The 113,317-nt window shown below is 65.1% G+C and carries 99 protein-coding genes (2 of these 99 only partly in view); 46 read left to right on the top strand and 53 right to left on the bottom strand.

The window, feature by feature from the left end:
* Positions 1 to 242: the 5' portion of an ImmA/IrrE family metallo-endopeptidase gene (locus tag I3J27_RS17485; protein ID WP_270171732.1), read on the bottom strand. 961 nt of this gene lie to the left of the window's left edge; the window shows 242 of its 1,203 coding nt (coding positions 1-242); it begins with the start codon at positions 240 to 242; its stop codon lies beyond the left edge, outside the window.
* A complete protein-coding gene (locus I3J27_RS17490; RefSeq protein ID WP_270171734.1) occupies positions 239 to 823 on the bottom strand; it encodes an RNA polymerase subunit sigma-24 in 585 nt (194 codons plus the stop codon). Before I3J27_RS17490 ends, I3J27_RS17485 begins: the two co-directional genes overlap by 4 nt.
* A gap of 149 nt (positions 824 to 972) precedes the next feature.
* Between I3J27_RS17490 and I3J27_RS17495 the strand changes: the two genes are divergently transcribed.
* On the top strand, positions 973 to 1,251 hold the full coding sequence (locus I3J27_RS17495) for a hypothetical protein (RefSeq protein WP_270171735.1): 279 nt from the start codon (positions 973 to 975) through the stop codon (positions 1,249 to 1,251).
* A gap of 112 nt (positions 1,252 to 1,363) precedes the next feature.
* Here I3J27_RS17495 and I3J27_RS17500 read toward each other — a convergent pair whose 3' ends face one another.
* Entirely contained in the window at positions 1,364 to 5,134 is a 3,771-nt protein-coding gene (locus I3J27_RS17500; RefSeq protein WP_270171736.1) for a vitamin B12-dependent ribonucleotide reductase, read from the bottom strand.
* Between the two features lie 761 nt (positions 5,135 to 5,895).
* On the opposite strand from I3J27_RS17500, the gene I3J27_RS17505 reads away from it, so the two are divergent.
* Positions 5,896 to 6,792: a DMT family transporter gene (locus tag I3J27_RS17505; protein ID WP_270171737.1), complete on the top strand. Its 897-nt coding sequence runs from the start codon at positions 5,896 to 5,898 to the stop codon at positions 6,790 to 6,792.
* Here I3J27_RS17505 and I3J27_RS17510 read toward each other — a convergent pair.
* From I3J27_RS17510 to I3J27_RS17525, 4 genes are all read right to left on the bottom strand, one after another.
* Positions 6,789 to 9,029: a CHASE3 domain-containing protein gene (locus tag I3J27_RS17510; RefSeq protein WP_270171738.1), complete on the bottom strand. Its 2,241-nt coding sequence runs from the start codon at positions 9,027 to 9,029 to the stop codon at positions 6,789 to 6,791. The genes I3J27_RS17505 and I3J27_RS17510 overlap by 4 nt on opposite strands.
* Positions 9,026 to 9,439, bottom strand: coding sequence for a response regulator (locus tag I3J27_RS17515; RefSeq protein ID WP_270172827.1), 414 nt, complete (start codon positions 9,437 to 9,439; stop codon positions 9,026 to 9,028). The genes I3J27_RS17510 and I3J27_RS17515 overlap by 4 nt, the downstream gene beginning before the upstream one ends.
* A 132-nt stretch (positions 9,440 to 9,571) precedes the next feature.
* A complete protein-coding gene (locus tag I3J27_RS17520) occupies positions 9,572 to 9,919 on the bottom strand; it encodes a helix-turn-helix transcriptional regulator (RefSeq protein WP_270171739.1) in 348 nt (115 codons plus the stop codon).
* Positions 9,920 to 10,034: 115 nt separating this feature from the next.
* Complete coding sequence (locus I3J27_RS17525; protein ID WP_270171740.1) at positions 10,035 to 12,839, bottom strand: autotransporter outer membrane beta-barrel domain-containing protein; 2,805 nt, start codon at positions 12,837 to 12,839, stop codon at positions 10,035 to 10,037.
* A 441-nt stretch (positions 12,840 to 13,280) separates the two neighbouring features.
* Between I3J27_RS17525 and I3J27_RS17530 the strand changes: the two genes are divergently transcribed.
* From I3J27_RS17530 to I3J27_RS17545, 4 genes are all read left to right on the top strand, one after another.
* On the top strand, positions 13,281 to 13,436 hold the full coding sequence (locus I3J27_RS17530) for a hypothetical protein (protein WP_270171741.1): 156 nt from the start codon (positions 13,281 to 13,283) through the stop codon (positions 13,434 to 13,436).
* A gap of 228 nt (positions 13,437 to 13,664) precedes the next feature.
* Positions 13,665 to 14,804 (top strand): helix-turn-helix transcriptional regulator, encoded by a 1,140-nt coding sequence (locus I3J27_RS17535; RefSeq protein WP_270171742.1) that lies wholly within the window; start codon positions 13,665 to 13,667, stop codon positions 14,802 to 14,804.
* Between the two features lie 83 nt (positions 14,805 to 14,887).
* Positions 14,888 to 15,217, top strand: a complete 330-nt coding sequence (locus I3J27_RS17540) for a hypothetical protein (protein WP_270171743.1) — start codon at positions 14,888 to 14,890, stop codon at positions 15,215 to 15,217.
* A complete protein-coding gene (locus tag I3J27_RS17545) occupies positions 15,217 to 15,465 on the top strand; it encodes a hypothetical protein (RefSeq protein WP_270171744.1) in 249 nt (82 codons plus the stop codon). Before I3J27_RS17540 ends, I3J27_RS17545 begins: the two co-directional genes overlap by 1 nt.
* A 45-nt stretch (positions 15,466 to 15,510) precedes the next feature.
* On the opposite strand, the gene I3J27_RS17550 is transcribed toward I3J27_RS17545, so the two are convergent.
* Positions 15,511 to 16,158: a BA14K family protein gene (locus I3J27_RS17550; RefSeq protein ID WP_270171745.1), complete on the bottom strand. Its 648-nt coding sequence runs from the start codon at positions 16,156 to 16,158 to the stop codon at positions 15,511 to 15,513.
* 247 nt (positions 16,159 to 16,405) lie between these two features.
* On the opposite strand from I3J27_RS17550, the gene I3J27_RS17555 reads away from it, so the two are divergent.
* Entirely contained in the window at positions 16,406 to 16,813 is a 408-nt protein-coding gene (locus tag I3J27_RS17555) for an NADH:ubiquinone oxidoreductase subunit NDUFA12 (RefSeq protein ID WP_270171746.1), read from the top strand.
* Positions 16,814 to 17,222: 409 nt separating this feature from the next.
* On the opposite strand, the gene I3J27_RS17560 is transcribed toward I3J27_RS17555, so the two are convergent.
* On the bottom strand, positions 17,223 to 17,909 hold the full coding sequence (locus I3J27_RS17560) for a DJ-1/PfpI family protein (protein WP_270171747.1): 687 nt from the start codon (positions 17,907 to 17,909) through the stop codon (positions 17,223 to 17,225).
* A 94-nt stretch (positions 17,910 to 18,003) separates the two neighbouring features.
* Between I3J27_RS17560 and I3J27_RS17565 the strand changes: the two genes are divergently transcribed.
* The gene (locus I3J27_RS17565) at positions 18,004 to 18,945 is read left to right on the top strand and encodes a GlxA family transcriptional regulator (protein WP_270171748.1); all 942 of its coding nucleotides are present in this window, start codon (positions 18,004 to 18,006) and stop codon (positions 18,943 to 18,945) included.
* Here I3J27_RS17565 and I3J27_RS17570 read toward each other — a convergent pair.
* Together I3J27_RS17570 and lipP1 are read right to left on the bottom strand one after the other, a co-directional pair.
* The gene (locus I3J27_RS17570) at positions 18,942 to 19,946 is read right to left on the bottom strand and encodes a Na+-dependent transporter (protein ID WP_270171749.1); all 1,005 of its coding nucleotides are present in this window, start codon (positions 19,944 to 19,946) and stop codon (positions 18,942 to 18,944) included. The two genes, I3J27_RS17565 and I3J27_RS17570, sit on opposite strands and share 4 nt — an antisense overlap.
* A gap of 13 nt (positions 19,947 to 19,959) precedes the next feature.
* On the bottom strand, positions 19,960 to 20,907 hold the full coding sequence (gene lipP1 / locus I3J27_RS17575) for a LipP1 family hormone-sensitive lipase (RefSeq protein WP_270171750.1): 948 nt from the start codon (positions 20,905 to 20,907) through the stop codon (positions 19,960 to 19,962).
* A 209-nt stretch (positions 20,908 to 21,116) separates the two neighbouring features.
* Here lipP1 and I3J27_RS17580 point away from each other — a divergent pair, with 209 nt between their 5' ends.
* Positions 21,117 to 22,157, top strand: coding sequence for a DUF2155 domain-containing protein (locus tag I3J27_RS17580; RefSeq protein ID WP_270171751.1), 1,041 nt, complete (start codon positions 21,117 to 21,119; stop codon positions 22,155 to 22,157).
* Between the two features lie 36 nt (positions 22,158 to 22,193).
* Here the strand turns inward: I3J27_RS17580 and aat are convergent, their stop codons facing one another.
* The 10 genes from aat to I3J27_RS17630 form a co-directional block, all read right to left on the bottom strand.
* Positions 22,194 to 22,874: a leucyl/phenylalanyl-tRNA--protein transferase gene (aat, locus tag I3J27_RS17585; protein ID WP_270171752.1), complete on the bottom strand. Its 681-nt coding sequence runs from the start codon at positions 22,872 to 22,874 to the stop codon at positions 22,194 to 22,196.
* A gap of 62 nt (positions 22,875 to 22,936) precedes the next feature.
* Positions 22,937 to 24,040 (bottom strand): sensor histidine kinase, encoded by a 1,104-nt coding sequence (locus tag I3J27_RS17590; RefSeq protein ID WP_270171759.1) that lies wholly within the window; start codon positions 24,038 to 24,040, stop codon positions 22,937 to 22,939.
* Positions 24,037 to 24,477: a response regulator gene (locus I3J27_RS17595; protein ID WP_270171761.1), complete on the bottom strand. Its 441-nt coding sequence runs from the start codon at positions 24,475 to 24,477 to the stop codon at positions 24,037 to 24,039. Before I3J27_RS17595 ends, I3J27_RS17590 begins: the two co-directional genes overlap by 4 nt.
* A complete protein-coding gene (locus tag I3J27_RS17600) occupies positions 24,474 to 25,991 on the bottom strand; it encodes a sensor histidine kinase (RefSeq protein WP_270171763.1) in 1,518 nt (505 codons plus the stop codon). Before I3J27_RS17600 ends, I3J27_RS17595 begins: the two co-directional genes overlap by 4 nt.
* A 104-nt stretch (positions 25,992 to 26,095) precedes the next feature.
* On the bottom strand, positions 26,096 to 27,454 hold the full coding sequence (accC, locus tag I3J27_RS17605) for an acetyl-CoA carboxylase biotin carboxylase subunit (RefSeq protein WP_270171765.1): 1,359 nt from the start codon (positions 27,452 to 27,454) through the stop codon (positions 26,096 to 26,098).
* 96 nt (positions 27,455 to 27,550) lie between these two features.
* Positions 27,551 to 28,039 carry an acetyl-CoA carboxylase biotin carboxyl carrier protein gene (gene accB, locus I3J27_RS17610; protein ID WP_270171767.1) on the bottom strand — a complete coding sequence of 163 codons (489 nt, stop codon included), beginning with the start codon at positions 28,037 to 28,039 and terminating at the stop codon, positions 27,551 to 27,553.
* 37 nt (positions 28,040 to 28,076) lie between these two features.
* A complete protein-coding gene (gene aroQ / locus I3J27_RS17615) occupies positions 28,077 to 28,544 on the bottom strand; it encodes a type II 3-dehydroquinate dehydratase (protein WP_270171769.1) in 468 nt (155 codons plus the stop codon).
* Between the two features lie 260 nt (positions 28,545 to 28,804).
* Entirely contained in the window at positions 28,805 to 29,671 is an 867-nt protein-coding gene (locus tag I3J27_RS17620; protein WP_270171771.1) for a DUF1236 domain-containing protein, read from the bottom strand.
* A gap of 209 nt (positions 29,672 to 29,880) precedes the next feature.
* Positions 29,881 to 30,648 carry a DsbA family protein gene (locus I3J27_RS17625; RefSeq protein WP_270171773.1) on the bottom strand — a complete coding sequence of 256 codons (768 nt, stop codon included), beginning with the start codon at positions 30,646 to 30,648 and terminating at the stop codon, positions 29,881 to 29,883.
* 91 nt (positions 30,649 to 30,739) lie between these two features.
* Positions 30,740 to 32,140 carry a M48 family metalloprotease gene (locus I3J27_RS17630; RefSeq protein WP_270171775.1) on the bottom strand — a complete coding sequence of 467 codons (1,401 nt, stop codon included), beginning with the start codon at positions 32,138 to 32,140 and terminating at the stop codon, positions 30,740 to 30,742.
* A 210-nt stretch (positions 32,141 to 32,350) separates the two neighbouring features.
* Between I3J27_RS17630 and I3J27_RS17635 the strand changes: the two genes are divergently transcribed.
* The 3 genes from I3J27_RS17635 to I3J27_RS17645 all read left to right on the top strand — a co-directional run bounded on the left by I3J27_RS17635 (position 32,351) and on the right by I3J27_RS17645 (position 35,601).
* Entirely contained in the window at positions 32,351 to 33,538 is a 1,188-nt protein-coding gene (locus tag I3J27_RS17635; protein WP_270171777.1) for a pyridoxal phosphate-dependent aminotransferase, read from the top strand.
* A gap of 87 nt (positions 33,539 to 33,625) precedes the next feature.
* Entirely contained in the window at positions 33,626 to 34,183 is a 558-nt protein-coding gene (locus tag I3J27_RS17640) for a biotin transporter BioY (protein WP_270172828.1), read from the top strand.
* Between the two features lie 83 nt (positions 34,184 to 34,266).
* Positions 34,267 to 35,601: a dicarboxylate/amino acid:cation symporter gene (locus I3J27_RS17645; RefSeq protein WP_270171779.1), complete on the top strand. Its 1,335-nt coding sequence runs from the start codon at positions 34,267 to 34,269 to the stop codon at positions 35,599 to 35,601.
* A 6-nt stretch (positions 35,602 to 35,607) separates the two neighbouring features.
* Here the strand turns inward: I3J27_RS17645 and I3J27_RS17650 are convergent, their stop codons facing one another.
* Positions 35,608 to 36,486, bottom strand: a complete 879-nt coding sequence (locus tag I3J27_RS17650; protein WP_270171781.1) for an SDR family oxidoreductase — start codon at positions 36,484 to 36,486, stop codon at positions 35,608 to 35,610.
* Positions 36,487 to 36,578: 92 nt separating this feature from the next.
* Between I3J27_RS17650 and I3J27_RS17655 the strand changes: the two genes are divergently transcribed.
* Together I3J27_RS17655 and I3J27_RS17660 are read left to right on the top strand one after the other, a co-directional pair.
* Positions 36,579 to 37,415, top strand: a complete 837-nt coding sequence (locus tag I3J27_RS17655) for a helix-turn-helix transcriptional regulator (RefSeq protein WP_270171783.1) — start codon at positions 36,579 to 36,581, stop codon at positions 37,413 to 37,415.
* 59 nt (positions 37,416 to 37,474) lie between these two features.
* Positions 37,475 to 39,559: a tetratricopeptide repeat protein gene (locus I3J27_RS17660; protein ID WP_270171784.1), complete on the top strand. Its 2,085-nt coding sequence runs from the start codon at positions 37,475 to 37,477 to the stop codon at positions 39,557 to 39,559.
* 10 nt (positions 39,560 to 39,569) lie between these two features.
* On the opposite strand, the gene I3J27_RS17665 is transcribed toward I3J27_RS17660, so the two are convergent.
* The 3 genes from I3J27_RS17665 to I3J27_RS17675 form a co-directional block, all read right to left on the bottom strand.
* The gene (locus I3J27_RS17665; protein ID WP_270171786.1) at positions 39,570 to 40,802 is read right to left on the bottom strand and encodes an NAD(P)/FAD-dependent oxidoreductase; all 1,233 of its coding nucleotides are present in this window, start codon (positions 40,800 to 40,802) and stop codon (positions 39,570 to 39,572) included.
* Positions 40,803 to 40,844: 42 nt separating this feature from the next.
* Positions 40,845 to 42,341 carry an amidase gene (locus I3J27_RS17670; protein ID WP_270171788.1) on the bottom strand — a complete coding sequence of 499 codons (1,497 nt, stop codon included), beginning with the start codon at positions 42,339 to 42,341 and terminating at the stop codon, positions 40,845 to 40,847.
* 230 nt (positions 42,342 to 42,571) lie between these two features.
* On the bottom strand, positions 42,572 to 45,658 hold the full coding sequence (locus I3J27_RS17675; protein WP_270171791.1) for an Rne/Rng family ribonuclease: 3,087 nt from the start codon (positions 45,656 to 45,658) through the stop codon (positions 42,572 to 42,574).
* Positions 45,659 to 46,361: 703 nt separating this feature from the next.
* On the opposite strand from I3J27_RS17675, the gene I3J27_RS17680 reads away from it, so the two are divergent.
* The 7 genes from I3J27_RS17680 (at position 46,362) to I3J27_RS17710 (ending at position 55,778) form a co-directional block, all read left to right on the top strand.
* On the top strand, positions 46,362 to 47,654 hold the full coding sequence (locus I3J27_RS17680) for an N-acetylmuramoyl-L-alanine amidase (protein WP_270171793.1): 1,293 nt from the start codon (positions 46,362 to 46,364) through the stop codon (positions 47,652 to 47,654).
* Between the two features lie 268 nt (positions 47,655 to 47,922).
* Positions 47,923 to 50,424 (top strand): penicillin-binding protein 1A, encoded by a 2,502-nt coding sequence (locus I3J27_RS17685; RefSeq protein WP_270171795.1) that lies wholly within the window; start codon positions 47,923 to 47,925, stop codon positions 50,422 to 50,424.
* A 113-nt stretch (positions 50,425 to 50,537) separates the two neighbouring features.
* Positions 50,538 to 51,669 (top strand): peptide chain release factor 2 gene (prfB, locus tag I3J27_RS17690; protein ID WP_270171797.1). Its coding sequence is split into 2 segments (ribosomal slippage): positions 50,538 to 50,606 and positions 50,608 to 51,669, totalling 1,131 coding nucleotides; the frame shifts between segments, so codons are not numbered across the junction.
* Positions 51,570 to 52,553 carry an NAD(P)-dependent oxidoreductase gene (locus I3J27_RS17695; RefSeq protein WP_270172829.1) on the top strand — a complete coding sequence of 328 codons (984 nt, stop codon included), beginning with the start codon at positions 51,570 to 51,572 and terminating at the stop codon, positions 52,551 to 52,553. Before prfB ends, I3J27_RS17695 begins: the two co-directional genes overlap by 100 nt.
* A gap of 14 nt (positions 52,554 to 52,567) precedes the next feature.
* Positions 52,568 to 53,443 carry a DMT family transporter gene (locus I3J27_RS17700; RefSeq protein WP_270171799.1) on the top strand — a complete coding sequence of 292 codons (876 nt, stop codon included), beginning with the start codon at positions 52,568 to 52,570 and terminating at the stop codon, positions 53,441 to 53,443.
* Positions 53,444 to 53,520: 77 nt separating this feature from the next.
* Complete coding sequence (locus tag I3J27_RS17705) at positions 53,521 to 54,441, top strand: DMT family transporter (protein WP_270171801.1); 921 nt, start codon at positions 53,521 to 53,523, stop codon at positions 54,439 to 54,441.
* Between the two features lie 101 nt (positions 54,442 to 54,542).
* Positions 54,543 to 55,778 (top strand): ABC transporter substrate-binding protein, encoded by a 1,236-nt coding sequence (locus I3J27_RS17710; protein WP_270171803.1) that lies wholly within the window; start codon positions 54,543 to 54,545, stop codon positions 55,776 to 55,778.
* Here the strand turns inward: I3J27_RS17710 and I3J27_RS17715 are convergent, their stop codons facing one another.
* The 5 genes from I3J27_RS17715 to I3J27_RS17735 are packed head-to-tail and all read right to left on the bottom strand — an operon-like array spanning position 55,779 to position 61,298.
* Positions 55,779 to 57,056 carry an O-antigen ligase family protein gene (locus I3J27_RS17715; RefSeq protein WP_270171805.1) on the bottom strand — a complete coding sequence of 426 codons (1,278 nt, stop codon included), beginning with the start codon at positions 57,054 to 57,056 and terminating at the stop codon, positions 55,779 to 55,781. It lies immediately after the preceding gene.
* Between the two features lie 12 nt (positions 57,057 to 57,068).
* The gene (locus I3J27_RS17720; RefSeq protein ID WP_270171807.1) at positions 57,069 to 58,448 is read right to left on the bottom strand and encodes a glycosyltransferase family 4 protein; all 1,380 of its coding nucleotides are present in this window, start codon (positions 58,446 to 58,448) and stop codon (positions 57,069 to 57,071) included.
* Positions 58,445 to 59,185 (bottom strand): ABC transporter ATP-binding protein, encoded by a 741-nt coding sequence (locus I3J27_RS17725; protein WP_270171809.1) that lies wholly within the window; start codon positions 59,183 to 59,185, stop codon positions 58,445 to 58,447. The genes I3J27_RS17720 and I3J27_RS17725 overlap by 4 nt, the downstream gene beginning before the upstream one ends.
* A gap of 3 nt (positions 59,186 to 59,188) precedes the next feature.
* Positions 59,189 to 61,129: a glycosyltransferase gene (locus tag I3J27_RS17730; RefSeq protein ID WP_270171811.1), complete on the bottom strand. Its 1,941-nt coding sequence runs from the start codon at positions 61,127 to 61,129 to the stop codon at positions 59,189 to 59,191.
* 7 nt (positions 61,130 to 61,136) lie between these two features.
* Positions 61,137 to 61,298 carry a hypothetical protein gene (locus I3J27_RS17735; protein WP_270171813.1) on the bottom strand — a complete coding sequence of 54 codons (162 nt, stop codon included), beginning with the start codon at positions 61,296 to 61,298 and terminating at the stop codon, positions 61,137 to 61,139.
* A gap of 127 nt (positions 61,299 to 61,425) precedes the next feature.
* Here I3J27_RS17735 and I3J27_RS17740 point away from each other — a divergent pair, with 127 nt between their 5' ends.
* Positions 61,426 to 62,328, top strand: a complete 903-nt coding sequence (locus I3J27_RS17740) for a DUF6502 family protein (protein ID WP_270171815.1) — start codon at positions 61,426 to 61,428, stop codon at positions 62,326 to 62,328.
* The gene (locus I3J27_RS17745; protein WP_270171817.1) at positions 62,325 to 63,515 is read left to right on the top strand and encodes a DUF5666 domain-containing protein; all 1,191 of its coding nucleotides are present in this window, start codon (positions 62,325 to 62,327) and stop codon (positions 63,513 to 63,515) included. The genes I3J27_RS17740 and I3J27_RS17745 overlap by 4 nt, the downstream gene beginning before the upstream one ends.
* A 33-nt stretch (positions 63,516 to 63,548) precedes the next feature.
* On the opposite strand, the gene I3J27_RS17750 is transcribed toward I3J27_RS17745, so the two are convergent.
* A complete protein-coding gene (locus I3J27_RS17750) occupies positions 63,549 to 64,910 on the bottom strand; it encodes a M23 family metallopeptidase (protein WP_270171819.1) in 1,362 nt (453 codons plus the stop codon).
* 111 nt (positions 64,911 to 65,021) lie between these two features.
* Positions 65,022 to 65,711, bottom strand: coding sequence for a redoxin domain-containing protein (locus tag I3J27_RS17755; RefSeq protein ID WP_270171821.1), 690 nt, complete (start codon positions 65,709 to 65,711; stop codon positions 65,022 to 65,024).
* Positions 65,712 to 65,906: 195 nt separating this feature from the next.
* On the opposite strand from I3J27_RS17755, the gene I3J27_RS17760 reads away from it, so the two are divergent.
* Positions 65,907 to 69,716, top strand: a complete 3,810-nt coding sequence (locus I3J27_RS17760; RefSeq protein WP_270171823.1) for a YhdP family protein — start codon at positions 65,907 to 65,909, stop codon at positions 69,714 to 69,716.
* A gap of 161 nt (positions 69,717 to 69,877) precedes the next feature.
* On the opposite strand, the gene I3J27_RS17765 is transcribed toward I3J27_RS17760, so the two are convergent.
* From I3J27_RS17765 to tyrS, 4 genes are all read right to left on the bottom strand, one after another.
* A complete protein-coding gene (locus I3J27_RS17765; protein WP_270171825.1) occupies positions 69,878 to 71,569 on the bottom strand; it encodes a methyl-accepting chemotaxis protein in 1,692 nt (563 codons plus the stop codon).
* A 388-nt stretch (positions 71,570 to 71,957) separates the two neighbouring features.
* A complete protein-coding gene (locus I3J27_RS17770) occupies positions 71,958 to 72,362 on the bottom strand; it encodes a DoxX family protein (RefSeq protein ID WP_270171827.1) in 405 nt (134 codons plus the stop codon).
* Between the two features lie 221 nt (positions 72,363 to 72,583).
* Positions 72,584 to 73,831 carry an MFS transporter gene (locus tag I3J27_RS17775; protein ID WP_270171829.1) on the bottom strand — a complete coding sequence of 416 codons (1,248 nt, stop codon included), beginning with the start codon at positions 73,829 to 73,831 and terminating at the stop codon, positions 72,584 to 72,586.
* A 56-nt stretch (positions 73,832 to 73,887) separates the two neighbouring features.
* Positions 73,888 to 75,141 (bottom strand): tyrosine--tRNA ligase, encoded by a 1,254-nt coding sequence (gene tyrS / locus I3J27_RS17780; RefSeq protein ID WP_270171831.1) that lies wholly within the window; start codon positions 75,139 to 75,141, stop codon positions 73,888 to 73,890.
* Between the two features lie 164 nt (positions 75,142 to 75,305).
* On the opposite strand from tyrS, the gene I3J27_RS17785 reads away from it, so the two are divergent.
* From I3J27_RS17785 to I3J27_RS17795, 3 genes are all read left to right on the top strand, one after another.
* A complete protein-coding gene (locus tag I3J27_RS17785; RefSeq protein WP_270171834.1) occupies positions 75,306 to 76,409 on the top strand; it encodes an anhydro-N-acetylmuramic acid kinase in 1,104 nt (367 codons plus the stop codon).
* 110 nt (positions 76,410 to 76,519) lie between these two features.
* Complete coding sequence (locus I3J27_RS17790; RefSeq protein WP_270171836.1) at positions 76,520 to 77,197, top strand: glutathione S-transferase family protein; 678 nt, start codon at positions 76,520 to 76,522, stop codon at positions 77,195 to 77,197.
* 10 nt (positions 77,198 to 77,207) lie between these two features.
* A complete protein-coding gene (locus I3J27_RS17795; RefSeq protein WP_270171838.1) occupies positions 77,208 to 77,531 on the top strand; it encodes a DMT family transporter in 324 nt (107 codons plus the stop codon).
* On the opposite strand, the gene I3J27_RS17800 is transcribed toward I3J27_RS17795, so the two are convergent.
* Both I3J27_RS17800 and I3J27_RS17805 read right to left on the bottom strand, forming a co-directional pair.
* On the bottom strand, positions 77,528 to 78,175 hold the full coding sequence (locus tag I3J27_RS17800) for an alpha/beta hydrolase (protein ID WP_014495555.1): 648 nt from the start codon (positions 78,173 to 78,175) through the stop codon (positions 77,528 to 77,530). The genes I3J27_RS17795 and I3J27_RS17800 overlap by 4 nt on opposite strands.
* Before the next feature lie 338 nt (positions 78,176 to 78,513).
* Positions 78,514 to 79,467 (bottom strand): LytTR family DNA-binding domain-containing protein, encoded by a 954-nt coding sequence (locus I3J27_RS17805; protein WP_270171848.1) that lies wholly within the window; start codon positions 79,465 to 79,467, stop codon positions 78,514 to 78,516.
* Between the two features lie 57 nt (positions 79,468 to 79,524).
* Between I3J27_RS17805 and I3J27_RS17810 the strand changes: the two genes are divergently transcribed.
* From I3J27_RS17810 to I3J27_RS17850, 9 genes are all read left to right on the top strand, one after another.
* Entirely contained in the window at positions 79,525 to 80,733 is a 1,209-nt protein-coding gene (locus I3J27_RS17810; protein ID WP_270171850.1) for an acyltransferase family protein, read from the top strand.
* A gap of 51 nt (positions 80,734 to 80,784) precedes the next feature.
* On the top strand, positions 80,785 to 81,924 hold the full coding sequence (locus I3J27_RS17815; protein ID WP_270171852.1) for a cysteine desulfurase family protein: 1,140 nt from the start codon (positions 80,785 to 80,787) through the stop codon (positions 81,922 to 81,924).
* A 112-nt stretch (positions 81,925 to 82,036) separates the two neighbouring features.
* Positions 82,037 to 83,533, top strand: coding sequence for a Fe-S cluster assembly protein SufB (gene sufB / locus I3J27_RS17820; protein ID WP_014495553.1), 1,497 nt, complete (start codon positions 82,037 to 82,039; stop codon positions 83,531 to 83,533).
* 62 nt (positions 83,534 to 83,595) lie between these two features.
* Positions 83,596 to 84,348 carry a Fe-S cluster assembly ATPase SufC gene (gene sufC, locus I3J27_RS17825; RefSeq protein WP_270171855.1) on the top strand — a complete coding sequence of 251 codons (753 nt, stop codon included), beginning with the start codon at positions 83,596 to 83,598 and terminating at the stop codon, positions 84,346 to 84,348.
* Between the two features lie 11 nt (positions 84,349 to 84,359).
* On the top strand, positions 84,360 to 85,682 hold the full coding sequence (gene sufD / locus I3J27_RS17830; RefSeq protein WP_270171857.1) for a Fe-S cluster assembly protein SufD: 1,323 nt from the start codon (positions 84,360 to 84,362) through the stop codon (positions 85,680 to 85,682).
* Positions 85,679 to 86,926 (top strand): cysteine desulfurase, encoded by a 1,248-nt coding sequence (locus I3J27_RS17835; protein WP_270171859.1) that lies wholly within the window; start codon positions 85,679 to 85,681, stop codon positions 86,924 to 86,926. Before sufD ends, I3J27_RS17835 begins: the two co-directional genes overlap by 4 nt.
* Entirely contained in the window at positions 86,923 to 87,294 is a 372-nt protein-coding gene (locus I3J27_RS17840) for an SUF system Fe-S cluster assembly protein (RefSeq protein ID WP_008558582.1), read from the top strand. The genes I3J27_RS17835 and I3J27_RS17840 overlap by 4 nt, the downstream gene beginning before the upstream one ends.
* A 49-nt stretch (positions 87,295 to 87,343) precedes the next feature.
* Positions 87,344 to 87,742, top strand: coding sequence for a HesB/IscA family protein (locus I3J27_RS17845; RefSeq protein ID WP_018323036.1), 399 nt, complete (start codon positions 87,344 to 87,346; stop codon positions 87,740 to 87,742).
* Positions 87,743 to 87,922: 180 nt separating this feature from the next.
* Positions 87,923 to 88,348: a TfoX/Sxy family protein gene (locus I3J27_RS17850; RefSeq protein ID WP_270171865.1), complete on the top strand. Its 426-nt coding sequence runs from the start codon at positions 87,923 to 87,925 to the stop codon at positions 88,346 to 88,348.
* A 97-nt stretch (positions 88,349 to 88,445) separates the two neighbouring features.
* Here I3J27_RS17850 and I3J27_RS17855 read toward each other — a convergent pair whose 3' ends face one another.
* From I3J27_RS17855 to I3J27_RS17865, 3 genes are all read right to left on the bottom strand, one after another.
* Positions 88,446 to 88,859 (bottom strand): hypothetical protein, encoded by a 414-nt coding sequence (locus I3J27_RS17855; protein WP_270171867.1) that lies wholly within the window; start codon positions 88,857 to 88,859, stop codon positions 88,446 to 88,448.
* A 184-nt stretch (positions 88,860 to 89,043) separates the two neighbouring features.
* Complete coding sequence (locus I3J27_RS17860; protein WP_270171869.1) at positions 89,044 to 89,196, bottom strand: hypothetical protein; 153 nt, start codon at positions 89,194 to 89,196, stop codon at positions 89,044 to 89,046.
* Positions 89,193 to 89,534: a hypothetical protein gene (locus I3J27_RS17865; RefSeq protein WP_270171871.1), complete on the bottom strand. Its 342-nt coding sequence runs from the start codon at positions 89,532 to 89,534 to the stop codon at positions 89,193 to 89,195. Before I3J27_RS17865 ends, I3J27_RS17860 begins: the two co-directional genes overlap by 4 nt.
* 384 nt (positions 89,535 to 89,918) lie before the next feature.
* Here I3J27_RS17865 and I3J27_RS17870 point away from each other — a divergent pair, with 384 nt between their 5' ends.
* Positions 89,919 to 91,916, top strand: a complete 1,998-nt coding sequence (locus I3J27_RS17870; protein ID WP_441467098.1) for a BTAD domain-containing putative transcriptional regulator — start codon at positions 89,919 to 89,921, stop codon at positions 91,914 to 91,916.
* Between the two features lie 3 nt (positions 91,917 to 91,919).
* Here the strand turns inward: I3J27_RS17870 and I3J27_RS17875 are convergent, their stop codons facing one another.
* The 5 genes from I3J27_RS17875 to I3J27_RS17895 all read right to left on the bottom strand — a co-directional run bounded on the left by I3J27_RS17875 (position 91,920) and on the right by I3J27_RS17895 (position 97,373).
* The gene (locus tag I3J27_RS17875; RefSeq protein ID WP_270171876.1) at positions 91,920 to 92,306 is read right to left on the bottom strand and encodes an MAPEG family protein; all 387 of its coding nucleotides are present in this window, start codon (positions 92,304 to 92,306) and stop codon (positions 91,920 to 91,922) included.
* A 307-nt stretch (positions 92,307 to 92,613) separates the two neighbouring features.
* Positions 92,614 to 93,147, bottom strand: a complete 534-nt coding sequence (gene fabA / locus I3J27_RS17880; RefSeq protein WP_270171883.1) for a bifunctional 3-hydroxydecanoyl-ACP dehydratase/trans-2-decenoyl-ACP isomerase — start codon at positions 93,145 to 93,147, stop codon at positions 92,614 to 92,616.
* A gap of 179 nt (positions 93,148 to 93,326) precedes the next feature.
* On the bottom strand, positions 93,327 to 94,394 hold the full coding sequence (locus tag I3J27_RS17885) for a GGDEF domain-containing protein (RefSeq protein WP_270171885.1): 1,068 nt from the start codon (positions 94,392 to 94,394) through the stop codon (positions 93,327 to 93,329).
* 165 nt (positions 94,395 to 94,559) lie between these two features.
* On the bottom strand, positions 94,560 to 96,095 hold the full coding sequence (locus I3J27_RS17890) for a DEAD/DEAH box helicase (RefSeq protein WP_270171888.1): 1,536 nt from the start codon (positions 96,093 to 96,095) through the stop codon (positions 94,560 to 94,562).
* Positions 96,096 to 96,395: 300 nt separating this feature from the next.
* The gene (locus tag I3J27_RS17895) at positions 96,396 to 97,373 is read right to left on the bottom strand and encodes a helix-turn-helix transcriptional regulator (RefSeq protein ID WP_270171890.1); all 978 of its coding nucleotides are present in this window, start codon (positions 97,371 to 97,373) and stop codon (positions 96,396 to 96,398) included.
* A 197-nt stretch (positions 97,374 to 97,570) separates the two neighbouring features.
* Between I3J27_RS17895 and I3J27_RS17900 the strand changes: the two genes are divergently transcribed.
* The 3 genes from I3J27_RS17900 to I3J27_RS17910 all read left to right on the top strand — a co-directional run bounded on the left by I3J27_RS17900 (position 97,571) and on the right by I3J27_RS17910 (position 101,318).
* Positions 97,571 to 99,085, top strand: coding sequence for a caspase family protein (locus I3J27_RS17900; protein WP_270171892.1), 1,515 nt, complete (start codon positions 97,571 to 97,573; stop codon positions 99,083 to 99,085).
* A 68-nt stretch (positions 99,086 to 99,153) separates the two neighbouring features.
* The gene (locus I3J27_RS17905) at positions 99,154 to 100,371 is read left to right on the top strand and encodes an FAD-dependent oxidoreductase (RefSeq protein WP_270171894.1); all 1,218 of its coding nucleotides are present in this window, start codon (positions 99,154 to 99,156) and stop codon (positions 100,369 to 100,371) included.
* Between the two features lie 179 nt (positions 100,372 to 100,550).
* The gene (locus tag I3J27_RS17910) at positions 100,551 to 101,318 is read left to right on the top strand and encodes an outer membrane protein (protein WP_270171895.1); all 768 of its coding nucleotides are present in this window, start codon (positions 100,551 to 100,553) and stop codon (positions 101,316 to 101,318) included.
* Positions 101,319 to 101,434: 116 nt separating this feature from the next.
* On the opposite strand, the gene I3J27_RS17915 is transcribed toward I3J27_RS17910, so the two are convergent.
* A complete protein-coding gene (locus I3J27_RS17915) occupies positions 101,435 to 102,205 on the bottom strand; it encodes an SDR family NAD(P)-dependent oxidoreductase (RefSeq protein WP_270171897.1) in 771 nt (256 codons plus the stop codon).
* A gap of 21 nt (positions 102,206 to 102,226) precedes the next feature.
* Complete coding sequence (locus tag I3J27_RS17920; RefSeq protein WP_007591540.1) at positions 102,227 to 102,412, bottom strand: hypothetical protein; 186 nt, start codon at positions 102,410 to 102,412, stop codon at positions 102,227 to 102,229.
* 140 nt (positions 102,413 to 102,552) lie between these two features.
* Here I3J27_RS17920 and I3J27_RS17925 point away from each other — a divergent pair, with 140 nt between their 5' ends.
* Positions 102,553 to 103,191, top strand: coding sequence for a hypothetical protein (locus I3J27_RS17925; protein WP_270171905.1), 639 nt, complete (start codon positions 102,553 to 102,555; stop codon positions 103,189 to 103,191).
* A 66-nt stretch (positions 103,192 to 103,257) separates the two neighbouring features.
* On the opposite strand, the gene I3J27_RS17930 is transcribed toward I3J27_RS17925, so the two are convergent.
* Both I3J27_RS17930 and parE read right to left on the bottom strand, forming a co-directional pair.
* Positions 103,258 to 104,040 (bottom strand): outer membrane protein, encoded by a 783-nt coding sequence (locus tag I3J27_RS17930; RefSeq protein ID WP_270171907.1) that lies wholly within the window; start codon positions 104,038 to 104,040, stop codon positions 103,258 to 103,260.
* A gap of 381 nt (positions 104,041 to 104,421) precedes the next feature.
* The gene (gene parE, locus I3J27_RS17935; protein ID WP_270171908.1) at positions 104,422 to 106,461 is read right to left on the bottom strand and encodes a DNA topoisomerase IV subunit B; all 2,040 of its coding nucleotides are present in this window, start codon (positions 106,459 to 106,461) and stop codon (positions 104,422 to 104,424) included.
* Between the two features lie 271 nt (positions 106,462 to 106,732).
* Here parE and I3J27_RS17940 point away from each other — a divergent pair, with 271 nt between their 5' ends.
* From I3J27_RS17940 to argC, 3 genes are all read left to right on the top strand, one after another.
* Positions 106,733 to 107,263, top strand: coding sequence for a DedA family protein (locus tag I3J27_RS17940; protein ID WP_270171910.1), 531 nt, complete (start codon positions 106,733 to 106,735; stop codon positions 107,261 to 107,263).
* Positions 107,264 to 107,487: 224 nt separating this feature from the next.
* Positions 107,488 to 108,156 carry an FMN-binding negative transcriptional regulator gene (locus I3J27_RS17945; RefSeq protein ID WP_270171912.1) on the top strand — a complete coding sequence of 223 codons (669 nt, stop codon included), beginning with the start codon at positions 107,488 to 107,490 and terminating at the stop codon, positions 108,154 to 108,156.
* Positions 108,153 to 109,151 carry an N-acetyl-gamma-glutamyl-phosphate reductase gene (gene argC / locus I3J27_RS17950; RefSeq protein ID WP_270171914.1) on the top strand — a complete coding sequence of 333 codons (999 nt, stop codon included), beginning with the start codon at positions 108,153 to 108,155 and terminating at the stop codon, positions 109,149 to 109,151. Before I3J27_RS17945 ends, argC begins: the two co-directional genes overlap by 4 nt.
* Before the next feature lie 92 nt (positions 109,152 to 109,243).
* On the opposite strand, the gene I3J27_RS17955 is transcribed toward argC, so the two are convergent.
* From I3J27_RS17955 to I3J27_RS17965, 3 genes are all read right to left on the bottom strand, one after another.
* A complete protein-coding gene (locus I3J27_RS17955; RefSeq protein WP_270171916.1) occupies positions 109,244 to 109,561 on the bottom strand; it encodes a hypothetical protein in 318 nt (105 codons plus the stop codon).
* A 110-nt stretch (positions 109,562 to 109,671) separates the two neighbouring features.
* Positions 109,672 to 110,070 carry an MAPEG family protein gene (locus I3J27_RS17960; RefSeq protein ID WP_270171918.1) on the bottom strand — a complete coding sequence of 133 codons (399 nt, stop codon included), beginning with the start codon at positions 110,068 to 110,070 and terminating at the stop codon, positions 109,672 to 109,674.
* Positions 110,071 to 110,128: 58 nt separating this feature from the next.
* Entirely contained in the window at positions 110,129 to 111,937 is a 1,809-nt protein-coding gene (locus I3J27_RS17965) for a PHA/PHB synthase family protein (protein ID WP_270171920.1), read from the bottom strand.
* 255 nt (positions 111,938 to 112,192) lie between these two features.
* Here I3J27_RS17965 and I3J27_RS17970 point away from each other — a divergent pair, with 255 nt between their 5' ends.
* A complete protein-coding gene (locus I3J27_RS17970) occupies positions 112,193 to 112,468 on the top strand; it encodes a hypothetical protein (RefSeq protein ID WP_270171922.1) in 276 nt (91 codons plus the stop codon).
* 216 nt (positions 112,469 to 112,684) lie between these two features.
* On the top strand, positions 112,685 to 113,317 hold the 5' portion of the coding sequence (locus tag I3J27_RS17975; protein WP_270171924.1) for an LL-diaminopimelate aminotransferase. The gene runs 588 nt beyond the window's last position; only the first 633 of its 1,221 coding nucleotides appear in the window; the start codon lies at positions 112,685 to 112,687; its stop codon lies beyond the right edge, outside the window.

The following is a 113,317-nucleotide window of genomic DNA, read 5'->3' on the forward strand; positions in this document are numbered from 1 at the left end:
CTGGTGGCGTTCTTCTGACTCTCCTCTAGAGCAGCGCGAGCTTTCGATAGACGATCTTTGCCTAAGCTGGCGATAGCGTTCTCGATTTCGGCGTCGATGCCGCCAAGAGCATTCTCTATCGATCCGAAGTCTTGAATCGCTTCAGCAGCAACCTTCTCATCAGATAGAAGAGAGAATTCGTCCATCAGGGAGTCAATGAAGGTCGCCAGTTCCATCTTTGAATTTTCTGTTTTGCTGGTCATGGTCGCCATCCCTTCGGAAACGCTACATCTATGCGTCGACGCACGAGGCGACGTTTTGATGCAAATTCGGTCTCAGATAGTTCAAGCAGTTCTCTAAGCTCAATTCCCTGTTCGCCATCCATCATGCCCTGAGCGAGCTGATGGGCTACAGCGTCATCTTCAAATAGCGCAAGAATGCTGTCGCGAATTTCTTCCGCTCGATCTCCCTCCAATATGCGATCTTCCGCGCTCAAACGAGGATCTGCAATTTCAACCGTGTTCCGGCTAGCCGGCCCTGTATTAGGAACGGGGCCAATTTTCGGGCGGCACGCGCCTGCCTTTCGATCGGCCCAGGCAATGCTGCGCATCGCGCCACGCAGAAATCCTGTGATTGATAGATTCGCTGGGCATTTTCGTGTGCCGTCGAGGGCGCGTCGGATGGCTTCCTGCCGAAGATCGGCCGGTGATCGGGCGTCACCAAAACTCAAATAGTTGGAGTCCTTTATAAATCGAAGCTTGTCCTCGGCTGACATCGCGCGGATTCGCGCGGTCACCTCGTGGATTGACAGCGACGTCTCCTCGGACGGCTTGGCTTGTACCATTGCGGAGCCTTTCGCTCCCTTATGCTACTCTCGGCAGTGCGCTCGGACATGCGCGGAACATTTGTTTTCCGTGTCCGAGACTCCTGGTCCGGAGAGCCTAGGTGGTCAAGAGGGCAGCGGATTTGTCCTCGATCATGTGAGGACCAAAAATGACGATCTACTCTATCAACTACGACTTGAAGAAGCCCGGTCACGATTATGACGGTCTCTACGAGGCGATCAAGGGCTGCGGCGCTTGGTGGCACTACCTCGAGTCCACCTGGCTTGTGGACACCGCTCTCACTGCGGACGGCATCTGGGAGCGGGTCAAGAGCCACGTGGACGGCAATGACCGCATGCTGATCGTCGTCGTCTCCAACCCGAAAAGTGGTTGGTTGCCGACGGCGGCTTGGGATTGGATCAACGCCCGGCTGCGGGTGGCTGCCTAGTGCTAGGGCCGAAATTGGACGCTAAGAGAGAAGGGCGGCCCGGAGGCCGCCCTTCTTTGTGGATACCGGGACAAGCCCAAGCCTAACGATCGTCGTGGTGGCGCGCTCCCCCTCACGAACACCCCGTCGTGCTGCCGCACGTATCGCACTTCATACACGTCCCATTCCGCACTAGCGTGAAGTTGCCGCACTCCGAGCACATCTCGCCCTCGTAGCCCTTGGCCTTGGCTTCCGCGCGGCGCTCGGCCTTGCTGGGCACCGCGGTCTGTGCGGCGCTGCCGGCCTTGCTCCACTGGAGGGCTTCGAGCTTCTCCGTCGGAGAAAGGTCGTGGGCCACTTCCTGCTTCAGCGCGACCGCGCCTTCCAGGACGTCGCCGACCCGGGCGCTTGCGCCGTGCCCGGCGAGCGCCGTGACCTTGCTGCCGCCTGATGGCGCGCTGTCATTGCCGGATGAGACCGCGGTGGAGCCGCTGCGCATCACGAACAGATTGTCGGTACGGGAGCGGGTGAGGCCGCGCGAGACCAGCCGGGTCGCCTGGTGGTTCTGTTCGTCCGGCTCCTTGCCTTCCTCGACGCCCTTGCCGAGCGCGTCGAAGTTGGACTCGGTCGGATCGACATGGGCGAGGTCGAAGCGCGACATGTAGCTCACCGCCAATTCACGGAAGACATAGTCGAGGATCGAGGTCGCGTACTTGATGCTGTCGTTGCCCTGCACGGGGCCCGCCGGCTCGAAACGGGTGAAGGTGAAGGCGTCGACATATTCCTCGAGCGGCACGCCGTATTGCAGGCCTAGCGAGACCGCGATCGCGAAGTTGTTGATGAAGGAGCGGAGCGCCGCGCCTTCCTTGTGCATGTCGATGAAGATCTCGCCGAGACGGCCGTCGTCATACTCGCCGGTGCGAAGATAGACCTTGTGGCCGCCGACGACCGCCTTCTGGGTGTAGCCCTTGCGGCGATCCGGCATCTTCTCGCGCTCGCGCATCACGATGATGCGCTCGACCAGCTTCTCGACGATCTTCTCCGAGACCTGGGTCGCGCGTGCCGCCATCGGCTTCTCGTAGAGGCTTTCGACCGCATCGTCCTCGTCCTCATCGTCGCTGATGAGCTGCGAGTTGAGCGGCTGGGAGAGTTTTGAGCCGTCGCGATAGAGCGCGTTGGCCTTCAATGCGAGCTTCCACGACAGCATGTAGGCGGACTTGCAGTCCTCGACAGTTGCGTCGTTCGGCATGTTGATGGTCTTGGAGATCGCACCCGAGATGAAGGGCTGCGCCGCCGCCATCATGCGGATGTGGCTCTCGACCGACAGATAGCGCTTGCCGATCTTGCCGCAGGGATTGGCGCAGTCGAACACCGAATAGTGCTCGGCCTTCAGGTGCGGAGCACCTTCCACCGTCATCGCGCCGCAGATGTGGACGTTGGCCGCCTCGATCTCGCGCTTGGTGAAGCCGACGGCCTGGAGCAGGTCGAAGCCCGGGGCCGCGATCGCCTCGGCACCGATGCCGAGCTGGTCGCGGATGAAATCCTCGCCAAAGGTCCACTTGTTGAAGGCGAACTTGATGTCGAAGGCGGTCGGCAGCGCCTTCTCGACCTTGGCGATCGCTTCATCGGTGAAGCCTTTCGCCCTGAGGGTCGAGGCGTTGATGCCGGGGGCGTTGGAGAGCGAGCCGTGGCCGACGGCGTAGGCCTCGATCTCCGCGATCTCGCTCTCGCGATAGCCGAGCGCGCGCAGCGCCGCGGGGACCGCGCGGTTGATGATCTTGAAGTAGCCGCCGCCGGCGAGCTTCTTGAACTTCACCAGGGCGAAGTCGGGCTCGATGCCGGTGGTGTCGCAATCCATGACGAGGCCGATCGTGCCGGTCGGCGCGATCACCGTGGTCTGGGCGTTGCGATAGCCGTGCTTCTCGCCGAGCTCGAGCGCCGCATCCCAGGCCGCCTGCGCGTGGCTGACGATGTCAGCTTGCGGGCAGGAGACGAGGTCCATCGGCACCGGGTTCACCGAGAGCGCCTCGTAGCCGGAGGCCTCGCCATGCGCGGCGCGGCGGTGGTTGCGGATGACGCGCAGCATGTGCGCGGCGTTCTTCTTGTAGCCGGGGAAGGTGCCGAGCTCGGCCGCCATCTCGGCCGAGGTCTTGTAGGTGATGCCGGTCATCACAGCGGTCAGCGCGGCGCAGAGCGCGCGGCCTTCCTTGCTGTCATAGGACAGGCCCATGGTCATCAGCAGGCCGCCGATATTGGCGTAGCCGAGGCCGAGCGTGCGGAACTCGTAGGAGAGCTCGGCGATCGCGCGCGAGGGGAACTGCGCCATCATCACGGAGATTTCGAGCACGATGGTCCAGAGCTGGCAGAGGTGCTCGTAACCCTCGACGTCGAAACGCTTGGTGTCGGTGTTGTAGAACGTCAGCAGGTTGGCCGAGGCGAGGTTGCACGCCGTGTCGTCCAGGAACATGTATTCCGAGCACGGATTGGACGCGCGGATGTCGCCGGACGCCTTGCAGGTGTGCCAGTCGTTCATGGTGGTGTTGAAGTGCAGGCCCGGATCGGCCGAGGCCCAGGCGGCGTGACCGATTTTTTCCCAGAGGTCGCGCGCCTTCAGCGTCTTCGTCACCTTCTTGGAGGTGCGGGCGTTCAGATTCCAGTCGCCGTCGGTCTCGACAGCGCGCAGGAAGTCGTCCTTCAGCGAGACCGAGTTGTTGGAGTTCTGGCCGGAGACGGTGAGGTAGGCTTCCGAATCCCAGTCGGTGTCGTAGATGTCGAACTGGATGTCCTTGTAGCCTTGCTTGGCGAACTGGATGACCCGCTTGATGTAGTTGTCGGGCACCAGCGAGCGACGAGCCAGCTTGATTTCACGGCGCAGGGCAGGGTTCTTCTCGGGGTCGAAGCAATCGTCGCCCGAACCTTCGCAATTGACGCAGGCCTTCAGCACCAGCTTGAGGTGCTTCTGGTTGATCTTGGAGCCGGTGACGAGGGCCGCGACCTTCTGCTCCTCCTTCACCTTCCAGTCGATATAGGTCTCGATGTCGGGGTGATCGACGTCGACGACGACCATCTTGGCGGCGCGGCGCGTGGTGCCGCCCGACTTGATCGCGCCCGCGGCGCGGTCGCCGATCTTGAGGAAGCTCATCAGGCCGCTCGAGCGGCCGCCGCCGGAGAGCTTTTCGCCCTCGCCGCGCAGGCGCGAGAAATTGGAGCCGGTGCCGGAGCCGTATTTGAACAGGCGGGCCTCGCGGACCCAGAGGTCCATGATGCCGCCCTCGTTGACGAGGTCGTCACCGACGCCCTGGATGAAGCAGGCGTGCGGCTGCGGATGCTCGTAGGCCGACTTGGACTTGGTCAGCTTGCCGGTGAAGGGGTCGACGTAATAATGGCCCTGGCCGGGGCCGTCGATGCCGTAGGCCCAGTGCAGGCCGGTGTTGAACCATTGCGGCGAGTTCGGCGCGACCATCTGCATGGCGAGCATGTAGCGGAGCTCGTCGTAGAACGTCTGCGCGTCCTCGTCGGAGGAGAAATACTTGCCCTTCCAGCCCCAATAGGTCCAGCAGCCGGCGAGGCGGTCGAACACCTGCTTGGCGCTGAGCTCGCTGACATAGCGCTCTTTCTCGGGCAGGGCGGCGAGGGCTTCAGTGTCGGGCACAGAGCGCCACAGGAAGGAGGGGACGGATTCCTCCTCGACCTTCTTCAGGCGCGCGGCAACGCCGGCCTTGCGGAAATACTTCTGGGCCAGCACGTCGGAGGCGACCTGCGACCATTCGGTCGGGACCTCGACGCCGTCCAGTTTGAACACGACCGAGCCGTCGGGATTCCTGATCTCCGACGTGGTCTGCCGGAATTCGATTCCAGCGTAAGGTGACTGTCCCGAAGTGGTGTGGCGCCGCTCAATCCGCATGGTCTTGCCCCGTCCTTTTATGTGCCGGACTGCCTCCGCAAGGCGCCCGGGTCGCTATTTCATTTCGCGAATCCGCCCTGGCCGTCGGGCCTGGTAGGCTTCGCAGTTCAGCCGGTGGTTCCCGGCCCTGTTTTTCCCGGCGCGATGGTTCGGTGCGTGCACCGTCCACCTGCCGGCATGTCCAGACCGATCCGCCCCCAAGGGGATAAGCCCGACATGCGTTCAACGCCCCACAACTTCACTTCTACCGATGCCATCCGAACCTGTTGCCGGCCCGTTCTGGCGCCCGAAAAGTCCGCGTTGTCAGGGCAGACAAGCCCTCATCCCGCTGCCTTCGTCTGGCTTGGCGGAGTGCAGTTTTGCGAGACCCTTTGGGGGAGTGCCGGCGGGACGCAAACTCACTCGCGCCGAACGGACCGAAAGCTAGGACTCTCCGTTGCGCCCGTCAAGAATTAGTGCGGGTTCCTGAATCAAATACTAAATATGGTGGATTGCGGGGGATAACAGGGGGCAAGCCCGCGCCTGTTCTGGAGGCAAGTATCAGTGAGTCCTCAGGGATTCCCAACCGAAAAAATTTGTCTTCGGTGTCGCTCGGAACCCTTCATCCCGCTGTTCACAGGGCAGGTATATTTTTGAGCAACGGGGTTGCCTCGGCGGGACTCACGTAGTGGTACGGAAGGTGAGGGCAGGCATGCCCGCCGAGGTGGTGGTCGGCTGCCCGAATCCGCGCCAAGCTGAGCTCGATTTTGCCGGATACCCCCATGCTTGATTCGACCAGGCCGGGCTTGCGACCGCGCATCGCCCCGGCCGGCCTGATGTTCCTTGCCATCACCTCGATCGGCTGGGGCTTCAATTGGCCGGTGACGAAATTTTTGCTCGCCGAGCTGCCGCCGCTGACCCTGCGCGGGGTGACCGGCGTGCTGGGCGCGCTGCTGCTGGCGGCGCTGGCGGTCATCGGGCGGCAGAGCCTGAAGGTCGAGCCGGCGATCTGGCCGCGCCTGATCACCGCTGCCGCGCTCAACGTCACCGGCTGGATGGTGCTGATGGGCCTGGCGCTGCTCTGGCTGCCGGCGAGCGAGGCGGCGCTGATCGCCTACACCATGCCGGTCTGGGCCTCGCTGATCGCCTGGCCGGTGCTGGGCGAGCGGCCGACGGTGCTGCGCACGCTGGGGCTGGTGATGGCCTTCATCGGGCTCGGCTCGATCATGGGCGGCAACGGCATTGCCGCCAGCACGGAGAAGCTGCCGGGAATCGTCATGGCGCTGTGCGGCGCCATCGGCTTCGCCGTCGGTACGGTGGTCTCGAAGAAATACCCGATCCATCTGCCGCCGCTCACGGCCGCGGCCTGGCAGATCGGGATCGGCTGCCTGCCGATCTCGATCGTCGGCCTGCTGGTCGAGACCACGGATCTGTCGCTGGTGACGCCGGTCGGATGGTGGCTGCTGGTCTATTCGACCGTGGTGCAGTTCTGCATCGCCTATGTCAGCTGGTTCGCAGCGCTCGCCCGCCTGCCGGCCTCGGTGGCGGCGATCGGGACCATGGCGGTGCCTGTGATCGGCGTCGTCGCCTCCGCGCTGGCGCTGGGCGAGCCGCTCGGGCCGGGGCAGATCGCGGCGCTGATCTTCACGATGGCTGCGGTGGTGCTGGCGACGCGTTAGGCGCCCAGCGCCTTCCGGATCATCTCCGCGAGCTGGTTTCTCCGATACGGCTTGGTCAGCAGCATCACGCCGTCATCCAACTTGCCGTGGTGGACGATGGCGTTGTCGGTGTAGCCGGAGGTGTAGAGCACCCTCATACCCGGCCGCAGCTTCGCCACCTCGTCGGCGAGCTCGCGGCCGCTCATGCCGCCGGGGATGACGACGTCGGTGAACAGCAGGTCGAAGGCCTGGCCGGCCGCGATCAATTCCAGTGCGGCCCGGCTGTCGGGCGCGGCGACCGTCTTGTAGCCGAGGCTCTGGAGCTGCGCGGTGACGAAGTTGCGCACCAGAGTGTCGTCCTCGACCACGAAAATCGTCTCGGCGCCGCCTTCGGCCTGCGGCGTCGCGGGGGCCGTCACCTCCGCCATGCCTTCGCCGGGCGGCAGGTAGAGCTTGATCGTGGTGCCGTGGCCTTCTTCGCTGTAGATCTTGATGTGGCCGCCGGACTGCTTGACGAAGCCGTAGACCATGGAGAGGCCGAGGCCAGAACCCTTGCCGACCTCCTTGGTGGTGAAGAACGGCTCGAACGCCTTCTGCTGGATGTCGGCCGTCATGCCGGTGCCGGTGTCGCTGACTGCAAGCATCACGTAGGGACCCGGCCGCACCTCCACATTGGCCTGCGCATAGGCCTCGTCCAGCACGACGCGGTGGGTCTCGAGCAGCAGCTTGCCGCCGTTCGGCATGGCGTCGCGGGCGTTGATGGCCATGTTGAGCACGGCATTGGTGAGCCGGGACGGATCGATGTGGGTGGTCATCGACCCCTGTTCCAGAACGGTCTCGATCTGGATCTGCTCGCCGAGGGTGGGGCGCAGCAGCTTTGCGATGTCGGCGATCGCGCCGTTGATCTCGACGTTGCGTGGCTCGAGCGGCTGCCTGCGCGCAAAGGCGAGCAGATGCTGGATCAGCTCGGCGCAGCGCTCGGCGGCATCGTCGATCAGCCGTGCCGTGCGCTGAAGCTCGGGCTGGCCCTTCAGGCTCTCCACCAGCGTCTCGGTGTTGCCGGAGATCACGGTCAGCATGTTGTTGAAATCGTGCGCGACGCCGCCGGTCAGCTTGCCGATCGCATCCAGCTTCTGCGACTGCTGCAACTGTCGCTCGGTCTCGCGCGAAATGGTCGCATCGTGATAGACCAGCACCGCACCGGAAATCTCGCCCTGTCCGTCCCGCATCGGCCGGCCGCTGATCATCAGGTGACGCGGAGAGTTGCCGCTGTGCGGGCGGACGATCATCTCCAGGTTCTCGAACTGCTCGCCGCGCAGCACGCGCACCGAGGGCAGCTCGTCGGCCTTGAGCGGGGTGACGCCGTCGCCGTGAAACACGTCGGACAGCGCGCGCAGATTGCGCAGGTTCATGCCGGTCCGGTGCAGCAGCATGCGCTCGGCGGCCGGATTGGACAGAAGGACATTGCCCTCGGTGTCGATGACCAGCACCGCCTCGGCCATGCTGTGGAAGGTGCTCTGGAGCACGTTGACCGACAGGCGCAGCTCGTCATGGGCGGCGACCAGATGCTCGGTGCGCTCGGCCACCGCCGCCTCGAGCTGCTGATTGGCGGCCGTGGTCTCCAGCAGCGTGCTCTTCAGCGCGCCGGTGGTACGCTGGCTCTCGCGCACTACCATCACCACCAGCAGCAGGATCACCAGCGCGCCGGCGACGTCGATGCCGAGCAGCACGATGCCGGTGCGGCGCGAATCCTGCGAGCGCGCGTCGAGCAGCCGTTCTTCCTCCGCGCTCAAATGGTCGAGATTGCCCATCACCGTGTCCATGAGGCCGCGGCCCTCGGCCTTGCCCTGGAGCGCGGCAATGCCGGCCTGGTCGTTCTCGGCGCGCAGGCGCATCGCATGGGCGGCGATCTCGATCCGGCGCAACGCCAGCGACTCGGTGCCCTCCAGCAGCGCGACCTGATCGGGATTGTCGCGCACGACCCGCTTGAGGTCGGCGAGCGCCGGCGCGATCTGGGCACGCACCGCCTGGAACTCGTCGCTGAAGCCGGGGCTGCGATAGAGCTCGTAGCCGCGTGCGGCGCTCTCGGCGCGGCGCATCAGCACGCGCAGATCGGAGATCTTCTTCTGCACCTGGACGGTATGATTGACCCAGGTCGCATCCGACCGCGACTTGACGTCGAGTCCGATCGAGGCGGCGGTGATGAGCAGGAGGATGGCAAGTCCAGCACCGAGAATGACGCGCTGCGTTGGGATCAAGGTGCTTCTTTCTTGTCCTTCGGCTGTGCCACCTCGCCGAGGCATTCCCGAATCGTGGTCAGCAGCGCGTCCGGCGTGAACGGCTTGCGCAGGCAGCGTGCCGCGCCGAGCTCCAGCGCCATGCGGAGGAAATCGGGGGAGGGCGAGGCCGATGAGGCGAAGGCATAGCCTGACATCGCGATCAGCGGGATCGCCGGCGCGCGCTCGTGAAAGATGCGGATGGATTCGAAGCCGCGCATGTGCGGCATGAAGATGTCGACCAGCATCACGTCAAAGGCCTGCGCTTCGAGCGCAGCCAGCCCCGTTTCTCCGCCGTCGGCCATCGTGACATCGAAGCCCTGACGTCGAAGGAGGACTTCGATGGTCGCGCCGACCATCGGATCGTCGTCTACCACGAGGATACGCGGCATGACATTTCCCAGCAAATCGAAGTCCCCATACCGGTGATATAGGCGAATCGCTGGATCGGTCAATTTGGGATTGGGTCGTGGTAGATATGCACGGCGCGGTGCATAAAGTTTCTGGCGGAGATCAATGGCCGGTCAGGACGGCGGCGCCCTTCGTTGTCCGAGTTGGCCGATGATCGTGAGCAGGCGCGCGAGCTCGACCTGGCCGCGCGTGCCGGTCTTGGCAAAGATATTTCCAGGATGCGTTTTGACAGTATTTTGCGAAAGGTTGAGATAATTTGCCGCTTCGCCCCCGACCGTCTCGGAGCCGACGGCCAAGGCAACACGCGTCTCGGCCGGCGTGAGTCCAAAAATCGCAGCCGCCTGCGTCATGTGGGCAAGAAAGAAGGCCAGTTCTTCAGACCCGGCTGGAGTCAGTGGTTCGGAGCCGACCGGGCCTTGAAGAATCAGCGGGGCAAAAATGCCCCGCTCGCGCAAGATCATCGCCGCCGAGCGGTTCCATATCCGCTGGGGCGCGAAGAGGTCGGCGTAGATGTCGGTTCTGTGAAGGCATCGCGGCCGCCCATCGCCGAGACAGCGCCGGACAGAAGAATGGGGTTCACCACGCGTAGCGTATCGCACCCTTGCCCGCGTAGCTGCGAACCGTATCCGCGAATTCGCCCTCAAACGTCGCCGCAGCGGACCAGCCATTCATCCACTTCACTTCAGCAGAGGCGCTTGTCAGCGCGGAGTCGTGCGGCTGCGACGCGCCGTTGACGACGAAGGCCGCGCCCGGCAGGGCCTGGAATGTCGCGGCAATCGAGCGATCCGGATTGAAATCGTGCGCCCAGGCGAGCCGGCCGCGCAGCGTCAGGATCGCATTGGGCACGGCGAAGGACTTGTCACCGCGCACGCCCAACTCACTGCGGCTGTCGGTGACGCTCTTCGCAGCGTAGGCGAGCGCGAAGGCCGGGGTCCCCACCGCGGCTGATTCTGCGTAGGCCGGCAGGGCGAACGTGGTGAACTGACCCGCGGCGTAGGGGGTGAGACCCAAGCCGCCAAGCCAGGATGTCGCGAACCGGTAGCCACCTTCGATGCGGCCCGAATAGGCATTCGCATTGAACGCGGCATGCAACCGGTCGGCGCCGGCGATCGTCACGATCCGATCGGTGGTGATGTCCTGAAAGCCGTAGGCAAGCGCAGCCGAAACGTAGGCGGGACCGGATTTATGCCGAACGAACGCGCCTGCCTGGAACAGGTCGGATCGGCCGTAGCCGCCATTATCGACCGAGAAGCTGGTGCCGCCGCCCGCAAGTGCAAAGCCTGCAACAGTGTCGGGAGAAAAGCGATAGTCGGCGCCGACCGCGACGCCGGCAAGGCTGCTCGTCGTGTTGTTGCTGCCGAGCGAGGTGTTTCCGTCGGTCGTCTGCGAGCCGCCGAAGCCGGCCGCCCATACACTCCAGCGGGGATCGTGGGTTTGCGCGATCGGAGCCTTCGCGAACATCAGGGCATAGGCATCGCGTTCCGGCCGGGATGTTCCGCGGCGCGTATCGCCGGCCGCGAAAGACGACGTGCCGGACGGCGTCGCGGTCTCGCCGCGTCCGGCAATGAAGGGGGCGGTCAGCACGCCCATGAACTGGTTCATGGCGTTGAAGGTGGCCTGCTGGCTGCCGGTGGCAGCTTCGCCCGAAGCCTGGGTGAGGCCGGTCGACGTCAGGGTGCCGTACACGGCGGGAATGCTGCCGTTCGCATTGAAGAAGTTCGTGAGCGCGCCTGCGACGTTGCGCTGGTTCGAACTCAGGCTGTCCAGCGCATAGTTTAGCGTCAGGTCGAGATAGACGTTGTTGGCATCATAGCTCAGGCCCGAGCTGAAATTGAGGGGCAGGTTTGTGTTGACGAGCGAGCTGAACGTGCCGCTGATGCCGAGGCTGGCGTTCAGGACCGTGTATTGCTTTGCGACGTAGCTTCCGGGCGCGAATACCGCCCGCACGGTGGCGCCGCCCAGCGTGGCCGTGCCCGAGACGTTGGTGCGATCTGCGCTGGAGGGCGAGACCTCAACCAAGTAAGTCGCTGCTGCACTGAAGGTGAGCCCGTGCCACACCGTCAGCGTGCCGATCCCGTTGCCGGGCGAGAGCGCACCACCGTTGACGAGGACGTTGTTGACGATGCCGCTGCCGCCCAATGTGCCGCCGGCATTCACGGTAGTGCCGCTTGCGCCGTTAAGATCGCCGTCGACAAGGAGCGTCCCGCGGGTGACGTTCACTGCACCCGTGAAGACACTGGAGCCCGTCACGGCCCAGGTTGAATTATCGACTTTGTTGAATGTGCTGAAGCCGCCGTATTGCGCGGGACCAAGCCGCGACATGTCGAAGACCCCTGAGCCGCTGCCGCCGAGTTGGAATGCATCGCTGCCGGTGCCGATCACGTTGCCCGAGATGGTCGAGCCCGGTGCAACCGTCAGCGTATTGCCGCTCCCGCTAAACTGGATCGCGGTGGAGCCGCTGGTAGCGCTAATAGTGCCGGCGTTGAAGACCGACGAGCCGCCGCTGCCGAAGACGATGGCCCCGCTCGCGCCTGTGATTGTACCGGCATTGGAGACCGCGCCGGCGCCGTTGGTATAGACACCATAAAGGCTGCCGGTAATGCTGCCACCGGCATTGTTGGTGACGGTTACGCCGTTGTTGCCAATGACACCGATGCCGCCGAATGCCAGGTTACCGGTAACGGTACCGGAGTTGTTGACGGAGACGGTATCTGAGGCCGAGATCCCCCAGAGTGGACCGGTGATGTTCGCGCCGGCATAGTTGGTGACCGTGACGGTGGTACCGCTAATGCCCCAAGCTGTAAGCCCCGTGATAGCGCCGTAGTTTGCAATGTTGGTTGTTCCGGTGCCGCCCCCGATTGCATATTGGCCGCCGGTAATCGTGCCGCTTGCATAGTTCGTAATGGTCGCGCCAACGTTGACGAGAATCCCTGTCTGGCTGGTGCCGGTGATGGCGCCGGAGTTGGTGAGCGTGGCCGAGTCGAAGTTCACTCCGGTCCGCGCCCCGATCACAGTCGAGCCGACGCCGTTGTTGATGGTTCCCGTTGAAACCAGTATTCCCGTCGGGAATGCGCCTCCAGTTCCGCTGACCGTCGCACCCTCAGCGACGTTGACGGTGATGCCGGTCTCCGCACCTGAGCCATAGCCGTCGGTGCCGGCGCTTGTTCCCGGCGCGCCTGAACCCTGGTTGACAGTCGTGCCAGTGCAAGTGGCCGTCACGTTGTTGGCGGACGCCGGCGTGCAGTCGGCCCAGGCTGGGCCTCCCCACAAAATTGCCGCTGAAATCGTCAGCGGCCCTGCGAAGCGCGAAACGGAGCCGCGTACGCGTTCCGCCTTGGGGCCGGCGCAGGCGCTGCCGGCGGCTCGGATCGACCGCTGCATCGTTCTTCCCATTCTTTTCACAACTGAGCTCCGTCGCCGCGACTCTCATGAGTTTGAATCTCCGTGCCGTGGATATCGATTGGTCGCGTTCGCCGCGTCGCCCACCCGGGTGATGCTGCGCAGCTTGCGCGGCAACCGTGGCGCTCAAAGCACACTCACTGTGGAGACTTGTTGGAATCCATACCGATGTGTGAAGTGAATTGGTGGCTCACGCGCGCGCCTCACCCGACAGGATGATGACGCGCGATCTCGGCCCGACGTATTGCAGGATCGTGATCCCGGTCGGGCTGGTCGGAGATCTCGCTCGCAGAAGGACGCGATCGCGTCCTGGTTGTGGGAGGTGCCAAGATGACCAGATTTGCCATGCCCGGTTCGCGTTCAGTGACGAACCGGTCTCGACCCGGACGAGATCGCGCGGTCTACCGACGATGGGCGCGCGCGATGTGCGTTATCGACTTTCTGATCTTTGCCGTCTTGCTGATCGGCGTCTCGCTCTACGATCTCAGGACAAACCGGATCGCGGATCATGCCCGGGCGATTGGCTCCGATGCACCCGCAGATTTGCAGACGACGGCTGCGATCCGCAACGGCGGCTGATCTTTCCATTTGATCATGTGTCCGCGCTGCCTACGACATCGCGGCTGAATTGCAAATGACGAGCCGGGTCGAACGCGATTGAGACCTGGACCGGGATATGACCGAACATTGGACGCGACCCTCACCCGAATGGGTGAGGCGTCGCGCCATGAGCCGCCGTATCTTCATATGATCTCCTAGGATGGCACGGAGCAGGCAGCCTGCCGGTGTTTCGGTGAGGGGAGTGCAGTGAATTTCTCCGGCGACAAGATCGAGAAAATGCTCGATCTCATCTACGATGCCGCGGCCGAGAACGATCTGTGGCGCCATGCGCTCACGGCGATCGCCGATCTGACGCAAAGCGAGGGCGGCATCCTGTTCGGCCAGTCCGTCACCGCGGGGCGCGTCTATTTCGACTTCAACGGCCGCCTGAACGAGGAGTGCAACGACGCCTATCAGCGGCGGCACATGCAAAATCCGTGGTCGCAGTACATGGAGACCCAGGCGGTGGGGCGACTGGTGCAGTCCGATGAAGCCATTCCGCTGGCGGAGCTCCAGCGCACGGCGTTCTACGACGAGGTGCTGCAGCCGCAGGGCGTCGCGCACAACGGAATGATGGCGCTCGCGGCACGCGATGATTTCCGTGCCGCCTTCAACATGTGCCGCAGCGTGCGGCGGGGACCGTTCGATTCCGACGGACAGCGATTCCTGGAATGGTTGTCGCCGCATCTGCGGCGGTCGGTGACGCTCGGATTCAGGATTGACGGCTATCTGGCCATGCAGCACGCAGCATTCAATGTCCTCGACCGCCTCGCCGACGGTGTCGTCGTGCTGGACCGCAAGGCGCGGGTGCTTTTCGCCAATGCTGCCGTGCGACAGATGGCGGAGGAGGGATCATTGCGGCTGCATCAGTCGATCGCGACCCATTCGCCGGCGCATTCGCAGCGCCTCAACCAATTGATCCGAGGCGCGCTGCGAGGGGCCGCCGGCGGCACGATGAGCCTGCCGCGCCATCTCGACGGCCGGCTCCTGACCATCCTGGTCGCCGCGATCCGGAGCAAGGATCTCGGACGATTGTCCGATGCCGGCATGAAGGATGCGGCGGTGCTGCTGTTCGTGGTCGATCCCGCCAAGCGGCGATCGATTCCGCTCGGACAGATCATGGATGCCTACGGTCTGACCCACGCCGAGGCGCGGGTCGCGCTCGCGTCGTCGTCCGGCAACACGACGATCGAGACCGCCCAGTCGCTCGGGCTCTCGCCCAACACCATCAAGACGCATCTGCGCCGCGTCTTCGCCAAGACCGCAACCGCACGCCAGGCCGAGCTCGCCGGCCTCATCGCCGCGATCGGCAGCGTGCGGATCGGGGACATGGACCCGGAACAGTGATGCATCACCCGGCAGGGTGATGACGGCAGATGTGCCGATCCGCTAAATCTCGCGTCGAAGCAGGTCTGGTCGTTGGTGCGCCGATGCCGCCGGATGAAATCGCAATGAGGTCTGCCGTGCAGTGGGTGGAAGTGGCCGGATACATTGCCTCGTCGCTGGTGTTTCTGACCTTCTATATGCGCCGCATGGTCCCGTTGCGGCTGGTCGCGCTCTGCAGCAATTTCGCCTTCCTCGCCTACGCCTTCGCGCTTCATCTCGCGCCGATCGCCATCCTCCATGGCGCGCTGATTCCGGTGAACATCGTCAGGCTGATCGGGGCGTTGCGCGAGGGGGCGGCGAATTCGAACGGCGATCCACGTCCGGGCGCGGCGAATTCGCACCGCTATCTGCCGCGCCGGTCGGGGATCGCCTGATGCCCGGGACATCGCGCGGGACCGGCCGCCTCACGTGCCGAGGCGTCTCCACCGCGGTTCGTCCGACGCTGGACGAACTTGCCGAGTTCGAAAGGCTCGAGGCCACCGCACCGCTCGACGAGGAGGGGTGTCCGGCATGGTCGTTCGAGGGCGAGCCGCTGACGGCGCGCGAGCGACGCTGGCTGGAGCTCTATCGCAAGCTGGAGAATTGCGGGCGGCTCGTCAAAACGCATGGGCGGCGCCGGTAATCGCCGGCGCCGCCCAGTGTCGATTCATCGATCGTTCGGTCCGCCTTACGGGCAGGGATGACGCTGGCCGTCATAGCCGAGATACGTGCCCGAGGCCGGGTCATACGATCTGTATCGCTGCGCGCAGTAAGCTGACGAGTCGCCGCCGCTATCGGGGACCACCGCCACTGTCGGCTCATCATAGTAGCTGTCGCCGTAGTAGTAGGGGTCGTCGTAATAGCCGCCGCCATAATAGGCGTACGAGCCGAGGCCGCCGATCGCAGCGCCGGCTGCGAAGCCGGGCCAGAAGCCGCCGCGCCGATGGTGATGCCAGCCACTACCACCCTGCCAGTTGCCGCCGCCGCCCTGCCAGGTGCTGCCGGCGGTCGCGAAGCCGCGGCGATCGCCGCCGCTGAACGTGGTTCCCGTGCTCGGACGGATTGCTGCTGCGCCGGACGTGAAGCTGCCGCCGCCACCGCTGAACCGTGCACCGCCGCCGGCGAAGCTGCCGCCGCCCATGCGGGCGCCGCCGCCGCCGAAATGGGCGCCGCCGCCACCGCCGCCGATGTGGGCACCGCCGCCGCCACCGCCGAAATGAGCCCCGCCGCCACCGCCACCGCCGTGGCCGCCACGGCCCTGGGCGAAGCTCGGCGTCGCGAGCGGAAGAACCAATGCCACGGCTGCCGCGGCACCTAGAACTCTCAGACTGTTCATGGTCAAACTCCTTTTCCCGGAAGCAAACCGCTCGAAAGGCCTGCGGTTCCTGGGTTCACGCCGGTGTGCGCGTGGGGGAGTAGACTTCCACGCGGCTGCTGTACCCGGCATGAACGGATCGCGCCCCATTTGCGGCGTTGGTCGTGCCGGGGACGGTGCATTTGCGCGGGGCACGGCCGCCGCCGCCGAACTGGACATTTCGCCGCCCGGATGGCATCAGGGCCTCACGAAGCAGGGCCCTTGCCGCATGAAACAATTCTTCCTCAAGTTCTTCACCTGGTGGAGTGGCCAGACCTTTGGCACCCAACTGTGGACCAAGCGGTATGGTGAGCTGGTCGGCCAGGACGAGCAGGGCAACCTCTATTATCGTACCCGCGGCGGGGCGATCGATCCGACCCTCGGATTCGAGCGGCGCTGGGTCATCTATAACGGCTATGCCGAAGCGAGCCGCATCCCGCCGTCCTGGCACGGCTGGATCCATCACGTCGTCGACGCTCCGCCGACCGAGGCCAACTATCAGCCGCGCGAGTGGGAAAAGCCGCACCAGCCCAATCTCACCGGCACGGCCAACGCCTACCGTCCCTCCGGCTCGACGCTCGCTAGCGGCAAGCGCCCGAAGGCGACCGGCGACTATCAGCCCTGGACGCCTGGCTAGGCCCCTCAGCCGACGCGAATCGTCATCGCCTGACTGGATGCATCCGCATCCGCCTCACGCCGCTGTGGACAACGGGAAGAACGGGGATTTTGCCTGCGTGCCTGTTGCCGTGTCGCCGGTGATGCGGCTCAATGGTCCCATCTTACGGAGATGGGAAACCATCGCGTTCGGTTCGGGCAACAGTTCGCGACTGTCCCGAGATGCAGCGGCCGCCGACCAGGACTCGATCGGGAGATAGGCCCCCGGTCTGGAAGCTCCGAAATCGCCCGATGGAATGTGCAGCCGCCGTAAGACAGGAAAGGCCGCTCGGGAAACCGGGCGGCCTTTTTCTTTGACAGGCCAGCCCGCAGGTCGCGTGCCCCGGACGCAGCGCAGCGCTGCCCGCTACAGCGCGTCCGGGACACGAAAGCTACATCACCCGCTCAGCCGCGCGCTTCACCGCTTCGAGACGGCGCGCCTGGTTCTGCGCGCCGCGTTCCCTCAGCAATGCCAGCACCTCGGCCGGCGCGGTGTCCGGCGAGCCTGAATTGAACGGCGGAGCCGGGTTGTATTCGAGCTGGAGCTGGATCGCCTCCGCCGTCGTCCGATTGACCATGATCGACACCAGCGTCAGGGCGAAATCGATCCCTGCGGTGACGCCGCCGCCGGTGATGCGGTTGCGGTCGACGCAGACGCGGGTCCTGGTCGGCGTTGCGCCGAACTGGCCGAGCATCTCCATCGCGCTCCAATGGGTGGCGGCGCGATAGCCCTTGAGCAGGCCGGCGGCGCCGAGCGCGAGCGATCCCGTACAGACCGAGGTGACATATTTGGCGCCTTCGGCCTGCTTGCGCAGGAAAGCGAGCACCTCCTCGTCGTTGAGCAGGTCGTTGGTGCCGCCTCCGCCGGGCACGCAGAGCACGTCGAGCTGCGGGCAGTCGGCGAATGTCGTGGTGGGCGTCAGCGTCAGTACGGAGTCGCTCGGCACCGGCTCGATCCGTTTCCAGATCAAATGCAGCTTTGCACCGGGCACGGACGAGAACACCTGCAACGGGCCGGTGAAGTCGAGCTGGGTGACGCGCGGAAACACCAGGAGTCCGATCTGGAGCGGCGACGACATGGGCAGATCCTCCAACGATGAGCTTGACGGACGCAGCCTGTCATGATGCCATTCCGTCCAAAATGGCGTATTTCCCTCAGTTTCGGACATGACCATGATCGGCATCCTGATCTTCCCGGATTTCCAGTTGCTCGATGCGGCGGGTCCCATCTCGGTGTTCGAGATCGCGGCGCGCTGCACCGGCAAGACGACGCCCGGCATCCGCGTGCTGGCGGTGAATGCGGGGCCGGTGCGCAGCTCGTCGGGCGTGGAAATGATGGCGCGCGATTTCAAGTCGGCGAATGCGATCACGACGCTGGTGATCGCGGGCGGCGCGGGCGTGACGGACGCCGCGCGCTGCGAGGTCACGCGCGCCTTCGTGCAGCGGCTGGCGCGGCGCGGCGTGCGGGTCGCGAGCGTCTGCTCGGGCGCCTATGTGCTGGCCGAGGCGGGCCTGCTCGATGGCCGCCGCGCCACCACGCATTGGGGGCGGACGCGCGAATTCGTCGCGCGTTATCCGAAGGTCAAGTTCGAGCCGGACCGGATCTTTACCCGCGACGGCAATGTGTGGACGTCGGCCGGGATCACCGCGGGGATCGATCTCGCGCTCGCGATGGTGACCGAGGACCACGGCGAGGAGATCGCGCAAGCGACCGCGCGGCAGCTCGTGCTGTATCATCGCCGCAGCGGCGGCCAGTCGCAATTCTCTTCGCTGCTGGAATTGAAGACGCCGAACGGCCGGTTCGGCGCGCTGCTGTCCTGGGCGCGCGAGAACCTCGACGCCCGGCTGACGGTCGAGGATCTCGCCGACCGCGCCGGCATGAGCGCGCGGCATTTTGCGCGCGCCTTTGCCGCGGAGACCGGCACGACACCGTCGAAAGCCATCGAACGGCTGCGCATTGAAGTCGCACGCGAGCGCGTGCAGTCTTCGCGCGAGGCGATCGAGCTCGTCGCAGAAGCTACGGGATTTCGTGACCCTGAAAGAATGCGCCGCGCCTTCATCCGCGCCTTCGGCCAGCCGCCGCAGGCGCTGCGGCGTGCGGCGCGCGCGGGCTAAGGCGTGCTGCTTGCGGCCGCGCTTGGTGCATCCGTTCGCGCCGTCAATCGCCGCGCGATCGGCGTCAGCATGTATGGCGCAAGGTGGATCGGAAATTGCGTCATCGCGAAATAGAGCCAGGTGGTGGGCGGCAGCGCGCCGGCGGTTGCGGCCAGCATCAGGCCGAGATTGCGCTGTGACACCATCAGGCCAAGCGCCAGCGCGCGCTCATAGCCGATGCGGCGGAACAGCAGCGTGGTGATTGCGAGCAGCGTGAAATAGATCGCGAATGAGAGCGCCGCGAGGCCGATGGTGAACATCGGCTGGGTCATCAGGTCGCTGGCGACGTCGCCCATCACCGCGGAGGCGAACACCAGCAGGATGATGATGTTGAAGCCGTCGATCGGCTGCTTGTGACGCTGGATCGCGGCGGCACCGAAAATCCATCGGATGATGGTGGCGGCCAGCAGCGATGCCGCGAGGATGCCGAGCAGCTTCAGGCCGAGCGTCGACGGCGTGATGCTGAGCATGTCGCCAAGGAAGAGGCTTGCGAACAGCGACGCGGTGAACGGCACCAGCGCGGTCGAGGTCACCAGCGTGACCAGTACCAGCGTGGCATCGAGGCCCATCAGCGCAGCCAGCGCCGGCGAGGCCATCATCGGCGAGGCCATGCTCTGGAGCATCAAGGCCAGCGAGAGGCCGGGCGCGTGGCTGGTAAGGCCGGTTGCATGGACGATCAGCCCGACGATCAGCGGCACCCCGATGGTGGTCCAGGCCGTTGCGGTCGCAACCAGCGCGGGCCGGCGCAGATGGCTGTAAAGCGCAGCGAGATCGACCCGCATGAAGGAGATGCAGAGCAGAACGAGGATCGCCTCGGTGACGTAGGGCCGCAGCACTGCGCCGAGCGGCGGCATCGCGACCGCGATGAACACGACGGCCGCTACCGCACGAGTGCCCTGGCTGCCGAGCCATGTCAGGGCGCGCAGGGGGAGGGCGAAGATGGTTTGATGAGCGGGAGGCATGAGGGACGGCGTTTCAGCCCAATCCCTTCAACCACGCGCCGATCTCGCTCACGGCGATATTGGCCTGATTGAGCAATTTGCCCATCGTGAGGAAGCCGTGGAATTGGCCGGGATAGTGCCTGGTGGCGACGGCCACGCCGGCCTGCTTCAGCCGCTCGGCGTATTCGTCGCCTTCGTCGCGCAGGGGATCGGCGCCGGCGGTCAGCACATAGGCCGGCGGCAGGCCGGCAAGCTTTTTCGCGCGCGCCGGCGAGGCGCGCCAGTCGTGGATGTCGGCGGCGCCATTGAGATAGTGGTCGCGGAACCAGCGGATCACCGAATGCGTCAGCAGCACGCTGGTCTCCGGTTCGCGATGGGAGCCATGCGTCATGGCGAAATCGACGGCGGGGTAGATCAGCACCTGGCCTGCGATCGCGGGGCCATCGCCATCGCGCGCGGCGAGCGCGACGACAGCCGCGAGATTGCCGCCGGCGCTGTCGCCGCCGATTGCAAGGCGCGAGGCGTCGATGCCGAGCTCGCGCGCATGCGCGGCAATCCATTTTGTGGCGGCGACGGCGTCATCGGCGGCGGCGGGAAATTTGTGCTCGGGCGCGAGGCGGTAATCCACCGAGATCACGATCAGGGCGCCTTCGACCGCGAGCTGGCGGCAGACGACGTCATGGGAGTCGAGATCGCCGATCACCCAGCCGCCGCCGTGGAAGAACACCAGCGCCGGCGACAGGCCATCGTGCCGGCGCGGCGCCTTCGGCTCGTAGATGCGGGCGGGGATCGCACCGTGCGGCGCGGGGATGGCCAGCTCCGCGATGCGCGCAAGTTCCGGCGGCTCGGGGTTGGTCGCAAAGCGCGCCTGCGCGTAATAGGCGCGGGCTTGCGGCGCGGTCAGGGTCTCGTAGGCGGGCCGGCCTGCCTCCTGGAACGCTTGGTAGACGGCGGCGGCATCGGGATCGAGCACGACGGACATGGGGCAGCGGCCTCTGGGTTTCCAGTTATGGTTGGACGTCGTTTTCGGGGGCGGCGCCGCCCCGGCCCCGGGGAAGGGTCTTCCGACTATCCCATCCAGGGGCCGATCTGGCCAGACCGGGCCTGGAAGGGCAGGGTTGCCGCCCTTCCCCCGCCGTATTCCCCGTGTTAACCGGATGGCCTGCGAGCGGCGGTAGTAACCCCTGTAGAATGTCCAACAAGCCCGATTCGCTGTTGAAGCCGCGCGAGATGTTTCGAACCTTTACCCTGACAGGTCTTGCGGCGCTTCTGGCCGCCACCGCACTGACGGTTGCGACGCCGGCCCGGGCGCAGATCGGCACGATCTTCTCCGATCCCCCGCCGCTGCGGCCGCCCGGCAACATTCCGCGTGGCCAGCCGCAACCGCAGCAGATTCCCGACGACGACGAAGAGGTCCCCGAGCTGCCGCCGCAGGGCCGCGTGCTGCCCTCGCGCCCGATGCCGCCGCCGCCAGGCCGGCAAGGGAATGTGATGCCGGGGCCGGTCGAGACCCAGCCGCTGGCGCCGCCGCCGGGCTCTTCCGCCGCGCCGCCGAACCAGCCGCCGTCCGCGGCGATCACACCGCCCAATCCGCAAGGCGCCCCGGGTGCACCCGGTCAGCGTCAGCCCCAGCAGAAGGGCGGGCCGGGCGGTGCCGTGCCGCAGACGCCGGCAAGCCTGCAGCCGGGCGATGAGGTCGTGACCGAGCCGCCGGCCCAGAAGATCGTGAACAAGAAGGCGACCTTCTCCGGCCTCGACAAGATCACCGGGCGCATCATCAATTTCGACGAGGAGATCGGCGAGACCGTCCAGTTCGGCGCGCTCCGGGTCAAGACCGACGCCTGCTACACGCGGCCCGCGACGGAAGCCACCAACACCGACGCGTTCGTCGAGGTCGACGAGATCACCTTGCAGGGCGAGGTGAAGCGCATCTTTTCCGGCTGGATGTATGCGGCAAGCCCCGGCCTGCACGGCGTCGAGCACCCGATCTACGACATCTGGCTGACCGACTGCAAAGAGCCGCAGCAGACCATTGCCACCGCCGCGCCCGATCCCGCGAGCAAGCCGGCTGCGCCACCGCCGCCGGCGCAGAAGAAGGCTGCGCCAAAACAGGTGCAGCAGCGTCCGCCGCAGCCCTTGCCGCCGATCCAGCAGCAGCAACCGGCGCCGCCACCTCCGCCGCCGCCCCAGCAGCAGCCGGGTCTGTTCGGTATTCCGGGGTTTGGGCGCTAGACCAAATCCCCCCGGTTCGGGCGGCAATCTCTCCGACTATTGTTTTGCGGCGATGATCTCGAGCGCGCGTGCGCCCGGGATCGCGTCGCCGGCCGAGAGCCTCAGGAAGTCGCCGGGATCGCCGGCGAGGGCCTTGTCGAGCAGTGCGGTGTAGCGCCGCCGCGAAATCTCGACCGCGCCGAAGCTCTTCAAATGCTCGGTGACATATTGCGTGTCGAGCAGCTCGAAGCCGCCGTGGATCAGCCGCGCGACCAGATGCACCAGCGCGACCTTGGAGGCATCGCGCGCGGCGTGAAACATGCTCTCGCCGAAGAAGGCGCGTCCCAGGCTCACGCCATAGAGCCCGCCGACGAGGTCGTCGCCTTGCCAGGCCTCGACGCTGTGGCAATGGCCGAGCTCGTAGAGGCCGCCATAGAGGTCGCGGATGCGCTTGTTGATCCAGGTGTCCTCGCGGCCGGCCTGCGGCGCGGCGCAGCCGGCGATGGTCGCCTTGAACGCGGTGTTGACGGTGACGCGAAACACATCCGAACGAACGGTGCGCGCGAGCCGCGAGGCCACGCGAAATCCCTCGAGCGGAATGACGCCGCGCAATTCCGGCTCGACCCAGAACAGGGTCGGATCGTCGGCGCTCTCGGCCATCGGAAAGATGCCGCAGGCATAGGCGCGCAGCAGCACGGCCGGCGTGATTTCAGACGAGGCGGAGTCGCGCGAATTCATGGCGCGACCATAGCAGGATCGCGGTGGGGTTGCGATGGGGGCAGGACCCGTGCAATCGCGCGTCAGCCCGCGGCGGCGCTGTTGGTCTTGCCGGGGGCTGCGGGGACGCGGCGGAACTTCAGCATGATGCGCGTTCCTGAATGGGCGGGGTCACGCTCGACGGTGGCATCCAGCTTGGTCGCCATCGCCGCGACGATACGCTGGCCCATGCCGGTGGAGCGCGGATCCGCCTTGACCTTATCGCCGACGCCGTCATCGCTGATCGTCAGCAGCAGATCGTCGGCCCGCGAGGTCAGCTCGACATGGATGGGGCCGGCGCCATCGGGATAGGCGTATTTCACCGCATTCATCACCAGCTCGTTGACGATGATGCCGACGGCGACGGCGCGGTCCGGATCGATCTCGATGGCTTCCGCCTTCACCGTCAGGCGCGACATCCGGTTGCCTTCGGCAGAACGGCGGAGATCCTCGAGCAGCGAGTCCAGATACTGGTTGAGGACCACGCTCTTCAGGTCCTGGGAGGTGTAGAGGCGGCGGTGCACCTGCGCGACCGCGGCGACGCGGCCCATCGCATTGGTCAGTGCCGCCTTGACCTCTTCCTGGCCCGCGGAGTTCGCCTGAAGATGCAGCAGCGAGGCAATGATCTGGAGCGAATTGCCGACGCGGTGATTGACCTCGCGCAGCAACAGCTCACGTTCGGCGGCAAGCGCCGCGTAGCGGTCACGCGAGGCGTGGATCTCGGCTTCGGCTTCCTCGCGCGCCTTCTGCAATTCGGCCTGGCGCAGCGCGCCGTCGGCGGCGACGTGAAGCAGCGGGATGAAGTCGCCCTTGACGTCCTTGACGAGATAATCGGCCGCGCCGGCCTTCAACGCCGTGACCGCGATGCTGGAATCCTGCGAGGCGGTGACGAACACCACCGGCGGCGCGCCCGGGATCGCCATGATCTGCTCGAGCGTCTCGAGGCCGTCGAGGCCGGGCATGTACTGGTCGAGCGCCACGACGTCGATGCCGCCGTCGGTCCCGGCGCGGCGAATGCGCTCCAGGCCTTCCTCGCCGCTGGCGGCATGAATGACCTTGTAGCCGCGCCGCGTCAGGCCGCGATCGACCAGGCGCGCCAGTGCCGCGTCGTCGTCGATGTAGAGCAGTGTTGGTGTGTGCTGGTTCATGAGGCGGCGGGCGGGACCTGGATGACCGAGAAGAACAGGCCGAGTTGCCGGATGGCGTTGGCGAAATTCTCGTAGTTGACGGGCTTGGTGATGTAGACGTTGCAGCCGAGCTCGTAGCAGCGCTTGATTTCCTGGGAGTCGTCGGTGGTGGTCAGCACCACCACGGGCGAGGCCTTCAGATATTTGTTTTCCTTGATCTGCTTCAGGATATCGATCCCGGTCATGTCGGGCAGGTTGAGGTCGAGCAGGATCAGGAGCGCGTTGCCCTTCTGCACGAGGCCGCTGCCGTCGGCGCCGAACAGGTGCCTCATCGCGTCCGTGCCGTTGGCGAAGGAGACGATCTCGTTGTTGACGCCGGAGCGGCGGATGTTGCGCTCGATCAGCCGGGCGTGTCCCTCGTCGTCCTCGATCATGATGATGGTGACGGGCAATGTCATTTGTCGGCGTTCCGGTTGCTGGCGTTCCAGGTGATGGGCAGCGTGATGGTGAAGGTGCTGCCCGCATTCAGTTCCGATGATAACGACATCGTGCCTCCGAGGCGGCGTACAAGTGCACGCACATGCGCAAGACCTATGCCCTGACCCTGCTTGTCCTGGGTTCCCGCCCGGCGGAACAGGTCGAAAATCCGCTGATGGTCCTTCGGATCGATGCCGCGGCCGTTATCGCTGATCTCGAAGATAGCGTATCCAAGCTTGGTGCGCCCCCGGATTCTGATCTCGCCGGGAACACCGTTCTTGAGATATTTGATCGCGTTGTCGATCAGATTGGAGAAAATCTGCTCCAGTGCAAGGCGGTCGCTGACGAGATTTGGCAGCGGTTCGACGTGGATCTCGGCCTGCGCCTCGGACGCCTGGTGCGCCAGCGTCGTCACGATGGCCTCGATCAGCTCGCGCGTATCGACCTTTTCCGGCTGGAACTCGCGCCGGCCCTCGCGGGTGAGGTTGAGGATGGCCGAGATCAGGCGGTCCATCTTGGCGATCGAGGACTTGATGAAGCCGAGGGCTTCGGAAAAATCCGCCGACAATTGCTGGTCGGGACCTTCGAGCGCGATCTGGCCGTCGGCCGGCGGCGGCCCATCAGCCGGGACATGGGTGAGGCCGCCAATGCGGCGGAAGATGTCGCCGCCGAGCTCCTCCAGTTCGCTGGTGAAGCCCATGATGTTCACCAGTGGCGAGCGCAGATCATGGCTGACGATATAGGCAAAGCGCTGGATCTCGTCGTTGGCTTCGCGCAGATCCGCCGTTCGTTCATCGACAACTGCCTCCAGATTAGCGTTGGCATCGCGCATCCGTGCTTCGGCCTCGTCACGGGCGCGCGCGGAGCGCCGCACCAGCCAGGTCGAGATCAGGGCGAGCAGCACGACGAGGCCGGAGCCGATGCCGGTCATCGAGGCCGCGAGCGTCTGGCTCCGGTCGGAGTTGGCGGTGCGAATCCGGAACAGCCGCTCCTCCTCGCGGATCATCGCGTTGGCAAGGTTGCCGATCGTGGTCGTGGTGTTGCCGGCGGCGGCCTCGCGGATCAGCGCCGTGGCCTGCTCGGGCTGACCCTGCTTGACGAAATTCATCTCGCGCGAGAACTGGTCGAGCCGAAGCTCGATCGCGGCACTCAGCTTCTCGATGTTCTCGCGTTGCGCCGGATTATCGCCGATCTGGCGCGTGAGCTTGTCGAGCGCCGGAATGATCGATGCGACGGCCTTCTCGTGATCCGACTGGAAATCCGGTCCCTGCGTCAGGAGAAAGCCGCGGGCGCTACTCTCCGCACGCCGGATTTCCAGCAGCAGGGCGTTGATCTGGTTCTCCGCCTCGATGGTGTGGATCACCCATTTGCTGTCTTCTCTCGCCTTGTTGACGAGGTAGACGGAGCCGGCGCTGATCACGGTCAGCACCAGAAGACCCGCCGCGATCAGCAGGATCTGCCAAAATGCGCGCCGTCGGTGCGCCTCGGCTGTCACGACGGCCTCGCCTTATCGAGTCCAGTGGAATTCAAGCCGCCCCCTTGGAACTGTCGCCATCCCCCAAACGCGATTGCGGCCAAAGGGTTCCATGGAGGAGAGGGTTATCTGGGGGCAGGTTCCGCCTTGCCGGCCAGGTACTGTTCCAGCCAGTGGATGTGATAATCGCCGTTGATGATGTCGTCTTCGCGCACCAGCGCGCGGAATAGCGGCAGCGTGGTCTCGATGCCTTCGACCACCATCTCGTCCAGCGCCCGGCGCAGCCGCATCAGGCATTCGGCGCGGGTCTTGCCGTGCACGATCAGCTTGCCGACCAGCGAATCGTAATAGGGCGGGATCGTGTAGCCCTGGTAGACGGCGGAATCGATCCGCACGCCGAGCCCGCCGGGCGGGTGGTATTGCTGGATGCGGCCGGGCGAGGGCCGGAAGGTCTGCGGATGCTCGGCGTTGATGCGGCACTCGATTGCGTGGCCGATGACCTGGACTTCGTCTTGTCGCGCCGGCAGGTCTCCGCCGGCGGCGATGCGGATCTGCTCCAGCACGAGGTCGATGTCGGTGATGCTCTCGGTGACGGGATGCTCGACCTGGATGCGGGTGTTCATCTCGATGAAGTAGAACTCGCCGTCCTCGAACAGGAATTCGATGGTGCCGACGCCGAGATATTTCATCTCGCGCATCGCCTTCGCGCAGGTCTCGCCGATCTTGGCGCGCGCGGCGGCGGCCAGCACGGGCGAGGGACCTTCTTCCCAGACCTTCTGGTGGCGGCGTTGCAGCGAGCAGTCGCGCTCGCCGAGATGGATCGCGCCGCCACGGCCGTCGCCGAGGATCTGGATCTCGATGTGGCGCGGCTTTTGAAGGTATTTTTCGAGGTAGACGGAGGCATCGCCAAACGCGGATTTGGCTTCGTTGGCCGCCGTCGACAGCGCGAGCTGCAGATCGGCCTCGCTCTGCGCAACCTTCATCCCGCGCCCGCCGCCGCCGGCGGCCGCCTTCACCAGAACGGGGAAGCCGATCTTCCTCGCGATCGCCATCGCGTCGTCATCGGGGCCGACCCCACCGTCGGAGCCGGGGACAACGGGGATGCCGAGCCGCTTGGCTGTCTTCTTGGCCTCGATCTTGTCGCCCATCAGGCGGATGTGCTCGGCCTTGGGGCCGATGAAATGCAGATTGTGCTCGCCGAGGATTTCGGCGAAGCGCGCGTTTTCCGACAGGAAGCCGTAGCCGGGGTGCACGGCATCCGCGCCGGTGATCTCGCAGGCCGCGAGCAGCGCGGGCACGTTGAGATAGCTGTCCTTGGACGGCGGCGGTCCGATGCAGACGCTCTCGTCTGACAGTCGCACATGCATGGCGTCGGCGTCGGCGGTGGAGTGCACGGCGACGGTCGCGATCCCGAGCTCCTTGCAGGCGCGCAGGATGCGAAGGGCGATCTCGCCGCGATTGGCTATGAGGATCTTGTCGAACATGGTGCCTCGGGGCGAATAGAAAGGTGCGAATGGCGAGTGGCGAATAGCGAGTAGAGAACGGTGACACCATTCGCTATTCGCTACTCCCCATTCGCCTCACTCAATGATCACCAGCGGCTCGCCGTACTCGACCGGCTGGCCGTCCTCGACCAGGATCTGCGTCACCGTGCCGGCGCGCGTCGAAGGGATCTGGTTCATGGTCTTCATGGCCTCGATGATCAGCAGCGTCTGGCCGACCGAGACCTTGCTGCCGACCTCGATGAACGGCTTGGCGCCGGGCTCCGGCGCCCAATAGGCGGTGCCGACCATCGGCGAGGTCACGGCGCCCGGATGCTTCGACAAATCGGACGCGGCGGCAGCGGGCGCGGCGGCCGCCGCCGGCAGGGCGGCGGGAGCGGCTGCCATCGGCATCGGCATGGTCGCGGCGACGCTGATGTTGCGGGCCACGCGCAGGCGCAAGCCCGCACGTTCGATCTCGATCTCGGTGAGGCTGGTCTCATCGAGCAGCAAGGCGAGCTCGCGGACGAGCGCGGAATCCTCGCTGGAAAACTTTGCGGCTGCTTTGTCGTCTGGCTGGCGCGCCATGTTGTTCGATCCGAATGTTCTGTGTGAAGAGGGAGCGTCAGGCTTTGGGCTTGATGCCGAGCTTGGCGGCAAGGCCCTGGATGGCGAGACGGTAGCCCTCGATGCCGAAACCGCAGAGCGAGGCGAAGGCCGCGCGTGCGGTGTAGGAGTGGTGACGGAAACTCTCGCGAGCGTGGATGTTGGTCACGTGGACTTCGACCGTCGGGATCTGCACCGCGAGCAGGGCGTCGTGCAGCGCGATCGAGGTGTGCGAATAGCCGCCGGCATTGATGATGATGCCCTTCATCTTGCGGGCGTGCGCCTCGTGGATGAAGTCGATCAGCTCGCCCTCGCGGTTGGACTGCCGGCAGTCGGCCTTGAGGCCGAACGCCGCCGCCGTGTCCCGGCACAGCGTCTCGACGTCGGCCAGCGTCGCATGGCCATACTTCTCGGGCTCGCGTGTCCCCAACATATTGAGGTTCGGCCCGTTGAGAACGAGGATGGTGTCGGTTGCTGGTTCGGCCATTCCAATCCCGCAAGAGGTGCTTCGGCGTGGCGGGGGTTATAGGTAACAAAGCGCGTGAGGGGAAGCCTTGAAGGACCTCCCAGGGGGCTTGAGACACCTCATCCGGGGTGCAAAAACCTGTGTGGAAGCCACGGAAATTGCTTGTTAACCAGTCCGAACGGTGTCTGGCGGACGGGACGAGGCACGGCGGGCCGCCATGATAGGCCAAAAGCCCCCGCCGGTCTCCCGGCAGGGGCTCATTCTGGCTTTCGCGAGGCGGCTTAGCCTTCGATGATGTACACGATCTCGCGCGTCTGCGGACGAACGATGATGTACTGGCCGTGCACGAAGATCACGTCATAGCCGCGCCACTCCGGATAGATTTCCACGATCCGGGGCGGGAGCGGATGGAAGCGGACGGACGCCGGAATCGTCGTGCCGACCGAGATGTTGAAGTTGACGTTCGTGGTCTCCTCGATCTTGGTCGACTTGATCGCCGTGGAGATCTCGGACCGCTTCTCGGGGGGCGGTGCGGCCGTCGCGGTGGCGGAGGCGGCGCCGGTCGTGGTCTGAGACTTGCTGTCGGTCGTGGCCGGACGGTTCTCGGCATTGTTGCTCTTGGCAGCGCCGCCGGCCTTGTTGTCCTCGGCCTTCATGTCCTTGGTGCCGGACTTGGTGGTCGAGTCCTTGGTCGTCGAGTCCGAGCTCATGCTCTTCGACTTGTCCTGCGTGGACTTGTCCTGCGCGGACTTGTCGTGCGTGCCCTTGTCTTGAGTGGCTTTGTCCTGTGTGCTCTGGGCACGCTCGCCCTTCGCTGCACCGGCCTTCTCGTCAGCGGCGTTCTTGTTCATCGTGCCGGACTTGTCCATCCCGCCGGATTTCTCCATCGCGCCGGACGACTTCTCTTCAGCGGCTCCGCCGGGCTTCATCGCGCCGCCAGACTGGCCGACGGTGCCCTTCTCGTGCGTGGAGTCGCGGCCCATCGAGCCGCCGCGCTCAGCCGCGCCGCCGGAAGGCTGCGAGTGCTGCGTCTGCGCGCCGCCGGCGCCACCGCCGCTATCGCGGCCCATATTGCCCTGTGCGTTCGCCAGACCGGTGCCCGCGACGAGCGCGAGTGTGGCAACCGAGATCATAAAGCGGTTCAACATCGAAATTCTCCTCACGTGTTTCTTTGCGTCATTGCCCGCGCCGACAACGAAAGGAGATTTGAGTTGTTCCTGAACCTGGGCGGTTCCCAGGCATTAGTTTGTTAAACGCGAGATGAACGGCTTTGCACGATTGCGCCACGCCCAGGTGCAAGAAAAAAGGCCGGCTTTGAAGCCGGCCTCATCGCGTTTTCAGGTCCTGGAACAGGTCATCAACAAGTCGCCTTGCCGCAGCGTGCAAGGCCAATCTTTTCCTTGAGGCCCTCGACGCCGACGGCGCCGATCACGATCTGCTTGCCGATCACGTAGCTCGGCGTGCCGTTCATGCCCATCGCCTCCGCCAGCTTGAAGTTCTCCTCGATGGTGGCGCGGACCTCGGGGCTGCCGATGTCCTTCTCGATCTTGGCGGTGTCGAGGCCGGCTTCCTTCGCCGCCTGCAGCGCGCGCGCCTTGTCGGCGGCGCCGCGGCCGCCGAGCAGCTTCTGGTGGAAGTCGAGGTACTTCTTGCCGGTGGGATCCTGCATGCGCACGGCGACCGCGACCTGGGCGGCTTCGACCGAGCCTTGGCTCAGCACCGGAAACTCCTTCAGCACGACCTTCAGCTTCGGATCGCCCTTCATGATGGTGAGCATGTCGTCCATCGCGCGCTTGCAGTAGCCGCAATTGTAATCGAAGAACTCGACGAAGGTGACGTCGCCGTCCTTGTTGCCGAGCACGACCTGGCGCGGCGAGTTGAAGATCGCCTCGGAGTTCTGCGCGATGCTGGCCTCGTGCTTCTGCGTTTCGGCCGCGGCCTGGCGCTTGCTGAGCTCGGCCATCGCTTCCTCGAGCACCTCCGGATGAGCGATCAAATAGTTCCTGACGATCGCCTCGATGTCGGTGCGCTGGGCATCGGAGAAGCTGTCGGCCGACGCGGGCACGGCGGCGCCGAACATGGCGAGCGCGAACAGCGCGGGAGCAAGCAGGCGCAGCGAAAGCATAGGCAAATCCTCTTATCCAAAGCAGGTTTCGGAAAACGTCCCGGCGGACTCAAAGCTCGGTGTCGTGACGTCGTGCGTCGTTGTCGTCGATCTAGTTACGCGGCGGCTTGGCCGCCACGATGTCGTCGGCCTTGACCCATCCGGGCGTGCCGACGGCGAAACGGGTTTTCGCGCGCGTGGCGAGCTCGCGGGCGGTCTTGTTGTCGCCGCGCAGAAAAGCGGCCTGCGCCGACGCCAGATCCGCCTCGGCATAATCGCCCTTCCGGCCATAGGCCATCGCGAGCTGCATGTAACCGAGGGCAGCCTCCGGTTCCCGCGCCACCGCGGCCCGGAGAATCCGAACGGCATCGTCCGTGTAGGCCTTATTATCGGATCCAACCAGAGCCTGCCCAAGTAACATCTCGATGAGGGGCGCGTTGTTCGAGAGCTGCGCCGCCTTGCGCAGGGCAGGGATCGCTTCGGCCGGCTTGCCGCCCTCCAGCAGCGCCTGGCCGCGCACCTCGTAAAAATACGGGTTGTTGGGCTGGACCTGAATCAGCGCGTCGACCTGGGCCAGCGCGCTGCGCAGATCGCCGTGCAGATAGGTGCTGATGGCGCGGGCATAGCGCGCCGGCAGGCTGTCGTTGGTCTGGGGATAGCGGCGGTACACCGTCTCCGGCCGCTCCATGAACGCGGAAATCTTGGCGCGCACCATGTCGTGGCGGAGCTGCAGCGCGGGATCGTCCTTCTTGTCCCAATAGGGGCTGGAGCTGGCGAATTCCTGGAGGGAGGCGACGCGTTCGGCGGGCATCGGGTGCGACTGGAGATAGGGATCGGCGCCGCGGGCTGCGAACAGGCTCTCGCTGGTGAAGCGCTTGAAGGTCTCGTACATGCCCTTCGGCGACTGCTGGGTTGCGGTCAGGAATTTCACGCCGGCGCGGTCGGCGTTCTCCTCCTGCTGGCGCTGATAGGACAGCAACGTGCGGCGGATCACTTCCTGCGGAGCGGCGATCGCGGCGGCGCCGGCATTGGCGAGCCCGTTGTTGCCTGTGCTGCTGCGCTGGGTGCTGCCCGCGGCGATCGCTCCGGCGCCGAGCAGCATCGCGATGATCATCTGGGTCTGGGCGGCGGCGAGCTGCTCACGCAGCTTGGACAGATGACCGCCGGCCAGATGCCCGGTCTCGTGCGCGAGCACGCCGATGATCTGGTTCGGCGTCTCCGACTGGAGGATCGCGCCCCAATTGACGAAGATGCGGCGGCCGTCCGCGACGAACGCGTTGAACGAGCCGTCGTTGATGATCACCATCTGGATGTTCTGCTTCTCCAGACCGGCGACGCGCAGGATCGGGCGGGTATATTCGCGCAGCAGCTGCTCGGTTTCGGTGTCGCGCAGGACCGGCGGCCCCTTGGCCTGCGCATGCGCGGCCGGGATCGGCAACAGCGCGATCGCCGCGGCCGTGACGAGGGCGGTGAGGGCAGAGGCCTTCTTGCGCAATGCGATCTGAAGCAACATCAGGCGGTCTGGGTCAACAAAGGGCTTGGTCAAACGGTCTTGATCAAGCAGTTTCGTGATTGGTTTTTGGCGATTGGCGGCGGACCGGATACGCGATATGCCCTTGTGAGCCGTACTCCTTATGAGCCGTACAATGCGGCCAGTCTGGGGCGCAAGAGCCCCGTTTCCCGGACCGGACCGACCGGTTCGGCAGCGAAATAGCAGAAATCAATGCACGATGCGACATTGAGGAACCGGTTGGGGCAGTGGCTTGAGCCCTCCCGCCGCAGCGATGTTCCCCCGTTCATGGTGATGGACGTGATGGCGGAGGCGGCCCGAATCGAGGCGGCCGGCGGCCACGTCATCCACATGGAGGTCGGCCAGCCCGCAACCGGCGCCCCCAGGACCGCGATCGCGGCCGCCCATGCGGCGCTCGAGGCGGGGCGGATCGATTATACCTCCGCGCTCGGCATCCCCTCATTGCGCGCGCGCATCGCGCGGCATTATCGCGACGCCTATGGCTGTGACGTCAGCCCTGACAGGATCGTGGTGACGACCGGTTCCTCCGGCGGGTTCATCCTGGCCTTCCTGTCGATGTTCGAGCCCGGCGACCGCGTCGCCGTGACGGTGCCGGGCTATCCGCCGTACCGCCACATCCTCACCGCGCTCGGTTGCGAGCCGGTGCTGATCGAGACCACGAATGAGACGCGTCATGCGTTGACCGGCGAGGCATTGCTGGCCGCGCATCGCAAGGCACCGCTGAAGGGTGTGCTGGTCGGCAGCCCGGCCAATCCAACGGGAACGATGATGTCCCGCGAGGCGCTCGCCGGCCTGATCGCGGCGGCGGAAGATGCCGGCATTCGCTTCATCTCGGACGAGATCTATCACGGGCTCGACTATTCGTTTCCGGCGGTGACGGCGGCATCGCTCTCCGCGCATGCACTCGTGATCAACTCCTTCTCGAAATATTTTTGCATGACCGGCTGGCGCGTCGGCTGGATGGTCGTGCCGGAGATGCTGGTGCGGCCGATCGAGCGGCTGCAGCAGAACCTGTCGATCTCGGTGCCGTCGCTGTCGCAGATCGCAGCCGAAGCCGCCTTCGACGGTGCGGCCGAGATGGAGGAGATCAAGCACGGCTATCAGGAGAACCGCCGCATCCTGATCGAGGGATTGCCAAGAGCAGGCCTGCGCAAATTCCTGCCGGCCGACGGTGCATTCTATCTCTACGCCGACGTCTCCGATTTCACCTCCGACAGTTTCGAGTTCGCCAAGCAGATGCTGGAGCAGGCCCACGTTGCGGCCACGCCCGGCCTCGATTTCGATCCCATCCATGGCCGTTCGTTCATACGGCTGTCCTATGCCCGCTCGGCTGATGAGATGCGGGAGGCAGTTGACCGGATCGCTCACTGGCTTAAATAGCCGCCAGTTTTCGACAGCCTTCTGGAGTTGATCTTGTCTGACCGTTCTGTCCCCACCACCGCCACGCATTCTCCTCTCGCCGCCTTGATGTGGCCGACCCGGCCCGGTGAAGCCGTCGGCGCGCTTCGCGCTGTCGTGCTGATTGCGCTCGGCACCGTCTTGATGGCGCTATCAGCCAAGGTGAACCTGCCGCTGCCTTACGTGCCCATGACGTTGCAGACGCTGGTCGTGCTGATGATCGGCGCCGCCTATGGCTGGCGCCTTGGCAGCGCAACCATGATTGCCTACCTCGCTGAGGGCGCGATGGGGCTGCCGGTGTTCGCCGGCCCGGTTGGTGGGATTGCACCGCTGGTCGGCCCGACCGCCGGCTATCTGTTCGGCTTCGTTGGCGCCGCCTTCGTCACCGGCTGGCTCGCCGAACGCGGCTGGGATCGCAGCGTGATGTTGCTGTTTGCGGCCATGGCGGTCGGCCACGTCGTCATTCTCGCCGCCGGCTTCGGCTGGCTGGCCTTCGGCCTCGGCCTCGGCATGTCCAAGGCGTGGCAGGTCGGGCTGATGCCGTTCGTCGCGGCCTCGCTGGTGAAGAACGCGCTTGGCGCGACGCTGATGCCGGCGGCCCGCCGGATCGTCGATCGCCGCGGGTAAAGCGCACAACAACGAGCAGTTCCAATTGACAGAGCCGGCCAAGTTGATCTTGGCTGGCTTTGAGTTTGAGGGGGAGTGAAACGATGACGACGACAACGATGGCGGAGGCGCCGGTCGCGCCGCCCGCAGCAAAGCCGTGGTACAAGGTTCTCTACGTCCAGGTGCTGATCGCGATCGTGCTCGGCGCCATCGTCGGCTGGCTGTGGCCACAGGTCGCCACCAACGACTGGATCAAGGCGCTCGGCGACGGCTTCATCAAGCTGATCAAGATGGTGATCGCCCCGATCATCTTCTGCACCGTCGTCTCCGGCATTGCCCACATCCAGGACGCCAAGAAGGTCGGCCGCATCGGCGTCAAGGCACTGGTCTATTTCGAGGTCGTCTCGACCTTCGCCCTGGTGATCGGACTCCTCATCGGCAATCTGGTGAGGCCGGGCGCAGGCTTCGGCAATGCGGCAGCGAACGAGGCCGCCGTCGCAAATTACGCCAAGCAGGCCGCCGGCCAGAAGTCCGTCGACTTCGTGCTGCACATCATTCCGGACACCGTGGTCGGCGCCTTTGCGCAGGGCGAAATCCTGCAGGTGCTGCTGTTCTCGGTGCTGTTCGGATTCGCCCTCATGGGGCTCGGAGAGCGCGGCCACACGATCCGCAGCTTCATCGACGATGCCGCGCATGCGGTGTTCGGCGTCATCTCCATCGTGATGCGCGCGGCGCCGATCGGCGCGTTCGGCGCGATGGCCTACACCATCGGCAAGTTCGGCACCGGCGCGATCCTCAATTTGATCGGGCTGATCGCCACGTTCTACGTCACCGCGGCGCTGTTCGTGTTCGTCGTGCTCGGCATCATTGCGCGCATAGCCGGATTCTCGATCTTCAAGTTTCTGGCCTACATCAAGGACGAGCTCCTGATCGTGCTCGGCACCTCGTCCTCGGAGAGCGCGCTGCCGTCCTTGATGGAGAAGCTCGAGCGTCTGGGCTGCTCCAAGTCGGTGGTCGGTCTCGTGGTGCCCACGGGCTACTCGTTCAACCTCGACGGCACCAACATCTACATGACGCTGGCGACGCTGTTCATCGCACAGGCGCTCGGTTTCGATCTCTCCTTCGCCCAGCAGCTCACCATCCTGGTCGTGGCGATGCTGACCTCGAAGGGTGCCTCCGGCATCACCGGTGCCGGCTTCATCACGCTGGCCGCGACGCTCGCCGTGGTCGATCCACGCCTCGTGCCGGGCATGGCGATCGTGCTCGGCATCGACAAGTTCATGAGCGAGTGCCGCGCACTGACCAATCTCTGCGGCAACGGCGTGGCCTGCGTGATCGTCGCCTGGTGGGAAGGCGAGCTCGACCGCGACAAGCTCAATGCCGCCCTCGCCAGGCAGATCGATCCGACCGACATGGAAACCGCCGTCACGACGGACTGAGTGCCGTCAGGTCCTGAAGTAATGGGGCTGGTCGAGATCTTCGATCAGCCCTTTTTCTTTGGGTTCCCAGCCGAGCATGGCGCGCGTCTTCGCGCTCGAGGTCGGAACGTCGACCGCCGCAAATCGCGCGAACCAGCCGAAATGCGCCTCGGCTTCATCAGGAGATTGCGAGACCACGGGCACCCCGAGCCTGTTGCCGATCACCGCCGCGATCGTCTTGAACGGGACGCCTTCCTCGGCGATGGCGTGATAGTGCTTCATGGTTGCGCCTTGCTCCAGTGCGAGCCGGTAGACGCGTGCGGCGTCGGTGCGGTGCGCGGCCGGCCAGCGGTTCATGCCGTCACCGATATAGGCCGCCACGCCTTTTTCGCGCGCGAGGTTGATGAGGATCGGGACGAAGCCGTGATCGCCTTCGCCATGCGTCGACGGAGGAAGCCGAACCGCGGCGGCGCGCACGCCGGCGAGCGACAATGCGGTCGATTCCGAGACGCGCGGGAAATGTTGCGACGCTTCGTCGTCCTCGGTCGCGAGCCGTCCGGGCGCGAGCAGGGCGACGCCTGACGTGACGATGAGCGGACGCTCGGAGCCCTTCAGCTCCTCGCCGAGCGCCAGGATGGCGCGGCGGTCGAGCGCGCAGTTCTCGGTGAACTTCGAGAAATCGTGGTTGAAGCCGAGGTGAAGCACGCCGTCGGAAGTAGCCGCGCCGCTGCGCAGAGACGCATGGTCCTCCAGCGCGCCGCGATGGATCTCGGCGCCCATCGCGATGAGCGCGGCGGCACCCGCGTCGGAGCGGGCGAGGCCGGTGACACGGTGGCCGGCGGCGATCAGGTCGCGAACGACGGCGGAGCCGACGAAGCCGGTGGCGCCGGTGACGAAAACACGCATGAGCGATCTCCAGAGGGTTGGTGGAGACGAGTATCTGCGCTAGTATTATCCGGGTAAAGTAGTGACCTTATCAGGGTATAATAGCTAACAGGATGAGCGAGACCGCTTCAGCCGAAAACCTGCTCGGCACCTATCTGAAGGACCGCCGCACCCGGCTCGACGCTGCCGCGTTCGGGCTCGCCGGCAGCCGCAGGCGCACGCCCGGACTGCGCCGTGAGGAGGTGGCGCAGCGCGCCAATATCAGCCCGACCTGGTACACCTGGCTGGAGCAGGGCCGCGGCGGCGCACCGTCGGCCGACGTGCTCGACCGCATCGCCCGCGCGCTGATGCTGACCGATGTCGAGCGCGAGCATCTGTTCCTGATCGGCCTCGGCCGTCCGCCCGACGTGCGCTACCAGGCCACCGAGGGCGTCTCGCCGCGGTTGCAGCGCGTGCTCGACGCGCTCGCATTCAGCCCGGCCTTGGTGCGGACTGCGACCTGGGACGTCGTCGCCTGGAACCGCGCCGCCAGTGTCGTGCTGACGGACTACGGCGCGATCCCGCCGGACAAGCGCAACATCCTGCGCTTCATCTTCTGCGATCCGCGCGTGCGCGCCGCGCAATATGACTGGGACAGCGTGGCCCGCTTCGTGGTGGCGGCGTTCAGGGCCGACGCGGCGCGCGCAGGCGCCGTCTCGCACGTCGCCGATTTCGTCGACGAGCTCTGCCGCACCAGCCCGGAATTCGCACGCCTCTGGCGCGACAACGACGTACGCCATCATGGCGACGGCACCAAGCGGCTGCGGCACCCCGTTCACGGCACCATGTCGTTCGAATATTCGAGCTTCAATGTCGAGGGCCGCTCCGACCTCAGCATGATCGTCTACAATCCGGCGACGCCCGCGGACACCGAACAGATCAGGAAGTTGCTCGCCGAGCGCGCCGACTGACGGAATTTGCCGCCTCGTGCGTTTAACCCGCATCTGACTTTGAAGGGGCGGGCGGCATCGTGGGCAATGCGACTGTGCATCGGATTGTTTTGCAGGCGGCGGAGCATTTTGCCGCGGGGCGGCCGGATCAGGCCGACGCGCTCTGTGCGGAGGTGCTGAGGGCAGAGCCGGATCATCTGCCGGCGCTGCATCTTGCGGCGGTGGCCGCCTTCGTCACCGACCGCGCGCCCGATGGCGCCGCGCTGCTCGGCCGCGTCTTCAACATCGATCCGGAGCACGCGCCGGCCCTCGTCACGCTCGGCGATGCGCTGGCGGTGAAGGGCGAGCAGGAGGGCGCTGTGGCCGCGTTCCGGCGCGCCCTGGTCCGGCGTCCGGATGATGCCGGCCTGCACAACAAGCTCGGTGTGGCGCTCGGCGAGCTCTCGCGCTTCGACGAGGCGGAAGCCGCCTACCGCCGCGCGCTCGCGCTCGACGCGCATCTGACGCGGGCCTGCTTCAACCTTGCCGTCGTGCTTGCGGAGCAAGGGCGTCCGGCCGAAGCGGAGGAGGCCTATCGCGCGGTCATCGCGCGGGAGCCGGACTATCGCGGCGTGTGGCTCAATTTCGGCAATCTCCTGATGGACCAGATGAAGTTCGGCGAAGCGGCGGCCGCCTACAGCCGCGCGCTCGTCGCCGATCCAGACGATGCGGCGCTGCTTTGCAATCTCGGTGCCGCGCTCTATCGGCAGGGATTGCTCGAAGATGCCATCGTCCGGTACCGCCGCGCGATTGCGCTGGTGCCGGACAACGCTCCGGCGCTGCGGCTGCTCGGGCTCGTCCTGCATGAGGCCGGTCACCTGCCGGAGGCTGCCGAGATCTACAGGCGGAGCTTTGCGCAGGATTCATCCGATCATGTCATCGCCAGCAATCTCGGCGCCTGCCTCTCCGAGCTCGGCGCCCTGGATGAGGCGATTGCTTCCTGCGAGCACGCGCTGCTGCTGAAGCCGGATCACGCCCCGGCCTGGACCAATCTCGGCATCATCTTCGAGAAGCAGGAGCGCGTCGACGATGCGGTTGCCGCGCATCGCTGCGCGGTCGTGTCCGACCCCGCCTATGCCAAGGGGCATGCCAATCTCGCGGTCGCGCTGCGCAATGCCGGCGAGATCGACGAGGCGCTCGCGGTCTCGCATCGTGCGGTCGCGCTCGATCCCGAGCAGCCGCTTGCGCAATACAACCACGCGCACTTCCTGCTCATGAACGGCGATTTCGCCAATGGGTTCGAAGCCTATCGCTGGCGCCGCAAGTGCAAGACGCTGTCGGACGGAGATCCTTCGTTCACCGAGCCCGAATGGCAGGGCGAGCCTCTGAACGGCCGCACCTTGCTGCTGTTCGCCGAGTACGGCCTCGGCGATGCCCTGCATTTCGTGCGCTATTTGCCGATGGCGGCTGCACGCGGCGGACAGATCATCTTGCAGGTCCAGCCCGCGCTGGCCTCGCTGCTGCGGCAACTGCCCGACGTGACCGTGATCGCGCGCGGCGAGCCGCTGCCGCCGTTCGATCTGCAACTGCCGCTGATGAACCTGCCGCGGATCTTCGGCACCACGCTCGACACCATTCCGGCGGACGTGCCGTATCTGCATCCCGATCCCGCAAGACTGTCACGCTGGCAGGTTGCGCTCGCGGGCGCGACGGCGCTGAAAGTCGGTGTGGTCTGGGCCGGCAATGCCAGGCACAAGGGCGACCGGCAGCGCTCGCTTCCGGCCGCGGCGGTGCTGCCGCGCCTCGTGATGCCAGGCGTGCAGCTCTACTCCTTGCAGAAGGAGCCGCGCCCCGACGATGGCGAGGTGCTGGCGGCCCTCGGCAGCGACATCGTCGATCTTGCGCCTGCGCTGGGCGATTTCGCGGATACCGCCGCGGCGGTCGCGGCGCTCGATCTCGTCATTGCCGTCGATACGTCCGTCGCCCATCTCGCCGGCGCGCTCGGCCGTCCGGTCTGGATGCTGACGCCTTACGCGCTCGACTGGCGCTGGCTGCGCGACCGCGAGGACAGTCCCTGGTATCCGACCATGCGACTGTTCCGCCAGCGCGCCCCGCGCGAATGGGACGACCCGCTGCTGCGCATCTCGGCCGCGCTCGCGGTGCTTGCGGCGAAGGCCCAGGCCTAAGAAAACAAGACTAAAACCGCTCCGGCCGGTAAGGCGCCGGATCGATCACGGGCGTCTCGTCGCTCATGATCTCGGCAAGCAGGCGCCCGGTCGCGGGTCCCAGCGTAAAACCCTGATGGCCGTGGCCGAAATTCATCCAGAGGCCGGGGTGGCGCGGAGCGCGGCCCAGCACCGGCAGCATGTCCGGCGTGCAGGGGCGGGTGCCGAACCACGGATCGGGCTCGACGCGCTTGCCGAGGTCGATCAGCTCGCGTGCCGACGCCTCGGCGCTGGCAAGCTGCACGGGCGTTGCGAGCGCATCCATGCCGGTCAATTCCGCACCGGTGGTAATGCGGATTCCCTTGGCCATCGGACCCATGGCATAGCCGTTGCCCTTGTCGACCAGCGGCAGGTCGAGCGACGCACCGCCGCTGTAATGCATATGATAGCCGCGCTTGCGCACCAGCGGAATGCGATAGCCGAATTTGGTGAGGAGATCGGGCGACCATGGTCCGAGCGTCACGACGGCATGGGCCGCGTCGATGCGACCCTGGTCCGTATCGACCGACCATCCCGTCGCGGTCTGCTGCAGGCTCTGGGCATCACCGAGCACGATGGTGCCGCCGAGGCGCTCGAATAGCTCGGCATAGGCTGTGACCAGCGCGCCGGGATCGGACACGGTCCAGGTGTCGAGCCAATGGATCGCGCCGGGAAGATCGTCGCGCAGGATCGGCTCGGCCTTGGCGAGCTCGGGCCCTGAGAGCGCACGAAACCTCACGCCGAATTCGCGCTGGTCTTCTTCCGCCGATTTGACGGCGAGATCGAAGGACGCTGCGTCGCGGTGCAGATGCCGATAGCCGGCGCGGCGGATCAGATTGTCGGCATGGGCTTCGCGGATGAGGAGGTCGTGCTCCGCGGTCGCATAGGCGATCAGCCGCGCCCATGCGTCGACCGCCTCGCGATGCCGCTTCGGCGCCGAATGCCACCAGTAGCGGAGCAGGGGCTCGATATGGAGATGGAGCGACGACAGGCTGTAGCGCACGTCATTGGTGCGGCCGGTCGCGATCTTGAGCAGCGAGGCGAGGTCGCGCGGCATCGGATAGGGGCGCACCGCCTCCGCCTGGATCATGCCGGCATTGCCGTAGCTGGTCTCGCGGCCCGGCTCCCTGCGGTCGACGAGGGTGACGGACCAGCCGCGCTGCTGCAGGTGCAGCGCTGCGCTGACACCGATCATGCCGCCGCCGAGAATGATCGCGCTTTGCATCGGGAGAATTCTCCTGTCAGGCCGGTTGTAGGGCGAGGTCGGTCATTCCCAGGCGAGGAAGCCGGGAACGGCCGACAGCGGGGGCGCCGCGGCGAGCCGCGTCAGATCGGGGACCGGCCGGCACATTTGCGGCTCGCCTGCGAACGCGGCCTCAAGGCTCGCGGCAACCGAGAGCACGACGGCGTCGCCGCCACGCGGCCCGACGATCTGGAGGCCGAAGGGCAGGCCGGATTCATCGAGGCCGAGCGGAATGCTGATCGCGGGATGGCCGGGAAGCGTGACGGCATAAGCGAGCGCGAGCCAGTGGAAGTAAGATTTGGTCGGCACGCCATCGATCTCGGCCGGGTAGAGCTCCGACCACGGCCGCGGGCTCAGCGTGATGGTCGGGCTGATCAGCACGTCGGTAGCTTCGAAGAAGCTTTGCCAGGCGCGATAGATCCGCGTCTGCGTCGTTGCCGCCCGCGCGTGGTCTTCGAGCGTGTAGCCGAGGCCTTCCTCGACATTGGCGCGGACATTGGGGCCGAGCATTTCGGGACGTTCTTTGTAGTTCTTGCCGTGCGTCGCCAGGAACATGCCCGCCCGCAGCACGGCGAAGGCATCGTCGGCGCCGGAGCAGTCTGGCGTCGCCTCGCGGCATTCGGCGAACAGCGGCGCGAGCTTTTTCACACGTGTACGAAACACGCGCCGGATCGCCTGCTCGGTCGGGGCGAAGCCAAAGTCCTCGGTGACAGCGAGGCGCAGCTGGCCGAGGTCTGCGGGGCGCGCGGCGGCCCAGCGCTCGGCACGACCGCGCAAGGGTTCGCCGGGCAGCGTATAGGCGAGGGGATCGCGGCTATCGTCGCTCGCCATCACCGACAGCATCAGCGCGGCATCGGCGACGTTGCGCGCCATCGGCCCGTCGGTCGACAGGTTGGACCAGCCGAAGATGCGCTTCTCGCTGGGCACGAGCCCGTAGGACGGGCGCATGCCGACGATGCCGGCGAAGCCGGCCGGATTGCGCAGGGAGCCGCCGGTGTCGGAGCCCGAGGCGAGCGGGGCCATGCCGCAGGCGAGCGCCACTGCCGAGCCGCCGGAGGAGCCGGCTGCCGAGCGCATGGGATCGAAGGGATTGCCGGTCGCGCCGAACACGGGATTGCGGGTGTTGCCGCCCGCCGCCCATTCCGGCGTGTTGGTCTTGCCGAAGATGATGGCGCCGGCGGCGCGCAACCGCGCAACCGAGCCTTGGTCGGCGACCGGGACGTTATCCCCGAGCAGCGGGTTGCCATAGGTGGAGCGCATCCCGGCGGTGTCCTGGGTGTCCTTGATGAGAACGGGGAGCCCGTGCAGCGCGCCGCGATCCTCGCCGCGCAGGATGGCGGCTTCCGCTGCCTTGGCAGCGGCGCGCGCGCCTGATGCGTCCAGCGTCACGACGGCGTTGACGGCGGGATTGATGGCGGCGATGCGGGACAGGCAAGCGTCCAGAAGCTCGACGGGCGAGATCGCCCGTGCCGCCAACAGGCGGCGCAGCTCAACGGCGCCGGAATCGCAAAGCTCTGACAATGCCAGTCCCTTTCAAATCGTGAAATCGATCTAGCATATCGGAAATCAGCTTGCGCACTGCACACCGGTTTTTGCGCTCCGGAAATGCTCTCGACGACCAGCTGCGCCAAGATCACGTCGCGCAAACGCGCACCTCTGGTGACGACGAATTGCCGTCGTCGCGCGAGCAAGCAGAGCGTCGAAACAAAAACGCCCGGCTTTGCCGGGCGTTTCGCGTTGGATGTCCGGCTTTATTCACCGCCGCCGAAGCGGCGCGACCACCAGCCGGCACGACGCGGCGCGGCCGGGGTTTCGCTGGCGGGCTCCGGCGCAGGCTCAGGTGCCGGCGGCGGGGCAATCGGTTCGGCTGCCTGCTCAACCGGCGTGGCCGGCTCGCTTGGGCTGCTCGACAGGAAGCTCACCTTTTCCCGGACCGTGGAGCGGCGACGCGCGGCCCTGTCGTCGGCGGGCTCTTCTTCTGCAGCAACGGCAGCCGGCGTGGGCTCCGGCTGGGCGGGCGCCTCGGTACGCACTTCGGCGCGCGGCTCGGGCTGAGTGAACTGTGGCTCGGCGATGTGCTCGGCCTGCCCGATCGAGGGGGCAGGCTCGCCGCCGGCGCCGTCGAAATCGGCAACCGCGTCGGTCGCTTCCGGCGGCGCGCCGGCCGCAAGCTCGTCGCTGATGGAGCCGGCGAGACCGTCCTCGCCACCGCCGCGCCGACGGCGTCCGCCACGGCGACCACGCCGGCGGCGGCGATCGGCGCTGCCCTGCTGCTCGCCGCGGGCGGCCTGGTCCTCGCCTTCCTCGCCGTCCTGCTCGGACTCGGCGTCCTCTTCACCTTCGCCGGCTGCGACTGCCGCTTCGGACGACACTGGGGCGCCATCCTCGCGCACCTCGCCGTCGCGCTGGCCGCCGCGGCCGCGGCGACGACGGCGGCGCTTGCGGCGCTGGCCGTCCTGCTCGGGCGAGGCATCGCCTGAAGCCTGCTCTTCGGTGAGACCTTCGGTCTCTTCGGTCTCGACCTCGGATTCCAGCTCCGGATCGAATTCATCGTCGTCATAGGCCTCTTCGGCCACGGGCGGCGGGCTCGCTGCCGCCTGCGCCGCGAGCAGCGCCTTGGCGGCTTCCAGCGTATGGACCTGCTCGCCGCGGTCGATGAGATAGGCCTGCGGTCCGCTGACGCTGGGGTCGGCGATGACCGACAGCGTGACCTTGAAGCCGTTCTCGAGGTCGCGCAGATGGCCGCGCTTGTGGTTCAGCACATAGAGCGCGACGTCGGTGCGGGTGCGGACCACGAGATTGTGGGTCGCGCCCTTCATCAGGATCTCTTCGAGGCCGCGCAGGAGCTGGAGCGCCACCGAGGACACCGAGCGGACATGGCCGGTGCCGCCGCAATGCGGGCAGGGATCGGTCGAAGACTCCAGCACGCTGGCGCGGATGCGCTGGCGCGACATCTCGAGCAGGCCGAAATGCGAGATGCGGCCGACCTGGATGCGCGCGCGGTCCTGCCTGAGGCAATCGGACAGCTTGCGCTCGACCGCGCGGTTGTTGCGCTTCTCGTCCATGTCGATGAAGTCGATGACGATCAGGCCGGCGAGGTCGCGCAGGCGAAGCTGGCGGGCGACCTCTTCGGACGCTTCCAGATTGGTCTTGAGCGCGGTGTCCTCGATGTGGTGCTCGCGGGTCGAACGTCCCGAGTTGACGTCGATCGAGACCAGCGCTTCGGTCTGGTTGATCACGATGTAGCCGCCCGAGCGCAACTGCACGGTCGGCGAGAACATCGCATCGAGCTGGCTCTCGACGCCCATGCGCGAGAACAGCGGCTGGCCGTCGCGATACTGCTTCACCGCGCCGACATTGGCGGGCATCAGCATCTTCATGAAGTCGCGCGCTTCGCGGTAGCCGGATTCACCGGCAACCGAGATCTCGTCGATCTCCTTGTTGTAGAGGTCGCGCAGCGAGCGCTTGATCAGCGAGCCTTCCTCGTAGACGAGGGTCGGCGCCTGCGACTTCAGCGTCAGGTCGCGCACGGTCTCCCACATCCGGATCAGATATTCGAAGTCGCGCTTGATCTCGGGCTTGGTGCGGGCGGCGCCTGCGGTGCGCAGGATGATGCCCATGCCCTCGGGCACGTCCAGATCCTGCACCACTTCCTTCAGGCGAGAGCGGTCCTGCGCGCTGGTGATCTTGCGGCTGATGCCGCCGCCGCGCGCGGTGTTCGGCATCAACACGGCATAGCGGCCGGCGAGCGAGAGATAGGTCGTCAGCGCCGCGCCCTTGTTGCCGCGCTCTTCCTTGACCACCTGCACCAGCATGACCTGGCGGCGCTTGATGACTTCCTGGATCTTGTACTGGCGGCGCGGGCGGAAGGTGCGCTCGGGCACTTCCTCCAGCACGTCGTCACCGCCGACGGATTCGACGACTTCCTCCTCGGCTTCCTCGCCGTCCTCGTCCTCGTCTTCGTCGTCGTCGTCCTCGGCCGTGTCGCTGGCGGATTCGGCATGCGAGGCCTCTGCGCTCTCCCCGGCCGCGTACACAGCATCGGCCGGTTCGGCCGCTGATGTCACGGTTTCGGCGAGAGCCTCGGCATAGGCTTCGGAAGCTTGCGGCTCGGAAGCGGCAGCCTCCGGCGGCTCGGCGACGGTCTCGGTCGCGACCACGGGCTCGGCGCCGATTGTTGCGACGGGCGCGGGCGCCTCGTCGGCATGACCGTGATGTTCGTGCTCGCCCTCATGACCATGGTCGTCATGATCATGGGCATGATGATGATCGTCGTGATCATGGTCGCCATGATCGTGGTCGTGATGATCGTGCTCGCCGTGATGCTCGGCCTCGGCGTGCAGATGTTCGCCGTCCTGCGAGGCGCCCTCGGCATGCGCCGGCAGGGTCTCGCCCTCGACCGGCTGGGCCGACGGATCGGCGCCGGCGTCGAGGCCCTCGACGATGTCGCTGCGGACGCGATCGCCATGACCGCGGCGACGGGCGTTGCGGTGACGGGAACGGCGGCGGCCGTGGGAGCGGTTCTCGCTCTCTTCCTCGGCCTCGCGGTGGGCCTGTTCCTCGGCCTCGATCAGCGCCTGCCGGTCGGCGACCGGGATCTGGTAGTAGTCGGGATGGATTTCGCTGAAGGCCAGGAAGCCGTGGCGGTTGCCGCCATATTCGACGAAGGCGGCCTGGAGCGAGGGCTCCACCCGGGTGACCTTGGCGAGGTAGATATTCCCGCGCAGTTGCTTGCGTTGCGCGGTCTCGAAATCAAACTCTTCGACGCGATTGCCGCGGACCACGACGACCCGGGTCTCCTCCGGGTGGGTGGCATCGATCAACATCTTGTTGGGCATGTCTTAACTCTTGGCGGCGGCGGGCGCGATTCACCGTGGGCGCGAAGAGCGCTGCCGGGTGACGCGACGGTCCACCTGATTCGGGGGTGAGGGGAAGGCCGAAACGCCGTCTCTCGCGCCTTGCCGAATCGGAAGCATCAGGACCGAAGCGGCGCGCGGGATTGTCACTCCGCAGCGTCGCGAATGGTCCTTCAGAATTCGTCGGCACAGTCTGGCGCATCAAGCGTCGGCCCGTATGAAACATTGGGCGGCGGGGCCGCCCCTCAATCAGTTGCTGCTGGCCAGGCATGGCGCGAGCGCGCTCGCCTTGGGGATTACGAACCGCTCCCTTGGGATTAAGGGACCGGGTAACGGGTCGCGTCGCTGTCGAAACCGTCCCGGACACACAGAGGTAACCGGGGACCGTCCGCCACCGGGGCTTGACCCGTTCCACCTCGCTGCCGCGCACCGCGCTGGTCTTTGAGGAGAACGGAAAACGCTGGAATTCCCAAACCTTGAGAGTTCCGGCGCTGCACCGGGAGGCTGAATGCGACACAACCGGAAATATCGGCCGTCAGCACTCCGTACATACGTGGAATGGGCCAGCCGTGCAAGGAGCGTCGCACGGCGGTCACAGTCAGCGAGTTTCGCGTTTCCGTCATTAAGGATCAATTAACCCTGTGGTTCTATTGCGTTAAAAGGGCTGCTCGGAGGCACGGAATCGGTGGCGAGCCGCACAAATCAAAGGGTTTTGCTGGGATGCGTGCTGCTGTGCGCAGCCGTATTGCCATGTGCCGATTCCTCGCGCCTGAGCGCGGCGGAAAGCCAGCCGCAACCCTCTGTTGCGGTGACGAATTTTCCGATTGCCTCGGCCGCGCGGCTGGCCGGCGACGGCAAGCAGACCCGCTTCATCCTCGACCTGGATCAGACCGTCACCTTCCGTGCAGGCACGCTCGGCGACCCCTACCGGGTGGTGGTCGACGTGCCCCAGCTCAATTTTCAGCTTCCCGCAGGCACCGGGACCGGGCGGGGACTGGTCAAGGCCTTCCGCTACGGGCTGGTCATGCCCGGCGGCTCGCGAATCGTGTTCGACCTGACCGGACCTGCCAAGATCGCCAAGTCCTACGTGGTGGAGGCCGCCAACGGCCAGCCGGCCCGGCTGGTCCTCGAACTCGAGGAGGTCGAGCGCACCGCCTTTGTGCCGACGCTCGTCCCGGAAAACCGCCCGGAGCTGCGACCCGCGATCGCCGAGGCCCCGCCTGCGACGGTTCCGGCCGCGGCTTCGCCGGACGCCGCGCAGCAGAAGGCCGATGGCCGCCCGATCGTCGTGATCGATCCCGGCCATGGCGGCATCGACAACGGCACGCAGTCGAGCGGCGAGAGCGAGAAGAATCTGGTGCTGGCCTTTGGTCTCGCGCTACGCGACCGGCTGGAGAAGGCCGGCAAATACCGCGTGGTGCTGACCCGGGACGACGACACCTTCATCCCCCTCAATGACCGGGTCAAAGTCGCCCGCAACCTCAAGGCCGCGCTGTTCGTCTCGATCCATGCCGATGCGCTGCCGCGCGCCGAAGGCGATGCGCAGGGCGCGACCATCTACACGCTGTCCGACAAGGCCTCCGACGCCGAGGCGCAGCGGCTGGCGGATGCGGAAAACCGTGCGGACGCGATCGCCGGCTTCAACCTCGCGGAGGAGCCGACTGATGTCGCCGACATCCTGATCGACCTCACCCAGCGGGAAACCCGCACCTTTTCAAGCCGTTTCGCCCGCCTCTTGATGGGCGAAATGAAGTCGACCGTACGGATGCACAAGCATCCCCTGAAATCAGCCGGCTTCCGGGTGCTGAAGGCGCCCGACGTGCCATCGGTGCTGGTCGAGATCGGCTACGTCTCCAACAAGGGCGACCTCGAGCATCTGGTGTCGGAGGGCTGGCGGTCGAAGGCCGTGGGCTCGATGGCCCAGGCGATCGACGGGTTCCTGGCCAAGCGCATGGCTACCGCCGGGGCGTCAAATTGACGACCCGGGGATCGTCGAATTGAGAGGGATTTTCCGTACCGCCGCAAAAGCCCTAGTTTGGCCACAGCGGGCGCTTTATAAAAACGCCGCAGGGGGTTCCGGAATCGGCGAGAATCCCGCTCGGCAAGCGTCTTGGGTCCGGCACGGACAGTATTGAGTAGGCCGGTGAATTCGCGACGTGAGGTTGGTGCCTGTTTTGGGGTGCCAGTTTTTAGGTCCTATGGGGCTGATACTGGGCTGATCCAGAGTTTGAACGGATAAACAGATAATGCGTTTGCTGGTGCGGTTCATGGGCTTCCTGTTCGCCGCGGGAACAGTGCTGTTCCTTGTCGGTGTCGGAGCCGTGGCAGGCCTGATCTGGCATTTCTCCAAGGACTTGCCCGACTACTCTCAGCTTCAGGATTACGAGCCGCCGGTGATGACCCGCGTGCACGCGGTCGACGGCTCGCTGCTCGGCGAATACGCCAAGGAGCGGCGGCTGTATCTGCCGATCCAGGCGGTGCCCAAGCTCGTAATCAACGCCTTCCTGGCGGCCGAAGACAAGAATTTCTACGAGCATGGCGGCATCGACTACACCGGCATGGCGCGCGCCGGCGTGGTCTATATCCAGAATTACGGCTCCAACCGCCGTCCGCAGGGCGCATCCACCATCACCCAGCAGGTCGCCAAGAACTTCCTTCTGACCAACGAGGTCTCCTTCGCCCGCAAGATCAAGGAAGCCTTGCTGGCGATGCGGATCGAGAAGACCTATTCGAAGGACAAGATCCTCGAGCTGTATCTGAACGAGATCTATCTGGGCCTCGGCGCCTACGGCATCGCAGCCGCTTCGCTGGTCTATTTCGACAAATCGGTCAACGAGCTGACGGTGGCGGAAGCCTCCTATCTGGCCGCGCTGCCGAAGATGCCGGCGACACTGCACCCGGTCCGCAACCGCGACCGCGCCGTCGAGCGCCGCAATTACGTGATCGACCGTCTGCTGGAGAACGGCTGGATCAAGCAGGCCGACGCCGACAAGGCCCGCAAGGAGCCGCTGGCCGTCACCAGCCGGTCCAACGGTGCTCACACCTTCGCCGGCGAATATTTCGCCGAGGAAGTCCGCCGCGACATCTTCGAGCGCTATGGCGAGAAGAAGCTTTACGAGGGCGGTCTCTCCGTCCGCACCACGCTCGATCCGAAGATCCAGGTCATGGCGCGTAAGGCCATGGTGTCCGGCCTCGTGAACTATGACGAGCAGCAGGGCTATCGCGGCGCCATGAGCAAGCTCGACACGACGGGCGATTGGGGCGTCAAGCTCGCCGAGATCAAGTCGCTCTCCGACATCTCGCCATGGCGCATGGCGGTCGTGCTGGAAACCAGCGACCAGTCGGCGCGCATCGGCTTCCAGCCGAGCCGCGAGCTCGGCGGCGCCGTCAGCAAGCAGCGCGAGACCGGCATCGTCACGGTCGACGGCGTGCGCTGGGCGCGCGCCGCGCAGGGCGCCACGAAGGGCAAGGCGCCGACGGCGGTGTCGCAGGTGCTTCAGCCCGGCGACGTCATCTACGCCGATCCGCTCTACAAGGACGGCCAGCCTGTCGAGGGGCAGTACCGGCTGCGTCAGATCCCCGAAGTCTCCGGCGCGATGGTGGCGATGGATCCCTGGACCGGCCGCGTGCTCGCGATGGTCGGCGGCTTCTCGTTCGACCAGAGCCAGTTCAACCGCGCCACGCAGGCCTACCGGCAGCCCGGTTCGTCGTTCAAGCCGATCGTCTATTCGGCCGCGCTCGACAACGGCTATACGCCGTCGACCGTGGTGCTCGACGCGCCGATCGAAATCGACCAGGGCCAGGGCGCCGGGGTGTGGCGGCCCGAAAACTTCTCGTCCGGCAAGTTCCAGGGGCCTGTGACGCTGCGCAACGCGCTGCGGCAGTCGCTCAACACCGTGACCGTGCGCCTCGCGCAGGACATCGGCATGCCGCTGATCGGCGAATATGCGCGCCGCTTCGGCGTCTATGACGAGCTGCCGAACTACCTGTCCTACGCGCTCGGCGCCGGCGAAACCACGGCGATGCGCATGGTCACGGCCTATTCGATGCTCGCCAATGGCGGCCGCCGGGTGAAGCCGACCTTGATCGACCGTATCCAGGATCGCTACGGCCGCACCATCTTCAAGCACGACCAGCGCGAATGCCGAGGCTGCGATGCGCCGGGCGGCTGGAAGAGCCAGGCCGAGCCGCAACTGATCGATCGCCGGGAACAGGTGCTGGATTCCATGACCGCCTATCAGATCACCGAGCTGATGGAAGGCGTGGTCCAGGCCGGTACCGCGACCGTGGTCAAGGAGGTCGGCAAGCCGATCGCCGGCAAGACCGGCACCACCAACGAGGCCAAGGACGCCTGGTTCGTCGGCTTCTCGCCTGACGTGGCCGTCGCCATCTATATGGGCTACGACAAGCCGCGCGCGCTCGGCAAAGGCAACGCCGCGACCGGCGGTCATCTGGCAGCGCCCATCGCGCGCGATTTCCTCAAGCTCGCGCTCGCCGACAAGCCCGCGGTTCCGTTCAAGGTCCCGGCCGGCATCAAGCTGGTTCGCGTCGTCGCCAAGACCGGCATGCGCGCCGGCCCCGGCGAGACCGGCGGAACCATTCTCGAAGCCTTCAAGCCGGGCACGGCGCCGCCGGACAATTATTCGGTCATCGGCGTTGCCGACGCCGACGGCCGCATGCCGGCCTCGCAGCAGCAGCAACCGGATTCCGGCTTCTTCATGCGGCCCGGCACCGGCGGGCTGTACTAAGGCTTAGGACAAGACGGACGATCGCGGTTCCGGCGGTTGCGCTTTGCAGCCGCCGCCGCTACATCGGCGTTGCCATCAGACGCGGGAACATTTCCGCGAGACCAGAGAACCACATGCGCGCCGAAATCGAACGGTTGGTAGAAGAGATCAAGCAGTCAGTCGGGCTGCTGAGGAGGCATCTTTGACGTCGAGAAATCGACGGCGCGCCTCGCTGAGCTGAACAAGCTCGCAGAAGATCCCAACCTCTGGAACGATCCCCAGAAGGCCCAGAAATTGATGCAGGAGCGGACCTCGCTTGAGGATTCGCTCTCGGGTATCGGCAAGGTCGAGCAGGAGCTCGAAGACGACATCGGCATGATCGAGCTCGGCGAGGCCGAGGGCGATGCCGGCGTGGTGGCCGAGGCTGAAGCTGCGCTGAAGAACCTCAAGAAGGAAGTGGCGCGGCGCGAGCTCGAGGCGCTGCTCTCGGGCGAAGCCGACCGCTTCGATTCCTATCTCGAAGTCCATGCCGGTGCCGGCGGCACCGAGAGCCAGGACTGGGCGCAGATGCTCTTGCGCATGTACACGCGCTGGGCCGAAACGCACGGCTTCAAGGTCGAATACCTCGAAGAGTCCGAGGGCGAAGAGGCCGGCATCAAGTCCGCGACCATCCAGGTCTCCGGCCACAACGCCTATGGCTGGCTGAAGACCGAAGCGGGCGTGCACCGCCTGGTCCGCATCTCGCCGTTCGATTCCAATGCGCGGCGGCACACCTCGTTCTCGAGCGTGCAGGTATTCCCCGTCATCGACGACAGCATCAAGATCGACATCAAGGAAGCCGACGTCCGCGTCGACACCATGCGTTCGGGCGGCGCCGGCGGCCAGCACGTCAACAAGACCGAGTCCGCGGTGCGCCTGACGCATATCCCGACCGGTGTTGCCGTGGTCTGCCAGGCCGGCCGCTCCCAGCACAAGAACCGGGCCCAGGCCTGGGACATGCTGCGCGCGCGTCTTTATGAAATCGAGCTGAAGAAGCGCGAGGAGAAGGCCGCCGCCGACCAGGCCGCCAAGACCGACATCGGCTGGGGCCACCAGATCCGCTCCTACGTGCTCCAGCCCTATCAGATGGTGAAGGATCTGCGCACGGGCGTGCAGACCTCAGACACATCAGGCGTGCTCGGCGGCGATCTCGACGACTTCATGGCCGCGACGCTGGCGCAGCGTGCCTTCGGCACCACGACCGGCGACATCGAGGACGTCGACTGATCATGACCCGCATCGCCTTCATCGGATTGGGGCGGATGGGTCATGGCATGGCCGGCCGCTATCTCGATGCCGGCTTTACGGTGACGCTGTGGAATCGCAGTCGATCCAAAGCGGAAGACCTGATCGCACGCGGCGCGCAGTGGGCGACCTCGCCCGAGGACGCCGCGATCGATGCCGATGCCGTCGTGACCATGGTTGCCGACGACGAGGCCTCGCGCGCGGTCTGGCTGGGGCCGGAGGGCGCGGCCAAGACGGCGAAGGCGGGCACCATCGCGATCGAATGCTCCACCGTTTCCTATGACCATGCCCGCGAGATGGGCCGCGAGCTGAATTCGCGCGGGCTGATCTACATCGATTGCCCCGTGACGGGATTGCCGGACGCAGCGGCCGCCGGCAAGCTGACGCTGCTGGTTGGCGCCGACGCGGCCGATCTCGAACGGGCGCGGCCGTATGTGACGCCGATCGGCGCGACCATCCGCCATTTCGGCGCGGTCGGCTCCGGCACGGTCTACAAGCTCATCAACAACCTCATGGGCGCGATCCAGATCGCCGGCCTTGCCGAAGGTCTCGCCATCGCCGAGCAGGCCGGGCTCGACATGAACCTCGTGCTGGAATCGATCCAGGCAGGCGTCGCCGCAAGCCCGCAGGTCGCGCGTCATTCCAAGCGCATGGTCGCCCGCGACTTCAGCGGCGCGACCTTCACGGCAGCGCTGCGGCACAAGGATGCGGCCTATGCAGTCAAGCTCGCCGAGAGCCTCCTGGCCGACAAGCCGCTGGTCTCGCGCGCCGCGGTCGAGTCCTATGCCCAGGCGAAGGCGGCGATGCCGGACGATGACGAAGGCAGGATGATCGAGCTGGTGTCGCGGCCGAAGAAGCCGTCCTAGCCGGGCGTATCGACATGGGGCAGCCTCGTTCGGAACGCGGTCTTGGCATTGCCCTCGTCATCGCCGCTGCGGTTGCCTGGAGCACGGCGCCTTTCTTCACGCGGCTGTTGCCGTTCGATCCCTGGACCATTTTGTTCTGGCGCGGCCTGTTCGCCGGCAGCCTGATCACGGTGTTCCTCGTGGTGATGCAGGGCCGCGCTGCGCTATGGCAATTGGTCGTACCGGGGAGAGGCGGCCTGCTGGTCGCGTCATTGTCCGCGCTCGGCATGGTCTCGTTCATTCCCGCGCTCCAGATGACCAATGTGATGAATGTCGCGGTGCTGATCGCAACACAGCCCTTCGTCGCCGCCGCGCTGGCATGGCTGTGGCTTGGTGAAGCCGCGAGCTGGCGCACGCTGGTCGCGAGCCTGATTGCCTTTGCCGGCGTGATCATCACGGTCGGTGGCGTGCAGGCCGGCGCCGATGTCGGCGGCTTGGCCCTGAGCTGCCTGATGGTGCTCGCCATCTCCGCCATGACGGTCGTGGTCCGACGCCATCGCGAGACGTCGATGGTGGCGGCAGCGGCGCTGTCGAACTTCATGGGCAGCCTCGTCAGCCTCCCGTTTGCCCACGACATCGCCCATGTCGGCGGCCATGGCCTTGCGATCCTCGCGATGTTCGGCTGCCTTCAGGTCGCGCTCGGCCTGACTTTCTACATGCTCGGCTCGCGTCTGCTGCCGTCAGGACAGGCCTCCCTGATCGCGACGCTGGAAACGCCGCTGATGCCGTTCTGGATCTGGGTGGTCTTCCGCGAGGTACCCGCTGCGCACGCGCTGATTGGCGGCGTGCTGGTGATCGGGGCGGTTGTTGCCGATATCGCGAGTGATGTCCGGACTCGACGGCAATCCTGAGCAATGTTGTCGGAAATCGGGTGGCAAGGTCCGCCGCGCCGTCCTAGGCGGCAGACTTGGCCGCTGAGGTGAAACGCATGCCCCCGAATGATAACCGGATCGACGCGCGGGACTGGTCGCTGCTCGCCGTACTATCGATCCTCTGGGGCGGCTCGTTCTTCTTCAACGGCGCTGCCTTGCGTGAATTGCCACCGCTGACGCTGGTGTTTTTGCGCGCCGCGCTTGGCGCGGCCGTTCTGCTGCCGCTTCTTCGCATGCAGGGGATCGGCTTCCCCAAGAGCATGTCGGGCTGGAAGCCGTTCGTTGTGATCGGGCTGCTCAACAACGTCATCCCGTTCTCGCTGATCGTGATCGGCCAGACCTTCATTCCGAGCGGGCTGGCATCGATCCTGAACGCGACCACGCCGCTGTTCGCGGTGATGGTGATGGCTGCGGCGGGCGAAGAGGCCCTGCAGATCCGCCGGGTGGCCGGCGTGGCGCTGGGCCTCGCCGGCGTGATCATCCTGCGCGGATGGGGCGTCGAGACGCGGACAGGGCAGGGGCTCGGCATCCTGCTCTGCCTTGGCGGCGCTTTCAGCTATGGCTTTGCGGCACTGGCGGCGCGGCGGCTGTTGAAGGACGCAGCCCCGCTCGGCACGGCGACGTTTCAACTGATGGCTTCCACGGCGACGATGGCGATCGTCGCGGGCGCGGTGGAGCAGCCTTGGAGGCTTCCGATGCCGAGCATTACGACCTGGCTCGCCGTGCTTGGCCTTGCCGGCCTGTCGACGGCGCTCGCCTACATCGTCTTCTTTCAGATCATCCGGCGCTCTGGCGCCACCAATGTGATGTTGGTGACGCTGCTCATTCCCGTCACTGCCATCTTTCTGGGATGGCTGGTTCTGGGCGAGCCGATCTCCATGCGCGAGATCGCAGGTGCGATCATCATCGGCAGCGCGTTGCTCGTGATCGACGGGCGCGTACCAGCCCTGCTGCGGCGCGTCACGCAAGTTCCATAGTCGCCGTTTCACCACGCGGAAAATCGTGGCGCTTGCCAGCCATACGGAGCCTTGCGACACTCCCTGCATAACAAGACTAAAAGAATACAGGGGAGAAAACGATGCCGGGTCGTCGCGAAAACCTTGCTGCCCTCGCCATTCTTGCTGCCGGCGTGCTCGTCACGACACCGGCTTTGGCGGAGAAGAATTACGATCCCGGAGCCACCGACACGGAAGTGAAGATCGGCAACATCATGCCCTATAGCGGGCCGGCGTCGTCCTATGGCGTGATCGGCAAGTCCGAGGCCGCCTATTTCAGGATGATCAACGATCAGGGCGGCATCAACGGGCGCAAGATCAATTTCATCAGCTATGACGATGCCTATTCGCCGCCGAAGGCGATCGAGCAGGCGCGCAAGCTGGTCGAGAGCGACGAGGTGCTGTTGATCTTCCAGGCGCTCGGCACGCCTTCGAATTCCGCGATCATGAAATACATGAATGCCAAGAAGGTGCCGCAGCTGTTCGTCGCCTCCGGCGGCACCAAGTTCGGCGACCCCAGGAATTTCCCGTGGACCATGGGCTTCCAGCCCAACTACCAGAGCGAGGGCCGAATCTACGCAAAGTACATCCGCGACAATTTCCCGAACAGCAAGATCGCGGTGTTCTGGCAGAATGACGACGCGGGCAAGGATCAGTTCAAGGGCCTGAAGGACGGGCTCGGCGACAAGGTCAGCATGATCATCGCCGACAAATCCTATGAGGTCAGCGACCCCTCGATCGACTCGCAGATCGTGGCCTTGCACGATTCCGGTGCCGACATCTTCTTCTCATGGGCCGCGCCGAAGGGGTCGGCGCAGGCGATCCGAAAGGTCGGCGAGCTCGGCTGGAAGCCGAAGTTCTTCCTGGCCAACACCGCGACCTCGGTTGCCTCGGTGCTCAAGCCCGCCGGGCTCGACTATGCCAAGGACATCATCTCGACCGTCTATCTGAAGGACCCGACCGACCCGACCTGGGACAAGGATCCCGCAGTGATCAAATGGCGCGAATTCATGGACAAATACTATCCCGACGGCGACAAGGCCAACTCCAACAACATCTACGGCTACGTCCAGGCCGAGGCGATGGCGCAGGTGTTGAAGCAGTGCGGTGACAATCTCACCCGTGAGAACGTGATGAAGCAGGCCACCAACCTGAAGGATTTCCAGACCGATTTGATGCTGCCCGGCATCATGGTGAACACCTCACCCGACGATTATTTCCCGATCGAGCAGATGCAACTGATGCGCTTCAATGGACAGGCCTGGGAGCTGTTCGGAGACGTCATCACCGGCGAGGTCGGCCACGAGCGCAGCCAGTAGTCAGGGCCGGGCGGCGGTCTTTGCTTTCAAGGCCATGCCGCCGGCAACGCCGACGCCGAGCACATACATCCAGCCCTCGTGAAAATCGAACAGATGCGAGTTCAGAAGCGAGCTCGCAATGTTCTGGACGACGGCGACGAGGCCGATCCAGGCCGCAAGACCCTCGCCCAGGAACAGGCGGAGATGGGCGATCCACATGGCGTAGAGCAGGACGACGCCCAACAGGCCCCATTGCATGGCAACGTTGAGGGTCTGATTGTGCGGATTGCTGACGATCTCCGCATCGAGGTTGCTTCCACTCGTTGAGGCGCGCTCGAACTGGCGCTTGATCGAGCCGGTGCCATGGCCGATCAGGGGCGCCTCGGCAAAAGCATGGAGGGCCTTGCGACAATAGGTCAGCCGCTGCGCGGTCGAGGCGCGGCTGATGTCCTCATGGCCGTGGCGATATTCGACGGCGACGTCGGCAATGCGCTGGCGCAGATAGGGGGACGTCGTCCAGGCCAGCGCGCTGGCGGCAACCGTGCCCACGAGCAGAAGCATGGCCGCGCGCCGGCTCAAATGCCTCCAAGCGAACAAGGCGAGCAGCACCGTGATGCAGAGCAGCGCCGTGCGGGCCGAGGCGACGAACACCATGTTGGTGACGAACAGCAGGATCAGCGCCAGACAGGCCGCTGTTGCGGCCAGGCTACCGCCGCGCCAGAAAGTCAGCGCGGGCAGGACAAGCGCGAATGCGCAGAGCGTGAACTCCTGGCTCTGATCAATGTAGTTCTTGACGGGAACACCTGATGACGCCGTCGCGGTGATCTTCCAGGCGGGATCGAGCAGCACGACCCAGGAATAGACCGCAAGCAGCGCGCAGGAAACGAGGAAGGCGAGACAGACCCAGTAGCCGCGCTCCGACCGGCTGAAATGGTAGAGCAGCGCCGGGATCAGCACGAGCTTGGCGACCGGCTTGATCGCATGCAGCCTGTCGGCCCATGCGCCGTCGGACCACAATACGCCGAGAAGCGCGAGCAGCAGGAAGGCCAAGGGCAGGGCAAACGCCGGCTGTGCGAACTTGCGCGCATAGTCGCGCCAGTCGATGGTCGGCGTCACCGCGAGCAGCCAGAGCCCGACGAAAATCGAAGGCGCCGTGGTCGACCAGGGCAGCGACGCCGCGATCAGGACGGCGAGCACATCGGCGGCCCGGATCAGCGCGGCCGATTTGCTGAAGGCCTGCCACCGGGCGCGCAAGGGGGGCGGACCGGCCGGACCGGACAATGTCGCGGAAGCAGTCATGCGGAGCTGCGCCTATTGCGCGGCGACCAGGCTTTCCCGGGGCCTCTCGTGCCCAAGGAAGTCGCGCGCCTGCGTCTCGTAGCCGTATCGCTCGGCAAGCTCATGCCGCCTCGCGCGGATCCTGCCGCGCCACTCCTCCTGCCGCGTCAGCACGCGGGTGATTGAGGCGGCGATCGCGTCGGTCGAGAACGGGTCGAAATAGTCGGCAAGGTCGCCTGCGACTTCGCGGAACACGGCGATGTCGGAGCACAGCACCGGCGTGTTCGCAGCCAGCGCCTCGATGATAGGCACGCCAAAACCTTCCGCGAGGCTCGGCATGATCAGTCCGTGCGATTCCGCGATCAGGGCCGCCTTCTCGTGCTCGTCGACATAGCCGGCGAAGCGGACGTTTCGCGGCAGCTTGCGCATCCGGCTGATCTCCCCGGCATAGCCGATCACGACGAGATCGGCCTGCGGCACGTTGCGGAAGGCGCGGATGACGGTGGCGACGTTCTTGCGCGGCTCGTTCGAGACAATGACGACAAAGCTCGGCCGCCCCGGACGCCCCGACGGGGCTGGCAGGTGCAGGACATCCGGGGCGTCGAACCGGGTGCGGGGATACACGACCCGCGCCGGTAGGTGCGCATATTGCGGCAACAGCTCCCTGAACCGCATCATGCTATAGTTTGAAACGAAGGCGAGCTCGTCGGCCTGGCGCAGGCTGGTGCGGATTCGCGCCAGAAACTGCCGCGTCGCGATGTCGCTGAGCTTGAGGTCGGTGAGCGGCAACAAATCGTGGATCACGCAGATCACCTTGGCGCCGGGCCTGCGCGTGATCGCCACCCGGGTCGGGGTGTCCACGACGATGACGTCGTAGTCGCGCGCGTCGATGCGCGGCGGCGGCAGCAGGAAGAAGGCCGAGGAGTCCTGATAGTTGAAGAATCCGGGCTCGAGCTGAAAGTCGCCGAACAGTTCGAGGTGGCTCAGATCCGGCGGAATGTATTCGAGCGCGGCGGTCCGGTTCTCCATCAGCCGCGCGTTCAGGCCACGCAGGCCGATCGCGCGCAGGAGGCAGAGGACGTTGTCCCGCGACAGCAACATGCCGGCTCTGTGGCGGAGCCAGTCGAATTTGCGGCGCGTGCCGCTGAACGTCACCGGCCCGCTTACATTGATTTCGTCCAGGAAGCGATAAAGAGCAAGCAGCTCGATGTTGCGCGACTGTGCCGCAAACAGCTTTGTGCGTCGCTCGCGCCGGCAGAGCTTGCGGTAGCGCTTCGAGGTCTCCACCAGCAGCGTGAGTTCATGGCCTTCCGCGGCGAGCGAACGTACCAATTCGCGGGTGAAGTGGAAGATGCCGCGCTTGTGATTGGGTTGTCCGAGCGACTCGGAGACGACAAGGATGTTCTGTTTCATGCGCGTTTCTCGCGGAGCCCGAAGGCGTGCGTGGCCGGCGGCTCGACTGCGATGGTCGAAGCGATGCGGCCGTGATCGAGGTTGATGATGCTGGTGCAGGTGCGGCGCAGCAGCGGCTGGTCGTGCGAGGCGATGATCACGATCGCCGCCTGCGACACGAGATTCAGGAGCCGCATTTCGGCTTTCTCCGCAAAGTGTTCGTCGACCACGCTGAGCCATTCGTCGAGCAGGAGAATGTCAGCCGGAAATGCCGTGGCGGTCGCAAACAGCACCCGCATCAGCATGCCCGAGGAAAACATCCGCAGCGGCACCCGCTGCATGCGCGTCTCGAGCTCGGTGAAGGCCCAGATCGCGTCGATCACGCTGCGGGTCGGCTTGCGGCCGCTGATCCGCAGCAGCAACGCGATGTTGTCCTCCGCCACGAAGTCCAGGTTGACGCCGGCGTTCAGGCCGAGCAGGGGCACGACGTTGCCACGGACCGTGACGCGGCCGCTGCTCGGCGGGTAGACGCCGGCGATCAGACGCAGCAGCGTCGACTTGCCGGAGCCGTTGGGCCCGGCAAGCCCGATGCGGGCGCCTGCTTCGGCGTCGATCGTGACATTGTCGACGGCGCGGATGATCCGCATCTCGCCGGGCTCGCGGATGAGCTGGCCGAGCAGGCGCCGCTTCAGCGAGAAGTCGTAGGCGCCGTAGAGCGGATAATCGAGACAGACGTTGCGCAGGCTGATCGAGACCATGGGTCAGATCCAGAAGGCGGCTTTGCGCAGGTGGACCAGCGTCAGCACGCTCGCAAAGATCAGCAGCGCCAACGTAATGAGGACATAGACGACGCTGGTCGGATCGATCGGGACGCCCGCCAGCGGCTCGCGCCACACCGCGAACAGATGCGTCAGCGGATTGAGCCGCATCACCGTCGAGCGGTGATTGATGATGTCCGACGACCAGATCACGGGCGAGGCGAGGAAGGCGAGCATCAAGGTGGATTCGATGATCGGCTTGAGGTCGCGATAGCGCGTCGCCGTCGCGCCGAGGACGAGGCTCATGGCGAAGGTGCAGGCGACGAACAGCAAAAGGCCGGGCAGCGCCGCCAGCGCGTGAGAGAGGTCGTGTGGTGACAGGACGAGCCACAACACCAGCGGCACGCAGGCGTTATGGAGCGCGAACAGCGCCTGGCGGAAGGTGCATTGCAGCAGGAAGATCACCGGCGGCAGCGCCCGGTCGCGGATCAGGCTCGCGGAGTTCTGGAGCGCGGTGGTCGAATCGAGCACGACGCCGTTGAGGAAGGTCCAGGCCGTCATCGACAGCGCCAGCATCGGCAGGCGCGCCAGCATGTCGGTGTTCGACATCTGTCCGATCACCGAGCCCAGCACCGCGACCACGATCGCCATCTGGAGCGACATCCAGAACGGGCCGAGCAGCGAGCGAACGTAGCGGTGGCGCATGTCGGACCAGGCCAGCGCCGCCGCGATCCGGACGCTGTCCAGCCAGCCGGTCGCCTGCGGCGGCTCGGCGGCGGTTGACGGCTCCTCGCAAGAGGCGGTGACGGCGTCGCGATAGACGGTCTCCATGCCTTCCCTGAAGGCCGTGGCGGAGTAGCGAGTGAGCGCGCGCGTCCGGGCCGACAGCCCCATGCGACGGCGGCGCTCGGGATCGCGGATCAGCGTGTCGATGGCGTCACCAAGCTTTTCGGGATCGCCCGGCGGCACCGAGATCGCCTCCATGCCATGGCGGGCGACGCGCGGCACGGCGGTGTCGAGCGCGGTGTTCACCACGGGGCGGCCGGCGGCCATGGCCTCGAGCTGGACCAGGCCGAAGGTCTCGGCATTGGTCACCGACGGCATCACGAAGACGTCGGACAGGCACATCAGCTTGATGCGCTCGCTGTCGTTTACCGAGCCGAGCAGGCGGACGCGGTCACCGACACCGAGCTCCCGGATCAACTGCTCCAGTCGCGGCCGCTCAGTGCCTTCGCCGATGATCCAGACCTCGAACTTGCGGTTGACCGCGGCACGGATCAGGACGTCAAAGCCCTTGTAGGGCACGAGCCGGCCGCAGGCGAGCACGAGCCGGCCGCGATCGTTGACATGGTGCGGTTCGATCTTCGGCCAGTCGTAACCCGACGTGTCGATGCCGAACGGCACGACGTGGCACTTGTCATCGAACTCCCGCAGCAGCGGCGTGTTCTCGACCAGCACGTGGTCCGAGACGATGATTGCCTTGGCGCGTTGCAAGGTCCGCCGCATCAACGGCTCGACGAACCAGCGCAGGCCTGCATGGGTGACGATGTCGGCGTGCCAGTGCACCACCAGCGGCCGCTTGCGTCCGAAGCCGAAGGCGAAAACGAGGTCTGCGAGCGGGAAGGGCGCGTGGAGCGCGAGCAGATCGTGCTCGGCTATTCTGCGCCACAAACGCCAAGGATAGGCCGGGGCTGCGGGAAGCGACAGCAGATTGCCGAACGAGCGGACGCGCTCGACCGGCACGTCGTTGACGACGATCTGGCGCCGCTCGGCCGATTGCGAACAGACCAGCACGGTGGAGGCGAAGGCGTCCTTCAGGCTGGCGCAGATGTCACGGATCACCGTGAGCGTGCCGCCGAACAGGTCCGGATAATAGATCTTGAAGATGTGCAGCACCGACGGACGGCGCGGGGTTTCGTACGAGGTTTCTTGGGTGTGATGCATGATGGCGTCAGCCTGCGAGAAGGGCTGCGACGAACGGTGCGGCGAGCACCGAGATGAAGATGACGCCGCGCAGCAGTGCCGGCAGCATCGGCTCGATCGCGCCATGCCCCCGGTCGGGAGCAGGCAGCGCACGCAGTGAAACGGAATTGCGGACCAAGCGGTCAGCCATGGAAGAGAATCCCTTTACGTCGCGCCCCTCAGTGGCGTCTCGTATATGTGGGAAAAGTTACCACGTCAATCGCCCAAGGAGAAAAAGTGGGATTGTGTCCCACGCGAGGCATCTGTACAATTCAGACATGAATGCCAAGTCCGGGTCCAAGGCAGCGGCTCCGTCACCGAATGCCGCCACGAAGCTGCACGCGCCGCTGGCGCGGCTGCTGCGCCCGCTCGTGCGGCTCTGCATCCGCAGCGGCATGACCTTTCCGGCATTGGCTCAATTGCTTCGCGAACTCTTCGTCAATGTCGCCGAGCACGATTTCGCGCTGGAGGGAAAGGAGCAGACCGACAGCCGGGTCAGCCTGCTCACCGGCATTCACCGCAAGGAGGTGGCGCGGCTGCGCGGCGCCGGCGCGCCCGTGCACGAGACGCCGGCGGCGGTCTCGCTGACGAGCGCCGTGATCGCGCGCTGGCTTGCCGCGCCGGAATTCACCGATTCGAAGGGCGAGCCGCTGCCGCTGCCGCGCACGGCGGAAGGCGATGCGCCGTCGTTCGAGCAGCTCGTCGCTTCCGTCACCAAGGACGTGCGCCCGCGCGCGGTGCTCGACGAATGGATCGACCGCAAGCTCGTCACCATCAACGAGTCCGACGAGATCGAGCTGGTCGAGGCCGCCTTCGTCCCATCAGGCGAGGACGACAACAAATGGCACTATCTCGGCCGCAATCTGCACGACCATATCGCGGCCGCCGAGCAAAACGTCTCCGGGCCGGCGCCGCGCTTCCTCGAACGCGCGGTGCACTACAACAACATCTCGCCGAAGCTGGCACGGAAGCTCGAAGCGCGCTCGCGCGAGCTCGCGATGGACGCGCTGAAGACCGCCAACCGCGAGGCCAACCGCGCGCTCGCCAAGGACAAGGGCGGTGAGGCCCGCTGGAATTTCGGCATCTACATCTACAGCGAGGCTGCAGATGAGGAGGGGGAGGCCAAGGAAGGCGGCAAGGAAAACGTCAGGGAAGGCGGCAACAAGGGTGGTTCTTCATGAGCCGGCCGCCGCTGATCTCCCGCCGTCTGCTGCTCACAGGATTTTGGCTCGCCGGCACCGCGATGGCGCACGCGCAGGTCAAGCGCGGCACCGATCAGGGCATCGGCGGCACGGGGATCAAGCGCGGTGACGACCACGGCATCGGCGGCACCGGCATCGTCGGCGTGATCCAGCGGTTCGGCAGCATCTACGTCAACGGCGAGCGCGTTACCTATGCGAGCGACGTGCCTGTTCGGATCGACGGCGAGGCCGCGAGTCCGAAGGCGTTGCGCATCGGCCAGCTCGCGCGCGTGGTCGCGACCCGTCAGGCCGATGGCACGCTCGTCACGCGCAACATCGCGATCGCGAGCGAGGTCGCAGGTCCGATCGAGGCCGTGAAGGGCAACGAACTGACGGTGCTCGGCCAGAAGATCGTCGCAAGCGACAAGGAGAGCAAGCTTCGTACGGGCACGCAGGTGGCCGTCTATGGCCTGCGCCGGACCGACGGCGTGATCGTCGCAAGCCTGGTCGAGCCGCGGCGCGAGGCGACCGAGCGTGTCACCGGGCTGGTCGAGCGCGGGCCCGATGGCCTGCGGATCGGCGGGCTGAAGCTGAGCGGCGTCGATCCGCTGCTGGTCGGCCAGCGCGTCCAGATCGAAGGCAGCTCGAGCCAGGGCGCGATGCAGGCGGCGCGCGCGCGGATCGACGATTTCTCGGATCTCGTCGGCGCGAGCCGCCTGTCGATCGAGGCTTACGTGCAGCGCGCGGGCGCGAACCTCCAGCTCGGCTCCGGGCTGATTGCCCGTGACAGCTCGCGCTTCGGCCCAGCGGCCGGCGAAGCCCGCATGGTGGTCAACGGCGCCTTCGATCGCTCGCGCGGCTTCCAGGTGGATTCGGCCCAGGCCATCGGCCACGGGCCGGGAGCGCCTCCGTCGGGCGGCGGCAATCTCAACCGGTCGCCCGGCGGCTCGATCCTGCATCCGAATCGTGGTGCGACCAATCCGGGCGGCAGCCGGCCCGGTGCACCAGGTTCGTCTGCACCGGGATCAGGCCCCGGCACGGCTCCGGGCTCCGCCCCGACAGGACCGAGCGGTCCGTCAGGCCCGGGCGGACTTGGTTCACCCGGCGGCCCGATGGGGCCCGGCGGTGGAATGGGTGGTGGCGGCTTCGGTGGCCCCGGAGGCGGGATGGGCGGCGGGCGGCGCTAAGCGGCGCCCGCGTTCAAAGTGCGCCGCGCGGGCTTAGCCGGCACTGAGGCGCACGCCAGCGCGCAAGAACTTCTGCGGGTCGACCGCTTCGCCTTCGATGCGGGTTTCGTAGTGCAGATGCGGGCCGGTGGAGCGGCCTGTCGAGCCGACGAGGCCGACGACCTGACCGATCTTCACGATCTCGCCGACCTTGACGTTGATCTCGGAGAGATGGCCGTAGCGGGTCGAGAGCCCATTGCCGTGGTCGACCTCGATCATGCGGCCGTAGCCGCCGGACCAGCCGGCCGAGACGACCTTGCCATTGGCGGTGACGCGCACGGGATCGCCGGTCGCGGCGCGAAAGTCGAGACCGGTGTGCATCGCGGGCCGGCCGAGGAACGGATCGCTGCGCACGCCGAAGCCGGAGGTGAACTCCACCTCGCCGATGACGGGCTTGCGGTAGGGCACCAGCGCCAGCGTGCGATTGAGCCGGTCCATCTCGGCGCGCGTGGTGTTGATGCGATAGAGCTGCTTCTCGAACGGTCCGGCATTGGCCGTCAGCTTGACGGGCACGAACGGTCCGCCCATGGCGGAACGCGGCACGGCGGCTTCGAGACTGGCGAGATTGAGGCCGAGATCGCTGACCACGCCGCGCATCCGGCGCATGCGTGAATCCATGCCTTCCTCGACGGCGCCGAGCGCCGCCATCTGGCGACGCTCCACCTGGTCAAGCGAAGTCGTGAGCCGGACCAGGACGTTGTCGAACCCCTGGTTCTTGGCGAATTGGCTGGTTGGCGGTGCCGCGACGGTCGGGGCGCGCGATTCGAGTCGCGCTTCGCGATCGGGCGGGGCCACGAAGATCACGGTGTCGCTGATCGGGGAGGGCTTTGGCGTGCCCTGAGCCGCACTCGAATCGCCGCGCTGCGGGGCCGCGCGAGGAATCGATCCGGTCACGTCGGGCATGGCCCCGAGCGCCGTCGCCCGGGACTCCAGCGCCGTCTGGCGCTTCATGATCTGGTCGAGCTTCTGGTCGAACTGTTCCTGGTCCAGCAGCTGCCGGCTGGTGGTGCGATCGACCTTGGCGCGCAGCTCGGCGATGCGGTCCTCATAAGCGTATTGCATCTCGGCTTGGCGGGCGATCAGCCGGGTCAGGACGTCGTCGCGGAAGGCGAAATAGGTGGCGGTCGCCGCCGACCAGAGGCCGAGCAACACCACGGTGCCGACCACGATCCAGAACACCACCGGACCCAGGCGAACCTGCTTGCCGTGATGGACGATCGTGTAGGCGTCATCGGCGTCGGGAAGGGGAATCGGAGCAGTCGCCGCGACAGCGGCAGAACGGCGCTGGAAGGCCCGTCCGTGGTCGTGGGGATGATGTTGGGGGTACTGCGAGTATTGGGCAGGACTTTTCGACATCGGCACTCCGGTGCCGGTCGGAACGGTTCCTTGCGGCTCAATTGCCGCAGCAATCTGGGCCGGTCATGGTTAATTTTCCGGAAACGGGAACGCTCGAATTTAACGGTCTGGTTAAAGACTTCTTGCCGCGTCCAGCACCTGATCGGCATGGCCGTCGACCCGGACATTGCGCCAGACCTTGGCCACCTTGCCGTCGGTCCCGATCAGCACTGTGGTGCGAAGAATGCCGAGGAAGGTCTTGCCGTACATCGATTTTTCGCCCCAGGCGCCATAGGCCTCCAGCATCTCGTGCTTCTCGTCCGAGATGAGAGGCACGGCGAGCTTGTGCTTGTCGCGGAACTTCTCCTGGGCCTTTAACGGATCGGCCGAGATGCCGAGCACCGCCGTGCCGGCCGTGGTGAAAGCGTCCGCCAGCCGGGTGAAGTCGATCGCCTCCCTGGTGCAGCCGGGCGTGTCGGCGCGGGGATAGAAGAACAGGACGAGCTTCCGGCCGGCATAATCCGCCAGAGAAATCACGTCGCCGCCATCGCGGGGCAGGCGGAAGGCGGGCGCCTTCTGGCCCTCGGTCAGGGCGGACTTCGCGCCCGCGGGCGCGGACGCCGATTTGGAAGAATTTAACTGTTTCGATGCGGCCTTATGCGATCCTGCTTTTGCTATGGTCTTGGTTGATTTGGTCGCCGGTGTCCGCTGTGTTTTCGCGGACTTTGTTTGAGTCGTTGCCCGCTTTGTCGGGGCCTTCTTTTTAGCCGTTGCAATGCTGGAGGGCGTTTTGGACGATTTCTTTCGGGATTTCTTGGACATACGCCTTCCTTTCGACGCTTTCGGCGGGTCAACCAAAGCGGTATTGCAGCTCTCACCCGGTGTGTCGGAATCGCCCTCTCGGCTGGGCAAGTCTGACGACGCCGGAGTATGGTTACAAGGAATTCCACGCACCACCCCACTGCTCGTTGAACGCGCTCCCGGGGCGAAATGACGAACAGCAGGAATATTCGAGGTATGGCGGCAGCGCCGACGCAGGGAGCTTCGCTTCCGGCGGGCGGCTGCGGTCCCGGCGGCGCTCAATCCTATGATGGGCGCCTGTATCGAGAGGCAATGGCAAGGAATACGTCGCCCCAGGATTACAGTCGGGATTTCGATCGGCGCGGCGGTCAACAAACGCCGCAGGAATGGGACGACGCCGACTGGGATCCGGATCAGGAAGCGGCGGCGGGCCATCGGGCGCGCCGGCTCTTGTCGCGTTCCAATTCGGGCTTCCATCGCTTCGGTGACGGGTTTGCGTCGATGCGCCGCTGGTTGGGTGGCGGTCGTTGGCTGAAGCGGCTGGCCGTCGTGGTCGGGGCTCTCATCGTCATCTTCGTCGGCTGTTTCGGCGCGCTGTGGTGGCGGCTCGGCGCCGGCCCCATCAATCTCGACATCGCGACGCCTTGGCTCGCTGCTGCCATCGAGGACAATATCGGGCACGGCAATACCGTGGAGGTCGGCGGCACCCAGATCGAGCGGGCCGGGCGGATCCGCATTGCCGTGCGCATCCGTGACATCGTCGTGCGCGACCATGACCATGCCATCGTCGCCACCGCGCCGAAGGCCGAGGTGAAGCTGTCGGGTGCGGGTCTTTTGATGGGCCATCTGCGCGCCGAGAGCCTCAATCTCGTCGATGCCGAGCTGGCGATTCGCATTGCGCCCGACGGCACGGTCACGGTGTCTGCCGGCGACACCGCAAAACCGCTCGCAACCGGCGTCGCCTCCAAGAAGGAGGCGGGCCTGCCGCCGACATTCCCGCGCAACGGTGTCCCGCCGCCGCCATTCGCCACGGCGCCTGCAAGCCCGGATGCATCCCAGGCCACACCGCCGGCGACTGCGCAGAGCGGCATTCTTCAGGGCCTCGACTGGCTCGACAGTCTCAGCATGACCGGTCTCGACGGCCAGAACCTCAACGAGATCGGCCTGAAGAACGGCAATCTGATCGTCGACGATCAGCAGCGCGGCAGCAAATGGTCGTTTGAGAACATCACGCTCAGCCTGCGCCGGCCGAGCCGTGGCGGCGTCACGCTCAGCCTCGGCGAAGAGGGCGCGCGCCCGTGGATGCTGCGCGCCACGATCGGCCCTGCCGAGAACGGCGTGCGCTCGGTCGACATCAAGGCCGACAAGGTCTCGACCTCCAACATCCTGCTGGCGCTGCGGGTGAAGGATCTCACCTATACCGCCGATCTGCCGCTGACCGGCGAGCTCAAGGGCGAGCTTGGCCGCGACGGGGTGCCGACCTTCTTCCGCGGCAAGATCGCGATCGGTGCGGGCAACATCATCGACACCGACACGCCGGATTATCCGATGGCGATCGACTCCGCCGAGATCAACGTCGAGTGGGACGCCAATCGGCGGGTGCTGGTCGCTCCGTTCAAGATCCTCTCGGGTGCGAACCGTCTGACGCTTCTGGCTCATCTCGAGCCGCCCAACGGCACCGTGAATGACTGGCAGCTCGGTTTCAGCGGCGGCTCGATCCTGCTCGGCGGCATCGACAACGAGCCGCCGCTCGTCTTCAACCGCATTGCGATCGGCTTCCGCTTCGACACCGACCACAAGCGCCTCCTGCTGACGCAGGCCGATATCAGCAATGGCGAGATTGGCGTCGCCGGCACCGGCGCCATCGATTATTCCGGCGAGCCGCGGCTGACGCTGGGCTTTGCGGGAACGCCGATGTCGGCCTCTGCGCTCAAGCGGATGTGGCCGACCCTCGTGGTTCCCGAGTTGCGCGAATGGGTGATCGAGCGGATCGAGCGCGGCACGCTCCAGCGCATCGAGATCGGCGTCAATTCGCCAACGAGGAATCTTCCGCGCAAGGGCCCGCCCATTCCCGACGACGGCCTGTCGGTCAACATCGTGGCGAGCGGCGTCGCGGTCCGCCCCGTGGACGGCATGCCGGTGGTGCACGATGCCGATCTGAAGGCGCGGGTGACCGGCCGCACCGCGACGGTGAATATCGCCCAGGGCATTGCCGACACGCCGGCGGGCCGCAAGGTCACGATTTCCGATTTCGTCTTCGAGGTGCCCGACATGGCGCCCAAGCCGTCGCCGTCGCGGACCAGGTTCCGGGTCGATGGTCCGGTGCCTGCCGCTGCCGAGATGCTTTCCAATGATCGCCTGAGCGACCTGTCGTCGACCGTCGTCGATCCCAACACCAGCAAGGGGACGTTCACGGCCAACATCCAGCTCGGCCTGCCGGTCAAGGGCGAGCTGACCAAGGCCGATACGACCTACACCGTCACCGCCGATCTCAACGGCTTTGCCGCCGACAAGCTGGTGATGAACCAGAAGCTCGAGGCCAACAATCTCAAGATCGTCGCGAGCAACCAGGGCTATCAGGTCAAGGGCGACGTCAAGATCAACGGCCAGGCCGCCTCGCTCGACTATCGCAAGCCGGCCGAGGGCGACGCCGACGTCAGATTGCAGGCGACCTTGGACGATGCCAGCCGCGCGCGGCTGGGATTTGACCTGAGCCCCGCCGTCAGCGGTTCGCTGCCGATCAAACTGTCGGGCAAGATCGCGAGCGGCGCGGACCAGACGACGAAGCTCGGCGTCGAAGCCGATCTCACTTCGGTCAAGCTCGACAATATGCTGCCGGGCTGGGTCAAGCTGCCGGGCAAATCGGGCAAGGCGATCTTCAAGGTGGTGCCGACGGCGCAATCGACGCGCTTCGAGGACATCGTCATCGAGGGCGGCGGCGCCTCGATCAAGGGCTCGCTCGAGGTCGACGCGAATGGCGACCTCATGAATGCGAGCTTCCCGACCTATTCGCCGTCCGACGGCGACAAGGCGTCGCTGAAGGTCGAGCGCGGCCAGGACGGCGTGGTCAAGGGCACGATGCGCGGCGACGTGTTCGACGGCCGCGGCTTCCTGAAGTCGGCGATTTCAGGCAATTCCAAGGACGATGCCAAGAACAAGATGAAGAACGTCGATTTCGACATCGACGTGAAGCTCGGCGCCGTCATGGGTTTCAACGGCGAGGCGATGCGCAGCGTCGACGCAAAGATGTCCCGCCGCAGCGGCGCGGTCAAAGCCTTCACGCTGAACGGCCGGATCGGCAAGGACACGCCGGTGGCCGCCGATTTGCGCGGCGGCCGCGCTCAGGGCAACCGCGAGGTGATCTACCTCCAGACCAACGATGCCGGCGCGCTGCTGCGTTTCACCGACACCTACACCAAGGCGGTTGGCGGCCAGATGGTGGTGGCGATGGAGCCGCCGTCCTCCGAGCCGAACACGACGCGCGAGGGCCTCATCAACGTGCGCGACTTCACGGTGAAGGGTGAAGCGCAGCTCGAACGTGTCGCAGCAGGAGCGCCCAACGGTACCGGGAACGGCGTCTCCTTCAGCGCGTTGCGCGCGGAGTTTACCCGGCAGAACGGCGCACTCACCGTTCGTGACGGCGTCGTCAAGGGCCCGATGATTGGCGCCACCATCGAGGGTTCGATCGACTATCCCGGCAACCAGGTCTGCATGAGCGGCACCTTCGTGCCGATGTATGGTGTCAACAACATCTTCGGCCAGATCCCGTTGTTCGGCATCTTCCTCGGCGGCGGCAACAACGAAGGATTGATCGGTGTCACTTACGAGGTGGTCGGCACGCCGGCCGCGCCGGTGATGCGCGTCAATCCGATCTCGGCGATGGCGCCCGGTCTGTTCCGCAAGATCTTCGAATTCAACACCGGCAAGCAGAACTCGCCGTTCGAAGAGTTTCCGTCGCAATCGAGCGACGGTTCGACCGGATCGACGCGTCAGCTCTCGAGCGGCTGCAGCCTCGCACGGCGTTAGCTGAAGTCGTCATGCCCGGGCTTGTCCCGCCTGCGCGGCCAAAGCCGCTACGGCGAGGCGAAGGCCCGGGCATCCACGAACTTTCTTTCTACATGTGCCGACAACGTGGGTGGCCGTGACAAGCCCGGCCATGACGACGTGGAGAGTTTGGTGCCGGCCGCTTACGCTGCTCGCACGCCGGCCAGGAAGGTGCCGACCTCACCGGAGAGCTGCTCGGCCTGCTTGGAGAGGTTGCTGGCGGCCGCGAGCACCATGCCGGCGGCGTTGCCGGTCTCGTTTGCGGCCGTGCTGACGCCGCCGATATTGGTGGTGACTTCCTTGGTGGCCTCCGCCGTCTGCGAGACGCTGCGGGCGATCTCGGCGGTGGCGGCGCCTTGCTCCTCGATGGCAGCCCCGATCGAGGTGGCGATGCGGCTGACCTCCTCGATGGTGGCGGTGATGCCACCGATGGCGTCCACGGCTTCCTTGGTCGCGCCCTGGATCTGGGCGATCTTGTCGCCGATCTCACGCGTCGCTTCCGCGGTCTGGCTGGCGAGCGACTTCACCTCGGAGGCGACGACGGCAAAACCGCGGCCGGCTTCGCCGGCGCGGGCGGCCTCGATGGTGGCGTTGAGCGCAAGCAAGTTCGTCTGTGCCGCGATGCTGGAGATCAGCTCGGCAACATGCTCGATCTGCTGGGCGCCGTCGGAGAGCGCGCGGACGATGGTGTCGGTGCGGCGCGCGCTGTCCACGGCGCGGCCGGTGACTTCTGCGGATTGCGCGACCTGACGGCTGATCTCGGTGATGGAGGAGGAGAGCTCTTCGGCGGCAGCCGCGACCGTCTGGACGCGCTGGCTGGCTTCGGTGGCGGCCGAGCCGACGACAGCGGCGCGGCGGTTGGTGCCCTCGGCGGTGGACGACATCGACTTGGCGGTGGTCTCGAGCTCGCCGGAGCCGGAGGCCATCAGGCCGACGAGCTGTCCGACCGACGCATCGAAGCGGTCGGCGAGCGAGATCAGGGCGTCGCGCTTCTCCTGCTCGCTGCGGGTCTTGGTGGCGACCTGCTCGGCTTCGAGCGTGCGTGCGGTGAGGGCAGTCTGCCTGAGCACTTCGAGGGTCTCGGCCATGCGGCCGATCTCGTCGCCGCGATCGGTCTCCGCGACCGGCTCGTCGATGGCGCCTTCGGAAATCTCCTGCATGCGGGTCTTCTGGCGATCGAGTGCGCTGAGCACGTCGCGGGCGATCAGCCAGGACAGCGTCGCCATCAGCAGCATCAGGCCGATTCCGATCGCGGCAAGCTCGAGCGTCAGCGAGCGCACGTCGGCATCGATGTCGTCGACATAGAGGCCGTAGCTGATGGTTGCGTTCCAGGGCGCGAACTTGCGCGCGAACACGGTCTTGCGCACCGGCTCAGTTTGCCCGGGGCGAGGGTAGAGATAGGAGGCCACGCCTCCGCCATTCTGTTCGCCGGCCTTGAGGATCGCGTCGGCAATGAGAACGCCGTTGGAGTCCTTCGCGCCGGTGATCTTGCCTTCGAGCTGCTGATTGGCGCCGTTCACGAGCAGCGAGGTGTCGGGATTGTAGACAACGGGATAGCCCTGGCCGCCGTTGAAGCTCATGCGCCGTCCGCGCATGTGGAACTGGGTTTTGGCTTCGGCCTGCGTCAGCTTGCCGGCGGTGACGTCGTCCTGAACCGACTGCGCCAAATTGTAGAGCATGTCGACCGCGGTCTTCATCTGCTGAACCCGGTCTTCCATCATGCGGTTCTTGCTGAGGAAGGCCGATACGGCGATGATGGCCGTGACCGTGAGAGCCGCGAGACAGACCATGCTGGCAAGCTTGGTGCGGATCTTCAGATGGCTCAGCAGCTTCATCACAGCCCCTACGGAATGGTTGTTATTGTCAACATTGCTAGCATGAAGTGCTTACCATTCATGAACATAGGCGTCCGGCAGCCCGCCGCGCGCATGAGCGTTCGCAGCTTCATGCACAACCGTGCAGTCAAACGGACATGTGTCGGCGCACGCCGGTACGCGTGCGGGAGTAGATCGATGTCAGGCTTGAGGGGTCATCGCGCCCGGCCGGAGTTGCAATGAACCGATTCGTTCATCGCCTCATCATGTCCGTGCTGCTGGTCGCAGCCCTCGTTCTCATCTGGAACGTCCTGGGCTCGCGATAGACGGCACCGGCAAAGCTGCCGGCGCCATCCGTTACTTGCGCGTCAATTGGCGTGCGCTCGCGCCACGCCAACACGCTGGTCGATTAGTCCTTGCCCATCGCCGCATCGGCGCTGACTGAGCCGCCGCCGGCTGTCGCGAGGTAGAGGCAGGCGAAGCAGAACAGGATCGCCGCGGTGCCGCCATTGAGCAGCGGCAGGAACACCGGCGTCTCGCCCTTGAGCATGTGGCCCATGAAGTAGGCGAAGGCCATTTCACCCGAGAGGATGAAGGCGGCGAGGCGGGTGAACAGGCCGATCATCAGGAGCGCGCCGAGCACGAGCTCGAGCGTACCGGCCGCATAGATCAGCGGCGGGATGTTCGCGAAGTAGGGCAGCACCGGAAACTTGAACAGCTTGGCGATGCCGTACTGGAACAGCAAGAGGCCGGTGATGAAGCGAAACAGGCTCAAGAGAACCGGTTGAAAGCGAGTGAGATAGGGAAAGTTCATTGGTTTGTGCCCTCCATCCAATGCTGCGACTTGGACCGTATTCAGTTCGGCCCCGCAAGCCACCCGGGATCAATTCCGTTCTGACATTTTCGTCATGTCGGGCAAAACACCGCACGCCCGGCCATCAGCCGCGCGCGATCCGTGTTTTTTGCACGCGTTCGCGCCGTGGCCGTCCGTAATTTTCCGGTAACGCGAACGAACTCAAGTTACCTCCGGGAGACCTACCGCCGCAAAGCAGGCACGATCAGGAACGGGATCATCCCGAGCACGACGCTCGCAAGTGCGAAAGCGAGCAGGGCGTTGTAGCCATGCGTCGCGTCATGGATCAGGCCGCCGCTCCAGGAACCGAATGCCGAGCCGAGACCGCTGCCGATCGAGATGGTGCCGTAGATGGTGCCGACCCGCTTGCCTTGGAAAATCCTCATCGCGGTGGCGCTGATCAGCGGACCGCGCGAGCCCATCATGCTGCCGAAGCAGACGACGAAGCCGGCGAGCAGAAGGATGCTTGGAGAGTACTGCAACAACCACAGCAGGATGATGCCGACGATCGAGATCGCGTAGCTCAGCAGCACCGACGGCCGGCGGCCGATCAAGCCGTCGAGCGCGGAGACCCCGAGCATGCCGAATACGAGCACGATGCCCGAAAAGCCCCAGGCGGTGGCGGCCTGGAGCGGCGGGAAGCCGGCATCGATCAGATAGGCAACGATCTGGGCTGCGATCGCATACATGCCGACCGCGGTGAAAAAGAAGGTCGAGAACAGCGCCCAGAAGGCGTGATGGCGCATGGCGCGGAGCAGCGTCCAGCCGTTGTCGACGAAGTCAGGATCGGTCTTCTTCACGACATGCGGCGAGCCCGCCGCGAACAGCCGCCACGGCAGCAGCATGAGCGGAATGAGCAGGCCCAGTGCCACGAAGCCGAACAGCTGATAGGTGTCGCGCCAGCCGATGCGATCGATCAGGAGCTGCGAGGCCGGCAGCAGCGCGAGCACGCCGCCGCCCATCGCCGAATACACCACCGACATCGCGGTCGGCAGGCGCGGCCCGAACCAGCGGCCGAGCAGGATCGAGTTCGGCACGATGCCGATGAAGGCGACGCCGATGCCGACGCAGAGGCCGATCGAGAGCTGGAACTGCCACAGATGCTGCGCGTGGGCCGCGATCAGGAACGCCGCGCCGAGCAGCAGCAGGCCAAACGCATACACGACGCGCGGTCCGGAATGGTCGAACAGCCGTCCGACAAAGGGTGCGGTGAGGCCGCTCGCGAGCCAGGTGAGGGAATAGACCGAGACGATCTGCGCGCGGTCCCAGCCGAAACTCTCCGAGATCGGTTTCAGGAACACTGTAAAGCTGTCGCCGAGCCCGCGGCCGAGCACAGCCAGTGTGAAGCAGAGCGCGAGCACGGTGAGCGCGATGCGAACAGCGTCCCGCTGATCGCTCGCAACGTTTTCCCTGGGCGTGTTCTGGTCCATTGCCAATCAGGGAGCGCGCATCGGCGCGCCCTGACAAGCATCAAAAGCTCATAAGCCTATGCAGGCCGGATGAGGACGTGCTTCTTCTTGCCGAAGGAGAGCTTGATCACGCCCTCGGGCGTCAGATTGCCCGCCGACAACACCATCTTCTCGTCGGTGACGGCCTCGTCGTTGACGCGCAGGCCGCCGCCCTTGATCTGGCGCCGGGCTTCGCCATTGGAGGCGACGAGCCCCGCCTTGACGAAGGCGTTGAGCACGCCGAGGCCGGCATCCAGCTCGCCGCGCGGAATTTCCACGGTCGGCAGGCTCTCGGCCAGCGCGCCTTCCTCGAAGGTACGGCGCGCGGTCTCGGCGGCCTCGTTGGCGGCGTCGCGGCCGTGCAAGAGCGCGGTCGCCTCGGTGGCAAGCACCTTCTTGGCCTCGTTGATCTCGGAGCCGCCAAGCGCCTCGAGCTTCTTGATTTCGCTCATCGGCAGCGTCGTGAACAGCTTCAGGAATTTGCCGACGTCGGCGTCCTCGGTGTTGCGCCAGTACTGCCAGAAGTCATAGGGCGAGAACTGGTCGGCGTTGAGCCAGACCGCGCCCTGCGCCGTCTTGCCCATCTTGGCGCCGGAGGCCGTGGTCAAGAGCGGCGTCGTCAACGCGAACAGTTGATGCGTCCCCATGCGGCGGCCGAGGTCGACCCCCATGATGATGTTGCCCCATTGGTCCGAGCCTCCCATCTGCAATTTGCAGCCGGTGCGCTTGGCGAGCTCGACGAAGTCGTAGGCCTGGCAGACCATGTAGTTGAACTCGATGAAGCTCATCTCCTGCTCGCGCTCGAGGCGCAGCCGCACGGAGTCCATGGTCAGCATGCGGTTGACCGAGAAGTGACGACCGACGTCGCGCAGCATCTCGATCCAGTTCAGCCTGGTCAGCCATTCGGCATTGTCGAGCATGACGGCATCGCTCTTGCCCTCGCCGTAGCGCAGCACCTTTGCGAACACGCCGCGGATCGATTCCTTGTTGGCCTCGATCTCGGCGACGGTGCGCATCGCGCGCGTCTCGTCCTTGCCGGAGGGATCGCCGACCATGGTGGTGCCGCCGCCCATCAGCGTGATCGGCTTGTTGCCGGACTCTTGGAGCCAGTGCAGCATCATCATGGTCAGATAGTTGCCGATATGCAGCGAGCGGGCGGTGCAATCGTAGCCGACATAGGCGGTCGCCTCGCCCTTGGCGGCGAGTGCGTCCAGCCCCTCGAAATCGGAGCACTGGTGGATGAATCCACGTTCCTGCAGGGTATTGAGGAAATCCGATTTAAATGCAGTCATCTGTCGGCGTGCCTGACAATTCTTGGTTTACCGTTTTGGGGGCAATTTAAGGGTCTTCCGATGGGAACTCGATTGCCGCCCGCCACTTTGGCCTGTGGCATTATAAGATGTGTCCCTCTGGCACAAGATCGGCATGCCGGAGCGGGTTTTGAGGACGCTGATCCATGATGTTGACGGCACTCGGTTTGATGAGCGGCACCTCGCTGGACGGGGTGGATGTCGCGCTGATCGAAACCGACGGAAAGCAGGTGAAGGCGTTCGGGCCGACCGGCTACCGCCCCTATAGCCCGGCCGAGCGCAGTTTGCTGCGCCAGGCGCTGAGCGAGGCCGTGCACCTGCCGCAGCGCGATGCCCGGCCGGGGATCCTGGTCGAGGCCGAACGCGCGGTGACGCAGGCGCATGCCGAGGCGGTCGCCGCCTTCGTCGCCCACAACCGGATGAAGCCGGAGGACATCGACATCGTCGGCTTCCACGGCCAGACCGTGCTGCACCGCCCCGAGCGGCGGCTGACGGTCCAGATCGGCGATGCGCCGGCGCTGGCAAAGGCGATCCATATCCCCGTGATGCATGATTTCCGCGCCGCCGACGTCGAGGCCGGCGGGCAGGGCGCGCCGTTCGTGCCGGTCTACCACCGGGCGCTTGCCAACTCGCTGGAGCGCGAGGGACCGATCGTCGTGGTCAATATCGGCGGCGTCTCCAACATCACCTATATCGACGGCAACGACACGCTGATCGCCTGCGATACCGGCCCCGGCAACGCGCTGCTCGACGATTTCATGTACCGCACCATGAACCAGGCGTTCGATGCGGAAGGAAAGTTCGCCGCGCTCGGCAAGGCCGACGAGGCCTGGATCGCGCGGGCGCTGGAGCTGCCGTTCTTCGCAAGCCCACCGCCGAAATCGCTCGACCGCAATGACTTCGCCGCCTTGAGGCTTGGCGATGTCCAGCCGGCCGACGGCGCCGCGACATTGACCGCCTTCACCGCGGCCGCGGTCGCCCGCGTCATCCCGCTGCTGCCGCGGCGGCCCCGAAGCTGGATCGTCTGCGGGGGCGGCGCCCGCAACCTCACCATGCTGCGGATGCTGCGGGAGCGGGTGGGCTCGGCGACGGTCGAGGCCGCCGAGACGCTCGGCTGGGCCTCCGACGCCATCGAGGCACAGGCCTTCGGCTTCCTTGCTGCCCGCGGCCTGAAGGGCCTGCCGCTGTCCTATCCGTCCACCACGGGCGTGCCGATGCCGATGACGGGCGGGGTGATGGCGCGGCCCTGACGTCCAGGCCGGTGAGCAAATGCGGTTGATGCAGATGCATCGATCTTGACATGTTCATGCACCTGCATCTATCTTGGATGCAGTTGCATCAACCCGCCGGGATCATGGCCATGACCGCTCCACTCAAACTGATCAGCCACAAGCTTTGCCCCTATGTGCAGCGCGCGGTGATCGCGCTCAAGGAGAAGGGCGTGCCGTTCGAGCGGGTCGATATCGATCTCGCCAACAAGCCCGACTGGTTCTTGAAACTGTCGCCGCTCGGCAAAGTGCCGGTGCTGGTGGTGACGACTGACAAGGGCGAGGTCGCGCTGTTCGAGAGCAACGTGATCTGCGAGTACATCGAGGAGACGCAGGGCGGCGCGAGGCTGCATCCGGCGGATGCGCTCGAACGTGCCGAGCACCGCGCCTGGATGGAGGTCGGCTCGGCGATCCTTGGCGATCTCTGGGGGCTGGAGACCACGACGGATCCGGCAACGTTCGAAAGCAAGCGTCAGGCGCTCGTCGCGAAATTCGCGCGCGTGGAAGCCGCGCTTGGGGCAGGGCCCTATTTCGCAGGCGAGGCCTTCAGCGTGGTCGACGCGGTGTTCGCGCCGATCTTCCGCTATTTCGATCTATTCGACGAACTGACCGAGCACGGCATCTTCCGCGATGTGCCGAAGGCGCGGGCGTGGCGAGCCGAACTTGCAAAACGGCCGAGTGTGCGCGAAGCGGTCGGCGCGGACTATCCGCAATTGCTGCGTGCCTTCCTCGTCCGCCACGACGCGCATCTGCTCAAGCTTGCGGCCTGAAGGCACGCCGATGTCGTCATCCGTGGCCTGGATCATGCTCGTGATCGCCGGCGCGCTCGACGTCGGCTGGGCAATCTCGATGAAATATGCGGAGGGCTACACGCGCGTGGGCTGGAGCATCGCTTCGCTTGTGCTGCTCGCCGCTTTCGTCTTCCTGCTCGGACGCGCCCTGAAGGTGCTCGAGGTCGGCGTCGCCTATTCGGTGTGGACCGGCATTGGGGCTGCCGGCACCTTCATGATGGGCGTGGTGCTGTTCGGCGAGACCTTGAGCGCGATGAAGCTTGCGGGCATCGCGCTCGTCTTGACGGGGATCGTCGCGCTCAAACTCGCTTAGCGCACGTTGGCCAGACGCATGTCGAGATAGGCCGTAATGGTTTCCATCAGCGGCTCGAGCTTGGCGTCGAAGAAGTGGTTGGCGCCGGGGATGACCTGCTGGTCGATCACGATGCCCTTCTGCGTCTTCAGCTTCTCGACCAGCGTGTTGACGTCCTTCGGCGGCACAACCGCGTCCTTCTCGCCATGCACGATCAGGCCCGACGAGGGGCAGGGCGCGAGGAACGAGAAGTCGTAGAGGTTGGCGGGCGGTGCGATCGAGATGAAGCCCTCGACCTCGGGACGGCGCATCAAAAGCTGCATGCCGATCCAGGCGCCGAAGGAGAAGCCGGCGACCCAGCAGGCGCGCGCTTCGGGATTGATGGTCTGCGCCCAGTCGAGCGCTGCCGCCGCATCCGACAATTCGCCGGTGCCGTGGTCGAACGAGCCTTGGCTGCGGCCGACGCCGCGGAAATTGAAGCGCAGCACCGAGAAGCCACGATGCGCGAAGGCGTAGTAGCACTGGTACACGATCTGATGATTCATCGTGCCGTGGAACTGCGGATGCGGATGCAGGATCATCGCGATCGGCGCGTTCTTCTGCTTGGCCGGGTGATAGCGGCCTTCGAGACGGCCGGCGGGGCCAGTGAAAATAACTTCAGGCATGGATGATCTCTGGATTGATTTGCTGGAGAGCTGGTCCTTGGCAATCAATCGATTGTGGCCCCATCGGCAGCGATGCCGACGAAAGCGCGAATGAAGGGTGAGAAGGCGTGCGCCTCGCGGTGATGCGCAAACGGCGCGCGGTGACTTGACGGCCGGGTTCTAACATAAGCAGCGGGGCAAAAAGCAAGCATCTTCGACATCTGCCAATGCGCTCAAGAACTTAGCTGGTCATCCCGGCGTCACGCTAGCAGAGGCCGGGATCGAGCAAGCTCGCATTTTGGCAGCAACTGATTGGAATCATGATTGTTTATCGCTCGTCGGACGATCCGGTCAGTGATTCACGCCGGCGCGTTGCGGTCTCCGAGCGAGGCGACCGCGGGCCGGTAGCGGCGGCTGCCGCCGAGTGTCTTGCCGGTGTCGAATCTGAGCTCGAAGTCCCCTGACGGTTTGAAGTCCACGCCACTCACCCGGTCGAGATTGGCCAGCCTCGTCCGGTGAACGCGCACGATGGCGAAACGGGCGAGCTCGCTTTCGGTTGCGGCAAGCGTGCCCCGGATCAGGTGCTGGGTGCCGTCGGCGAGGCTGTATTCGATGTAATTGCCGGCAGAAGTGACCCACAGGATGTCGCGCGGTGCGACGCGAACGCGGCTGGTGCCGTCCCGGAGCCAGATCAAATCGGGGGATGGTTGCTCCGGCGGAGCGGCCGGCATCGACAGGGCCGTGCGTGCGGCTTTGCGCAGCTCGCGACGGCTTTCGATCAGCCAGAGTGTTGCACCAATCAGCAATGCGGTCACCGCATCCTTGCGGAACTCGTACAGGACCGTCGCCTGCGAGAAACGGAAGTCGTAGGCGCTTCCCGCGAGCCAGAGCATGAGTTTCCGCAGTCCCACCATGCCGGCGATGTGGAGGGCCGAGAAGCCGAGCAGGGCGGCCACGCCGAGCCCGATCCGCGCCGTCAGGCCCATCGTCCGGCGCATGCGCTGGACGGACAGCATCAGGATCGGCACCAGCAGCAGGATGACGATGATGCTCGTCAGCTCCCAGAACAGCCGCCGGCCGATATCGCTGCTGTCGCCGCGCCAGGCTGCGTCCTGCGCGCCGGAGAGCGCATTGACGATGCCGATGGCGAGCGCAACGGCTGCAAGCGCACAAAACGTCGTCCAGTCGCCGCGATTGATCCCGCCGAGCCAACCGTTCGTCCCTGAAGACGACGCTTCATCCCCTCGCGCCCGGTTCTGATCCCAAACCGTCTCGACGCGCTCCGTTTCGGGAGCATTTTGGCCGTCAGCCATTGATGTCAGCCCTGGCCCGAAAACCGCTTTTGTCGTCCCGTCAAGGAGCAGAGAACCATGTCAACACCGCAGCAAGCATCAAGTCCGGAACGACGCATCGATCTGGATTGGGTGCGGATTTTAGCCTTCGGGCTGCTGATCTTCTACCACGTCGGTATGCTCTACGTGTCCTGGGGATTTCACATCAAGAGCGAGCACCGGCTGGCCTGGCTCGAGCCAGTGATGCTGGTGCTCAACCCCTGGCGGCTGTCGCTGCTGTTCCTGGTCTCCGGGGTCGCCAGCCGCTTCATGCTGGGAAAATACCGGCTCGCCGCCTTCGCCCGCGCGCGGTCGGCGCGGCTGCTGATCCCGCTGATCTTTGGCATGCTCGTGATCGTGCCGCCGCAGTCGTACCTCCAGATCGTCGAGAGCCTCGGCTATCCCCAAACCTCTCATCTTCAAGGCTTCGCTGACTTTTACGTCCGGCACTACCTGGCGTTCAGCGCGCAGTTCTGCCCGACCCCCTGCATCGTGCAGCCGACCTGGAACCATCTCTGGTTCGTGGTCTATCTCTGGGTCTACACCATGGCCCTGGCTGCCGTGCTGTCGCTGTGGCCGGCCGCTGCGGACCGGATCGGTGAAAGGTTGACGCTGGTGCTCGCCGGACCATGGCTGCTGGTGTGGCCGTGCCTGCTGTTTGCGGTCTGGCGGCTGTTCCTGTCGCCGATCTTCCCGTCGACGCATGCGCTGTTCGGCGACTGGTACAATCACGCGGACTATGCGACCGCGTTCCTGATCGGCTTCCTGCTCGCGCGCCAGGGCGGCATCTGGCGCGACATCGAACGGCAAAGGTGGTTGTCCCTGATGCTTGCGGTCGCTTGCTTCACAGCCTTCATCCTCATCTACGCCGGCTTGGTCCCGCGGTCGCCGATGCTGCGATGGTTCGCCGGTGCGGTCTATGGCTGCTATCAATGGATCGCGATGGTCGCGGTGCTCGGCTTTGCGCGCCGCCATTTGACGGCCGATGGCCCGGTGCGCCGCTATCTGACCGATGCGATCTTTCCCTATTACATCGTGCATCAGACCGCGATCATCGTGATCGCGCATGCGCTGCGGGGCAGCGGACTGTCAGCCGGAAGCGAGGCCGCCATCGTAATATCGGGCACCGCGCTCACTTGTCTGGTCAGCTACGAGATCGCGCGGCGGATCGCCTGGCTGCGGCCGCTGTTCGGGCTGCGGATGGAGCCCCGTTCATCGGCCGGGATGGCGCAGCAGCAGCCGGCCTAACGTGCGGCGGCGCCCGATTGGCGCGATGGCAAAAGGTGCTAAGAGGGCGTCATGCCCGATCGCGTCTATCTCGACTGGAATGCGACCACACCGCTGCGCCCTGAGGCGCGCGCGGCGATGCTGGCCGCGTACGAGCTGATCGGCAATCCGTCCTCGGTTCATGCCGAGGGGCGGGAGGCGCGACGCCTGGTCGAGGACGCCCGCGCCACGCTCGCCGCGGCGGTGGGTGCGCTGCCGCGGAACGTGGTCTTCACCTCGGCTGGAACCGAGGCCAATGCGTTGGCGCTGTCGCCTGGCCTGAAAGGCCCGTCGGGTGGTCCGGTCCAGCGGCTGCTGGTCTCGGCCGTCGAGCATGCCTCGGTGCTGGCAGGCGGCCGGTTCCCGGCGGACATGATCGGTCGGGTCCGCGTCACGCGCTCCGGTGTGATCGACCTCGATCATCTCAAGGCTCTGCTCAGCGACGGCCGGCCGGCCCTGGTCTCCGTCATGGTCGCCAATAACGAGACCGGGGCACTTCAGCCGGTCGCCGAGGCGGCCGGCATTGTTCACGAGGCCGGCGGCCTTCTGCATGTCGACGCGATCCAGGCGTTTGGCAAAATTGCGTTCAATATTAACGCGGTAGGCGCGGACCTTGCGACCTTTTCTGGGCACAAGATCGGCGGCCCCAAGGGGATCGGCGCCCTCGTGGTGGCGGAGGGGATTGCCGGACTGGAGCCGGTGTTGCGGGGTGGCGGGCAGGAGCTGAATCGCCGAGCTGGAACCGAGAATGTCGCCGGCATCGCCGGTTTTGGCGCGGCGGTGAGGGTTGCCCTTCAGGCTCTGCCGGAGGATGCGGAGCGGATGGCAACCCTCAGGGATCGCTTGGAAAATGGCATTCGCGCCATTGCCGGGGCGACCGTCTTTGCAGACGATGTGAGGAGGTTGCCAAATACCACTCTCTTCACGGCGCCTGGTCTGAAGGCCGAGACCGCGGTGATCGGCTTCGATCTCGAAGGCGTGGCCGTGTCCTCCGGCTCGGCCTGTTCCTCAGGCAAGGTCCAGCCGTCCCATGTGCTGTCGGCGATGGGGTATGATGCCGCCGTCGCTCAGGGAGCGGTGCGTCTCAGTCTGGGCTGGTCCACGGAACCAGATGATATCAATAGGGCGTTAGAGGCTTGGCGAAAGCTCGGTAATACCCTACTTAGAGGCTAAGCGACGAAACACGGCTTGAACCGTTCTAAGCCGTGCTTTCCGCCAAGAAACATCGTAATACTCGTCCGAGTTTGATCCACCGCGGTCCTTGAAACCGCGAGCGGAGGATAGAATGCCAGCCGTGCAAGAGACGGTCGAGCGCGTGAAGCGCATCGACGTCGATCAGTATCGTTATGGGTTTGAGACCCTGATCGAGTCCGACAAGGCCCCCAAAGGGCTGTCGGAAGAGACCGTCAAGTTCATTTCCGAGAAGAAAAACGAACCCGCCTGGATGCTCCAGTGGCGGCTCGAGGCCTATCGCCGCTGGCTGACCATGACCGAGCCGACCTGGGCGCGCGTCGACTATCCCAAGATCGACTTCCAGGACCTCTATTATTACGCGGCGCCGAAGCCGAAGAAGACGGTCACCTCGCTGGACGAGATCGATCCGGAGATCCTCAAGACCTACGAGAAGCTCGGCATTCCCCTGCGGGAAGTCGCCATGCTCGAAGGCGTCGAGCCCAAGCCCGGCGAGGAAGACCCGGCCCGCCGCAAGATCGCGGTCGACGCTGTCTTCGATTCGGTCTCGGTTGCGACCACGTTCAAGGCGGAGCTGAAGAAGGCCGGCGTGATCTTCATGCCGATCTCGGAAGCCATTCGCGAGCATCCCGAGCTGGTGCAGAAATATCTCGGCTCCGTGGTTCCAACCTCGGACAATTTCTACGCGACGCTGAACTCGGCGGTGTTCTCGGACGGCTCGTTCGTCTACGTGCCGCCGGGCGTGCGCTGCCCGATGGAGCTGTCGACCTATTTCCGCATCAACGAGCGCAACACCGGCCAGTTCGAGCGCACGCTGATCATCGCCGACAAGGGCTCCTACGTCTCCTATCTCGAGGGCTGCACTGCGCCGCAGCGCGATGAGAACCAGCTGCATGCCGCCGTGGTCGAGCTCGTCGCGCATGACGATGCCGAGATCAAATATTCGACGGTGCAGAACTGGTACCCCGGCAATTCGGAAGGCAAGGGCGGCATCTACAATTTCGTCACCAAGCGTGGCGATTGCCGCGGCAACAACTCCAAGATCTCCTGGACCCAGGTCGAGACCGGTTCGGCGATCACCTGGAAGTATCCGAGCTGCATCCTGCGCGGCGATAATTCCCGCGGCGAGTTCTACTCGATCGCGATCTCGAACGGCTTCCAGCAGGTCGATTCGGGCACCAAGATGATCCATCTCGGCAAGAACACGTCGAGCCGCATCATCTCGAAGGGCATCGCCGCCGGCAAGTCGCAGAACACCTATCGCGGTCTCGTCACCGCGCACCGCAAAGCGACCGGCGCACGCAACTTCACGGCCTGCGATTCCCTGTTGATCGGCGACAAATGCGGCGCGCACACCGTGCCGTACATCGAAGCCAAGAACTCGTCGGCGACGTTCGAGCACGAGGCGACGACCTCGAAGATCTCCGAGGACGTGCTGTTCTACTGCATCCAGCGCGGCCTTTCGCAGGAGGAGGCTGTCGGCCTCGTCGTCAACGGCTTTGTGAAGGACGTGCTTCAGCAGCTCCCGATGGAGTTCGCAGTGGAAGCGCAGAAGCTGATCTCGATCTCGCTGGAAGGGTCGGTCGGCTAATCGCCGACCCCAGCGGCGCGCCTCGCGCGCTCAAACATCAATTGAATAAACTGGATACCAAGATGGCTTTGCTTGAAGTGAAAGACCTGAAGGTTCGTGTCGAGGAACGTGAGATCCTCCATGGGCTGACGATGACCGTGAACGAGGGCGAGATTCACGCCATCATGGGGCCGAACGGCTCCGGCAAGTCGACGCTGTCGCACGTCATCGCCGGCAAGCCCGGCTATGAAGTCACCGACGGCCAGATCCTGTTCAAGGGCGAGGACCTCCTGGAGATGGCGCCCGAGGAGCGCGCCGCCAAGGGCGTGTTCCTGGCGTTCCAGTATCCGGTCGAGATTCCCGGCGTCACCACCATGAACTTCCTCCGCACCGCGCTGAACGCCCAGCGCAAGGCGCGCGGCGAGACCGAGTTGATGGTGCCGGAGTTCCTGAAGAAGGTCCGCGAGGTCTCGAAGTCGCTGAACATCCCGCAGGACATGCTCAAGCGCGGTGTCAATGTCGGTTTCTCCGGCGGCGAGAAGAAGCGTAACGAGGTGCTGCAGATGGCGCTGTTCGAGCCGAGCCTGTGCATCCTCGACGAGATGGATTCCGGCCTCGACATCGACGCGCTGCGCATCGCGGCCGACGGCGTCAACGCGCTGCATTCGCCCAAGCGCGCGATGGTCGTCATCACCCATTATCAGCGGCTGCTCAACTACATCGTGCCCGACATCGTGCACGTGATGTCGAAGGGCCGTGTCGTGAAGAGCGGCGGCAAGGAGCTGGCGCTGGAGCTGGAAGCGTCCGGCTACGCCCAGTTCGAGGACGCCGCGTAAGGAATTTTGCGATGAACGTTGCTGTGGCAAAGACCGGAAAGGGCCGCGCGGTGAGCGATCTCTTCACCAGCGCCGAGGGCCGGCTGCCGGGTTCGCCGTCCGTGATTGCGACGCGCCGTGAGGCGTTCGAGACCTATGAGCGTCTCGGCCTGCCGCACCGCCGGATCGAGGAATGGAAATACACCGATCTGCGTGCGCTGGTCGGCGAGGCGCTGCCGCTGGCAGCCAGCCCCGATGCGGCTGCGCTGAAGCGTGCCGCGGACGCCGTGAAGGCCCATGCGATCGCAGGCGCCCGCAAGCTGGTGCTGGTCGACGGCGTGTTCGTGGCCGATCTCTCCGATGTCAAGGCATTCGCGTCCGAGGTCAGCTTCAAGACGCTGCGTGAGATCCTGGCGAATGAGGCCAATCCTGCCGCCGGCGATCTGCTCCAGACCGCCTCGACCGACGCCGTGATCGCGCTCAATGCGGCGATGGCGACGGACGGTGTGGTGGTCTCGGTCGCTGACGGCGCGCAGTTGTCTGCGCCGATCCAGATCATCCATGTCGCGACGGCGGCTAGCGCGTCTGCGTTCACCCGTTCGCATCTGCGGATTGGCAAAGCTGCTCGCGCCACGATCATCGAGAGCTTCGTCACAGCCGGAACGGCAGGCGGCTATCAGGTCAACGATGCGGTGATCCTCTGGATCGGGGACGACGCAGATGTCGCCCATCTCCGCCTGATGGACGATGCGCCCGATGCGGTGAACATCACCTCGCAATTCGTCACCGTCGGCGCCAATACCAAGGTCAACTTCTTCAACATGACCACCGGCGCCGCGGTGAGCCGCCTGCAAGGCTTCATCACGCTGGCGGGCGAGGGCAGCGAGCTCTCCGCCAATGGCGTCAACCTGCTGCAGAAGACCGAGCATGGCGACACCACGCTGGTCGTCGACCATGCCGTGCCGAACTGCGTCAGTCGCGAGGTCTTCCGTGCCGTGATCGACGATCGCGCCCATTCGGTGTTCCAGGGCCGCATCATCGTCCGTCCCGATGCGCAGAAGACCGACGGCAAGATGATGATCCGCGCGCTGCTGCTCTCGGACGAAGCCGAAGCCGACAACAAGCCCGAGCTCGAGATCTTTGCCGACGACGTCTCCTGCGGCCACGGCGCCACCGCGGGCGCGCTGGATGACAGTCTGCTGTTTTATCTGAAGGCGCGCGGCCTGCCGGAAAAGCAGGCTCAGGCGCTGCTGATCCAGGCCTTCGTGGGCGAGGCGATCGAGCAGATCGCCGATGATGGCTTGCGCGAGCACGTGATCGGCATTGCCGAGCGCTGGCTGGAGCGCCGATCATGAGCACGCATCCGGCGGTCAAGAATGGCGCCTATGATGTCGCGCGCGTGCGCCAGGACTTTCCGGCGCTGGCCATGCAGGTCTACGGCAAGCCGCTGGTCTATCTCGACAACGCCGCCTCGGCACAGAAGCCGAGCGCCGTGCTCGACCGCATGACGCAGGCCTATCAGTCCGAATACGCCAACGTCCATCGCGGCCTGCACTACCTCGCCAATGCCGCGACCGAAGCCTATGAGGGCGGCCGCACCAAGGTGGCGCAGTTCATCAACGCGTCGCGCACCGAGGAAGTGATCTTCACCCGCAACGCGACGGAAGCGATCAACCTGGTCGCCTCGTCCTGGGGCGGGCCGAACATCGAAGAAGGCGATGAGATCGTCATCTCGATCATGGAGCACCACTCCAACATCGTGCCGTGGCATTTCCTCAGGGAACGCCAGGGTGCCGTGATCAAATGGGCGCCGGTCGACGACGAGGGCAATTTCCTGATCGACGAGTTCGAGAAGCTGCTGACCGCGAAGACCAAGCTGGTCGCGATCACGCAGATGTCGAACGCGCTCGGCACCATCGTCCCGGTCAAGGACGTTGTCAGAATCGCGCAGGCCCGTGGCATTCCCGTGCTGGTCGACGGCAGCCAGGGCGCCGTGCATCTGCCGGTCGACGTTCAGGATCTCGGCTGCGATTTCTACGTCTTCACCGGCCACAAGGTCTATGGTCCGACCGGCATCGGCGTGCTCTGGGCCAAGTACGATCACCTCGTCGCGATGCGCCCCTTCAACGGCGGCGGCGAGATGATCCGCGAGGTCTCGCGCGATGTCGTCACCTATGGCGATCCTCCGCACAAGTTCGAGGCGGGCACGCCCGCGATCGTCGAGGCCGTCGGCCTTGGCGCGGCCATCGACTACGTCAATTCGATCGGCAAGGAGCGCATCGCCGCGCACGAGCACGATCTCACCACCTATGCCCAGGAGCGCTTACGCGAGATCAACTCGCTGCGGCTGATCGGCACGGCGCGGGGCAAGGGGCCGGTGATCTCCTTCGAGCTCAAGGGCGCGCACGCCCATGACGTTGCCACCGTGATCGATCGCCAGGGCATCGCGGTGCGGGCCGGAACCCATTGCGTGATGCCGCTTTTAGAGCGGTTCAACGTGACGGCCACCTGCCGGGCCTCGTTCGGCATGTATAATACGCGGGAAGAAGTCGATCATCTGGCACAGGCGCTGCTTAAGGCGCGGGATTTGTTCGCATGAGTGACACGGCCGAAATCAAAGCCAATCCGATGGAGACCCAGTCGGCGCTGCCGCCTGAGGAGACCGAGCGCCTGACCACCGAGATCATCGCCGGCCTCAAGACGGTGTTCGATCCGGAAATCCCGGCCGACATCTACGAGCTTGGCCTGATCTACAAAGTCGAGATCAAGGACGACCGCTCGGTCGACGTCCAGATGACGCTGACGACGCCGAACTGCCCGGCTGCCGGCGAGCTGCCGACCATGGTCGAGAACGCGGTCGCCAGCGTTCCCGGCGTCGGCGTGGTCGACGTCAAAGTCGTCTGGGAGCCGCCGTGGTCGCCGGAACGCATGAGCGACGAGGCCCGCCTCGTGCTCAACATGTGGTGACGCGTAAACTCGACATTGAATTTGCTCCGCAACGGACCACATCATTGATATGACACAGGCAACACCAGCTTCGACACCAAAGCCCCGGCGCCCGCGCCCGCAGGTGATGCGGCTGACGGATGCCGCTGCCCAGCGCATCACCGAGCTCACCCAGCGCGCCGATTCCGAGATCGTCGGCCTGCGCGTCGGCGTGAAGAACGGCGGCTGCGCCGGCCAGTCGTACACGGTCGAATACGCCCATGATGTCCGCCCGACCGACGAGGTCGTCGAGGACAAGGGCGTCAAGATCCTGGTCGATCCCAAGGCCGTGCTGTTCCTGCTCGGCACCGAGATGGACTACAAGGCCGACAAGATGCAGGCCCAGTTCGTCTTCAACAACCCCAACCAGATCTCCGCGTGCGGCTGCGGCGAGTCGGTCGAGCTGCGTCCGGCCAAGATCGACGGCTAAGCCCGGCTTTCGCGTCTTGCTCAGCTGTCGTCCTGGCGAACGCCAGGACCCATACCACGTGATCTCTCGATAGCGGGAGGTGCCAGGACCGACACTGGCACGACTTGCAGTCTTCGCTAAACTCCTCCCTGGGGTAATGGGTCCTGGCGTTCGCCAGGACGATGGGGAGGCACCCGGGCCATGGACCGCGAATTCCTGATCGACCTGTTCGCCGATTTCGGCCCCGTCACCATCCGCAAGATGTTTTCCGGCTATGGCATCTCCGCCGACGGCATCAACTTCGCGCTCGCGTTGCGGGCCGGCCTGTTCTTCCGCGCCGACGAGGTGACGATCCCGGACTTCGAGGCCGAAGGCTCGAAGCCGTTCCAGTATTCCACCCGCGCCAAGACCGTACTGGTGAACTCCTATTGGGAGCTGCCCGCGCGCCTGTTCGACGATTCCGAGGAGCTTGCGCAATGGGCGAGAGCGGCGCTCGCCGCTGCCCAGCGCGCCAAGGTGAAGAAGCGGCCGAAGTCGAAGAAGGCGGCAGCGAAGAAGTCCGTTGCCAAGAAGGTGAAGACGGGCAAGAAGGCGCCAATTCGAAAACGCGTCAAACGAAAGAACTAGGCCTCCTGGTTCTCTCGGCGAGCCTCCCAAAAAATTTCCGAAGATAGGCTGCCGTCGGCGCGACCATCGAAAATGGGTTGGCTGTGTCGACGCTTCGCTAGTCGTACGAGGAGGATATTACGTCAGATCGGGAGGTCGTGGTCTCATTCGCGGAGGCGCGCATCCAGATCGTCCCGGCGACGATATGAATCACCAGGAATGCCAAGGCCACGGCCATGAGCCAGCCCATCTCATTTCGTGCGGGGGAGCGAGCAACCAATTTTGCTTGAGCCGCCTTGCTGGTGACGAGCATTTTGCGATCTCCGGAATTTTGACTGGATATTTGCGGGACGGATTGTTCGGAAGACGGCATCAAATGCTCGTATTGGCGGAGAATTCGACGTGCCTGAAGGCGCCGTGAACAGTGCAGCACCGCTGTGATCGAATCGAAGACGTTCCGCGCTTTCTTCTCGATGAGAAGACCGGAAGCGTCGGAAGCCGGTCCGGCCGCAGGGTACGAAAGGTCGTTCATTGCGGGCACCAATGACAATATCTTGCCAACATACATATCGGTTCCTCGTTTGCGTGCGCATCAGCACCGTGCATCGTCGGATTGCGGGCTGTGGCGGCCGGAATACGCGGGGTGTGACGAGGTCGTCGCGGGCGTCGGCACGCTCCGCGGCGTACGGCGTTCCTGGTTCTTGCCGACGCGGCGATCAAAAGAATCCGAGGCTCAAATCCAAGTCATAGGTGAGGGAGAGCACGAACACGAAAGCGCAGGCTGCTGCCAGCAGCAGAACGTGTTTCGCAAATTCTGCGCCGGTGACCGAGAGGACGGTTCGGGAGATCGCGCTCAGGATCGTTGTCACGCGCGCCGCCGAGATTCATGAATCGTTGATGCTCCGAGAGAGGCCGGAGGTCGTGCTGGAAAGTCGGTCTTCATGCTGCGCCTGAGCAGGATCGGCTCCCAGAAGAATCGGTTGGTTTCGGTCGTCGCCTCGTGCCGGCAAATCCCGATGTCGCTGAGGTATTCGGGCCTATGCCTGAGGTCCTCGAGCAGCTCCGACCTGAAGCAGGCGCGCTGGTACCAGGTGACGAACAGCGTGAGGGGCGCCAAGCTGGGCAGATGAAAATCCTTTGCAGGCGAAATGGCACCGTCTTGCCCAAAAGCGAGCGCTTGCGATCTTGGTTGCGCGGTATCGGTCAATGTGACCTCCAGATAATGATCGTCGTGAAGTTGGAGTCCAGTCAGTCGCGGCCGAAGAGGAGCGGTGAGACCGGAGGTGCCGAGTCTGAAACGGCTCTGGCTCCGGGAGTGGCAAAGGCCGTGACCGCAACGTCGACCCCGGCAAGGACCGCGAAAAGAACAGCGAGGGCCGCGATGAGATGACGCGCGTGCATGACGGCTTTCCCGATGGAATTACGCGGCGTCGATTCACCAAAACGGTGTCTCGACGTAATTCGATCAGAACCTGCAGTCGTCTTCGCTGGCGTTATTCGACCGTCATCGGTGCGTTAATAACGTTCGCAATTCCGGCAACTCGTGTAGAATGTATACGCACTGAGTGCGACTGCTTAAATTGGAGGCAGAGTGGATAGAACGACATCTGTGTCGCGCCCTGAATTTAGCCTCTCGCTTCTCGGACGTTGCGTACTGACAGGGCCGGATGGCGCCGTCAGCTTGCCGAATAAGAAGCTCGCTGGATTGCTTGCGTTTCTGGCTTGCACGGCACCTGACCCGCAGCCACGCGAAAAACTGTCGGCCTTGCTGTGGGGATCTCACTTCGATGCGCAAGCGAAGCAGAACCTGCGGCAGGCGCTCTTCAAGCTGCGTCAAATCCTGGGCCCGGATGGTCTTAGGAGCGACGGCGAATTCGTATCGCTGAATGCCACGCTGATCGCATGCGATGTGAGCCAATTTGAACAGCTGGTCCGAGAGGGTAGCCGTAGCGCGTTGAGCGCGGCGGCGGATCTCTATCGTGGCCGTTTGGCCGATGACATCAGCATCGGCGAAGAAGGCTGGAGCGAATGGGTAGCCGGCGAACGAGAGCGCTTCTCGGAGCTGGCTCTTGGCTCCATGGTGAGGCTCGGCGAGCATGAGCTATCGGAGGGACACGCGGACCTGGCACTGCGGACCGGCCAGCGCGCCAGTGCGCTCAATGACCTGCGCGAAGATTCGCATCGCTTGATCATGCGCGCGTTGTCCGCAACCGGACGAAACGCCGAAGCGCTCAAATACTATCTGGATGTCGTTGCTCTGCTCAAGCGCGAGCTCAGCACTGAGCCGGATCTGGCAACCAAAACGTTGGCCTCGGAACTGCGCAGGACGCAGGATGTGGCGCCCGTTTCAGGGGAGGTCATGTCAGAGGCCTCCCCGTCTCTGGTGCTCATGATGCGCGGAGAGAAGCCGTCCTTGGTCGTGTTGCCATTCCGGAACATGAGCGGTGACCCCGAACAGGACTATTTCGCCGACGGCATCACTGAGGACATCATTACAGCCTTGTCGCGCTTCCGCGAGCTTGTGGTGATCGCGCGCGGGTCGAGCTTTGCCCTCAGGGACAAGGGGATGACAAGCGGGCAGATTGCGCAACATTTCGGTGTCCAGTACGTCCTGAGCGGGCATATACGCAAAGCCGGCAACCGCATTCGCGTGTCGGCCGAGCTGACCCATACCGGCAGTGAGGCTCAGGTCTGGTCCGATCGCTACGACCGTCCGCTCACGGACATCTTCGATCTGCAGGACGACGTCAGCAGCAGTGTCGCTGCGGTCGTTGACCCCGCCGTTCGTGGCGCCGAAATCGAACGCGCACGCCGCAAGCCACCAACCGATCTTTCGGCGTATGATCTTTATTTGCGGGCCCTTCACCACTTATGGGGCGGCACCCGTGATGACGTTACCAAGGCGATCGAGCTGCTTCGACGGTCTCTCGATCTTGACCAGGCGCGCACGCCGACGCTCGCCGCGCTGGCGTGGGGACTGGTCATGGCGGCACCGCTTGGGGCTCACACCCCGCCGGATGCCACAACCGAGGCGCTCGGTCTCGCACGCCGGGCCGTCGAGCAGGATGGCACGGACGCCTTTGCCCATGCGGTGTATGGTTTCACGCTGTTTGGGCCGGCCGGCGACAACGATCAGGGCCGCGTTCATGCCAGCGAGGCCGTGAGGCTCAATCCCAGTTCGGCATTCGCGTGGGGCGTGCTCGGAATGATCGACAGCATGGGAGGTGACTACGAGAATGCCGTCATATGCCTTCATCGTTCTCTCGTCCTCAGCCCCTACGACAGCATGCTGCATTTGTGGATGACGGGCTTGACCGCGTCCTACTTTGCGCTCGGGCGCCACGAGGAGGGCATTGCCTGGGCCCGCAAGTCGGTTCGGCACAATCCCGGCAATGGGACCGGCCATCGTATGCTGGCGGCCAATCTGGTCGCTGCCGGCCGCCTGGAAGAAGGCCGGGAGGTCACGCGGCGCCGCGATGCGGCACAAAAAACAACGATCCGCGATTTGCGCGCCATGCGCTTTTTCAAGCAGGAGGACGCTCTCGAACGCTACCTTTCGGCCCAGCAGGCAGCCGGGGTGGCCGATTGAGCCTCAAGCGCCGAGCGCAACGAGAAGCGTGCGAACGGTCATGAAGACCAGGATGATCGAGCCGACCGTCCACAACGTCGCGCGAATTTCGTGGATTTGCCCGGTGAGATAGGCCCAAAAATGGAGCAGGCGTGAGGCGACGTAGCCGTAGAGCAGACATTGCGCGAGCCGCAGCGACGGCTCTGTGAGAACATAGAGAAGGCCTGCAATCAGGAAGTAGGGCAGGCTCTCGAGATCGTTCATCTGGATCCGGCGGATCCGATCGACACGTTCATTGGGAAGAAGCTGCGCCGGATCCGGCGCAGGATTCATCGGGGTCTTCTGGATGTCCTCCGGCGAACGGTAGCCGCCCTTGGCTTGCACCATACGAACCACGGTCAGCCATGACATCGCTACCGCTTTCAAGATCATCAGGCTGGCCGCGACGACATATGTGCCGAAAAGGGGATCGTGAAGACTTATTGCGCCCAATTTGGCTCTCCCTCGGACCTCTGAATCGCGCGCCTCTCGATATGAGAGCTCAGATCCGAACGTGCGCCGCGGCTCCGCCACCTGGCCGCGCGCTTCCGCAACGTATTCCGATCCGTTTCGCAGATCACGCGGTTGCGACCGCCGCGTCAAGCCCACGAAAGCGCTGAGGACGGCGAGCGGCGGGCGCCCGGTTCGGAAGCGCGCCAATCCGGGGGATTAATTAGGCTCAATCCACCGCCTTGGTGAGGCCAACCCTCATATCCTTTGCCGTGAAGACACCGAGGCCGTCGGCGAGCACGCGGCCGTCGGCAATTCCGAGCACCAGCTTGCCGCGCCGGACCATGCGCATGGCGACCTCGTAGCGCACGCATCGCGTCTCCGGTGTGACGAAGCCCGTGGCATCGATCTCGCCGACGCCGATGGCGCGGCCCTTGCCCGGTGAGCCCGACCATCCCAGCCAATAGCCGACCATCTGCCACATCGCGTCCAAGCCCAGGCTTCCCGGCATCATCGCGTCGCCGCGATAGTGGCAATCGAAGAACCAGTGGCGCGGTGCGATATCCAGCTCGCCGACGATATGACCCTTGCCGAACGCGCCGCCATCTACGCTGATCTCGGTGATGCGATCCATCATCAGCATCGGCGGCGCCGGCAATTGCGCATTGCCCGGGCCGAAATAGCCGCCGTCGCTCGATCTCAGCAGCTCATCCCTGCTGTAGGACGGTTGCGGGGTATGGAAGTCGTGGGGGTTGTTGGGCACGACGACAAGTCCTTTGCGGGCTCGGGTGCAGGCGGCCAATGCCGTCGTGGCAGATGTTGTTCACCGTGGAATAATGTCAAGCGGCGGTGCCGTAGGGTGGGCAAAGCGGAGCGCGCCCACGGCTTTTGGTGGGCACGGCGCGATGCGCCTTTGCCCACCCTACGGCAGTTGATGGAAACCTACGCCACGCGGCTGTGGCTCTCGACCGCGAATTCCGGATCGACCTCGCAGATCACGCGGTTGCGGCCGTTGCGTTTGGCGGCGTAGAGACAGGCATCGGCGCGCTCGATCAGCGCCTCGGTGTCATCGCCTGGCTTGAGCATGGAGACGCCGACGGAGATGGTGACGCGGCCGAGGATTTCGCCAGTGGACTTCTTCTTCAGTTCCTTCGCCATTACGGCGCGGCGGATATGATCAGCCACCGTGAGGGCCTGACGTAGCGCCGTGTTGGGCAGCAGGACGGCGAACTCCTCGCCGCCATAACGCGCAGTGATGTCCTGGCCCTTGATGGTCTGCTTCATGGACAGGCCGACGAGCCGCAGCACCTGGTCGCCGGTGAGATGGCCGTAGGAATCGTTGAACGACTTGAAGTGGTCGATGTCGAACAGCAGCAGCGACAGCGGCTCGCCTGAAGCCAGCGCGCTCTGCACGGCCATGCCGATCATGCGATCGAAATATTTGCGGTTGCCGAGGCCCGTGAGCGGATCGGTCAGACTCTCGGCGCGGATCGCCTCCAGGCTCTGCTGGAGATTGCTGATCTCGTTCTTGGACAGCGTCAGGCGATCTTCCAGCGCCTTGTTGGTCTCGCGCATCTCGCTGGTCGAACGCAGCAGCGTCTCGACGATCGACTTGATCTGGTCGCGGCTCTTGGCCGACGACAGCTTCTCTGTCGCGCCCGACAGGCTGGCATCGTAGTAGCCGGTCATCCCGAGCGCTTCGCTGAGCACCGTCATCACGTCGTCGATCTCGCCGATGACGCGTGCGCCGACCTTGTCGATGCGGTCAGTGGTCTTGATGTGGGAGAGGTAGGTCTCGTAGATCTGCTCGAGATCGCCTTCGGTCAGCTTGCCGTGGCGCGCCAGCGTCTCGTTGATGATCTTGTTGAGCGGCGCGTTATAGCCGGTGGCGTAGACGTACCAGATCTCGTAATTGCGGGGAATTGCGGTCTGTCGAAGCGACCGGATCTGACCGAGCGCCACTTCGGCAAACGCCATCGTGCGTTCGTGTTCGTCGAGCACTTTGACCACGGAACATACCCCACAACGATCGACGCGCCGTCGACCGCAGCAATGCTTAAATTATGTTCGTAGGCTAACGGACGATCGTGAACGCCCCGTAAATATACGTTCACGAATGCATCCAAAAAATTGAGTGCCGGCTTTATCTCAACCGAGCCTGGAGCGCTTTGCGCTTCAGGCGCCCGCGGGGGAGCGAACCGGCCGCAGCAGGAAAGCCGGCAGATGCGAGTGATCGCCGGGCTCGCTGTCGGCCTCGCGTTGGCGGCGCGGTTCGGGGCGGCCGATCGACGGCACGTGCGAGGCGTTGGCCTGCTGGCGCGCGCCGTGGCGCGGTTCGGATGATGCCCTTGCTTCACGCGGAGCCCTTGCCTCGCGTGCGGGCCGCGCCTCGGGAGCGGGCCGTGTTTCGGCTGAAGGCCTCGTCTCAGAAGCGTGTCTTGCCTCGCCACGTGCCTCGCGCGGCTCGTGGCTGCGTTCACGATCGCGACCGCCGCGTTGCGGCTTGCCGCGTCCGCCGCGCGAACGTTCACGGCCGCGCTGCTCGCGCGGGCGCTCGGTCGCATCGCCGCCCTCAGTGTGGATTTCAAAGTCACCCTCGGCGCGCGGAATGCTCTGGCCGATTAGCTTCTCGATCGCCACCATCGACTTCTGGTCGAGCGGCGTCACGAGCGAGATCGCCATGCCGGACCGGCCTGCGCGGCCGGTGCGGCCGACGCGGTGGACGTAATCGTCGGGATGGTGGGGGACGTCGAAATTGAAGACGTGGCTGACCTCGGGAATGTCGAGGCCGCGGGCGGCAACGTCGGAGGCGACGAGGAGGGGCAGCTCACCCTTGCGGAATTGTTCGAGCGCCGCCGTGCGGGCCGACTGGTCCATATCGCCATGGAGGGCGCCAACGCTGAAGCCGTGCTTCTGGAGCGATTTGTGGACGACCGCGACCTCACGCTTGCGATTGCAGAAGATGATCGCGTTCTTGAGATCCTTGGCCTCGCGGAGCAGGCGACGGAGCAGCTCGCGCTTCTCATGCGCCTCGCGTCCGGCGGGTACCTGGGCCTGCGTCACGGTCACGGCGGTGGTGGCGGGCTTGGAGACCTCGACCTTCTGCGGATTGTGCAGGAAGGCCTCCGTGATGCGCCGGATCTCCGGAGGCATGGTCGCGGTGAAGAACAGGGTCTGCCGCGTGAAGGGGACGAGCTTGCAGACGCGCTCGATGTCGGGAATGAAGCCCATGTCCAGCATGCGGTCGGCTTCGTCGATGACGAGCAGCTCGACGCCGGTGAGCAGCAGGCCGCCGCGCTCGGTATGGTCGAGCAAGCGGCCGGGAGTGGCGATCAGCACGTCGACGCCGCGCGTCAGCTTGGCATCCTGGTCGCCGAACGAGACGCCGCCGATCAGGAGGGCGACGTTGAGCTTCTGGCCGGCGCCATAGCGGTCGAAGTTTTCCTTCACCTGCGCCGCGAGTTCGCGGGTCGGCTCCAGGATCAGCGTGCGCGGCATGCGCGCCCGCGCTCTGCCCTTTTCGAGGATGGTGAGCATCGGCAGCACGAAGGCCGCGGTCTTGCCGGTGCCGGTCTGGGCGATGCCGAGCACATCCTTGCGTGCGAGGACGTGGGGGATCGCCTGTTCCTGGATGGGGGTGGGGGTGGTGTAACCGGTGGCCGCCACTGCGGCGAGGACTTTTTCGGACAGTCCGAGATCTGTAAAGGACATTGAGCCTCTGGTCGAAACCGCCGTTCGGAATCGAGGGTAATTAAGGCTGTCGCGTTCCACCCCGAAACGGCGCGCTCTCAAAGAAGCTGGGGGTGCTGACTCACGCGAACAAAGCGCAAGGCTCAGGAATCGCTCTTCGATCTGAGCCGCGTCGCCCCGGAACATAGGGCGGAATCGGCCAAAGTCAATGGAGCGGGCGCGGGAAGACCCTAAAAAACCTGAGGTTTTTGTCCAAATCACGGGCGCGGCTAGGCTTTTCCGCCTCGCTCAATGATCGGGGCCACAGCGGTTGGGGAACGGCTAACGCCGTTCCGGCCCCTGGGCCCGGAAGTCACCGGGGGCCATGCCGTAGGCGGCGTTGAAGACACGGTAGTAGGTTGCCAGGCTCTCGAAGCCGCAAGAGGCCGCGATGTCGGCGATCAGCCGGTCCGGCGCCTCGCGCATCAGGCGGCGGCTCTGCTTCAGGCGTTCGTCCGTCACGGTCTGCGAGAAGCTCCTCTCGGCGGCCTCGAATAGCATGTGCAGGTGACGTACGGACACGCCGAGCAGGTCAGCCACCTTGGTCGGCGCCAGATCGGGGTCTTGCAGGTAGCGCGCGATCAGCCGCCGCGCCTGCGAGAGCCGGGCGGTCCGCAGCGCGGCCTGCCCGAGGCGGCTGCCGGGCCGGACGATGCCGCGCTCGATCAGTGCCAGATGGGCGAGGGCCTGGACCAAGGAGGTCTGGACCGGGGAGGTCGCACCGACAGTGCCGTGATCGTCAGCGGCGGCCTCACCGAGATCGGCAAAGCAGGCACCGAGCAGGGGCGCCAGAGTGGGATCGTTGAAGGTCTTGGGCGCGAGCTCGCCCATGCGCTTGTCCTGCGTCGCGAGGCCACGCACGGGGATTTTCAGGATCCGCAAATGGAAGCCGCCGGCGCCGAGCGGCGCAGTGCGATAGGGCTGGTCGGTATGGCTGGTGGCGAAGCTGCCATTGGCGATCGCGAAGTCGCTTCCGCGCATGCCGCCGAACCAGCCGCCGCTGCCGAGCTGCTGGTAGACGCAGATGCTGTCGCCGGGCGCGTAGCCGATGTCGGAGTTGCTGCGTTCGACCGCGTAGTGCGAGGCCTTCAGCTCGACGAGGCCGGCGCCACTCAGCTGGCGCAGCGAGAATTCGCCGTAGAAGTCGCCGCGCCGTTCGCGCTCGAGCTCGGCGGTGACGCCGAACAGGCCCTTGGCGCGCACCTCGCGCCAATAGTCGAAGCGGTCATGCGGCTCGACCTCGTCGGTACACCAATACATGGCAGCGCCTCGCTTCAACGGACTTGCCCAAGAAAGAGCAGATTCCGGCAGCATCTGCCATAGGCGAGATGATAGAACCGCTGGCCGTGCCCTTGAACCGTCGATATGGCTGGGCCGACTATCACATCAACGGCAAGGGTCCAATGAACGACCGTTCGAGGGAACCGGGAAGAGCCGTTCTGCAACGGGAATTTGCAATGACGCGTCGGCTTTTCAGAATTCTGGCGGCCCTTGGCCTCGCGGCGGGCCTGAGTGGCCTTGCGCTTCCCGCCTATGCCGAGAAGCGCGTCGCGCTCGTGGTCGGCAACAACGACTACCGGAACGTCCCGAAGCTGCTCAAGGCGGTCAACGATGCCCGCACCATGGGCGACACGCTGAAGCAGCTCGGCTTCTCGGTGATGGTCGCCGAGAACCAGAGCCGGCAGCAATTCTCCGAGACGCTGCTTGCCTTCGACAAGGCGATCGAGCCCGGCGACACCGCGTTCTTCTTCTACGCCGGCCATGGTTTCGAGATCGCGGGCCAGAACTATCTGCTGCCGACCGACGTGCCGGCGGCGACGGAAGGCCAGGAAGAGCTGGTGCGCGACGCCTCCATCCTCGCCGACCGCATCGTCGAACGCCTTCAGAACAAGAAGGCGCGCACTTCGATCCTGGTGTTCGACGCCTGCCGCAACAACCCGTTCGAGCGCAAGGGCACCCGTGCGGTCGCCGGCGGCGGCGGGCTTGCGCCGATGGTACAGCTGCCTGAAGGCGTGTTCTCGGTGTTCTCGGCGGGTCCCCGCCAGACCGCGCTCGATCGTCTCTCCAACGACGACGCCAATCCCAATTCGGTGTTCACGCGCACCTTCGCCAAGGAGCTGCTCCGGCCCGGCGAGAACCTCGTGCAGGTGGCACAGCGCACCCGCCGCGCCGTCAGCGAGATGGCCGATACCGTGAAGCACAGGCAGGTGCCGGTCTATTTCGACCAGATGGTCGATGACGTCTTCCTCAGCGGCATGGCCAAGGATGCGGTCGAGCGCCCGGCCGATCCGCCGCCGCAGAAGCTCGCGGCGCTGCCACCGGTGTCGGTGCCACGCGTGCCGAAGGAGGAAACCACCAACGCGCCGATCGCCAGCTTCTCCCGCCACAATGGCGGCTGGAGCGTGGTGTTCTCCTTCGCCGATCCGACGCTCGGGATTTCCTGGCGCATGGCCGGCAATGGCGATTTCCGCGAGACCGGTTTCATCGACACGCTCGATCCGCGCACGCGCAAGCGGATGCCGAACCCCTCGATCGAACTGCCGGCGGACGCGCAGGCGGGCACCATCGAGGTCCGCTATGTCGATCCATCCGGCGACATGCAGGGCCCGTTCCCGATCCGGTTCGACCCCGAGGCCGCGCTGATCCGCGACCAGCGCAAGATCCTCGACATGACCGCGACGAGCTGGCTGTCGTTCCGCGAATTCAACGGACTGCTCGTCTACTACACCCACCTCGTCTCCTACCGCTGCGCCATCCGCGAGGTCCGCATCGGCATCGACACCGCCGTTCCGAACCAGGTGCTGAAGATGCCGGGCTGCGATATGCGCGATCCCAGCGCGATCAGCGCCGGCATGCCGCTCTACATGAAGCTCCCGCCGACCACGCAGTCCGTCTCGGTGGAGCTGACCTATCGCGACGGCAGCGTGTCGGAGATCAAGAGTTTTCGCGCCGCGAACCGCGGCAGCAATTGATCGCGTCGGAGCTTCTCGTCGCCGCTTCCATGGATACAGCCACGCCACATCAACCCGCACCGCGCTCCATGAAAGTCCGCTGTTGCATCGTCGGCGGCGGGCCGGCCGGCATGATGCTCGGCTATCTCCTGGGGCGTGCTGGCGTCGATGTCATGGTGCTGGAGAAGCATGCGGATTTCTTCCGCGACTTTCGCGGCGACACGGTGCACCCCTCGACGCTCCAGGCGATGGATGAGCTCGGGCTCATCGACGCCTTCCTGAAGCTGCCGCATCAGCGCTTGCAAACGATGGACGGCTTGTTCGGCGGCACGCCTGTGCGGATCGCCGATCTCAGAAGACTCCATACGAAATACCCGTTCATTGCCTTCATGCCGCAATGGGATTTCCTCAATTTCCTGCGCGAGGCCGGCAAGCGTTTCGCCTCGCTCAAGGTGATGATGAGCACGGAAGCCGTCGATCTGATCCGCCGCGGCGAGACCATCGCCGGCGTGCGTGCGAAGACGCCGGACGGCGTCGTCGACATCGAGGCCGACCTCACCATCGCCTGCGACGGCCGGCATTCGACCGTGCGCGAGCGCGCGGGGCTTGGCGTCGAGGAGATCGGCGCGCCGATGGACGTGCTGTGGTTCCGCGCCGGCCGCAAACCCGACGAGACGGAGAACGTGTTCGCGCGCGTCGAGCCCGGCAAGATGATGATCACCTTCGATCGCGGCGACTATTGGCAATGCGCCTATGTCATCGCCAAGGGACAATATGAGGCGGTGAAGGCGAGGGGGTTGCAGGCGCTGCTCGACGATATCGTGCGCATGGCGCCGATCCTTCGATCCGGCATCGCTGAAGTGAAGAGCTTCGATGATATCAAGCTGCTCACCGTCGCGATCAACCGTCTGCCTCGCTGGACGCAGCCGGGTCTGCTTCTCATTGGCGATGCCGCGCATGCAATGTCGCCGGTCGGCGGCGTCGGCGTCAATCTGGCCGTACAGGATGCGGTCGCGACGGCCAATCTGCTCGCGGACAAGCTTGCGCGCGGCTGCCCATCCGAGGACGAGCTCGATGCCGTGCGTCGCCGGCGCGAGTTCCCGGTGAAGATGACGCAGCGCATGCAAATGATCGTGCAGAACAACATCATCAGCGGCGCCTTGCAGGGCGGCGATCAGCCGCTGAAGGTGCCGCTGGTCGTGCGCCTCATCACAGCACTGCCGTGGCTCCAGGGCATTCCGGCGCACCTGCTTGCGCTCGGCGTGCGGCCCGAGCACGTGCAGTCGAAGGCCGCGCGAGCATCATAGCGCAACGATCCGGTAGGGATAATGCCGCGTTAAATGCTGCGCGGTGCGTTGCGTGCGTGCAACAGCGCAGACCGATTGATGGCGCGCCGCCGGCCAATCCGGCGTCTTAACTTTCTTGATTCAAATTTGAGTAAGAACTGCGTGTGAGCGTGCACCCATCAAAGGACACGGGGTGTACCATGCGTAACAAATTGATTGCCGCCTTCGCCTGCACGACCGCTCTGGTTTCGACCGGTGCTGCCTCCGCCGCCGATCTCGGCGCGCGCTACACGAAGGCGCCCGCCTATGCCGAGCCGCTGTTCAACTGGACCGGTTTCTATGTCGGCGGCCATATCGGTGGTGCATGGACCAACGAGCAGTTCATCAACAGCGGGAACACGACGGCGTTCGGTGATCTCAGTCCGGGTCAGGGCTATCGTCAGCGTGGCGCCGGCATCATGGGCGGCGCTCAGATCGGCTACAACTGGCAGGCCAACAATTACGTGTTCGGCATGGAAGGTACGATTTCCGGCCTCGACAACAAGGGCTCGTTCACGAACACCGCGTTCGGCGCCGGTGACGATGTGTTCTCCTGGCGCGCCAATGTGCTCGCTACCGTCGTCGGTCGCGCCGGCTTCGCCGTGCAGAACAATTTGTTCTACATCAAGGGCGGCTATGCCGGCGTGAACAACCGTCTCAGCGTCAGCGACACCGTTGCTCCGGCGACGGGCTCGGGCGGTCAGACCCACTGGGCCAACGGCTGGACCGTCGGCGCCGGCTGGGAATATGGCATTACCCGCAACTGGATCGTCGGCCTCGAATACAACTACGCCGCCTTCGGCAGCCAGACCTATCAGCTCGGCGGCACCTCGGGCAGCTACACCTTCGATGCCAAGCCGCGCGACATCCAGTGGGCCGTCGTCCGCGCCAGCTACAAGTTCGACGCGCCGGTCATCGCCCGCTACTGAGTGCGTCAGCCAACGACCAAGCAAGCGACAAAAGACGATTACTGCAAAAACTGGAAAGCCCCGGCATCGTCCGGGGCTTCTTTTTTGGACGCAATTGTCTCGCGTGCAGGATGCGCTTACGCCATCACCGAGAACCCGCCGTCGACGGGGATCGCCGTGCCCGTGACGAAGTTCGAGGCGGGCGAGGCGAGGAACACGGCGATGCCGGCGAAGTCGTCGATGTCGCCCCAGCGTCCCGCCGGCGTGCGCGCCAGCACGCGCTCGTGCAGACCCGAGACCTGCTGCCGCGCACCGCGGGTGAGGTCGGTGTCGATCCAGCCCGGCAGGATGGCGTTGACCTGGATGTTGTCGGGCGCCCAGGCGTTGGCGCAGGCGCGCGTGTACTGCACGATGCCGCCCTTGCTCGCCGCATAGGCGGTGGCGAAGCTGGCGCCGAAGATCGACATCATCGAGCCGATGTTGATCACCTTGCCGTTGCCCGACGCCTTCAGCGCCGGATAGGCGAGCTTCGAGCACACGAAGGCGCTGGTGAGGTTGGTGTCGATCACCTTGTTCCACTCATCGAGCTCGAGCTCGTGCGGCGGCTTGCGGATGCTCATGCCGGCATTGTTGATGAGGATGTCGATGCGGCCGAGATCCTTGACCACGCGGTCGATCATGGCTGCGACCGCCGCCTTGTCCGTGACGTCGGTGGTGACGGCAATCGCCTTGACGCCGCGCTGCCGGAGATCGGCAACGGCTGCGGCCGACTTGGTTTCGTTGCGGCCGACCACGGCGATGTCGGCGCCGGCGTCGGCGAGCCCGTGGGCGAGGCCAAGCCCGATGCCGCCATTGCCCCCTGTGACGATCGCGACCTTGCCGCGGAGATCGAACCGGTTGGATGTCATGCTTCTATTTCCTGGTTTCTTCTATTGGTTGCTCTGCCAGATCAGTACCAGCCCGAAGCCGGCCATGGCTGCGCCATAGCCGGCCCATTGCAGCTGGTTGACCATGAAGCTCGACCGCGGCCAGGCGACGGTGCCCGTGCCCTGTCCGATCCAGAGCAGCCCGACGGCGAGGGCAAACAGGCCTGCTACAAGCAGAAATCTGCGCATGCATTCCTCCCCATCGGTCTGCTTCTGTCGCAGCCCCCGAAATCAACGAAACGCCGCGGGCCACGAAAACTTGCCCGCAGACTAGCCGTAGCTTCGGTTCGGATACAATGGCCGCGGATGCAAGGCCGCCTGGAGGACGCATGTCCCTGCGCAAAGCGATTCTGGGAACCGCGGCTGCGGCCGTGCTGGTCGCGGCCTATGCCGTCGTTCCACGTCGTGCGGATCTACGGGCGTTTGATCCAGCCGAGATGGCGCGGATCGAGACCGCGATGTGGCACGACTATTACGACAAGCGCTACGCGGCGCTGTTCTACCATCTCTATGCATCGACGCGCATTCAGTTCGGCTTTTCCCCGCTTCAAAGCTTGCAGATCGCGCTCAGCGCGGCCGACGCCGGCAGGACGTTCCAGCCGACGCGCTCGCGCCGGGAGGCCGACGCGGCCTTGCCGGCCCTCGTGGCCTACTACCGGGCCTTCGCGCCGGCCGCGCCCGTGGCCTTCGACGTGGGCGAGGCTGCCCGCCTCGAGCTCGACTGGTGGCAGGCGCGCCGCGAGGCGGTGGCCCCGCACGATTATGGCGTCACCATCGTCCGCGTGACGGCGTTGACCTATGGCAGGAGCGCGGATGATCCCGGCATCCGGCAGTTCGGCCTCGGGCGGGCGGAGGCGATGGCGTTGCGCGACGCGCGGGGCGAGGCCATCACCGATGCCGATTGGGCGAAGATCGAGAACGAGCTTGGACAGGCGTACCGATCGTTGAAGGCAAGCGTCGGCCGCTGACGGCCCACAACGAAAAAGCCCCGGCGATGCCGGGGCTTTGACGTCTGAAGTTGAATTCAGATCAGATCAGTACTTCGCGACGACCGGACCGGTCCAGTTGAAGCGGTAGACCAGCGAGGTCGAGATCGTCTGGTTCCAGCTGTTGGCGCGGATGCTGTTGCCAACCGGGAGGTTGCTGCCGTCGAGCAGTTCATCCTGAGTCTTGGCGTTGTAGAAGGCCGAACGATACTCGGTCTTCATGAACCAGCCGGGCGACTGGATGCCGAAGATGTTCAGGCTGTTCTCGACGCCGCCGCCGACGAACCAGCCGTTGCGGTTGTAACCGTTGAGGTGGGCGCCGACCGGAACGCCTGCGAGGTCGGTGAAGTTGGTGCGACCGAAGTGGGCGCCCGAGTAACCGCCGTTGACGTAGGAGAGAACGTTCGGAGCGACCAGCCAGCCGAGGCGAACGCCCGCGGCCCACGAGGTCTCCAGCTTCTGGGAGCCCGTGATCTGAAGGAGCGGATCCTGGATGGTGGCGCGGATGCTGCCGAACTGACCGTCAGCGAACACGCCGGCGACCCAGGTGCTGTTGAACTGCCAGTCGTAGCCGAGACCGACCGTGCCGAACCAGCCCGAGCCGCCCTGGCGCTGGGTGATCGTCAGCGGGGTGCCCGTTGCGGTATCGACGACACTCTGGTCGGCATTCGAGAGGCCGCCACCGCCACCGCCGAAGATGTAAAAGCCGGTCCAGTTGGCGACAGGAGCCGCCATCGGAGCCTTCACGTAGGGACGGGCGCCAAGGTCGGCCGCCGAGGCCGAACCGGTCATCGCGGCAACCGCGGTCAATGCGAGCACAATCTTCTTCATTTTAAAATCCCCAACCTTTGGTCTGTCTGGCAGGCGCGAGCGCACTGAAGTCCGAGTGATCTGATGCCCGGACTATAGACGCTTTCCACCGAAATGCTGTTGCCGGACAGGCACAGTCGCCGGGAAACACCGCCCTTCCGGGATTTGGGTCGCGATTGCTGAAATCGATAATAAATAAGCGGTATCAATGGCTTGGCCTGATTATCAAAAACCGAGATCGAGTAAGCTTTCGTTAGCAATCGGGCTTTGTCCGAAATGGAGGCAATTCTGCCTCGGCCTTGGCGCCCTGTGAGTCGCTGACCGAGTCGCCGATCGGCTGCGGCCTGCCGCAAACAAAAAGCCCCGGCCTTGGGCCGGGGCTTTGGACGAAAGGTCGCTGCCTCAGACGTCCAGCAGTTCCTCACTGGCAAATTCCGCCTTGTCCGTAATGAAGGCGAAGCGCGCCTCGGCCTTGGTACCCATCAGCCGCTCGACCGAATCCGCCGTGGTGTCACGGTCGTCGGCGAGCAGCACCACCTTGAGCAGCGTCCGCTTGCTCGGATCCATGGTGGTTTCCTTGAGCTGCGCCGGCATCATCTCGCCGAGGCCTTTGAAGCGGTTCACCTCGACCTTGGCGTTGGCGTTGAACGTGCTCTTGATCAGCTCTTCCTTGTGCTTGTCGTCGCGCGCATAGACCGATTTGGTGCCGTGGGTCAGCTTGTAGAGCGGCGGCACGGCGAGGAAGAGGTGGCCTTCGTCGATCAGCCGCGGCATCTGCCGGTAGAAGAACGTGATCAGCAGCGAAGCGATATGGGCGCCGTCGACATCGGCGTCGGTCATGATGATGATGCGCTGATAGCGCAGATCCTCTTCGCGATAATGCGCAAGCTGGCCGCAGCCGATCGCCTGCACGAGATCGGAGAGCTGGGCGTTCGCCGTCAGCTTGTCCTTGCCGGCGGAGGCGACGTTGAGAATCTTGCCGCGCAACGGCAGCACGGCCTGGGTCTTGCGGTCGCGCGCCTGCTTGGCGCTGCCGCCTGCCGAGTCACCCTCGACGATGAAGAGCTCGGAGCCTTCGGTGCCGGCATCGGTGCAGTCGGCAAGCTTGCCCGGAAGGCGCAGCTTCTTGCCGGCGGTCTTGCGCGCCGTTTCCTTTTCCTGGCGGCGGCGCAGCCGCTCCTCGGCGCGGTCGATCACGAAGTCGAGCAGCCGGTTGGCCATGTTTGGATTGCCCGACAGCCAATGGTCGAACGGATCCTTCATCGCCTGCTCGACGATGCGCTGCGCTTCCGCGGTGGCGAGACGATCCTTGGTCTGGCCCTGGAATTCAGGCTCGCGCACGAACACCGAGAGCATCACGGCGGCACCCACCATCACGTCTTCCGACGTGATGGACGCGGCGCGCTTGCCCTGGCCGACGCGCTCGGCGTGATCCTTCAGGCCGCGCAGCAGCGCACTGCGCAGGCCGGATTCGTGCGTGCCGCCGTCGGGCGTCGGAACGGTGTTGGTGTAGGAGGACAGGAAGCCGTCGGCATCCGCGGTCCAGGCGACCGCCCATTCGCAGGCGCCATGCGCGCCGTTGCGGCCCGACTTGCCGGAGAAGATATCCGGATGCACCAGGGTGTCGGCGTGGATCGCGGCGGCAAGGTAATCCTTGAGGCCGCCGGGGAAGTGGAAGGTCGCCTCCGCCGGCACGTCCTCGACGCCCTTGAGCAGTTCGGGCGCACAATTCCAGCGGATCTCGACACCGCCGAACAGATACGCCTTCGAGCGCGTCATCTTGAACAGGCGCTGCGGCTTGAACGCGGCCTTAGGTCCGAAGATGTCGGTGTCGGGCTTGAAGCGCACGCGCGTGCCGCGGCGGTTGTTGACCTTGCCGAGATCCTCGAGCTTGCCCTTCGGATGGCCGCGCTCGAACGTCATGCGGTAGAGCTTCTGGCTGCGCGCGACCTCGACCTCGAGCAGCGAGGAGAGGGCGTTCACGACGGAGATGCCGACGCCGTGCAGGCCGCCCGAGGTCTCGTAAACCTTGGAGTCGAACTTGCCGCCCGAATGCAGCGTGCACATGATGACTTCGAGCGCCGACTTCTTCGGGAACTTCGGATGCGGATCGATCGGGATGCCGCGGCCGTTGTCGATGACCGTCAGGAAGCCGTCCGCGCTCAGATCGACGCCGATGAAGGTCGCGTGTCCCGCCAGCGCCTCGTCCATCGAGTTGTCGATGACCTCCGCGAAGAGATGATGCAGCGCCTTCTCGTCGGTGCCGCCGATATACATGCCGGGCCGGCGCCGTACAGGTTCCAGGCCTTCGAGCACCTCGATGTCAGCCGCGGTGTAGTCGGCTTCTCCGCCGCTTCCACGCGAAGCCGCCTTGGCGGCCGTGCGAGGCTTTTGCTCGTCAGCGGGGAACAGGTCTGCTTTGGTTTTCAACTGCTTGGACATATATCTTGATGTGCTTTGAGGGCCGCGGACGCGGCGAATCGGTTAGGCAGACTATGCCACGGCTGACCTGTTGAGGTCACCGCGTGCCGGCCAGGCGGGTGTGGGTGGGAGCCAATCCCGGCGATTTTACGCCGCAGGCCCACCAATTCCCGGCAATGTGACGTCTGGGCCCGGTTTGGGCCGGGCTTTGTGACTTGATGTCACACAACCCCTTGGCTTACCAGTCTTTTTATCTGACAGGACCGTGACGGGGCGGGGAAGGCAATCTGGAATGGAGCAGTACGCGCACGCACTGGCCGACTTCGTGCGCGCTCACCAGGTCTGGGCAGCCCCGATCGTGTTCCTGCTCGCGTTCGGGGAGTCGCTGGCTTTCATCTCGCTGCTGATCCCGGCCTGGGGCGCGCTGGTTGCGATCGGCGCTCTGATCGGCGTCAGCGGCATCAGCTTCTACCCGGTCTGGATCGCCGGCGGCATCGGGGCTGCGCTCGGCGACTGGGTCTCCTACTGGTTCGGCTATCGCTACAAGGAGCAGGTCGCGCAGATGTGGCCGCTCTCGCGCTATCCGGAACTGCTGCCCAAGGGCGAGGCCTTCGTGCGGAGCTGGGGCGTGCCCAGCATCTTCATCGGCCGCTTCTTCGGCCCCTTGCGCGCGTCGGTGCCGCTCGCAGCCGGCATCTTCGAGATGCCCTATTGGAGCTTTCAGACCGCCAATTTCGTTTCGGCGCTGGTCTGGTCGGCGGCGCTGCTGCTGTTCGGCGACGTGATCGCCAAGGTCATGGAATGGATCTGGCGGGTCATTTGACGCCGGAAGCTTGACGGGAACCACGCTTGGCCTTATAGCCGCGCGCCATGATCAACGCCGCGACCATTCTGTTCGCCCGTCGCCGCCGCCGCAGTCTTGCGGTTTGGGCGGTCGATCGCGTTTGAGATCATCGTCTTTGCCGCTGGATCCGATCCGCGGCATTCTCTCTCCTGTCAGCGCGATCTGATCCGGCGGCCCCCAAGGAGGCCCAGCAGGAGACCACGATGTACACGCCACCCTTTTTCAAGCAGGACCGCACCGCGAGCCTGAAATTTGCCGAGGAACGCGGTTTCGGCACCATGTGCGCGTTCGACGGTCAGAAGCCGGTCGCTTCGCCGCTGCCGTTCTATTTGACCTATGCCGCCGACGGCACGCCGCAGGCCGCCTTTCATGTCGCCCGTCACAATCCGCTGCTAAAGCTTGCGGGAGGCGATGCGTCCTGGCTGCTCGCGGTCAACGGCCCCGATGCCTATGTATCGCCCGACTGGTACGTCTCGCCGGATCAGGTGCCGACCTGGCTGTACCAATCGGTGCATCTGAGCGGGCCGGTGCGGCTGCTGTCAGACGATGAGCTGGCGGTGCAGATCGACACGCTCAGCGACAAGTTCGAGAGCTGGTTGCTGCCCAAGAAGCCCTGGACATCAGGCAAGATGACGGCGGGCCGGCTCGAGGCCATGAAGAAGGGGATCGTGGGTCTGGTCATGACGGTTGAGGAGATCGAAGGCAGCTTCAAGCTCAACCAGCACAAGTCCGACGCCGACTATACGGCAATCGCCAATGCGCTCGGCGCGCAAGCCCACGCCGACGCCAGAGAGATCGCGCAACTGATGCAGGACGTGAGGCCGGAAGCCTTCGCGGCCGAAACCAACAAGCTCGAAAGGAGCGTGCCATGAGCCTTTCTGAAACCAGTCTCACGGAAACCGCGAAAGCCCCGACCTCCGGCGCGGCCAAAAAGCCCGCCACCGTCTTCGTCGACGGCGGCTCCGGCACCACCGGCCTCGGCATCAACGAGCGGCTCAAGCTCCAGAGCGACGTCGTCGTGAAGACGATTGCGGACGATAAGCGCAAGGACCCCGCGGCCAAGAAGGCGCTGATGGAGGAGGTCGATCTCGTCATCCTCTGCCTGCCCGACGAGGCCGCGAAGGAAACCGTCGCGCTGGTCGATAGCATGGGCCCATCGGGGCCGAAGGTGCTGGACGCTTCGACCGCCTACCGGGTTGCGCCCGACTGGGCCTATGGTTTTGCCGAGATGACGCCGGAGCAGGCCGGCAAGATCAGGGCCGCCAGAAAAGTCTCCAACCCCGGCTGCTATCCGACCGGCGGCATCGCGCTGCTGCGGCCGATCGTCGATGCTGGTCTTTTGCCTTCTGACTATCCTGTCACCGTGAATGCGGTGAGCGGCTATTCCGGCGGCGGCAAGTCGATGATCGCGAGTTTTGAGGACGGTAGTGCGCCGTCCTTCGAGCTCTACGGCCTCGGCTTCGAGCACAAGCATCTGCCGGAGCTGCAGCTCTACTCGAACCTGACGCGGCGGCCGATCTTCATCCCCTCGGTCGCCAACTATCGGCAGGGCATGCTGGTCTCGGTGCCGCTCCAGCTCGACACGCTGCCGGGCAAGCCCACTGGAGCCGACCTGCAGGCTGCGCTCGCAAAACGCTACGCTGGCTCGAAATATGTGTCGGTGATGCCGCTTCAGAACGAGACGACCAAGGGCGGCAAGCTCGAGCCGGAAGCGCTCAACGAGACCAACATGCTCGAACTCTACGTCTTCGCCAGTGACAAATATCACCAGGCGGTGCTGGTCGCGCGGCTCGATAATCTCGGCAAGGGCGCGTCCGGTGCGGCCGTGCAGAACATGCGGCTGATGCTGGGATTGCCGGAGGAGTAGGGCAGGTTCGTGCCCCGGACGCAGCGCAGCACTTCCCTGGCGATGCGAAGCATCGTCCAGAGTGATGCGCTGCAGAGCCGGGCCCCGTCATTTCAACGCAAGATGATATCGGCAGGAAACGCTCGAACGGGGCGGCCGGCGCAGACATTGCTGCGGGCCACCATTGCGTCGTGGTGCAGCTTGTCGATCTCGCTGAGCGAGCGGCTGGAGATCTCGCACATTTCCTGATGGTCCTGCGCGTAGGCGCGTAGGGTGCTCCAGGCGAACGATGCGCGGATGTAGGCGTCACAGCGGTCCGGCATCAATCCGCGGTTCATCGGCCTTGTGGCCTCCACGGCCTCGCTGCGCAGACGGGTCAATTCGGGGCACTGAGCTTGTGCCGCGCCGCCAAATCCGGCAAGCGCGATCATTGCGACGGCTGGCAAAAGGGTCCGCATCGGGAAATCCCTTCGCATCGGATGTCTCGGCCCGCGCGACGATATCGCGGATCGCAGGGGCGTGCAGCTGTTTTCCCGATGCCTCAAAACACCTTGAAGATCGCCAGCGCCAGCACGGCCTGCGCGAGGAAGCCGACGGTGAAGGCGAGGGTACGGAACACCGGGATGCCCAGCGCATAGACGATCAGATGCGCGACGCGCGACCAGAAATAGACGGCGCAGGCGAGCACGGTCCATTGGGTGGAATAGTCGATCGCGTTCAGGATCAGCACCAGCGGCGCGAACAGCACGAGGTTCTCGACCGCGTTGTCATGGGCGAACATCAGGCGGTTGGCCCATTCGGCCTGCGGCTTGTCGCCGCGCGAGGGATTGGCCATGGCGCCGCTGAGGCCGCGAACCTGACAGCGGTTGATGGTGTAGGGAATCCAGAGGATGCCGGTCAGGATCACCGTCAGTGTCAGCCAGAACAATTCACGCGTCATAACCCGGTCCCCTTCGATATCGATGTCGTGAGCTTATACGAGCGCGCGCCTCATTGCGCTATGCGCGAACCCTGACATAGCTGCCGGGCGCGTCCTCGATCGGGGGCAGGGCATCGGTGCCGACCACGCGCGCCGGGACTTCCTCGGGATCGAGGCTGCCCAGCCATTCGCGCCAGTCCGGCCACCACGAGCCCTTGTGCTCAACCGCGCCCTTCAACCATTCGGCGACGGTGACGTCCTTGACGTTGTCGTTGGTCCAGTACTGGTACTTGTTCGAGGCGGGCGGGTTGACGACGCCGGCGATGTGGCCCGAGCCCGACAGCACGTATTTCACGGGGCCGCCGAAGAATTGCGAGCCGTAGAGCACAGACTCGGCCGGCGCGATGTGGTCCTCGCGGGTGGCGAGGTTGTAGACGGGGAGCTTGACCTTGGAGAGATCGAGCAGCGTGTTGTCGAGCACCATCGTGCCGGTGGAGAGCCGGTTCTCCAGATAGCAGTTGCGCAGATAGTAGGAATGGTTCGACGCGGTCATGCGCGTCGCATCCGAATTCCAGTGCAACAGGTCGAATGCGCTCGGCTGCTGGCCCTTCAGATAGTTGCTGACGACGTAGGACCAGATCAGATCGTTGGAGCGCAGCATGTTGAAGGCCATCGCCATCTTCGAGCCTTCGAGCACGCCCGCCGCCTTCATGTCCTGCTCGAGGGCTGCGATCTGCTCCTCGTCGACGAACACGAGGAGGTCGCCGGCATGGGTGAAGTCGACCTGGGCCGCGAAGAACGTCGCCGACGCCACGCGCTGGCGGCGCTTCTCGGCGAGCCAGGCCAGCGTGGTCGCGAGCATCGTGCCGCCGACGCAATAGCCGGCCGTGTGCACCTTCATCTCGCCGGTGACCTTCTCGATCACGTCCATCGCCTTGAGCGGGCCTTCCTTCATGTAGTCTTCCCAGCTCTTGTTGCCGAGCCGCTTGTCCGGATTGACCCATGAGATCACGAACACGGTGATGCCCTGGTCGACGCACCACTTGATGTAGGATTTCTCCGGCTTGAGATCGAGGATGTAGAACTTGTTGATCCAGGGTGGCACGATCAGGAGCGGCGTGCGCAGCACGTTCTCCGTGGTCGGCGAATACTGGATCAGCTGCATCATCTCGTTCTGGTAGATCACCTTGCCCGGCGTCGTCGCCATGTTGACGCCGACGACGAGATTGTCCGGATTGGACTGGCGGATCTTCAACATGCCCTTGCCGGCCGCGATGTCCTCGGCCAGCATCTTGAGGCCGCGCGCCAGATTCCCGCCGCTGCTCGCCATCGTCTCGCGCAGCACTTCCGGATTGGTCAGCACGAAATTCGAGGGCGACAGGGCGTTGGTGACCTGCTGGATGTAGAACTCCGCCTTGCGGCGGGTGCGTGGATCGAGCCCGTCGGCATCGCGCACCAGCTCCTGCGCCCATTTGGTCGTGAGCAAATAGAGCTGCATCACGAAATCGAAGAACTGGTTCGATTTCCATTCCGGATCGGCAAAGCGCTTGTCGCGCGGCGAGGGCGCGATCGCGGGCGGGGCGTCCTGGCCGGCCATACGGCGGGCCGCCGAGCCCCAGAGGTCGAGATAGTCCTTGGCGAGCTTGGTCTGGAGATCGGATGAGCGCGAGCTGTCCGACAGCCAGTATTCGGCGACCGACGTGAAGGTCTTGACCACTTCCGTGAGCTCGGCCGGCGGGCGGTCCTGCACCTCGCCGCTCTCGCGTGGCTTCAGATACGCGGCGAGCGCCTTGCCGCCGCTCTCCATCGCCCGCGCGACATTCATCGCGAAGGCTTCCGCATCGAACTTCGTCTCGGATTTGGGTGCGTCGGTCGTGGTGGTGCTCATGAGCAGAACAGTAACGATTCATTCCGTATTCGTCACCGCGAAGCTCGCATGTTAGGCGTTAAACACGCTCCAAGATGTGCTGCACTGCGACAAGACTTCTTGCTTTGGTCACAATCAGGGTGCAACTCTTGGACCATTGGGGCCTTGGATGTTTTCTCGCTCGTACCGTTGTGGGCAGCAATGGTTTGAGCTTGGGCAGGTTGTTGGGATAAGCTCCCGTCAACCTGGCGTTGGGACGAGTAGGGGATTTCCCAGGTGTTGGCGTTGAGGGACCTGCAAAAGTCGCTGCCGATCTATGGCGCGCTGGTGATAGCGGCGCTTGCCTTGGGCGGCTGCTCGAGTCAGCTGGCGGATTACACACCCACCGACGCGCAGGCCCACCCCAGGGAGCCCGGCAGCTACCTGCCGGTCCACGACCTGCCGCCGGATCGCGATCAGGCGGTCATCCCGCCGGACCAGCGCGCCAAGATCGAAGCCGAGCTTGCGGCCGCGCGCGACCGCCAGGCGGTCGCCGCCAAGGACGCGAAATGAAGCGGTGCAAGGTAATCGCTGGCGCCCCCGTCACTCCGTGCTAAAAAGACCTTAAGTTCAGCCGAGAGTCAGGGCGAAGGTGTTCAGCCCTTGTCGCCGAAATGCGCTCCAAGTATTTGATTTTGAGCGATTTTCGCGCAAGGAGCGGCCGCCTTTGAGGCGGGCGTCATCGCCTGTCGATTCTGTCCTGACCGGTTGCCCGGAGCCCAGAGAGCCATGGAAGAATTTTACCGCATCCGCCGCCTTCCGCCTTACGTGTTCGAGCAGGTCAACCGGGCCAAGGCGGCCGCGCGGAATGCCGGCGCCGACATCATCGACCTCGGCATGGGCAATCCGGACCTGCCGGCGCCGGCGCATGTGCTGGAGAAGCTGAAGGAGACGCTCGGCAAGCCGCGCACCGATCGCTACTCGGCCTCCCGCGGCATCAACGGTTTGCGCAAGGCGCAGGCCGGCTACTACGCCCGCCGCTTTGGCGTGAAGCTCAACCCCGACACCCAGGTGGTGGCGACGCTCGGTTCGAAGGAGGGCTTTGCCAACGTGGCGCAGGCGATCACCGCGCCGGGCGACGTCGTCCTCTGTCCGAACCCGAGCTATCCGATCCATGCCTTCGGCTTCCTGATGGCGGGCGGGGTGATCCGCTCGGTGCCCTCGGAGCCGACGCCGCAATTCTTCGAGGCGGTGGAGCGGGCGATCGTGCATTCGATCCCGAAGCCGCTGGCGCTCGTCGTCTGCTATCCCTCGAATCCGACCGCCTATGTCGCGAGCCTCGACTTCTACAAGGACCTCGTCGCCTTTGCGAAGAAGCACGAGATCCTGATCCTGTCCGATCTCGCCTATGCCGAGGTCTAT

Source organism: Bradyrhizobium xenonodulans, from assembly GCF_027594865.1.
Taxonomy (GTDB): Bacteria; Pseudomonadota; Alphaproteobacteria; order Rhizobiales; family Xanthobacteraceae; genus Bradyrhizobium; species Bradyrhizobium xenonodulans.

Excerpts from the sequence above, each read along its gene's own strand:
- I3J27_RS17490 (WP_270171734.1), bottom strand. The coding sequence starts at position 823 with ATGGTACAAGCCAAGCCGTCCGAGGAGACGTCGCTGTCAATCCACGAG.
- I3J27_RS17495 (WP_270171735.1), top strand. The coding sequence starts at position 973 with ATGACGATCTACTCTATCAACTACGACTTGAAGAAGCCCGGTCACGAT.
- I3J27_RS17500 (WP_270171736.1), bottom strand. The coding sequence starts at position 5,134 with ATGCGGATTGAGCGGCGCCACACCACTTCGGGACAGTCACCTTACGCT.
- I3J27_RS17505 (WP_270171737.1), top strand. The coding sequence starts at position 5,896 with ATGCTTGATTCGACCAGGCCGGGCTTGCGACCGCGCATCGCCCCGGCC.
- I3J27_RS17515 (WP_270172827.1), bottom strand. The coding sequence starts at position 9,439 with ATGCCGCGTATCCTCGTGGTAGACGACGATCCGATGGTCGGCGCGACC.
- I3J27_RS17520 (WP_270171739.1), bottom strand. The coding sequence starts at position 9,919 with ATGATCTTGCGCGAGCGGGGCATTTTTGCCCCGCTGATTCTTCAAGGC.
- I3J27_RS17525 (WP_270171740.1), bottom strand. The coding sequence starts at position 12,839 with ATGCAGCGGTCGATCCGAGCCGCCGGCAGCGCCTGCGCCGGCCCCAAG.
- I3J27_RS17530 (WP_270171741.1), top strand. The coding sequence starts at position 13,281 with ATGTGCGTTATCGACTTTCTGATCTTTGCCGTCTTGCTGATCGGCGTC.
- I3J27_RS17540 (WP_270171743.1), top strand. The coding sequence starts at position 14,888 with ATGCCGCCGGATGAAATCGCAATGAGGTCTGCCGTGCAGTGGGTGGAA.
- I3J27_RS17545 (WP_270171744.1), top strand. The coding sequence starts at position 15,217 with ATGCCCGGGACATCGCGCGGGACCGGCCGCCTCACGTGCCGAGGCGTC.
- I3J27_RS17550 (WP_270171745.1), bottom strand. The coding sequence starts at position 16,158 with ATGAACAGTCTGAGAGTTCTAGGTGCCGCGGCAGCCGTGGCATTGGTT.
- I3J27_RS17555 (WP_270171746.1), top strand. The coding sequence starts at position 16,406 with ATGAAACAATTCTTCCTCAAGTTCTTCACCTGGTGGAGTGGCCAGACC.
- I3J27_RS17560 (WP_270171747.1), bottom strand. The coding sequence starts at position 17,909 with ATGTCGTCGCCGCTCCAGATCGGACTCCTGGTGTTTCCGCGCGTCACC.
- I3J27_RS17565 (WP_270171748.1), top strand. The coding sequence starts at position 18,004 with ATGATCGGCATCCTGATCTTCCCGGATTTCCAGTTGCTCGATGCGGCG.
- I3J27_RS17570 (WP_270171749.1), bottom strand. The coding sequence starts at position 19,946 with ATGCCTCCCGCTCATCAAACCATCTTCGCCCTCCCCCTGCGCGCCCTG.
- lipP1 (WP_270171750.1), bottom strand. The coding sequence starts at position 20,907 with ATGTCCGTCGTGCTCGATCCCGATGCCGCCGCCGTCTACCAAGCGTTC.
- I3J27_RS17580 (WP_270171751.1), top strand. The coding sequence starts at position 21,117 with ATGTCCAACAAGCCCGATTCGCTGTTGAAGCCGCGCGAGATGTTTCGA.
- aat (WP_270171752.1), bottom strand. The coding sequence starts at position 22,874 with ATGAATTCGCGCGACTCCGCCTCGTCTGAAATCACGCCGGCCGTGCTG.
- I3J27_RS17590 (WP_270171759.1), bottom strand. The coding sequence starts at position 24,040 with ATGAACCAGCACACACCAACACTGCTCTACATCGACGACGACGCGGCA.
- I3J27_RS17595 (WP_270171761.1), bottom strand. The coding sequence starts at position 24,477 with ATGACATTGCCCGTCACCATCATCATGATCGAGGACGACGAGGGACAC.
- accC (WP_270171765.1), bottom strand. The coding sequence starts at position 27,454 with ATGTTCGACAAGATCCTCATAGCCAATCGCGGCGAGATCGCCCTTCGC.
- accB (WP_270171767.1), bottom strand. The coding sequence starts at position 28,039 with ATGGCGCGCCAGCCAGACGACAAAGCAGCCGCAAAGTTTTCCAGCGAG.
- aroQ (WP_270171769.1), bottom strand. The coding sequence starts at position 28,544 with ATGGCCGAACCAGCAACCGACACCATCCTCGTTCTCAACGGGCCGAAC.
- I3J27_RS17620 (WP_270171771.1), bottom strand. The coding sequence starts at position 29,671 with ATGTTGAACCGCTTTATGATCTCGGTTGCCACACTCGCGCTCGTCGCG.
- I3J27_RS17625 (WP_270171773.1), bottom strand. The coding sequence starts at position 30,648 with ATGCTTTCGCTGCGCCTGCTTGCTCCCGCGCTGTTCGCGCTCGCCATG.
- I3J27_RS17630 (WP_270171775.1), bottom strand. The coding sequence starts at position 32,140 with ATGTTGCTTCAGATCGCATTGCGCAAGAAGGCCTCTGCCCTCACCGCC.
- I3J27_RS17635 (WP_270171777.1), top strand. The coding sequence starts at position 32,351 with ATGCACGATGCGACATTGAGGAACCGGTTGGGGCAGTGGCTTGAGCCC.
- I3J27_RS17640 (WP_270172828.1), top strand. The coding sequence starts at position 33,626 with ATGTGGCCGACCCGGCCCGGTGAAGCCGTCGGCGCGCTTCGCGCTGTC.
- I3J27_RS17645 (WP_270171779.1), top strand. The coding sequence starts at position 34,267 with ATGACGACGACAACGATGGCGGAGGCGCCGGTCGCGCCGCCCGCAGCA.
- I3J27_RS17650 (WP_270171781.1), bottom strand. The coding sequence starts at position 36,486 with ATGCGTGTTTTCGTCACCGGCGCCACCGGCTTCGTCGGCTCCGCCGTC.
- I3J27_RS17655 (WP_270171783.1), top strand. The coding sequence starts at position 36,579 with ATGAGCGAGACCGCTTCAGCCGAAAACCTGCTCGGCACCTATCTGAAG.
- I3J27_RS17665 (WP_270171786.1), bottom strand. The coding sequence starts at position 40,802 with ATGCAAAGCGCGATCATTCTCGGCGGCGGCATGATCGGTGTCAGCGCA.
- I3J27_RS17675 (WP_270171791.1), bottom strand. The coding sequence starts at position 45,658 with ATGCCCAACAAGATGTTGATCGATGCCACCCACCCGGAGGAGACCCGG.
- I3J27_RS17685 (WP_270171795.1), top strand. The coding sequence starts at position 47,923 with ATGCGTTTGCTGGTGCGGTTCATGGGCTTCCTGTTCGCCGCGGGAACA.
- I3J27_RS17700 (WP_270171799.1), top strand. The coding sequence starts at position 52,568 with ATGGGGCAGCCTCGTTCGGAACGCGGTCTTGGCATTGCCCTCGTCATC.
- I3J27_RS17705 (WP_270171801.1), top strand. The coding sequence starts at position 53,521 with ATGCCCCCGAATGATAACCGGATCGACGCGCGGGACTGGTCGCTGCTC.
- I3J27_RS17710 (WP_270171803.1), top strand. The coding sequence starts at position 54,543 with ATGCCGGGTCGTCGCGAAAACCTTGCTGCCCTCGCCATTCTTGCTGCC.
- I3J27_RS17715 (WP_270171805.1), bottom strand. The coding sequence starts at position 57,056 with ATGACTGCTTCCGCGACATTGTCCGGTCCGGCCGGTCCGCCCCCCTTG.
- I3J27_RS17720 (WP_270171807.1), bottom strand. The coding sequence starts at position 58,448 with ATGAAACAGAACATCCTTGTCGTCTCCGAGTCGCTCGGACAACCCAAT.
- I3J27_RS17725 (WP_270171809.1), bottom strand. The coding sequence starts at position 59,185 with ATGGTCTCGATCAGCCTGCGCAACGTCTGTCTCGATTATCCGCTCTAC.
- I3J27_RS17730 (WP_270171811.1), bottom strand. The coding sequence starts at position 61,129 with ATGCATCACACCCAAGAAACCTCGTACGAAACCCCGCGCCGTCCGTCG.
- I3J27_RS17735 (WP_270171813.1), bottom strand. The coding sequence starts at position 61,298 with ATGGCTGACCGCTTGGTCCGCAATTCCGTTTCACTGCGTGCGCTGCCT.
- I3J27_RS17740 (WP_270171815.1), top strand. The coding sequence starts at position 61,426 with ATGAATGCCAAGTCCGGGTCCAAGGCAGCGGCTCCGTCACCGAATGCC.
- I3J27_RS17745 (WP_270171817.1), top strand. The coding sequence starts at position 62,325 with ATGAGCCGGCCGCCGCTGATCTCCCGCCGTCTGCTGCTCACAGGATTT.
- I3J27_RS17750 (WP_270171819.1), bottom strand. The coding sequence starts at position 64,910 with ATGTCGAAAAGTCCTGCCCAATACTCGCAGTACCCCCAACATCATCCC.
- I3J27_RS17755 (WP_270171821.1), bottom strand. The coding sequence starts at position 65,711 with ATGTCCAAGAAATCCCGAAAGAAATCGTCCAAAACGCCCTCCAGCATT.
- I3J27_RS17760 (WP_270171823.1), top strand. The coding sequence starts at position 65,907 with ATGGCGGCAGCGCCGACGCAGGGAGCTTCGCTTCCGGCGGGCGGCTGC.
- I3J27_RS17765 (WP_270171825.1), bottom strand. The coding sequence starts at position 71,569 with ATGAAGCTGCTGAGCCATCTGAAGATCCGCACCAAGCTTGCCAGCATG.
- I3J27_RS17770 (WP_270171827.1), bottom strand. The coding sequence starts at position 72,362 with ATGAACTTTCCCTATCTCACTCGCTTTCAACCGGTTCTCTTGAGCCTG.
- I3J27_RS17775 (WP_270171829.1), bottom strand. The coding sequence starts at position 73,831 with ATGGACCAGAACACGCCCAGGGAAAACGTTGCGAGCGATCAGCGGGAC.
- tyrS (WP_270171831.1), bottom strand. The coding sequence starts at position 75,141 with ATGACTGCATTTAAATCGGATTTCCTCAATACCCTGCAGGAACGTGGA.
- I3J27_RS17785 (WP_270171834.1), top strand. The coding sequence starts at position 75,306 with ATGATGTTGACGGCACTCGGTTTGATGAGCGGCACCTCGCTGGACGGG.
- I3J27_RS17790 (WP_270171836.1), top strand. The coding sequence starts at position 76,520 with ATGACCGCTCCACTCAAACTGATCAGCCACAAGCTTTGCCCCTATGTG.
- I3J27_RS17795 (WP_270171838.1), top strand. The coding sequence starts at position 77,208 with ATGTCGTCATCCGTGGCCTGGATCATGCTCGTGATCGCCGGCGCGCTC.
- I3J27_RS17800 (WP_014495555.1), bottom strand. The coding sequence starts at position 78,175 with ATGCCTGAAGTTATTTTCACTGGCCCCGCCGGCCGTCTCGAAGGCCGC.
- I3J27_RS17805 (WP_270171848.1), bottom strand. The coding sequence starts at position 79,467 with ATGGCTGACGGCCAAAATGCTCCCGAAACGGAGCGCGTCGAGACGGTT.
- I3J27_RS17810 (WP_270171850.1), top strand. The coding sequence starts at position 79,525 with ATGTCAACACCGCAGCAAGCATCAAGTCCGGAACGACGCATCGATCTG.
- I3J27_RS17815 (WP_270171852.1), top strand. The coding sequence starts at position 80,785 with ATGCCCGATCGCGTCTATCTCGACTGGAATGCGACCACACCGCTGCGC.
- sufB (WP_014495553.1), top strand. The coding sequence starts at position 82,037 with ATGCCAGCCGTGCAAGAGACGGTCGAGCGCGTGAAGCGCATCGACGTC.
- sufC (WP_270171855.1), top strand. The coding sequence starts at position 83,596 with ATGGCTTTGCTTGAAGTGAAAGACCTGAAGGTTCGTGTCGAGGAACGT.
- sufD (WP_270171857.1), top strand. The coding sequence starts at position 84,360 with ATGAACGTTGCTGTGGCAAAGACCGGAAAGGGCCGCGCGGTGAGCGAT.
- I3J27_RS17835 (WP_270171859.1), top strand. The coding sequence starts at position 85,679 with ATGAGCACGCATCCGGCGGTCAAGAATGGCGCCTATGATGTCGCGCGC.
- I3J27_RS17840 (WP_008558582.1), top strand. The coding sequence starts at position 86,923 with ATGAGTGACACGGCCGAAATCAAAGCCAATCCGATGGAGACCCAGTCG.
- I3J27_RS17845 (WP_018323036.1), top strand. The coding sequence starts at position 87,344 with ATGACACAGGCAACACCAGCTTCGACACCAAAGCCCCGGCGCCCGCGC.
- I3J27_RS17850 (WP_270171865.1), top strand. The coding sequence starts at position 87,923 with ATGGACCGCGAATTCCTGATCGACCTGTTCGCCGATTTCGGCCCCGTC.
- I3J27_RS17855 (WP_270171867.1), bottom strand. The coding sequence starts at position 88,859 with ATGAACGACCTTTCGTACCCTGCGGCCGGACCGGCTTCCGACGCTTCC.
- I3J27_RS17875 (WP_270171876.1), bottom strand. The coding sequence starts at position 92,306 with ATGTCATGGCTGACCGTGGTTCGTATGGTGCAAGCCAAGGGCGGCTAC.
- I3J27_RS17890 (WP_270171888.1), bottom strand. The coding sequence starts at position 96,095 with ATGTCCTTTACAGATCTCGGACTGTCCGAAAAAGTCCTCGCCGCAGTG.
- I3J27_RS17895 (WP_270171890.1), bottom strand. The coding sequence starts at position 97,373 with ATGTATTGGTGTACCGACGAGGTCGAGCCGCATGACCGCTTCGACTAT.
- I3J27_RS17900 (WP_270171892.1), top strand. The coding sequence starts at position 97,571 with ATGACGCGTCGGCTTTTCAGAATTCTGGCGGCCCTTGGCCTCGCGGCG.
- I3J27_RS17905 (WP_270171894.1), top strand. The coding sequence starts at position 99,154 with ATGAAAGTCCGCTGTTGCATCGTCGGCGGCGGGCCGGCCGGCATGATG.
- I3J27_RS17910 (WP_270171895.1), top strand. The coding sequence starts at position 100,551 with ATGCGTAACAAATTGATTGCCGCCTTCGCCTGCACGACCGCTCTGGTT.
- I3J27_RS17915 (WP_270171897.1), bottom strand. The coding sequence starts at position 102,205 with ATGACATCCAACCGGTTCGATCTCCGCGGCAAGGTCGCGATCGTCACA.
- I3J27_RS17920 (WP_007591540.1), bottom strand. The coding sequence starts at position 102,412 with ATGCGCAGATTTCTGCTTGTAGCAGGCCTGTTTGCCCTCGCCGTCGGG.
- I3J27_RS17925 (WP_270171905.1), top strand. The coding sequence starts at position 102,553 with ATGTCCCTGCGCAAAGCGATTCTGGGAACCGCGGCTGCGGCCGTGCTG.
- I3J27_RS17930 (WP_270171907.1), bottom strand. The coding sequence starts at position 104,040 with ATGAAGAAGATTGTGCTCGCATTGACCGCGGTTGCCGCGATGACCGGT.
- parE (WP_270171908.1), bottom strand. The coding sequence starts at position 106,461 with ATGTCCAAGCAGTTGAAAACCAAAGCAGACCTGTTCCCCGCTGACGAG.
- I3J27_RS17940 (WP_270171910.1), top strand. The coding sequence starts at position 106,733 with ATGGAGCAGTACGCGCACGCACTGGCCGACTTCGTGCGCGCTCACCAG.
- I3J27_RS17945 (WP_270171912.1), top strand. The coding sequence starts at position 107,488 with ATGTACACGCCACCCTTTTTCAAGCAGGACCGCACCGCGAGCCTGAAA.
- argC (WP_270171914.1), top strand. The coding sequence starts at position 108,153 with ATGAGCCTTTCTGAAACCAGTCTCACGGAAACCGCGAAAGCCCCGACC.
- I3J27_RS17955 (WP_270171916.1), bottom strand. The coding sequence starts at position 109,561 with ATGATCGCGCTTGCCGGATTTGGCGGCGCGGCACAAGCTCAGTGCCCC.
- I3J27_RS17960 (WP_270171918.1), bottom strand. The coding sequence starts at position 110,070 with ATGACGCGTGAATTGTTCTGGCTGACACTGACGGTGATCCTGACCGGC.
- I3J27_RS17965 (WP_270171920.1), bottom strand. The coding sequence starts at position 111,937 with ATGAGCACCACCACGACCGACGCACCCAAATCCGAGACGAAGTTCGAT.